This window comes from Humitalea sp. 24SJ18S-53 (genome assembly GCF_050632385.1).
GTDB lineage: Bacteria > Pseudomonadota > Alphaproteobacteria > Acetobacterales > Acetobacteraceae > Humitalea.
The window spans coordinates 1,849,639-1,961,604 of record NZ_CP192599.1 but is presented as its reverse complement, the minus strand read 5'-3'; the positions used below and the strand labels follow the sequence as shown (position 1 = coordinate 1,961,604).

The 111,966-nt window shown below is 68.1% G+C and carries 104 protein-coding genes, 3 tRNA genes and 1 pseudogene (1 of these 108 only partly in view); 57 read left to right on the top strand and 51 right to left on the bottom strand.

Going from position 1 to position 111,966, the window contains the following annotated elements; all coding sequences use genetic code 11:
- Window positions 1-18: 18 nt before the first annotated feature.
- The gene (gene terL, locus ACQW02_RS09440) at window positions 19-288 is read right to left on the bottom strand and encodes a phage terminase large subunit (protein WP_431285016.1); all 270 of its coding nucleotides are present in this window, start codon (window positions 286-288) and stop codon (window positions 19-21) included.
- Between the two features lie 96 nt (window positions 289-384).
- On the opposite strand from terL, the gene tnpA reads away from it, so the two are divergent.
- The 5 genes and pseudogenes from tnpA to tnpC (ACQW02_RS09415) form a co-directional block, all read left to right on the top strand.
- The gene (tnpA, locus tag ACQW02_RS09435) at window positions 385-759 is read left to right on the top strand and encodes an IS66-like element accessory protein TnpA (RefSeq protein ID WP_431281664.1); all 375 of its coding nucleotides are present in this window, start codon (window positions 385-387) and stop codon (window positions 757-759) included.
- Complete coding sequence (gene tnpB, locus ACQW02_RS09430; RefSeq protein WP_431285015.1) at window positions 756-1,103, top strand: IS66 family insertion sequence element accessory protein TnpB; 348 nt, start codon at window positions 756-758, stop codon at window positions 1,101-1,103. Before tnpA ends, tnpB (ACQW02_RS09430) begins: the two co-directional genes overlap by 4 nt.
- A gap of 60 nt (window positions 1,104-1,163) precedes the next feature.
- Entirely contained in the window at window positions 1,164-2,738 is a 1,575-nt protein-coding gene (gene tnpC / locus ACQW02_RS09425; protein WP_431285014.1) for an IS66 family transposase, read from the top strand.
- Window positions 2,739-2,796: 58 nt separating this feature from the next.
- Window positions 2,797-3,078, top strand: coding sequence for an IS66 family insertion sequence element accessory protein TnpB (tnpB, locus tag ACQW02_RS09420; RefSeq protein WP_431285013.1), 282 nt, complete (start codon window positions 2,797-2,799; stop codon window positions 3,076-3,078).
- Between the two features lie 60 nt (window positions 3,079-3,138).
- Window positions 3,139-4,707, top strand: a pseudogene (gene tnpC, locus ACQW02_RS09415) (IS66 family transposase); the annotation flags it as partial.
- Window positions 4,708-4,998: 291 nt separating this feature from the next.
- Here tnpC (ACQW02_RS09415) and ACQW02_RS09410 read toward each other — a convergent pair.
- The 4 genes from ACQW02_RS09410 to ACQW02_RS09395 form a co-directional block, all read right to left on the bottom strand.
- Window positions 4,999-7,545, bottom strand: coding sequence for an SIR2 family protein (locus tag ACQW02_RS09410; RefSeq protein WP_431285012.1), 2,547 nt, complete (start codon window positions 7,543-7,545; stop codon window positions 4,999-5,001).
- Between the two features lie 584 nt (window positions 7,546-8,129).
- Window positions 8,130-9,746: a GMC family oxidoreductase gene (locus ACQW02_RS09405; RefSeq protein ID WP_431285011.1), complete on the bottom strand. Its 1,617-nt coding sequence runs from the start codon at window positions 9,744-9,746 to the stop codon at window positions 8,130-8,132.
- Window positions 9,743-10,603: a TauD/TfdA dioxygenase family protein gene (locus tag ACQW02_RS09400; RefSeq protein ID WP_431285010.1), complete on the bottom strand. Its 861-nt coding sequence runs from the start codon at window positions 10,601-10,603 to the stop codon at window positions 9,743-9,745. Before ACQW02_RS09400 ends, ACQW02_RS09405 begins: the two co-directional genes overlap by 4 nt.
- A 79-nt stretch (window positions 10,604-10,682) precedes the next feature.
- Window positions 10,683-11,588, bottom strand: a complete 906-nt coding sequence (locus tag ACQW02_RS09395; RefSeq protein ID WP_431285009.1) for a LysR family transcriptional regulator — start codon at window positions 11,586-11,588, stop codon at window positions 10,683-10,685.
- Window positions 11,589-11,777: 189 nt separating this feature from the next.
- On the opposite strand from ACQW02_RS09395, the gene ACQW02_RS09390 reads away from it, so the two are divergent.
- A complete protein-coding gene (locus tag ACQW02_RS09390; RefSeq protein ID WP_431285008.1) occupies window positions 11,778-12,356 on the top strand; it encodes a cation:proton antiporter in 579 nt (192 codons plus the stop codon).
- A gap of 213 nt (window positions 12,357-12,569) precedes the next feature.
- Here ACQW02_RS09390 and ACQW02_RS09385 read toward each other — a convergent pair whose 3' ends face one another.
- Together ACQW02_RS09385 and ACQW02_RS09380 are read right to left on the bottom strand one after the other, a co-directional pair.
- The gene (locus tag ACQW02_RS09385) at window positions 12,570-14,906 is read right to left on the bottom strand and encodes an autotransporter domain-containing protein (protein ID WP_431285007.1); all 2,337 of its coding nucleotides are present in this window, start codon (window positions 14,904-14,906) and stop codon (window positions 12,570-12,572) included.
- 879 nt (window positions 14,907-15,785) lie between these two features.
- On the bottom strand, window positions 15,786-16,787 hold the full coding sequence (locus tag ACQW02_RS09380; protein ID WP_431285006.1) for a DNA methyltransferase: 1,002 nt from the start codon (window positions 16,785-16,787) through the stop codon (window positions 15,786-15,788).
- A 207-nt stretch (window positions 16,788-16,994) separates the two neighbouring features.
- On the opposite strand from ACQW02_RS09380, the gene ACQW02_RS09375 reads away from it, so the two are divergent.
- Window positions 16,995-17,306 carry a hypothetical protein gene (locus tag ACQW02_RS09375; protein ID WP_431285005.1) on the top strand — a complete coding sequence of 104 codons (312 nt, stop codon included), beginning with the start codon at window positions 16,995-16,997 and terminating at the stop codon, window positions 17,304-17,306.
- Between the two features lie 80 nt (window positions 17,307-17,386).
- On the opposite strand, the gene ACQW02_RS09370 is transcribed toward ACQW02_RS09375, so the two are convergent.
- Entirely contained in the window at window positions 17,387-18,232 is an 846-nt protein-coding gene (locus ACQW02_RS09370) for an HNH endonuclease (RefSeq protein WP_431285004.1), read from the bottom strand.
- Window positions 18,229-18,801 carry an AAA family ATPase gene (locus tag ACQW02_RS09365; RefSeq protein ID WP_431285003.1) on the bottom strand — a complete coding sequence of 191 codons (573 nt, stop codon included), beginning with the start codon at window positions 18,799-18,801 and terminating at the stop codon, window positions 18,229-18,231. The genes ACQW02_RS09370 and ACQW02_RS09365 overlap by 4 nt, the downstream gene beginning before the upstream one ends.
- A gap of 80 nt (window positions 18,802-18,881) precedes the next feature.
- Here ACQW02_RS09365 and ACQW02_RS09360 point away from each other — a divergent pair, with 80 nt between their 5' ends.
- From ACQW02_RS09360 to ACQW02_RS09345, 4 genes are all read left to right on the top strand, one after another.
- Window positions 18,882-19,253 (top strand): hypothetical protein, encoded by a 372-nt coding sequence (locus ACQW02_RS09360; RefSeq protein ID WP_431285002.1) that lies wholly within the window; start codon window positions 18,882-18,884, stop codon window positions 19,251-19,253.
- Window positions 19,254-19,801: 548 nt separating this feature from the next.
- Window positions 19,802-20,374, top strand: coding sequence for a DUF3489 domain-containing protein (locus ACQW02_RS09355; RefSeq protein WP_431285001.1), 573 nt, complete (start codon window positions 19,802-19,804; stop codon window positions 20,372-20,374).
- Window positions 20,371-20,877 carry a DUF2924 domain-containing protein gene (locus ACQW02_RS09350; protein ID WP_431285000.1) on the top strand — a complete coding sequence of 169 codons (507 nt, stop codon included), beginning with the start codon at window positions 20,371-20,373 and terminating at the stop codon, window positions 20,875-20,877. Before ACQW02_RS09355 ends, ACQW02_RS09350 begins: the two co-directional genes overlap by 4 nt.
- Window positions 20,861-22,645, top strand: coding sequence for a recombinase family protein (locus tag ACQW02_RS09345; protein WP_431284999.1), 1,785 nt, complete (start codon window positions 20,861-20,863; stop codon window positions 22,643-22,645). The genes ACQW02_RS09350 and ACQW02_RS09345 overlap by 17 nt, the downstream gene beginning before the upstream one ends.
- A gap of 326 nt (window positions 22,646-22,971) precedes the next feature.
- On the opposite strand, the gene ACQW02_RS09340 is transcribed toward ACQW02_RS09345, so the two are convergent.
- From ACQW02_RS09340 to ACQW02_RS09325, 4 genes are all read right to left on the bottom strand, one after another.
- Window positions 22,972-23,046 (bottom strand) — tRNA-Gln (locus ACQW02_RS09340).
- Between the two features lie 15 nt (window positions 23,047-23,061).
- On the bottom strand, window positions 23,062-23,892 hold the full coding sequence (locus tag ACQW02_RS09335) for a 4-(cytidine 5'-diphospho)-2-C-methyl-D-erythritol kinase (RefSeq protein ID WP_431284998.1): 831 nt from the start codon (window positions 23,890-23,892) through the stop codon (window positions 23,062-23,064).
- Complete coding sequence (locus ACQW02_RS09330) at window positions 23,889-25,616, bottom strand: tetratricopeptide repeat protein (protein WP_431284997.1); 1,728 nt, start codon at window positions 25,614-25,616, stop codon at window positions 23,889-23,891. Before ACQW02_RS09330 ends, ACQW02_RS09335 begins: the two co-directional genes overlap by 4 nt.
- A gap of 114 nt (window positions 25,617-25,730) precedes the next feature.
- The gene (locus ACQW02_RS09325; protein ID WP_431284996.1) at window positions 25,731-27,755 is read right to left on the bottom strand and encodes a hypothetical protein; all 2,025 of its coding nucleotides are present in this window, start codon (window positions 27,753-27,755) and stop codon (window positions 25,731-25,733) included.
- 302 nt (window positions 27,756-28,057) lie between these two features.
- Here ACQW02_RS09325 and ACQW02_RS09320 point away from each other — a divergent pair, with 302 nt between their 5' ends.
- Window positions 28,058-28,390 carry a hypothetical protein gene (locus tag ACQW02_RS09320; protein ID WP_431284995.1) on the top strand — a complete coding sequence of 111 codons (333 nt, stop codon included), beginning with the start codon at window positions 28,058-28,060 and terminating at the stop codon, window positions 28,388-28,390.
- Here the strand turns inward: ACQW02_RS09320 and ACQW02_RS09315 are convergent, their stop codons facing one another.
- From ACQW02_RS09315 to ACQW02_RS09305, 3 genes are all read right to left on the bottom strand, one after another.
- Complete coding sequence (locus ACQW02_RS09315) at window positions 28,391-28,762, bottom strand: DUF2237 family protein (protein ID WP_431284994.1); 372 nt, start codon at window positions 28,760-28,762, stop codon at window positions 28,391-28,393.
- Window positions 28,759-30,354: a phosphoenolpyruvate carboxykinase (ATP) gene (gene pckA / locus ACQW02_RS09310; RefSeq protein WP_431284993.1), complete on the bottom strand. Its 1,596-nt coding sequence runs from the start codon at window positions 30,352-30,354 to the stop codon at window positions 28,759-28,761. Before pckA ends, ACQW02_RS09315 begins: the two co-directional genes overlap by 4 nt.
- 111 nt (window positions 30,355-30,465) lie before the next feature.
- Window positions 30,466-31,224, bottom strand: a complete 759-nt coding sequence (locus ACQW02_RS09305; RefSeq protein ID WP_431284992.1) for a HugZ family protein — start codon at window positions 31,222-31,224, stop codon at window positions 30,466-30,468.
- Between the two features lie 72 nt (window positions 31,225-31,296).
- Here ACQW02_RS09305 and ACQW02_RS09300 point away from each other — a divergent pair, with 72 nt between their 5' ends.
- Complete coding sequence (locus tag ACQW02_RS09300; protein WP_431284991.1) at window positions 31,297-32,028, top strand: response regulator transcription factor; 732 nt, start codon at window positions 31,297-31,299, stop codon at window positions 32,026-32,028.
- A gap of 3 nt (window positions 32,029-32,031) precedes the next feature.
- On the opposite strand, the gene apaG is transcribed toward ACQW02_RS09300, so the two are convergent.
- Window positions 32,032-32,433: a Co2+/Mg2+ efflux protein ApaG gene (gene apaG / locus ACQW02_RS09295; RefSeq protein WP_431284990.1), complete on the bottom strand. Its 402-nt coding sequence runs from the start codon at window positions 32,431-32,433 to the stop codon at window positions 32,032-32,034.
- 134 nt (window positions 32,434-32,567) lie between these two features.
- On the opposite strand from apaG, the gene ACQW02_RS09290 reads away from it, so the two are divergent.
- From ACQW02_RS09290 to ACQW02_RS09260, 7 genes are all read left to right on the top strand, one after another.
- A complete protein-coding gene (locus ACQW02_RS09290; protein ID WP_431284989.1) occupies window positions 32,568-33,374 on the top strand; it encodes a uroporphyrinogen-III synthase in 807 nt (268 codons plus the stop codon).
- Window positions 33,371-34,660, top strand: coding sequence for a hypothetical protein (locus ACQW02_RS09285; protein WP_431284988.1), 1,290 nt, complete (start codon window positions 33,371-33,373; stop codon window positions 34,658-34,660). Before ACQW02_RS09290 ends, ACQW02_RS09285 begins: the two co-directional genes overlap by 4 nt.
- 3 nt (window positions 34,661-34,663) lie before the next feature.
- Window positions 34,664-35,917 (top strand): heme biosynthesis HemY N-terminal domain-containing protein, encoded by a 1,254-nt coding sequence (locus ACQW02_RS09280; RefSeq protein ID WP_431284987.1) that lies wholly within the window; start codon window positions 34,664-34,666, stop codon window positions 35,915-35,917.
- A gap of 64 nt (window positions 35,918-35,981) precedes the next feature.
- Window positions 35,982-36,056: transfer RNA gene (locus ACQW02_RS09275), tRNA-Thr, on the top strand.
- Window positions 36,057-36,154: 98 nt separating this feature from the next.
- A complete protein-coding gene (locus ACQW02_RS09270; protein ID WP_431284986.1) occupies window positions 36,155-38,518 on the top strand; it encodes a xanthine dehydrogenase family protein molybdopterin-binding subunit in 2,364 nt (787 codons plus the stop codon).
- Window positions 38,515-39,342 carry an FAD binding domain-containing protein gene (locus tag ACQW02_RS09265; protein ID WP_431284985.1) on the top strand — a complete coding sequence of 276 codons (828 nt, stop codon included), beginning with the start codon at window positions 38,515-38,517 and terminating at the stop codon, window positions 39,340-39,342. Before ACQW02_RS09270 ends, ACQW02_RS09265 begins: the two co-directional genes overlap by 4 nt.
- Complete coding sequence (locus ACQW02_RS09260; protein WP_431284984.1) at window positions 39,329-39,856, top strand: (2Fe-2S)-binding protein; 528 nt, start codon at window positions 39,329-39,331, stop codon at window positions 39,854-39,856. The genes ACQW02_RS09265 and ACQW02_RS09260 overlap by 14 nt, the downstream gene beginning before the upstream one ends.
- Here the strand turns inward: ACQW02_RS09260 and cnbZ are convergent.
- Entirely contained in the window at window positions 39,805-40,560 is a 756-nt protein-coding gene (cnbZ, locus tag ACQW02_RS09255) for a 2-amino-5-chloromuconate deaminase CnbZ (RefSeq protein WP_431284983.1), read from the bottom strand. The genes ACQW02_RS09260 and cnbZ overlap by 52 nt on opposite strands.
- A gap of 93 nt (window positions 40,561-40,653) precedes the next feature.
- Here cnbZ and ACQW02_RS09250 point away from each other — a divergent pair, with 93 nt between their 5' ends.
- Window positions 40,654-41,661, top strand: a complete 1,008-nt coding sequence (locus ACQW02_RS09250) for an ABC transporter substrate-binding protein (RefSeq protein WP_431284982.1) — start codon at window positions 40,654-40,656, stop codon at window positions 41,659-41,661.
- Window positions 41,662-41,669: 8 nt separating this feature from the next.
- On the opposite strand, the gene ACQW02_RS09245 is transcribed toward ACQW02_RS09250, so the two are convergent.
- From ACQW02_RS09245 to ACQW02_RS09235, 3 genes are read right to left on the bottom strand one after another with little or no spacing between them, the layout of a single operon-like run.
- A complete protein-coding gene (locus ACQW02_RS09245; protein ID WP_431284981.1) occupies window positions 41,670-43,001 on the bottom strand; it encodes an LLM class flavin-dependent oxidoreductase in 1,332 nt (443 codons plus the stop codon).
- Window positions 42,998-44,575 carry an ABC transporter substrate-binding protein gene (locus tag ACQW02_RS09240; protein WP_431284980.1) on the bottom strand — a complete coding sequence of 526 codons (1,578 nt, stop codon included), beginning with the start codon at window positions 44,573-44,575 and terminating at the stop codon, window positions 42,998-43,000. Before ACQW02_RS09240 ends, ACQW02_RS09245 begins: the two co-directional genes overlap by 4 nt.
- 11 nt (window positions 44,576-44,586) lie before the next feature.
- Window positions 44,587-45,930 carry an LLM class flavin-dependent oxidoreductase gene (locus tag ACQW02_RS09235; protein WP_431284979.1) on the bottom strand — a complete coding sequence of 448 codons (1,344 nt, stop codon included), beginning with the start codon at window positions 45,928-45,930 and terminating at the stop codon, window positions 44,587-44,589.
- Between the two features lie 118 nt (window positions 45,931-46,048).
- On the opposite strand from ACQW02_RS09235, the gene ACQW02_RS09230 reads away from it, so the two are divergent.
- The 7 genes from ACQW02_RS09230 (at window position 46,049) to ACQW02_RS09200 (ending at window position 54,236) form a co-directional block, all read left to right on the top strand.
- Complete coding sequence (locus ACQW02_RS09230) at window positions 46,049-47,365, top strand: LLM class flavin-dependent oxidoreductase (RefSeq protein WP_431284978.1); 1,317 nt, start codon at window positions 46,049-46,051, stop codon at window positions 47,363-47,365.
- 95 nt (window positions 47,366-47,460) lie between these two features.
- On the top strand, window positions 47,461-47,754 hold the full coding sequence (locus ACQW02_RS09225) for a hypothetical protein (protein WP_431284977.1): 294 nt from the start codon (window positions 47,461-47,463) through the stop codon (window positions 47,752-47,754).
- Between the two features lie 46 nt (window positions 47,755-47,800).
- Entirely contained in the window at window positions 47,801-48,238 is a 438-nt protein-coding gene (locus ACQW02_RS09220; protein WP_431284976.1) for a DUF2267 domain-containing protein, read from the top strand.
- Window positions 48,239-48,319: 81 nt separating this feature from the next.
- A complete protein-coding gene (locus ACQW02_RS09215; protein WP_431284975.1) occupies window positions 48,320-49,630 on the top strand; it encodes a ferredoxin reductase family protein in 1,311 nt (436 codons plus the stop codon).
- Window positions 49,631-49,743: 113 nt separating this feature from the next.
- Window positions 49,744-50,955 (top strand): MFS transporter, encoded by a 1,212-nt coding sequence (locus ACQW02_RS09210; protein WP_431284974.1) that lies wholly within the window; start codon window positions 49,744-49,746, stop codon window positions 50,953-50,955.
- Between the two features lie 105 nt (window positions 50,956-51,060).
- On the top strand, window positions 51,061-52,134 hold the full coding sequence (locus tag ACQW02_RS09205) for an alpha/beta fold hydrolase (protein WP_431284973.1): 1,074 nt from the start codon (window positions 51,061-51,063) through the stop codon (window positions 52,132-52,134).
- An 8-nt stretch (window positions 52,135-52,142) separates the two neighbouring features.
- Window positions 52,143-54,236 carry a methyltransferase domain-containing protein gene (locus ACQW02_RS09200; RefSeq protein ID WP_431284972.1) on the top strand — a complete coding sequence of 698 codons (2,094 nt, stop codon included), beginning with the start codon at window positions 52,143-52,145 and terminating at the stop codon, window positions 54,234-54,236.
- A gap of 23 nt (window positions 54,237-54,259) precedes the next feature.
- Here the strand turns inward: ACQW02_RS09200 and ACQW02_RS09195 are convergent, their stop codons facing one another.
- From ACQW02_RS09195 to gltS, 4 genes are all read right to left on the bottom strand, one after another.
- Window positions 54,260-56,359, bottom strand: coding sequence for a hypothetical protein (locus ACQW02_RS09195; RefSeq protein WP_431284971.1), 2,100 nt, complete (start codon window positions 56,357-56,359; stop codon window positions 54,260-54,262).
- Between the two features lie 158 nt (window positions 56,360-56,517).
- Window positions 56,518-56,931 carry a hypothetical protein gene (locus ACQW02_RS09190; RefSeq protein ID WP_431284970.1) on the bottom strand — a complete coding sequence of 138 codons (414 nt, stop codon included), beginning with the start codon at window positions 56,929-56,931 and terminating at the stop codon, window positions 56,518-56,520.
- 69 nt (window positions 56,932-57,000) lie between these two features.
- Window positions 57,001-58,428 carry a TAXI family TRAP transporter solute-binding subunit gene (locus ACQW02_RS09185; RefSeq protein WP_431284969.1) on the bottom strand — a complete coding sequence of 476 codons (1,428 nt, stop codon included), beginning with the start codon at window positions 58,426-58,428 and terminating at the stop codon, window positions 57,001-57,003.
- 4 nt (window positions 58,429-58,432) lie between these two features.
- The gene (gltS, locus tag ACQW02_RS09180) at window positions 58,433-59,623 is read right to left on the bottom strand and encodes a sodium/glutamate symporter (protein ID WP_431284968.1); all 1,191 of its coding nucleotides are present in this window, start codon (window positions 59,621-59,623) and stop codon (window positions 58,433-58,435) included.
- A 154-nt stretch (window positions 59,624-59,777) separates the two neighbouring features.
- Here gltS and ACQW02_RS09175 point away from each other — a divergent pair, with 154 nt between their 5' ends.
- The 7 genes from ACQW02_RS09175 to ACQW02_RS09145 all read left to right on the top strand — a co-directional run bounded on the left by ACQW02_RS09175 (window position 59,778) and on the right by ACQW02_RS09145 (window position 65,300).
- Window positions 59,778-60,149 carry a Rieske (2Fe-2S) protein gene (locus ACQW02_RS09175; RefSeq protein WP_431284967.1) on the top strand — a complete coding sequence of 124 codons (372 nt, stop codon included), beginning with the start codon at window positions 59,778-59,780 and terminating at the stop codon, window positions 60,147-60,149.
- Window positions 60,142-60,462: a hypothetical protein gene (locus tag ACQW02_RS09170; protein WP_431284966.1), complete on the top strand. Its 321-nt coding sequence runs from the start codon at window positions 60,142-60,144 to the stop codon at window positions 60,460-60,462. Before ACQW02_RS09175 ends, ACQW02_RS09170 begins: the two co-directional genes overlap by 8 nt.
- Window positions 60,463-60,485: 23 nt before the next feature.
- Window positions 60,486-61,718 (top strand): amidohydrolase family protein, encoded by a 1,233-nt coding sequence (locus ACQW02_RS09165; protein ID WP_431284965.1) that lies wholly within the window; start codon window positions 60,486-60,488, stop codon window positions 61,716-61,718.
- Between the two features lie 54 nt (window positions 61,719-61,772).
- Window positions 61,773-62,747: a tripartite tricarboxylate transporter substrate binding protein gene (locus ACQW02_RS09160; protein WP_431284964.1), complete on the top strand. Its 975-nt coding sequence runs from the start codon at window positions 61,773-61,775 to the stop codon at window positions 62,745-62,747.
- A gap of 91 nt (window positions 62,748-62,838) precedes the next feature.
- Window positions 62,839-63,900: an alpha/beta fold hydrolase gene (locus ACQW02_RS09155; RefSeq protein ID WP_431284963.1), complete on the top strand. Its 1,062-nt coding sequence runs from the start codon at window positions 62,839-62,841 to the stop codon at window positions 63,898-63,900.
- A gap of 135 nt (window positions 63,901-64,035) precedes the next feature.
- The gene (locus tag ACQW02_RS09150; RefSeq protein ID WP_431284962.1) at window positions 64,036-64,395 is read left to right on the top strand and encodes a hypothetical protein; all 360 of its coding nucleotides are present in this window, start codon (window positions 64,036-64,038) and stop codon (window positions 64,393-64,395) included.
- Between the two features lie 152 nt (window positions 64,396-64,547).
- A complete protein-coding gene (locus ACQW02_RS09145) occupies window positions 64,548-65,300 on the top strand; it encodes a Crp/Fnr family transcriptional regulator (protein ID WP_431284961.1) in 753 nt (250 codons plus the stop codon).
- Window positions 65,301-65,330: 30 nt separating this feature from the next.
- Here the strand turns inward: ACQW02_RS09145 and ACQW02_RS09140 are convergent, their stop codons facing one another.
- Window positions 65,331-66,317 (bottom strand): phosphatase PAP2 family protein, encoded by a 987-nt coding sequence (locus ACQW02_RS09140; protein WP_431284960.1) that lies wholly within the window; start codon window positions 66,315-66,317, stop codon window positions 65,331-65,333.
- A gap of 50 nt (window positions 66,318-66,367) precedes the next feature.
- Complete coding sequence (locus tag ACQW02_RS09135; protein WP_431284959.1) at window positions 66,368-68,170, bottom strand: adenylate/guanylate cyclase domain-containing protein; 1,803 nt, start codon at window positions 68,168-68,170, stop codon at window positions 66,368-66,370.
- Between the two features lie 135 nt (window positions 68,171-68,305).
- On the opposite strand from ACQW02_RS09135, the gene ACQW02_RS09130 reads away from it, so the two are divergent.
- From ACQW02_RS09130 to ACQW02_RS09110, 5 genes are all read left to right on the top strand, one after another.
- Window positions 68,306-69,730, top strand: coding sequence for a S8/S53 family peptidase (locus ACQW02_RS09130; RefSeq protein WP_431284958.1), 1,425 nt, complete (start codon window positions 68,306-68,308; stop codon window positions 69,728-69,730).
- A 386-nt stretch (window positions 69,731-70,116) separates the two neighbouring features.
- A complete protein-coding gene (locus tag ACQW02_RS09125; RefSeq protein WP_431284957.1) occupies window positions 70,117-71,478 on the top strand; it encodes a tyrosine-type recombinase/integrase in 1,362 nt (453 codons plus the stop codon).
- Between the two features lie 218 nt (window positions 71,479-71,696).
- Complete coding sequence (locus tag ACQW02_RS09120) at window positions 71,697-71,993, top strand: type II toxin-antitoxin system RelE/ParE family toxin (protein WP_431284956.1); 297 nt, start codon at window positions 71,697-71,699, stop codon at window positions 71,991-71,993.
- Window positions 71,994-72,012: 19 nt separating this feature from the next.
- Window positions 72,013-73,170 carry a HigA family addiction module antitoxin gene (locus ACQW02_RS09115; RefSeq protein ID WP_431284955.1) on the top strand — a complete coding sequence of 386 codons (1,158 nt, stop codon included), beginning with the start codon at window positions 72,013-72,015 and terminating at the stop codon, window positions 73,168-73,170.
- A 14-nt stretch (window positions 73,171-73,184) separates the two neighbouring features.
- On the top strand, window positions 73,185-73,646 hold the full coding sequence (locus ACQW02_RS09110) for a hypothetical protein (RefSeq protein ID WP_431284954.1): 462 nt from the start codon (window positions 73,185-73,187) through the stop codon (window positions 73,644-73,646).
- Between the two features lie 380 nt (window positions 73,647-74,026).
- On the opposite strand, the gene ACQW02_RS09105 is transcribed toward ACQW02_RS09110, so the two are convergent.
- The 3 genes from ACQW02_RS09105 to ACQW02_RS09095 all read right to left on the bottom strand — a co-directional run bounded on the left by ACQW02_RS09105 (window position 74,027) and on the right by ACQW02_RS09095 (window position 76,211).
- The gene (locus tag ACQW02_RS09105; protein WP_431284953.1) at window positions 74,027-74,776 is read right to left on the bottom strand and encodes an HIRAN domain-containing protein; all 750 of its coding nucleotides are present in this window, start codon (window positions 74,774-74,776) and stop codon (window positions 74,027-74,029) included.
- Between the two features lies 1 nt (window position 74,777).
- Complete coding sequence (locus tag ACQW02_RS09100) at window positions 74,778-75,728, bottom strand: HipA domain-containing protein (RefSeq protein ID WP_431284952.1); 951 nt, start codon at window positions 75,726-75,728, stop codon at window positions 74,778-74,780.
- Window positions 75,729-75,812: 84 nt separating this feature from the next.
- The gene (locus ACQW02_RS09095) at window positions 75,813-76,211 is read right to left on the bottom strand and encodes a helix-turn-helix domain-containing protein (RefSeq protein WP_431284951.1); all 399 of its coding nucleotides are present in this window, start codon (window positions 76,209-76,211) and stop codon (window positions 75,813-75,815) included.
- Window positions 76,212-76,317: 106 nt separating this feature from the next.
- Here ACQW02_RS09095 and ACQW02_RS09090 point away from each other — a divergent pair, with 106 nt between their 5' ends.
- The 10 genes from ACQW02_RS09090 to ACQW02_RS09045 all read left to right on the top strand — a co-directional run bounded on the left by ACQW02_RS09090 (window position 76,318) and on the right by ACQW02_RS09045 (window position 84,196).
- A complete protein-coding gene (locus ACQW02_RS09090) occupies window positions 76,318-76,734 on the top strand; it encodes a hypothetical protein (protein WP_431284950.1) in 417 nt (138 codons plus the stop codon).
- A gap of 442 nt (window positions 76,735-77,176) precedes the next feature.
- A complete protein-coding gene (locus tag ACQW02_RS09085; protein ID WP_431284949.1) occupies window positions 77,177-77,569 on the top strand; it encodes a hypothetical protein in 393 nt (130 codons plus the stop codon).
- Window positions 77,569-78,522: a hypothetical protein gene (locus tag ACQW02_RS09080; RefSeq protein WP_431284948.1), complete on the top strand. Its 954-nt coding sequence runs from the start codon at window positions 77,569-77,571 to the stop codon at window positions 78,520-78,522. Before ACQW02_RS09085 ends, ACQW02_RS09080 begins: the two co-directional genes overlap by 1 nt.
- A gap of 110 nt (window positions 78,523-78,632) precedes the next feature.
- A complete protein-coding gene (locus ACQW02_RS09075) occupies window positions 78,633-78,866 on the top strand; it encodes a helix-turn-helix transcriptional regulator (protein ID WP_431284947.1) in 234 nt (77 codons plus the stop codon).
- The gene (locus ACQW02_RS09070; RefSeq protein ID WP_431284946.1) at window positions 78,863-79,438 is read left to right on the top strand and encodes a hypothetical protein; all 576 of its coding nucleotides are present in this window, start codon (window positions 78,863-78,865) and stop codon (window positions 79,436-79,438) included. Before ACQW02_RS09075 ends, ACQW02_RS09070 begins: the two co-directional genes overlap by 4 nt.
- Complete coding sequence (locus ACQW02_RS09065; protein WP_431284945.1) at window positions 79,435-80,481, top strand: DUF7146 domain-containing protein; 1,047 nt, start codon at window positions 79,435-79,437, stop codon at window positions 80,479-80,481. Before ACQW02_RS09070 ends, ACQW02_RS09065 begins: the two co-directional genes overlap by 4 nt.
- Window positions 80,478-82,403: a DUF927 domain-containing protein gene (locus ACQW02_RS09060; protein WP_431284944.1), complete on the top strand. Its 1,926-nt coding sequence runs from the start codon at window positions 80,478-80,480 to the stop codon at window positions 82,401-82,403. Before ACQW02_RS09065 ends, ACQW02_RS09060 begins: the two co-directional genes overlap by 4 nt.
- A gap of 132 nt (window positions 82,404-82,535) precedes the next feature.
- Complete coding sequence (locus ACQW02_RS09055; RefSeq protein ID WP_431284943.1) at window positions 82,536-82,718, top strand: hypothetical protein; 183 nt, start codon at window positions 82,536-82,538, stop codon at window positions 82,716-82,718.
- Window positions 82,719-83,172: 454 nt separating this feature from the next.
- A complete protein-coding gene (locus ACQW02_RS09050; protein ID WP_431284942.1) occupies window positions 83,173-83,571 on the top strand; it encodes a hypothetical protein in 399 nt (132 codons plus the stop codon).
- Between the two features lie 10 nt (window positions 83,572-83,581).
- Window positions 83,582-84,196, top strand: a complete 615-nt coding sequence (locus ACQW02_RS09045) for a hypothetical protein (protein WP_431284941.1) — start codon at window positions 83,582-83,584, stop codon at window positions 84,194-84,196.
- Between the two features lie 1,249 nt (window positions 84,197-85,445).
- On the opposite strand, the gene ACQW02_RS09040 is transcribed toward ACQW02_RS09045, so the two are convergent.
- The 6 genes from ACQW02_RS09040 to ACQW02_RS09015 all read right to left on the bottom strand — a co-directional run bounded on the left by ACQW02_RS09040 (window position 85,446) and on the right by ACQW02_RS09015 (window position 91,287).
- A tRNA-Lys gene (locus tag ACQW02_RS09040) sits at window positions 85,446-85,521 on the bottom strand.
- Window positions 85,522-85,601: 80 nt separating this feature from the next.
- Window positions 85,602-86,747, bottom strand: coding sequence for a rod shape-determining protein RodA (gene rodA / locus ACQW02_RS09035; protein WP_431284940.1), 1,146 nt, complete (start codon window positions 86,745-86,747; stop codon window positions 85,602-85,604).
- The gene (gene mrdA / locus ACQW02_RS09030) at window positions 86,747-88,762 is read right to left on the bottom strand and encodes a penicillin-binding protein 2 (RefSeq protein WP_431284939.1); all 2,016 of its coding nucleotides are present in this window, start codon (window positions 88,760-88,762) and stop codon (window positions 86,747-86,749) included. Before mrdA ends, rodA begins: the two co-directional genes overlap by 1 nt.
- Window positions 88,759-89,292, bottom strand: coding sequence for a rod shape-determining protein MreD (gene mreD / locus ACQW02_RS09025; RefSeq protein ID WP_431284938.1), 534 nt, complete (start codon window positions 89,290-89,292; stop codon window positions 88,759-88,761). The genes mrdA and mreD overlap by 4 nt, the downstream gene beginning before the upstream one ends.
- A 60-nt stretch (window positions 89,293-89,352) precedes the next feature.
- Window positions 89,353-90,216, bottom strand: a complete 864-nt coding sequence (mreC, locus tag ACQW02_RS09020) for a rod shape-determining protein MreC (protein WP_431284937.1) — start codon at window positions 90,214-90,216, stop codon at window positions 89,353-89,355.
- A 27-nt stretch (window positions 90,217-90,243) separates the two neighbouring features.
- The gene (locus tag ACQW02_RS09015; protein WP_431284936.1) at window positions 90,244-91,287 is read right to left on the bottom strand and encodes a rod shape-determining protein; all 1,044 of its coding nucleotides are present in this window, start codon (window positions 91,285-91,287) and stop codon (window positions 90,244-90,246) included.
- Window positions 91,288-91,478: 191 nt separating this feature from the next.
- Between ACQW02_RS09015 and ACQW02_RS09010 the strand changes: the two genes are divergently transcribed.
- On the top strand, window positions 91,479-91,721 hold the full coding sequence (locus ACQW02_RS09010; protein WP_431284935.1) for a hypothetical protein: 243 nt from the start codon (window positions 91,479-91,481) through the stop codon (window positions 91,719-91,721).
- 19 nt (window positions 91,722-91,740) lie between these two features.
- Here the strand turns inward: ACQW02_RS09010 and ACQW02_RS09005 are convergent, their stop codons facing one another.
- From ACQW02_RS09005 to ACQW02_RS08995, 3 genes are all read right to left on the bottom strand, one after another.
- The gene (locus ACQW02_RS09005) at window positions 91,741-93,327 is read right to left on the bottom strand and encodes a 2-isopropylmalate synthase (protein WP_431284934.1); all 1,587 of its coding nucleotides are present in this window, start codon (window positions 93,325-93,327) and stop codon (window positions 91,741-91,743) included.
- Between the two features lie 254 nt (window positions 93,328-93,581).
- Entirely contained in the window at window positions 93,582-93,839 is a 258-nt protein-coding gene (locus ACQW02_RS09000; RefSeq protein ID WP_431284933.1) for a hypothetical protein, read from the bottom strand.
- Window positions 93,836-94,753, bottom strand: coding sequence for a polysaccharide deacetylase family protein (locus ACQW02_RS08995; protein ID WP_431284932.1), 918 nt, complete (start codon window positions 94,751-94,753; stop codon window positions 93,836-93,838). The genes ACQW02_RS09000 and ACQW02_RS08995 overlap by 4 nt, the downstream gene beginning before the upstream one ends.
- A 79-nt stretch (window positions 94,754-94,832) precedes the next feature.
- Here ACQW02_RS08995 and ACQW02_RS08990 point away from each other — a divergent pair, with 79 nt between their 5' ends.
- Window positions 94,833-95,114: a hypothetical protein gene (locus ACQW02_RS08990; RefSeq protein WP_431284931.1), complete on the top strand. Its 282-nt coding sequence runs from the start codon at window positions 94,833-94,835 to the stop codon at window positions 95,112-95,114.
- A gap of 42 nt (window positions 95,115-95,156) precedes the next feature.
- On the opposite strand, the gene ilvC is transcribed toward ACQW02_RS08990, so the two are convergent.
- The 4 genes from ilvC to miaA are packed head-to-tail and all read right to left on the bottom strand — an operon-like array spanning window position 95,157 to window position 99,546.
- The gene (gene ilvC, locus ACQW02_RS08985) at window positions 95,157-96,173 is read right to left on the bottom strand and encodes a ketol-acid reductoisomerase (RefSeq protein WP_431284930.1); all 1,017 of its coding nucleotides are present in this window, start codon (window positions 96,171-96,173) and stop codon (window positions 95,157-95,159) included.
- A 36-nt stretch (window positions 96,174-96,209) separates the two neighbouring features.
- Window positions 96,210-96,716 (bottom strand): acetolactate synthase small subunit, encoded by a 507-nt coding sequence (ilvN, locus tag ACQW02_RS08980; RefSeq protein ID WP_431284929.1) that lies wholly within the window; start codon window positions 96,714-96,716, stop codon window positions 96,210-96,212.
- Window positions 96,717-96,732: 16 nt separating this feature from the next.
- Window positions 96,733-98,538 (bottom strand): acetolactate synthase 3 large subunit, encoded by a 1,806-nt coding sequence (locus ACQW02_RS08975; protein ID WP_431284928.1) that lies wholly within the window; start codon window positions 98,536-98,538, stop codon window positions 96,733-96,735.
- A 60-nt stretch (window positions 98,539-98,598) separates the two neighbouring features.
- Window positions 98,599-99,546, bottom strand: a complete 948-nt coding sequence (gene miaA, locus ACQW02_RS08970) for a tRNA (adenosine(37)-N6)-dimethylallyltransferase MiaA (RefSeq protein WP_431284927.1) — start codon at window positions 99,544-99,546, stop codon at window positions 98,599-98,601.
- A 41-nt stretch (window positions 99,547-99,587) separates the two neighbouring features.
- On the opposite strand from miaA, the gene serB reads away from it, so the two are divergent.
- Window positions 99,588-100,481, top strand: coding sequence for a phosphoserine phosphatase SerB (gene serB, locus ACQW02_RS08965; protein WP_431284926.1), 894 nt, complete (start codon window positions 99,588-99,590; stop codon window positions 100,479-100,481).
- A 232-nt stretch (window positions 100,482-100,713) separates the two neighbouring features.
- On the opposite strand, the gene ACQW02_RS08960 is transcribed toward serB, so the two are convergent.
- The 3 genes from ACQW02_RS08960 to hflK form a co-directional block, all read right to left on the bottom strand.
- Window positions 100,714-102,243: a DegQ family serine endoprotease gene (locus ACQW02_RS08960; RefSeq protein WP_431284925.1), complete on the bottom strand. Its 1,530-nt coding sequence runs from the start codon at window positions 102,241-102,243 to the stop codon at window positions 100,714-100,716.
- Window positions 102,244-102,358: 115 nt separating this feature from the next.
- Complete coding sequence (gene hflC, locus ACQW02_RS08955) at window positions 102,359-103,303, bottom strand: protease modulator HflC (protein WP_431284924.1); 945 nt, start codon at window positions 103,301-103,303, stop codon at window positions 102,359-102,361.
- On the bottom strand, window positions 103,300-104,397 hold the full coding sequence (hflK, locus tag ACQW02_RS08950) for an FtsH protease activity modulator HflK (protein WP_431284923.1): 1,098 nt from the start codon (window positions 104,395-104,397) through the stop codon (window positions 103,300-103,302). The genes hflC and hflK overlap by 4 nt, the downstream gene beginning before the upstream one ends.
- A gap of 357 nt (window positions 104,398-104,754) precedes the next feature.
- Here hflK and ACQW02_RS08945 point away from each other — a divergent pair, with 357 nt between their 5' ends.
- Entirely contained in the window at window positions 104,755-105,864 is a 1,110-nt protein-coding gene (locus tag ACQW02_RS08945; protein WP_431284922.1) for an Mrp/NBP35 family ATP-binding protein, read from the top strand.
- Here ACQW02_RS08945 and lpxB read toward each other — a convergent pair.
- Both lpxB and ACQW02_RS08935 read right to left on the bottom strand, forming a co-directional pair.
- The gene (lpxB, locus tag ACQW02_RS08940) at window positions 105,854-107,002 is read right to left on the bottom strand and encodes a lipid-A-disaccharide synthase (protein ID WP_431284921.1); all 1,149 of its coding nucleotides are present in this window, start codon (window positions 107,000-107,002) and stop codon (window positions 105,854-105,856) included. The genes ACQW02_RS08945 and lpxB overlap by 11 nt on opposite strands.
- Window positions 106,999-107,907: a nitrilase-related carbon-nitrogen hydrolase gene (locus ACQW02_RS08935; protein ID WP_431284920.1), complete on the bottom strand. Its 909-nt coding sequence runs from the start codon at window positions 107,905-107,907 to the stop codon at window positions 106,999-107,001. Before ACQW02_RS08935 ends, lpxB begins: the two co-directional genes overlap by 4 nt.
- Window positions 107,908-107,984: 77 nt before the next feature.
- Between ACQW02_RS08935 and ACQW02_RS08930 the strand changes: the two genes are divergently transcribed.
- The gene (locus ACQW02_RS08930) at window positions 107,985-108,251 is read left to right on the top strand and encodes a SemiSWEET family sugar transporter (RefSeq protein WP_431284919.1); all 267 of its coding nucleotides are present in this window, start codon (window positions 107,985-107,987) and stop codon (window positions 108,249-108,251) included.
- A gap of 3 nt (window positions 108,252-108,254) precedes the next feature.
- Here the strand turns inward: ACQW02_RS08930 and ACQW02_RS08925 are convergent, their stop codons facing one another.
- Genes ACQW02_RS08925 through hisI form a run of 3 tightly spaced genes read right to left on the bottom strand, consistent with a single transcriptional unit; the run spans window position 108,255 to window position 110,364 of the window.
- Window positions 108,255-108,905 carry a GOLPH3/VPS74 family protein gene (locus tag ACQW02_RS08925; RefSeq protein ID WP_431284918.1) on the bottom strand — a complete coding sequence of 217 codons (651 nt, stop codon included), beginning with the start codon at window positions 108,903-108,905 and terminating at the stop codon, window positions 108,255-108,257.
- A gap of 50 nt (window positions 108,906-108,955) precedes the next feature.
- Window positions 108,956-109,960 (bottom strand): CobW family GTP-binding protein, encoded by a 1,005-nt coding sequence (locus tag ACQW02_RS08920; protein WP_431284917.1) that lies wholly within the window; start codon window positions 109,958-109,960, stop codon window positions 108,956-108,958.
- Entirely contained in the window at window positions 109,957-110,364 is a 408-nt protein-coding gene (gene hisI, locus ACQW02_RS08915; protein WP_431284916.1) for a phosphoribosyl-AMP cyclohydrolase, read from the bottom strand. Before hisI ends, ACQW02_RS08920 begins: the two co-directional genes overlap by 4 nt.
- Before the next feature lie 74 nt (window positions 110,365-110,438).
- On the opposite strand from hisI, the gene ACQW02_RS08910 reads away from it, so the two are divergent.
- Together ACQW02_RS08910 and ACQW02_RS08905 are read left to right on the top strand one after the other, a co-directional pair.
- Entirely contained in the window at window positions 110,439-110,906 is a 468-nt protein-coding gene (locus ACQW02_RS08910; protein WP_431284915.1) for a Fur family transcriptional regulator, read from the top strand.
- Window positions 110,907-110,951: 45 nt separating this feature from the next.
- Window positions 110,952-111,966 carry the beginning of a ligase-associated DNA damage response DEXH box helicase gene (locus tag ACQW02_RS08905; RefSeq protein ID WP_431284914.1) on the top strand. Its footprint extends 1,526 nt past the window's final position, so only the first 1,015 of its 2,541 coding nucleotides appear in the window; the start codon lies at window positions 110,952-110,954; its stop codon lies beyond the right edge, outside the window.

Below are 111,966 nucleotides of genomic sequence, written 5' to 3'. Positions count from 1 at the left end.
CTGGCAAGCCGGCCGCCGTCATCCCGGCGGTCGCGGTGGGTTCGGCCGACGACGTGGCGTGCCCGCGGCAATCTTCCGCGACAGCCAGTTGAGCGCCTGCGAGGTGCTGTCGACCTGGTCGTCGTGCGTGCCATTCGGAAAGGCCAGCAGTTCCGCCAGATACGTCGCCAGCCACGACGCCTCACGCGGCAGCAGCACCTGCCCCGCTTCGAATTTTGGTGCCTGCGCCAGCAACCGTGCCTCCTTGTCGTACTGCGGACGCCACAGGATCGGCTTTACCGTACCCATCCGGCGAGGGCCGCCTACCGCGATTTGGCTGAGCCTGTCTTTTGCTCTTACGGGCGTTCTTTCGAGCGCCGTTAAGGGCGGAGGCTGGGTTTCGGGATGGAGATCATCACGGGCGTCGAGCGACGGCGCCGCTGGCGGGCTGAGGAGAAACTGCGGATCCTGGCCGAGTTGGACGAACCCGGTGCCATGTTCAACGAGGTGGCGCGTCGGAACGATGTCAGCCGTGGCTTGCTGTGGCAGTGGCGCGACGCGCGGCGGCGCGGCAGGCTTGCGGGAAATGTCGCGGCGTTCGTCCCGCTGCGCGTTGTGCCCGAGTTGGCGGAACCGGCATCACCGACGGCTTGCCCGCATGCTGACGGCGAGACGGACGACCGCATCGAGATCGTGCTGTCCGACGGCACCGCGCTGCGCGTGACCGACCGGATCAGCACCACAGCGCTGCGTCGCATCCTGGCGGCGCTGCGCGGATGATCCCGGTTCCCTCCGGCGTGCGGGTCTGGCTGGCAGTTGGCCATACCGACATGCGCCGAGGCATGAACGGCCTGGCGCTACAGGTGCAGCAGGCCCTTGGGCGCGATCCCCATGCCGGTGATCTCTACGTGTTTCGCGGACGCCGCGGCGACCTGGTGAAAATCGTCTGGCATGACGGGCTCGGCATGTCGCTCTACGCGAAACGCCTGGAACGCGGCCGGTTCATCTGGCCTTCGCCGGCGGATGGGTCAGTCGCGATTTCTGGCGCGCAGCTGGCCTATATGCTGGACGGAATCGACTGGCGAAATCCGCAACGGACATGGCGGCCGGAGGCCGCAGGATAGATCAGCGCCGCGACGAATTTCGACTACCTGCCGCACGCGGTCTGTGATTCCATCATCGGCATGACGCCGCCGCCGGACAGACTGCCCGATGATGTCGACGCCCTGCGCGCAGCGCTGGCGGCAGAGCAACTGGCGCGGCGCGAGGCCGAGGCACGTGCCTGCGGGGCCGAGACGATGGTGGCCCACCTGAAGCTGCTGATCGCCAAGCTCAGGCATGACAGGTTCGGCGCCTCCTCCGAGCGCGGCCGCAAGCTGCTCGACCAGTTGGAACTGGAACTCGACGAGGTGGTCACGGCCGCCAGCGAGGAGGCTACAAAGGCCGAGACCGCCCCCGGCCAACGGTCCAGCCCATCCGGCCGCAAGCCCGTGCGGGGCCCGCTGCCGGCGCATCTGCCGCGCGAGCGGGTGGTGATCGCGGCCCCGTCGGTCTGTCCCTGCTGCGGCGGCCGGCTGGCCAGGCTGGGCGAGGACATCACCGAGACGCTGGAGGTGGTGCCGCGCCAGTGGAAGGTGATCCAGACGGTGCGGGAGAAGTTCTCCTGCCGATCCTGCGAGGCCATCACCCAGCCGCCGGCGCCGTTCCACCCGATCGCCCGCGGCCGTGCCGGGCCGAACCTGCTGGCCATGATTATGGAGGCGAAATTCGGCCAGCACCTGCCGCTGAACCGCCAGAGCGAGGTCTATGGCCGCGAGGGCATCGAGCTCAGCGTCTCGACCCTTGCCGACTGGGTTGGCACCTGCACCGCCATGCTGGCGCCCCTGGTGACGCTGATCGACGCCCACGTGCTGGCGGCCGGGCGATTGCATGGCGATGACACCACGGTGCCGCTGCTGGCCAAGGGCAGGACCGTCACGGCGCGGCTCTGGACCTATGTGCGCGACGACCGGCCTTTTGCCGGCCCGGCCCCGCCGGCGGCGATGTTTCGCTATTCGCGCGACCGCACGGCGGAGCACCCGAACCGACACCTGGCAGACTACGCCGGGATCCTGCAGGCGGATGCCTATGCCGGGTTCAACGCCCTCTATGTGGCGGGGCGAGCGCCTGGCCAGATCACCGAGGCCGCCTGCTGGGCGCATGGCCGGCGCAAGCTGTTCAATCTGGCCGAGGTCGCCCGGGCGCCGCTGGCCGCCGAGGCGGTGCGACGGATCGATCTGATCTTTGATTCCGAGCGCGCGATCAACGGTCTACCGGCCAAGGAGCGCCTGGCCGTCCGGCTGCAGCACGTGGCGCCACTGGTCGCGGACCTCGAAGGCTGGATGCGCCAGATCCGCGCCAGGCTGTCGCGGCACAATGATCTGGCCAAGGCGATGGACTACATGCTGAAGCGCTGGGACGCATTCACGCGGTTCCTCAGTGATGGCCAGATTTGCCTGACCAACAACGCCGCCGAGCGCGCCTTGCGTGGCATCGCCCTGGGCAGAAAATCATGGCTGTTCGCGGGCTCGGATCGCGGCGGGGAGCGCGCCGCGGCGATCTACTCGCTCATCGTCACCGCCAAGCTCAACGATGTGGATCCGCGGGCCTGGCTGGCCGACGTGCTCGCCCGGATCGCCGACCACCCGGCCTCCCGCCTGGACGAATTGCTGCCCTGGAACTGGAAGGGCGACCAAGCCAAAGACGCCGCTGCCGCCTGATCCTCACCGCGCCGCGGCCTTCGGCGGATGCTTACGCCATACCGACATGCGCCGAGGCATGAACGGCCTGGCGCTACAGGTGCAGCAGGCCCTTGGGCGCGATCCCCATGCCGGTGATCTCTACGTGTTTCGCGGACGCCGCGGCGACCTGGTGAAAATCGTCTGGCATGACGGGCTCGGCATGTCGCTCTACGCGAAACGCCTGGAACGCGGGCGGTTCATCTGGCCCTCGACGGCGGACGGATCGGTCGCGATCTCGGGCGCGCAGCTGGCCTATATGCTCGACGGGATCGACTGGCGAAATCCGCAACGGACATGGCGGCCGGAGGCCGCAGGATAGATCAACGCCGCGACGAATTCCGCCTACCTGCCGCACGCAGTCTGTGATTCCATCATCGGCATGACGCCGCCGCCGGACAGCCAGCCCGACGATCTCGAAGCCCTGCGCGCAGCGCTGGCGGCAGAGCAATTGGCCCGGCGCGAGGCCGAGGCGCGCGCCTGCGGCGCCGAGACGATGGTGGCCCACCTGAAGCTGCTGATCGCCAAGCTCAGGCATGACAGGTTCGGCGCCTCCTCCGAGCGCGGCCGCAAGCTGCTCGACCAGTTGGAACTGGAACTCGACGAGGTGGTCACGGCCGCCAGCGAGGAGGCTACAAAGGCCGAGACCGCCCCCGGCCAACGGTCCAGCCCATCCGGCCGCAAGCCCGTGCGGGGCCCGCTGCCGGCGCATCTGCCGCGCGAGCGGGTGGTGATCGCGGCCCCGTCGGTCTGTCCCTGCTGCGGCGGCCGGCTGGCCAGGCTGGGCGAGGACATCACCGAGACGCTGGAGGTGGTGCCGCGCCAGTGGAAGGTGATCCAGACGGTGCGGGAGAAGTTCTCCTGCCGATCCTGCGAGGCCATCACCCAGCCGCCGACGCCGTTCCACCCGATCGCCCGCGGTCGTGCCGGGCCGAACCTGCTGGCCATGATTATGGAGGCCAAGTTCGGCCAGCACCTGCCGCTGAACCGCCAGAGCGAGGTCTATGGCCGCGAGGGCATCGAGCTCAGCGTCTCGACCCTTGCCGACTGGGTTGGCACCTGCACCGCCATGCTGGCGCCCCTGGTGACGCTGATCGACGCTCATGTCCTGGCGGGGTCGCGATTGCATGGCGATGACACCACGGTGCCGCTGCTGGCCAAGGGCAGGACCGTCACGGCGCGGCTCTGGACCTATGTGCGCGACGACCGGCCTTTTGCCGGCCCGGCCCCGCCGGCGGCGATGTTTCGCTATTCGCGCGACCGCACGGCGGAGCACCCGAACCGACACCTGGCAGACTACGCCGGGATCCTGCAGGCGGATGCCTATGCCGGGTTCAACGCCCTCTATGTGGCGGGGCGAGCGCCTGGCCAGATCACCGAGGCCGCCTGCTGGGCGCATGGCCGGCGCAAGCTGTTCAATCTGGCCGAGGTCGCCCGGGCGCCGCTGGCCGCCGAGGCGGTGCGACGGATCGATCTGATCTTTGATTCCGAGCGCGCGATCAACGGTCTACCGGCCAAGGAGCGCCTGGCCGTCCGGCTGCAGCACGTGGCGCCACTGGTCGCGGACCTCGAAGGCTGGATGCGCCAGATCCGCGCCAGGCTGTCGCGGCACAATGATCTGGCCAAGGCGATGGACTACATGCTGAAGCGCTGGGACGCATTCACGCGGTTCCTCAGTGATGGCCGGATTTGCCTGACCAACAACGCCGCCGAGCGCGCCCTGCGTGGCATCGCCCTGGGCAGAAAATCATGGCTGTTCGCGGGCTCCGATCGCGGCGGCGAACGGGCCGCGGCGATGTACTCGCTCATCGTCACTGCCAAGCTCAACGACGTGGATCCGCGCGCGTGGCTCGCCGACGTGTTGGCCAGGATTGCAGACCACCCGGCCTCGCGGTTGGTCGAATTGCTGCCCTGGAACTGGAAGGGCGATCAGGCCAAAGACGCCGCTGCCGCTCAACCCTCACCGCGCCGCGGCACTCGGCGGATGCTTACTGAGAATAGCCGCGCCGCCACGGATATTCTCGCGGGCGAGATCGTGCGCGCCAGCCCGACCGCCGACCCCGGCTGGATGTCGGTGCAGGTGGACACCATCCATGGGCGCGCCGGCGGTTTCGTCCGCACCGCGCTGCTGACCACCACGCTCGAACCGCAGGACGATGCCGCCGCGATGAGCGCGGTCCTAACCGGGACGGCGTGGACACACGATCGTTGGGCCAGCTGAGCCGCCTACCGGACAAGCCCTTCAGTCGACGTCGCCAACGAGCTCGGCTTCGACATCCCTCTCTGGGCGCATGCTCATGACATTCGCCTCCAGCCGTTCGTAGCGCCTCACGATGAGGCCGATATCAGGGTCCGCAAGGCGCTCCTGCGCTTTCCTAAGCTTCGCCATGGCGTCGTCGAAGGTCTCGTGCGCACCGCTGTACCTCAGGATGTTTAGACCGACGTTGCAGTAGGCTCCGAATACTGCGCTGGAGTTCGCATGCCGTTGCGTGGCACGGATCGCGGCTTCCCGCGCCTGGCCCAGAATGGTCATCCTGTCTTCCAGGAGGATGCCGTCCGTCTCCGTGGCTCTGGCGATGAGCAACTCGATCTTGAGCCTGGCGACGGGGGCGTCCGTCCTGAAATCCTTCTCGAAGATCCTGATCTCCGTCTGGGCCTGATCGAACTGCCCCATGCTAGTGAGATTCCGGATGAGGCGGTGGCGCGGGACACGCTGGCCGGGGAGGAGGGAGATCATCTTCCGGAGAAGACGGTTTTGGGTATCCTTGTCCGGGATACGCGGGATCCCCGTTTGGATGTTACAAAGCTCGATCATGGAGCGGACTTCGACGTCATAGGTCGGCGACGCGGTGTCGATCACCTTCTCGAAGAGCGCCACCAACTTGTCGACCTCGTTGTACTTGTATTGGGCCACGATGGAGCTGATTACGGGATGCCTGCCCCGCCAGGCATAGATGTGCTGTTGCTTCTCGTTGAGCGTGTATTCGTTGATGATGTCCGTCATGCTTTCGAGCACCGCCACGATGGAGTTCATCGGGATGCTAAGGAGGCGGATGACTAGCTGCCTATGAACCTTGATGCCAGCGTTCTCGAGCGCCGCCACAAGGCGGTAGATGTCCTGATGGATCTCGGCGAGGTCGGCGAACTCCCGTAGGATGATGTCGTCGAAGCTCTCCGACGCAAATATGTTGCGCATACAGACGAACATGTCCGACTCGCATCGGTCGGTCAGGCGGCGCCGCTTCTCGGCCCGGTTGAACCCCGAGAAGCTCGTCTCGACGACCTTTGCCAGATCTTGGTTACTGTCCACCAGGGACACTAGGCGCTCGATCTCCTCGGGCCCGACCTTGGACAGGACGAAGAGCTTGCCGCGCTTGTAGATGTTCGGTGACTTGATTCGGGGCTTCCAGTGGTTCCGGGTGGACGCCAGCATGAGAGTCAGGGAGGAGAGGTTGGAGGCCGCGAGCCTGTCCACCAGTTCGTTGATTTCTCGGATGTGGTGATGTGCCTCGTCGACGAAGAGGACGCCCTTTCGGCCCGTCTTGTCGAGCCTGCGCGCGACCTCTGCCCACTCCTCGGGATCCAGGGTGAAATCCTCCTGGTGCTCCCAACAGATGTATCCCCCCTTCAAGAGGGAGACGATCGCCTGCCTGACGGCCGTGGTCTTTCCCACGCCGCTCGCCCCGACGAGCGCGACGCAGATGCCCTCTCCGGACGATACGTAGGCAGCGATGGTGTTCGCGAGCGTTCTCTCGAATGTCAGCCCCTTCGCGATGTCCACATAGTTGGCAGGCCACCCGTTGAACATGCGGCTGACGTCCGCCGTGCCGGTCTCGACCTGGTGTTTCACGTCGAGCACCGTCGCCACGAGTGTCGGATGGCCCTCGAGAACCGTGTCGGTCGGCTGGTAGTCGAAAAGGGGGCCAGAAGACTTCTTGGCGAGATGGGCGAAGAAGTCGTCAATGCCCCCGAACACAACGTTAAGGCCCTGCCCCCGGTAGAGGTCGGCGCGTCCCTCGTCCCGCTGATACATCAGCAGGGTGATCCGGCCTCCGACCATGGCCTTGCTGTTGAGCTGGATCGCCTTCGTGATCAGAGGCTTCACATCTTCGTCGGAGAGCGAACTCCCGATGATGATCAGGTGGGACTCCGACAGATTGGATTGCAGGGAATTGAAGAGGTGCTCCCGGTAGTCCAGGGCGACAGTGTAGTCTCCCTGAGTGATGATCAGGCGGGCAGCATCACCGAACGACACGTCCTTCTCGATCGTTCCATGGAGCTTGTAGAGGCGTGCCCCGGCCGACTTGGGAGCATTTCCGAAGTCGAAGTTTGAGTTCACGACACCGAGCGCCTTCCCCTTACGATGGTAGGCCTGCTCGACGAGGTCGTCGTAATTGGTGGTGTAGATCGACTTCCAGTCGTAGAGGGGCAGGTTGAGCAGCCCAGCCGTAGGACGTAGCCCTTTGAATAGGGTGCGGAGGTCCGTGATCATCCGCCTGCGATCCTTGGATCGCTGCTCGACCAGCTCCGTGAACTCCGCGAGGTTGAACCCTGCCGAAGGGAGGGAAAACCGCTTCGCAAGGTGGTCAATGATGGCCTGCGGTGTGGGAGCGTTGGAGGGGAAAGAGGACCCTGCACCGAAGAGAAGGATCGTCCGCTCGGGGCTGACGTCTCGGACGAACTCCGCCAATTCCATGCTCTTGTCCCCATAGGCCTCGGGCCGGGAGGTTTTCAGTACGTTGGCACAGCGGACCGAAGCCTGGAGGCTCGGGGGCACCAGTGGCTTCATGCTCGCCCGGCCAGAATCCAGAGTCGCACGGGTCACACCATCCGGCAACGACACGAATTCCGTGTGTGTTGTTGAGCGCTCGCCTCCCCCTTCTCAGAACCGCCTTTCAGGCGGGAGGCGGCACTTCGGCGCCGCAGAGAACCTTGGTGATCAATCAACGATTCGCCGAAATTGAAGATTGCTGAGGCAATCGCATAACCGAATTTCGGTAGCAGGGGCCGAAAAATAAACTGTGATTTCAATGTCCTAAGCTTGAGAGTAAGATCGCTCTCCCCCCAAGCTCCGGAGAGGTTGCGCCTTTCGGAGAGAGAATTCCGGACTCATTCCGCTGTCGGACTATCAAGATCCACGCGGAAAACCGCAGGAAACCTGCGCCTGATAGCGCCGGTCATCGGGACGGAGAATGGTTGGACAGAGGCCGACTGGAGCAGCGGTAGGAACCGGGATCCAAAATTCTCTGGGCGTTGCTCTGGTGATGGCTTTGCCCGACCCGGCCAGCGGGATTCGGACGCCCTGATCAAGCAGAGCACGGCCAGGCCGCACACCCAGGCCCGCTTGCGCAGCACCTGCGGCGTCTACCTGACCTACGGCTTCGTGGCGGACTGACCAAGCATCATCGCCGCAGCCTTCGCTGCGATCATCATCGTCGTCGCATTCGTATTGGCCGAGACGATCCGCGGCATGACCGAGGCATCCGCCACGCGCAGTGCGTCGATGCCGCGCAACCGCAGCTCCGGCGTCACCGGGGCCCCTTCGGCTCCCATCCGGCAACTGCCGCACAGGTGATAGACGGTCGCCCCCTTCGCCCGCGCATAGGCGAGCAGCGCATCGTCGTCCTGATGCGGTGCACCGGGCGCGGTCTCCGCCGCCGACCAGGGCGCGAGGGCGCGCGTGCCCAGCAGACGCCGCGCGACGCGCAGGCCGGTGATGGCGGCCTCGCGGTCCTCGGCGGCCGTCAGGTAGTTCGGCTGGATGGCGGGCGGCTGGCGCGGATCGGCGCTGGTGGCGCGCACGGAACCACGGCTTTCCGGCCGGCATTGCCAGACGCCGATGGTCATCCCCGGAACGTCCTGCAATTGACCCGTCACGCCTTCCTCGGAATAGGACGCCGGGGTGAAGACGAATTGCAGATCCGGCTCGTCGAGCGTGTCGCGCGATCGCGCGAAGGCTCCGGCATGGGCCGGGCTGTAGGCCAGCAGGCCGCGCCGCGTCAGCAGCCAGCGCGCCATCTCCCACCACAGGCGCGGCGGGCGCGCCTGTTCGTTCAGCGTGACCGGGCGGGTGACGCGATGCACCACGCGCGTGGCGTAATGGTCCTGCAAATTCTCGCCGACGCCGGGATTGTCGGCGATGACCGGCAGGCCGAGCGCCCGCGACAGCACCGCTGGCCCAAGGCCCGAGACTTGCAGCAGATGCGGTGTCCCGATCGCGCCACCGGCAAGCACGATCTCGCCCCGCGCGTGTGCCGTCAGCGTACGGCCGTCGCGGGCGAAGGTGATGCCGGTGGCGCGCCCCGACGCTGTCTCGATGCGCAGCACCATCGCGCCGGTGACGATGCGCAGATTGGCACGGCGACGCGCCGGCGCCAGAAAGGCGCTCGCCGCGCTGAAGCGGCTGCCGCGGCGGATGCTGCGTTGGTAGGTGAAGACGCCCTCCTGCGCCGCGCCATTGTAATCCGCGTTGCGCGCCAACCCGCACTCCGCCCCGCCATCGAGGAAGGCGGCGACGATCGGATGCAGCGCCGGGATGTCCGAGACATGCTGCGGCCCGCCGGCGCCGCGATGCACGTCGTCGCGGTAGTCCTCAAGGGCGCGGAAATGCGGCAGCACCTCCTCATGCGACCAGCCGCGGCAGCCGGACTGCGCCCAGTCGTCGAAATCCCGCGCCGATCCGCGCACCCACAGATGCCCGTTGATCGCCGACGAGCCGCCGAGCACCCGCCCGCGCGGCGTGTGCATCACCCTGTCGTCCACGCCGGGGCCGGGTTCGGTGGTGAAGTTCCAGTTGAAGCGCGGATCGCGGAAGGTCTTGAGGAAGCCGGCCGGGACCTGGAGGTAGGGGTGAAGCGCCTCCCCGCCGGCTTCCAGCAGCAGCACGCGGCGGCGCGGATCGGCGGAGAGGCGGTTGGCGAGCACGCAGCCGGCGCTGCCCGCGCCGACGATAATGTGGTCCCAATCGCCCTCGAAGCGCTCGGCGTTCACGCGGCGGCGGCGAGCGTCGGCGCGGCGCCGGCGACGCAGGTGCGCACCATGTGGCGGCGTTCCGTCGTCGTCGCGAAGGGCGTCGCGCGATGCAGCACGGCGCGATTGTCCCACATCACCAGGTCATGCGGCCGCCAGCGATGCGCGTAGGTGAAGGCGGGCTGCGTCGCCAGCGCCATGAGCCGGTCGATGAGCAGGCGGGACTGCGCCTCGTCCATGCCCTCGATGCTGCGCGCATGGGCGCCGAGATACAGCGCCGGGCCGTGCGGATTCTCCTCCAGCACGAGCGCCTGGCGCACCGGCGGGTGCTGGTTGCGCTCGGCCTCGCTCACCAACGCCGCATCGACCCGCGCGCGGGACCAGCCGAAATCATGGGTGGCGACGCGCCCCCGCAGCGCCGCCTGCTCGGCCGGATCGAGCGCAGCGAAGGCGGCCCGCATCGAGGCGAATTCGGTGTCGCCGCCGGCCGAGGGGATTTCCCGCGCCGATAGCAGCGAGGCGCGGGCCGGCACCGGCTTGAACGACGAATCATGATGCCAGACGCGGTTGGCCTTGTTGTTCAGCACCTGCTTGTCGGTTGGCGGCGCGATCTCGCCGGCCGGGCCGACGTTGGACAGGATGATCACCGGGCTGCCCGCCCCTGGCGCGCCGGCGCGGGTGCGTTCCAGCGGCCCGAAGCCTTCGCTGAAGGCGATCTGCGCCGCGTCGTCGATGCGCTGGTCGGGGAAGACCAGCACCGAGAAGCGGTCGAGCGTATCGCGCAGCGCGGCCATCATCGTCGCGTCCACGCCGCGGGCGATGTCGAGGCCCGTGATGCGGGCGCCGAGAACGGGGGTGAGCGGGGTTGTCTCGATCATGGGGGCGTTTCCTCCTGCCCCACCTTGGCGGCGCATCGTGTTGCGGCGCCAGCCGGCATCTTCGCAAAACACTCTGCCGTCAGGCGGCAGGGTCCGCGACGGCAAGCAGATGCGCGACGAAGGCACCGATCTTGGCCGGCAGGCGATCGGCGCGGAGGTGCACGGCGTGGATCTCGGCCTGGTAGCGGCCGGGCCAGGCCGGCAGGCTGGGCAGCAGCGGCGTCAGGCGACCGGTGGCGACGTCCTCGCCGAGCATCCATTCGGGCAGCAGCACCAGGCCCATGCCGTCCAGCGCGGCCTGGCGCAGCGCCTCCCCACTGTTGGAGCGGAACGGACCGGACACCGCGACATCCTGCCGCGTGCCGTCGCCGGTGGTGAAGACCCAGATCGGCGCCTCGTCGGCCTCGCGATAGGTCAGGCATGGGTGCTGCAGTACGGCGTCGGGCGAGGCCGGAGCACCGTGGCGTGCGATGTAGCCTGGGCTGGCACACAGGATGCGCCGGCCCGATGCCAGCCGGTGCCCAGTGAACGATTTCCCCACCGGCAGGCCGAGGCGGATCACCAGGTCCACCCCATGCGCGGGCACCAACCCGGTCTGCTCGGTCAGCTCCAGGTCGATCTCCACCCGCGGGTGCGCGGCGCGGAAGCCGGCGAGATGCGGCACCACATGACGAAGCGCGTAGGAGCGCCTGGCGACGATGCGCAACGTGCCGGTTGCTTCCTTGTGCATCTCGCTCGCCTCGACCAGGGCGGCGTCGAGGCTCTCGAGCAGGGGCATGATGCGGGCCGCCAGGCGGCGCCCCGCCTCGGTCGGCGCGACATGGCGCGTTGTGCGGTCGAACAGCCGCAGCGCGAGGTCGTCCTCCAACTCGCGCAGCGCCCGCGATGCAGCCGTTGCCGACAGCCCGAGCGAGCGCCCCGCCGCGGCGATGCCGCCCCGATCGAGCGTGCGCAGGAAAAGCCGGAGCGCGGTCAGTCGGTCCATCGTGCAAAGCTACGGCGACCAAGCCTGCCCTGGAAGCAAGGTTGAACGGGGACGCGCCCGGGACATGCCGGCAGCCTGGCCATCGTGACGCCCCGGAGGCGCCGGAGCTGACGTTACGCAGTCCCGAAAGCAGCGCCTGGAACATCTGATAAGGTGCACCTTGCGCGGTGAACCCGGGGGCAGCCTGCCATGGCCGACCACCTTATCCTCGAGATGCTCGTCATCGCCGCCGCCTCGTTCGTGGCCGTCGCCGCGCTCGTGCGGCTGAGCTTCTCGCCGATCATCGGCTACCTGGCAGCGGGTCTCCTGGTCGGTCCGCATGGCTTCAACCTCCTCGGCGCCACCGAGGGCATCCGCTTTCTCGGCGAGCTGGGTGTTGCCCTGCTGATGTTCATCGTCGGGCTGGAGTTCTCGCTGCCGCGCATGATCGCGGCGCGCTCCGTGGTGTTCGGCCTGGGAGGCCTCCAGGTCGTCGCGACCACCGCGCTTGCCGCGACGGTGGCCTGGCTTGCGGGCGCCGGCTGGGTCGCAGCCCTCGTACTCGGCGCCGCGGCCGCGATGTCCTCGACCGCCATCGCCGCCAAGCAGCTCTCTGACCAGGGTGAACTGAATAGCCGGCACGGCCGAATCGCGCTCGGAATCCTGCTGTTCCAGGACCTCGCCACGCTGCCGGTCCTCGTGGTGGTGGACGCGCTGCAGGGGAGACCTGGGCCGACGAGGGCACACTCGGCCATGTCGAGGCGCGTTCGGCCGAGATCGCGGACCTGAATGTGTGACCCTCAGTGTGTCGTAAAGGCACTGACCGGTGACTCCCCGGCTGGCCCCCCGGGTGCGAAGCACCCGCATGAACAGGTGCAACACCAGGAGGCTGACGATGACGCTGTCCGATACGCAGCGCACGATCCTCATCCATGCCTGGCAAAGGTTGGATCCTTTGGCGGAGCAGAGGCCGGGCGGGTAATCGCGCCCGGCGCTCAGGCTTCAGAATCGGCTGGCGAAGCGCAGCATGCCCTGGTTGGCCTCATACCCGTCGTCACGGCGGAAGTAGTCGTAGACCGCCTCCAGCGACCAGGCCCGCGTCGTGCAGTTGCACGACAGCAGGGTAAGGCCCGCGCCGACGTTGAACGTATTGTCCGACGTCCGTTGCCCCGGGACCACGAAGGACGACGACCCGACCGCGCCGAAGGAGGCCGTCTGCGTCATCGTCGGGTTGGAGAACTGGTGCAGCCACCGCGCATGCAGTTCGGGCACGAAGGTGATCCCGCTGCGCACGAAGGGATAGGCGGCCCGCCCGCCAAGGCCGGATTCCAGGAAGTCGTAGCTGCGCGATTGCACATTCAGGTTGAGGTCGCCGGCGCCTGTCTCATTGTAGGCGTCGATGTCCACCCGGGTGTATTGCAGCGACGCAAGCGGCGTCAGCCGAACGCCATTGGCCACGAAGTTGTACCCGGTGGTGCCATAGGCCGTGTAGTCCTGGCCGCCGTAGCTGCCCTGTGCCGCGCGGTAGACACCCGGAAACGACATCTGGCGAGAGCTGGTATAGTCGTTCCAGCCGACCGACAGCGCGCCATTCACGAACCAGGCCCCGCGTTCGTGACCGACATAGGCGGTCGCGACATAGGAGTCGAAGACCGTGCGGGAGTCGAACGCGTTGCCGTCGATCGTGCTGCGCGCGCGGCCGATGCTGACGCCCGCGCGGGTGTTCGGCCCAAGCGCCATGTCGTAACCGATCATCGTGCCGATGATCTGGTCCTTGTAACCCGTGACGGAGCCCTCGGTATTCTGGCTGCCGGCATAGCCGAAGCCGTTCATCCAGGCGCCGCTGCGTTGGTTGTTGTCGGTACAGGCCGCGCTGTCACGCTCATCGCGGCGTTCACCCGGCTGGTCGGCGCCGGGCTGGTTGGCAAAGCCGCACAGGAAGGTATCCAGCCGCGGCAACCACAGCGCCTGGAACTGCCTGGTGCGTTCATAGGTCACCAGCGGCGCCACCAGATCGGTTCCGGCCGGTGAGAAACTGGCCACCGCATTGACCACCGCCCCCGCGTCGGACAGGTCGTTGACCGCGGCCAGGACCGTGGTCAGGTCGGCCGAGGGCGTGACGGTGGTCACGAAGGGCACCAGCACCGGCACGATCGCCTGCGCGACCGGCAGGAGCGGCGTGACGGGGACAACGATGGGCGCTACGGGCGTCACATCGGCTGGCTCGCCCGGCACCACGACCGGCGGTACGACCGGGGGCGTGATCGGGACCAACAGCGGGATGCCGGTGGTGCGGATCGTCACCAGCCCGGCATTCGTCCCGGCCAGGGGCACGGCTGAGAAAGTGTAGAGTGGGTTGGTCGGGTTGCGCACCGCGACCTGGACGACGCTGCCGTCGGTGCCGCTCTGCACCGTGCCGGCGCGCGTCTGCACGATGTTGAACTGCGTGCCGACCGGGATCAGCGCGGTCGAGGGCACGGTCACATTGATCAGCAAGGTGGAGCCGAGGTTGGTGCTGCCGACCGGGCGGATGTTGCCGAATACTGTAGGCCCCGCCAGCGTCGTGTTGATGACGCCGCCCGGCCCGCCATTGGCGATGGTCAGCGCGCCGCCCACGTTCAGCGTGTTGGTGCCGAGCGAGAAGGCATAGGCGTTCGCCGCCCCGCTGATCGTCGCGGTCACGCCGGCCAGGTTGCTGCCGCCGACGACATTGATCGATCGCAGCCCGACGGCGCCACCGACCGCGCCATCCAGCACGCTGCCGCCGGCCATCGACAGGGTGCCGGTCTGGGCGCCCGCCGTGGTGGTCAGGGCGCCGATCAGCGTCGAATTCAGCCCCAGCCCGATGATGCCATCGCCGGCGAAGTTGGTGGCGGTGATGTTGGTCGCCCCGCTGTCGAAGTTCACCGTGCCGGTGCCGACCACGTTCAGCGTCGTGGCGAAGACATTGCCGCGGAAATTCGTCGTGGTGCCGTCATTGCCGGCGGCGATGCCCAAGAGGAAGGGGCCGCCCGGCTGGGTCTGCCCGATGGCGCCATTGACCGTCGAACTGCTGTTGAAGACGACATTGCCCTGGCTGGACGCCGCGGTGCCGATGGCGACCAGGCCCGGGGTCAGCGCGGTGTTCAGGGTGTAGATGTCGGTGCGCGGCCCGCCGACGACGCCAACCGCCAGGGCGCCCGTCGTGCCAGAGGCCGACATGTCCACGCCACCCAGGATGCCGGTCGCATTCAGCGGGGTCACGCCCGGACCGACCGCGGTCTGTCGTTGCGCGAAGGCATCGGGTGCAAAGGTGCCGATCGCGCCGATCAGCGCCGGCAGGAAGCTGATGCGTCTCATGAATCCGTATCCCCAACAAAAAAAGAGTAATAAAAAAGCATTTGCCGTCCTATTTTCAGAAAAATAGACAGAAAACCATCCGTAGTGGCCTTGTTGCTTTTGCGGTGGTTTTCAGTTTGCAAATAGGTAGTCGCATTTGTATTCGAGCTCAATCTGGACTTCGAAGATTAGGAAAAAAAACGATGGATGTTTTACGTATATTTTTTGTGTGATATTATTGCACCTTATCCGATCGCCTACTCGTGGGCTGACTTGGCCGGTAGGAGGGGCTAACACGACAACGGCTCATTTTGGGATTTTCTGAATCACCGGGTGGCCATGATTTGAGAGGTTATGGACGTTAGTTTGGTTGATCTGGGCGATCGAGCCAAAAGATGACGGTGGCGGCGAGAGTCATGGCGCAAGAAGGTGTGTGCGCAACGGTCGTAGCGCATGGCGACGCGGCGCCAGTCCTTGATCCCGCATTGACTCTGAGATGGTGCGACGCGCCATCCACCTACAGCCTGCACAACAGCCTCGACGACCGCTTCATTCGGCGGAGCCGACTGGGCGTTTTCGACCGCATTTTCGAGGATTGACAGGCCGAGCTGGTGACCCGGATCGGCTGATAATTGACAGCACGCACCTCAAAGCCCACCAAACCGCCGCCAGCCTGCTCAAAAGGAGCAGCAGATCGGTTGCGTTTGCCAAACAAGTGTGTTCGGGCATGCCGCACTGAGGCCCGGTGCAATCAGCTCCTACAACCGCAGGAGCTTCATCCACTGCGCCGCCATCCCAGCCACGTACTGCATCTGCACTGCTGGCCCGGCACCCTGTGGGCCCGGGCCACTCACTAGACAGTCCAACCAGGGACAGACCCCGGCCGACATGAAAACGTGCCTACCGTCGCTCGGGATAAGTGAAGGCGGGACGCGCCTTCAGGTTGTCGACTGTGGCACCTGGAAGCATCCAGCGTTCCCGATCGGCATTCCAACGCAGACCACTCAGCGGGATCGCGATGTATCGCTCCCCCATGCCTAAAAACCCGCCGACGGAAAGCACAGCAATTGTCGCGCCACCGGCTGTGTCCACCATGAGATCGTGGACTTCGCCGAGGTTCCGGTTCATCTCGGCGGCGATCAGGGTGGTGCCCGAGCCCGAGAAGGGCTCGTAGACCGCCTGGCCGGGGGAGGAATTGTTCTCGATCGGCCGGCGCATGCACTCCACCGGCTTTTGGGTGCCATGGCTGGTCGCGGCATCCTGGTCGCGCGAGGGGATCGACCACAGGCTGGTTTGCTTGCGATCGCCCGACCAATGGCCGGTCCCGCCGCTGCGGACGGCATACCAGGCGGGTTCGTGTTGCCAGTGGTAGTGCCCGCGCCCGAGCACCAGCCGGTCCTTGGCCCAGATGATCTGGGCCCGGATGTCAAAGCCGCAGGCAGTCAGGCTCTCGGCCACGGTGGTGGCGTGCAGGGCGCCGTGCCAGACATAGGCGACGTCGCCCGGGAACAGCGCCCAGGCCTCCCGCCAATCGGCCCTGTGGTCATTCAAGACCTTACCCGTGCGCTGGGTCTGGCTGCCGGTGAGGGCGGCGTTGCGCCAGGCGGGGTCGTAGTTCACGCCATAGGGCGGGTCGGTGACCATAAGCTGCGGTCGGACGCCGGCCAGGACGGCGGCCACCACCTCCGGGTCGGTGCTGTCGCCGCAGGCCAGACGGTGGCGCCCCAGGCGCCAGACATCGCCCAGGCGGGCCACAGGCTGGGCCGGAACCTCGGGGATCTCGTCGGGGTCGGTCAGCCCGTCGCTGGGATCGGCCAGGAGCGTGCCAATTTCGTCGAGGTCAAAGCCGGTCAGGCCGAGGTCAAAGCCATCGGCCTGCAGATCGGCCAGCTCGATCCGCAACAGACCGTCGTCCCAGCCGGCGTTCAGCGCGAGCTTGTTGTCGGCCAGGACATAGGCCCGGCGCTGGGTGGGGCTGAGGTGCGACGATGCACCTCGGCCCTGTCGTCCTCCAGGGTCAGGAACACGCTGGCCCCGGCTGCCTCCGCCGGCACACACCCGCCCAGGGGGCCGAGGACGCCGGCCAGGTTACCAGCGACACGGTCTCGGGTGGCCGATGGCGTAGCGCCGGTCACGACGCGCGCCGATCCGGCGCTGGTGAAGGCACTGGCACGGGCGTTCCGGTACCAGCGCCTGCTCGACGAAGGGCGCTACGCCTCCATCAGCGAGATGGCAGAGGCGGAGAAGATCGAGAGGGGCTATCTCGGGTCGCTGCTGCGGCTGACGCTGCTGGCGCCTGATATCGTGGAATCGATCCTGGATGGACGGGCGTTGGACGGGTGCAGCCTGCCGATGCTGTTGGAGCCTTTTCCGACATGCTGGGCGGCACAGCGCAAGTCTCTGGTGCCCAGCTTGGCCTAGGGTCGCTGGGGCGTCGCCCGAATGCGAAGGGCGGGCAGTGGCTCTCGACGGTTTACACCTGTGCGGCGACCCTCCACTGGTCAGAGCCCTTCGGCAAAGCCCCCGCAGCAGAACCAAACGCTCCCGGCCCAGGCGCGGTAGGCCGCCGTCCTCCAACCGTTTCTCCGGGCTTCGAGGCAGCTGCGGTATCGTGCGAGGAGTTCGGCGCGCACGCCGTGTTCGCCCGACGCTGCGTGGACCAGGTCTAGCTGATGCCTTAGGTTGAGCAATTTCTCCGCACCTTGGGCCGCGTAGAGCTCCCCGAGACGTAGTATTGCAAAGTGGCGCCGCACACGGTGGGCAAGCACAGGATCCCAGTCGCTCGGCGCCGCCACCCGGTAAACGACAGCCGATGGGGCGCTCTCAATTACCTTCGCGGCCAGCCAAACCACACCGTCGATATCATCGTAGTAGGGATGCAACGCGACCTCTTCGGCCCTCCGAGGCAATGTATCTAGCTTTGCCTTGTTGCAGTCCGAGCAGGCTGGAACCAGATTCAGCGGGGCCACGACGAGCGTAGGGAACCACGCCTTCGGGAGGTGATGGTCGAGCGTGCTCGCCACACGCTGCTGGCAGAGGGGGCAGACGCCATTAGGTGCGGCGCCCAGAATAGTGTCGTAGACCTCCCGCCCTGGCGCCCCCCTGCGCGCCATCCGTTGAGTATACACTTTCCCCATCTCCGCCGCGGAAAGGGTCGGTACGGCCTCATCAACCGCGACTTCGTGTAACTTGCCGTGCGTCGTGGCCTGGTCGAAGCGGCCGGACGCGGCGTCAACGCTGTCTGCAGCGCCTGTGAGCCGCGCCTTGAGATCGGGATCGGACACCCGGCTGACGCAGAGACGGAAAACCTCACGCGCGCCGTGCCCCGGCCTGGGCAGCGACATCATGCGTCGTCGACCCCGTCCGCCTCCGCCTGCCTCGAGGCGATCATGGCCCGGAGCAGCGCTCTGGCCTCGCCGCCGAGCTCGCCGTTAAACTGCTCAACGACGCGGTCGAAGTCAGGAGCCTCGCGGACCGCATCGCGCAGCATGCGGTGGAAACCCGCCTCAGTGACCTCCAGGCCGAAAATTTCACGCGTCAGGACGCCGACGTTCTCGCCGAACGTCTCCACCTCTGGACGCTCGGCCTCCACATGCGCGCCCGTTCGGCGGACTTTCCAGACGCAGCTTCGCGGGATCTCCTGCAAGACCACGGGGGAGTGCGTCGCGACGATCGCAACCCCGTTTCTGTCAACCAGAAGATCCGAAAGCGCGCGGATGAAGGCCGATAGTAGCGGCGGGTGCAGGTGCCCCTCCGGCTCGTCAAGGAGTACGAGCGTTCGCTCACCTACGGTTTCGACAAGGCGGGTGATTGTCAGCAAGACGATCTTATGGCCTGAGCTGAGCTTCGCGAAGATCGCTGTGGCCTTCTCGCGCAGGCCGTCATCTGACTCGCCACCACCCGCCAGGTCGGTCACGGCCGCATCGTGGAAGATGGGATCCGCTTCCAGCTTCTCCAGAGCGCGCCTCCACCGCATGGCGCGCGTCCCCTGAGCCGATGACGCTGCAGGACCTCCAGGCCGTGACCGCCCAGCCAGAGGTGCGGAAGCTCGGCCGCGGCGAGGTCGCCGCGCTCGCACTCGCCCGCAAACTGCGGTCTGCCGTGCTGACCGAGGACCGAGGTGCGCGGCGGGCCGCGCCGAGGGTGGGCGTGGAGCCCGCGCAGACGACGCCGCACCTGCTCGGCTGGCTCCTCTACGAGGGGGAGCTGACGGATGGCGACGTGTCGGCGATCATCTCGGAGCACGAAGGCCGTATCGCGCCGAACCGCGGCCAGCTCACCGTCTACCTGAGACGGATCCACGAAGAGGCGTGTCGTTGCCGCTTATTGCGCGACGGACCGGTGATTCAAGGCACGCCCGCCGGATAGAAGGTCGCCATGACGCCATGCGAACCGGTAAGCCGCCGCAGTGTAACTGGCCTCTCTGCCACCGGTTGGCATGAAGATTCGCGCTCCCAGACTCGACCGACAGGCGATCGAAATCTCAACTTGTAGCTGCCACGCGCCAAGTAATACTCAGCGATTTCAATATGTTAAAGCTTGTGGGTTGAATCGTTCTACCCCCAAGCGCTGGAGAGAATCCGCCCTTCAGAGAGGGAATTTCGGCTTCATTCCGCTATCGCACCATCAAGGTTCACGCGGGAAACCTCAGGAAACCTGCGCCTCACGGCGTCGGTCATCGGGACGGAGAATGGTTGGAAGGACGCCTACTGGAGCTGGCAAAGGGATTCGAACCCTCGACCCCGAGCCCAGGCACTATAGTTGGCGGCGACGACAAAGCAGTGGACTTCCCCTCCCCCGGAAGCATTGCTGTGGAGGACGGGGCAAGCAGGTGAACCTGCCCCGCCAGCCCGGGTCATCTCGGGCTCGGGCTTGTGCAGGCGCTGCATTCCGCAGCCCAGCACGAGGACTGACCCATGACCAAGCAACTTTCGCTCTCCGTCGCCCAGGTTCTGATCCTGAGCACCGCCGCGCAACGACCCGATCACATGGTCCTGCCCTTCCCGTCGAGCCTGCGGGCCCGCGGCGCCAGCCAGCACCATCTCGTCACTTCCCTGATCAAGCTCAGCTTCATCGAGGAGGTCCTCACGCTGCTGCCCGCCTTGAGCTGGCGGCAAGATGAGCAGGGTCTCCTGCACGCCCTGCGCATCACCGCCGCCGGCCTCGCGGCGGTCGGCATCGACGCGCAACCGCTTGTGGCCGCTATGGCCGAAGTGGAACTGGCGCCGATCGCTCCCATCGCGGCGCCGGTCCCCCACGCGCCCGCTGCGCCGCAGGCTGTAGCCCCAGGCGGCAAGCTAGGCCGTGTGCTGGAGGCCGCGCAGGCAGAGGATGGCGCCACCCTCGGCGAGCTCATCCTCCTCACCGGATGGCTGCCGCACACCACACGGGCCGCACTGACGCGGCTGCGCCAGCGTGGCTTCGCCTTCGAGCTCAGGGACATCGCCGGCCGCAAAGCCTACCGCTTGAGCGCGGGCGCTGGCGCATGAGCGAGACGGCGCGCGGCCGACCGACGGAGCCGACCTCGCTCAAGCTGCGAGGCGAGCTCGATGCTCTCGCCGGCCTGTCTCTGGACCAGCTGCGGTCCGCATGGCAGCGCCTGCATCGGGCGGCGCCACCAGACCGGCTCAGCCGCGACCTGCTGGGCCGCGGTGTCGCTTACAAGCTGCAGGAGGCCGCCTCGGGCGGCCTCTCTCCGGCGGTCGGGCGCAAGCTCGCCAGCCTGACCAAAGCCCTGGCCACCGGCACGGCTCCGAGCAAGGCAGCGGCTCTGCGTATCAAACCGGGGGTCACCTTGATCCGCGAATGGCATGGCCGCACCCATACTGTCCGAGTGCTGCAAGACGGCTTCGACTATGATGGGCAGCGCTTTGCCTCGCTGACCCAGATCGCCCGGCACATCACCCAGGCGCATTGGTCCGGGCCACGCTTCTTTGGCCTGACCCGCGCAGCGCCGGGCGCGGGCAAGAGCCAGCATGGCGCCGATGCCTAGGGCGGTCACGCGGCCCCGCGCGCTGGCCAAGCCTTCGCCGCATGCATCGGACGTCCGCCGCTGCGCCATCTACACCCGCAAATCCTCCGAGGAGGGGCTGGAGCAGGCCTTCAACTCGCTCGATGCCCAGCGCGAAGCCTGCGAAGCTTACATCCGCAGTCAGCGGCATGAGGGCTGGATCGTGCTGCCCAAACTCTATGACGATGGCGGGCTGTCCGGCGGCACGCTGGAGCGGCCTGCCCTGCAGCAGCTGCTGGCCGATATTCAGGCCCGTCGCGTCGATCTCATCCTGGTCTACAAGGTCGACCGGCTCACCCGCTCGCTGGCCGATTTCGCCAAGATCGTTGATGTGTTTGACGCGCATGGCGTCTCCTTCGTCTCGGTGACCCAGCAGTTCAACACCACCACCAGCATGGGCCGGCTGACGCTGAACATGCTGCTATCCTTTGCTCAGTTCGAGCGCGAGGTTACCGGCGAGCGGATCCGCGACAAGATCGCCGCCTCCAAGCGCAAAGGCATTTGGATGGGCGGCACCGTGCCGCTCGGCTACGACGTGCAGGATCGCAAGCTGGTCATCAACCCAAATGAGGCGGAGACCGTCCGCCACATCTTTCGCAGCTACCTGGCGCTCGGTTCAGTACGGCTGCTGGCGGCCCAGCTGGCCGTCGAGGGCATCGGCAACAAGGTCCGTGCGGGTAAGCTGAATGGCGGCCCGGCACCGGTCGGCCGGCATCCGCTCTCCCGCGGCGCGCTGTATCTGCTGCTGCAGAACCGGGTCTACTGCGGCGAGGTGGTTCACAAGGGGGTCATCTATGCCGGCGAACAGCAGCCCCTCATCGATCCGGAGCTTTGGGCAGCAGTGCAAGACCGGCTGGCAAGCAACCGGACCGAGCAGAGCTCCGGCGAGCGGAGCCGCAATCCCAGCCTATTGGCTGGCCTCGTCTACGACGCCGCCGGTGACCGTCTGGTGCCGAGCCACGCCAACAAGGACGGCAAGCGCTATCGCTACTACGTCTCGCAGCCGCTGATCATCGGTAGCAAGCAGGCGACACCTCAGGGGATCCGCGTGCCGGCCGGCGATCTGGAGCAGGTGGCGGTGCATCGGCTGCGCACCTTCCTCCTCAGCCCGGCCGAGATCATCGATGCCCTGACTGGCATTTCACATTCCGCTTGCACGTCGGAGCAACGGCTGATCGCAAAGGCTGCGGAGCTGGGGCAGTCGCTGGCGGAGATGCGCCCCGTCGAGCTGCGTGGCCTGTTGCAGGCGCTGCTCGGCCGGGTCGAGGTCCTGGCCGATAGGGTCGCCCTGCATCTGCGGGCCACCACACTGCTGCAGCATTTGCTCGGCCAGCAGCTGAACCCTCCCCAGTTAGAATCATCCGATTCCGCGCAGGTGGAGCAGCCGGTCATCCTCTCGGTCAGTGCAGCGCTGCGCCGTGCCGGTCAGGAGATGGCGCTGGTGGTGGATCAAGCCGGCTCGACTGTCAGAACGGACGATGCGCTGGTGAAGCTGGTGCTCAAGGCACAGGGCCTGCGCAACCGGCTGATCGCCGACGACAGCACCAGCCTGACCGAATTCGCCGAACGCGAAGGGTTGAGCAAATCCTACGTCACCCGCCTGGCGCGGATCGCCTACCTCTCCCCGCGAATCGTCCGCCAGATCCTCGAAGGTCAGCAGCCCCCCGGCCTCACGGCGCAGGCCCTGATGCTGGATACCCGCCTGCCGCTCGACTGGCAGCAGCAGGAGCAGACGCTCGGCTTTCGCTAACCTTGAGCATGTCGAGTTCGTAACGGCTCTCTGCACCAGCCGCAGTTTGTAAGCATGGCGAACATCTCGCCTTCCCCATCGATGCCGTCTGCACGAATGATGCGTCAGGCGGCACTGCACGTTACGGCCGGAATTCGCATCGTCGTGCCCGGGTACTGCCAAAAGGCCCCTCAGAGACACCGCCGCGAAATCCCGGACAAGTCTCCGATTCCCGCGTCTCTCATAACCCGAACGCACCGAGCCGCACCGGCAAACCCCCGGACAACCGCCAGTTTTTCAGCGATCCACGGCACGACCCAGCAAACGGTGGAAACCCCCAGACTGCCTGGTTGGGGCGCCAGGATTCGAACCTGGGAATGGCGGCATCAAAGGCCGCTGCCTTACCGCTTGGCGACGCCCCAGCAGGCCGGCAGCGTTTAACCCGCCCTGCCCGCTTCGTGAAGCCCGCCGCCCCAGCTCCACCAGTTTTTGGGCAAAAGTCCCGCCGCGTCCCGCGCCGCAGCCGGGTCGGCGAAGACCCCGAAGCAGGTCGCACCCGACCCCGACATGCGGGCCAGCAGGCAGCCAGGCAGGCGTTCCAGCGCCGCCAGCACGTCGGCGATCACCGGTCGGCAGGCGATGGCCGCCGCTTGCAGGCCGTTGCTCGTGGCCGCCAATCCCGCCGCCATCGCCGCAGCATCCGGCCAGGACTCCGGCAGCGTGGCAGGGGCAGAAAATGCGCCGATCCGGGCGGCAAACACCTCGGGCGTCGCCAGGGTGACGCGGGGATTGGCCAGCACCAGGCCGAATCGCGGCAGGCTGGGGGCCGCGGCCAAGATATCGCCGATGCCACCAAAACGGGCCGGCACCGAGTCCACGCAGACCGGCACATCCGCCCCAAGGCGCGCCGCCAGCCCCGGCGGCACAGCGGCACAAGTGGTGCGGGCGACCAGCCGCAGGGTCGCCGCCGCATCGGCAGAACCGCCGCCGATGCCGGAGGCGATGGGCAGGTTCTTGGTCAGCCGCAACCCGCCGGAAAACCCCATCCCCCGCGCCGCGCGCAGGACCAGATTGTCGGGTTCGGCCACGAGCCCAGCCGCTTCGGGGCCATCGAGCGCCAGCCCGGGCCCATCATCCAGCGCGACCCAATCGCCGATGCCGGCAAAGACCACCAAGCTGTCAAGCAGATGCAGCCCATCCGCGCGCCGGCCGAGGACATGCAGGAAGAGGTTGACCTTCGCCGGCGCGGCTTCCGCGAGGCCGGTCACGGCGCCGGGCGCGGCTCCCCTCCGGCCTGGGCAGTCGGCACGGAGGGCCCGGCCAGCCCGTCGCGCAGCTTGACCTCGATGCGGGCGACATCACCGGGTTCGGGGTCGGTGTTCAGGGCACGGCGCCATTGGAACTGCGCCTCCGCCCGGCGGCCGGCCGTCCAATAGACATCGCCCAAATGGTCGTTGACCACGCTGTTGCGGGATTCCAGCTCGACCGCCTTTTCCATCCAGCGAATCGCGCCCGGCAAATCGCCGATCTTGAACAACGCCCAGCCCAGGCTGTCGGCGATATTGCCGTCCTGCGGGCGCAATTCGGCGGCGCGTTCCAGCATGCGCCGCGCTTCCAGCAGGTTCTGGCCCTGCTCGACCCAGGTGTAGCCCAGGTAGTTCAGGACATAGGGCTGTTCCGGGGCAAGTTGCAGCGCGCGCTGGAAATCCGCCTCGGCGCGCTGCCAGCGGCCGGAACGTTCCTGCGCGATGCCGCGGGCGTAGAACAGCGGCCAGTCGGCCGGGCCAGGGTTCGGAATACGCGACAGCGCGACGTCATAGGCGACCACCGCTTCGGGAAAGCGGTTGCGGGCGCGCAGGATATCGCCCAGCCGGGCGCTCGGCTGCGGGTTTTCCGGCAGCGCCGTGGACAGCACGAGAAGCGCGGCCTCGGCCTGCGCCGTGCGGTCCAACCGGTCGAGCAGAATGGCGCGGCGCAAGGCGACGACGGCGGCCAGCGGATCGCCGGCCGGGATCTGGTCGAGCGTCGCCAGCGCCGTATCCGGGTGGCGTTCATCGGCCAGCATGTCGGAGGTCAGCAGCAGGGCCGCCGAAAAATCAGGACGCAGGCGCAAGGCCATGCGGGTTAGCAACAGGCCGATCTCGCCGGCGCCCTGGCCACGCAGGGCTGCCGCCAGCGCAAGCTGCGCCTCGGCCATGCCCTCGACGGGGGTGGCGACGGCGCGGGTGGTCAGGATCTGGCGGCGCGCGGCGGGTGTATAGGCCAGGGCCAGATCGTCATTGCCGCGGGCGGCGGCTTCAAGCAGCCGCGTCGCCTCGGCCTCCCGCCCCGAGCGGACCAGGATGCCGGCGGCAATGGTCAGCAGGCGCAGGTTTGCTTCGGGCGATTCGGCAAGCGCCGTACGGATGAACCGTTCGGCATCGCGCTGTCGGCCAGCGATATCGGCGATCATCGCCGCATGCAGGGCATGGGTGCCGCGCAGGCGCCCCTGTTCGATATGCGGCCGCAGGGTCGCCAGGGCCTGGTCGGTGTTGCCCCGCCCCTGCTGCACCCAGGCGGTCCAGAGCGGGGTCAGCAGCCCGGTCGCCCCCTGGCGCGGCATGCCACGCAACCGCTGCTCCGCGCGGTCCCAACGCCCGGCCTGTGCATCGGCACCGATCAGCAGCAACACGGCGACCTGGTTGTCCGGCAGGCGGCGGGCCAGGCGGGTCGCATCCATCCGCCCGTCCATGACGGTCGCGAGGAAGGCGCGGGTCAGGATTTCGGCCTCGTTCGGCTCGACCCGCAGGGCGGCCATCAACTGGTCGGCGGCGGTGCGCGTATCGGTCTCACTGCTCGCGAAGCGGCCGGCGAGATACGGCCCGAAGGCACCGCTCGGGGGCGCGGGCGTGGCCGTGACAGCGGTCGTGCCGTCCGGCCCCGCAGCGGCGCAGCCGGCGAGCAGTGTCAGGGCAAGCAGGGCGAGACGGCGCGGAGCGGACACATGCGTCATGGGGTGCATCGTAACGTCCCCTGCGGTGCCACGCCATGGTCGCGACAGATTAGACACAGGGCGTGGCATTCCAGCCACAGGTGGTGAAGGGACGTCCTCCGAGCAATCCCCCGCCTATTCCTCCGCGGCCGTCAGGACGACATGCGGCGGGGACTGCACCGCGCCCGCACTCGGTCGTTCCAACCTTTGGAAGAACTGGAGGATCTTCATCAGGACCACGTCCTGGTTCACCTGAAAATTCACGCTGCTGAAGCCGCGCGCCCAGGGCTCCATGCTTCGTCCCAAGGCATCGAATTGCATGTCTTCGCCGAAAAGATCGGTGACATCTGCCGCATCCGTATAGGCGATGGCCGCAGGGTCTTCCTGCACGCGCTTATCTTCGTAGAGCCGCAATGGCTGGGCGTGCTTCAGGTTCATCTTCGACGCCAGGACGAAGCCCGGAATATTCGCGGCCCAGCGATATTTTGCCAGGCCGCCGCCATGCGGTGCCACGAACATAACGGCCTGGGACGCCCAGAATACGTTCACGGCCATCGATGAACCGATGCAGTCGACGATGCGCACACGGCGCGACGCGACATGATCCCTGATGGTTTGAACGACCGCATCCTCCCTTGCCAGCATCAGTTCGGAGGGGTCCGAACACGTGTGGGTCCGATAGGTGCCACGGCTGCGATCGCCATCCGGGGTGTTCATGCCGTCGATGATGAATGCCAGGCCCGGATCCAGATCAAGCAGGCGGTCGATCAAACTGCAGTAGAACTGTGCGAGGGTCGGCATGGTCCGATCCTGGAGACGAAGTCCCAGGACAATGAATCTCGCCCCCGAGGCCCCCTCGCCGCCGGCCAAGGTCAGGGACCGCAGCCGTTCGGCGCTCGCGACCAACTCGACCGCGCGGTTGGCGCGAACGGCCCGGACAATGCGATTGCGCGTGTCGCTCCGGACAAACATGTCCTGCAGGACGATCGGGAGGAGATTGTTGTTCAAGGCATCGATCGCAGCGCCGATGGTCGTCGATTGGGTGCGCAGGACACGCCCGCGGAACTCCGGGAATATGTCTTCGAGCGGCGCGTAGAACTCCACGTTCTTTTCGCTGCCGAGGGCGTATAATTTCAACAATTCCGGTGGCAGGCGACGGACGACAGGTACTGTCCGGGACATGGCTTCCATGTCTTTGCTGATGTGATTGCCCAGATCAGCGCTTTCGGGGGGCTGAAGAATGAGCGCGAAGCCAGGCTTGGCCTTGCCGGAGATCCCTCGCACCCCATGACGGGCCTCCCACAGCCGAAAAAACAAGACGGAACGGAAACGTTCAATGATATCGTGAACGTTCTTTCGTTTTTCTTTCCATTCATTTGATATGATTGAATCATCGCGTGGCGAAAATAAACAAACCGGCGACATTTGATTTTTATTTACAATTGTAACCAAAGCATACCAAACGGATTTGGTATTCGAATGCGTACACCGAAGCATCACGATTTGATTGTTCGCGACGATCGGTATGATATTTTCAGCCTGGATATCTGCCGACAAGCGCGGGCGTTTCTGCAGATCATCTGCCATCCAGCTCAGCGCGAAATCAGTCCAGCCCGTGTCCAGAGAGGCCAAAGCCGCCACCGGATCAAAATCATCGCGAGAAAATTCCTGAACATTATCATGATTTATTTTATTTTTCGGCGTTTCTCGATCCAATTCGAGCAATTTTGAAACAACCTTCGCGGCCGTCCATGAAAAACAATTCAGAATCTGATGCGCCCTTGAATGTGCAATGTCGAAGTCGGCAAGCACATCCACGACAAAAGGTGCAATCTTCCGATTAAAATCTTTCAATATCTCTTGAACATCATCCGTTTGAGGGTGATTTACGGCAGCATTCATATCATTTATTTGAATGACGCCATCGGCATTCGCCAACCACAGCAAATTCGCTTTCTTCGAATCCCTGACCTGGATCAGAAACCAGTCCTGGACGGCGAGCACGCCGACCGATGCCAAATCCACATCCTGCGATCCAATGACATGACCACGCCGATCGGAAATCTTTACAGGGCCAGTCGGCGCCTGAATGACCAGGTGATCAACGTAGATATCGACCTGAAGCCAATCATAACCGTGCCCGTCCATGCGGAACTCCATACACAAGATGCATCCCATCGACTGGAATGGTATTATCCGTTTCGTACCGCCGCCTATCTCACGACTGCCTCTCGCCCAGACGATATGGCCTAAGGATATCAATTGTCGCCTGAATGAAATGATAATTACGATGGCGGTCCGTGGGAAGGGCGTCAACGTCTCGTTTTCTGTTCTTCGGTAAACTTCTCGATGCCGCGCCTGTGTCTCGACACCCACGTGCCCGCTTGGCATCGTGACGTCCGATATAAAAAAATCGGAGGATTCCCTTGCGACGTTCCCTTCTGCTCCTGGGTTTTGGCGGCATGCTGGCGCTCGGCGGCTGCACCACGACGGGTGGTGGCGGTAACCAGATATCGACGCGCAGCTGCGATACGTCGTTCCGCGTGGTCAATCAGAGCAATTCAACCGTTCGCGAGGTTTATTTCAGCCACGCCTCGCTCAACGGCTGGGGCGTCGACCAACTGGGCGAACGCGTGCTGCAGCCGGGCCAGAGCCTCGCCTTCCGCGCCGCGAATACCGGCCGTTATGATTTCCGCGTGGTCTGGGCCAATGGGCGGGCGTCCGAACTGCGCCAGATCGACATTTGCCGCGCGGCCGTGATCACCGTCACCCCCAATGGGCTGCGCGCCACCTGATCAGGCGATCGCGCGCGCCAAAAGTTCGGCGCGCGGGACCAGGCGGGATGCGGCCTCATGCGTCGCCTCGGCCAGCACGGGTGGGGCGACGCCAGCCAGGCGCGCCTCCTCCCACCGCAGGGCGCATAGGCACCAGCGGTCGCCGGGCAGCAGTCCGGAGAATCCGTATTCCGGGCGCGGCGTCGACAGGTCATTGCCCCGCGCCGCGCTGAAGGCCAGGAATTCGGCCGTCATCTCGGCACAGACCAAGTGGCGGCCGGAATCCTCCGGCCCCGTGCGGCAACAACCGTCGCGAAAAAACCCCGTGATGGGCGCGACGGAACAAGGAAGCAGGGGCCCGCCCAGGATATTGAGGACGGGCGCCTGGTTCACGCGGCCGCCTTGATCGCGACGGCCCGGACGTCGTCGCCGACACCGGCCTCGAAGGCGCCGAAGTTCTTTTCGAACAACCCGACCAACTGGGTCGCGGTGCGGTCGTAGGCGGCTTTGTCGGCCCAGGCGCCGCGCGGGTTCAGCACCTCGGTCGGCACGCCGGGGACGGCGGTCGGGATCATCAGCCCGAAGAACGGGTCACGCACGAAATCGGCCTTGGCCAGCGAGCCATCCAGCGCCGCGCGCAGCAGTGCGCGCGTCACCTTGATGCTCATCCGGCTGCCGGTGCCATAGGCGCCGCCGCTCCAGCCGGTGTTCACCAGCCAGCAATCGGTGCCGTGGCGCCCCATCAGGTCGGCCAGCATGCGCCCGTACACTTCCGGCGGGCGCGGCAGGAAGGGCGCGCCGAAGCAGGTGCTGAACGTCGCCTGCGGTTCCTTGCCCAGGCCCTTTTCGGTCCCCGCCACGCGCGCGGTATAGCCCGACAGGAAATGGTACATCGCCTGCGCCGGCGTCAGCCGGGAGATCGGCGGCAGCACACCAAAAGCGTCGGCCGTCAGCATCACCACATTCTTCGGCAAGCCCGCCTGGCCACCCGGCACCGTGTTGGGGATGAAGTCGATCGGGTAGCAGGACCGCGTGTTCTGCGTCAGCGTCCCGTCGTCGAGGTCGAGGTGGCCGTGTTCATTGGCCACCACATTCTCCAGCACCACGCCAAAGCGGTGTGACGCATCCCAGATCTGCGGCTCGGCCGAACGGGACAGGTTGATGACCTTGGCGTAGCAGCCGCCCTCGAAGTTGAAGATGCCGGTATCCGACCAGCCGTGCTCGTCATCGCCGATCAACTGGCGCTCCGGATCCGACGACAGCGTGGTCTTGCCGGTGCCGGACAGGCCGAAGAACAGCGCCGAATCGCCATTCGGCCCCAGATTCGCCGAGCAATGCATCGGCAAGACGCCCCTGGCCGGCAGCAGCCAGTTCATCACCGTGAAGATGCTTTTCTTGATTTCGCCGGCATAGGAGGTGCCGGCGATGGCGATGATGCGATCCTTGAAGGACAGCGCGATGCAGGTGGTGGATTTGCAGCCATCCTCGGCCGGCACGGCGTCCAGTTCCGGCGCGTGCAGGATGGTGTAGTCGGGGGTGAAGCCCTCAAGCTCCGCCGCGGGCGGGCGCAAGAACATGTTGCGCGCGAACAGCGCGTGCCAGGCGTTGGTGGTGACCACGCGGACGCGGATGCGATGCGCGGGATCGGCGCCGGCATACAGATCCTCGGTGTAGAGTTCCGGCTGCGCGCCGAGGTAGCCACGCACGCGGCCGACGAAGGTGTCGAAATGCGCCCGGCTCATCGGCTGGTTGATCTTCCCCCAGGCGACGTCGTTCATCACCTCCGGGTCCTGCACGACGAATTTGTCGGCCACCGAGCGGCCGGTGTGGATGCCGGTCACGCCGATGAAGGCGCCATCCGCCGACAGCCGCCCCTCACCCCGCCGCATCGCGGCCGCGATCAGCGGCGCCGCGGTCAGGTTGGCATGCACGGCACCGGTTGCATGGACGCCGGTACCGGCAAGGAGGGTCTGGGTCGTGGCCATTGCGGGGATGCGCTCCGATTGCGTCGTATGTGTCGTGCCGTGAGATTACCCCAGGTAAGCCATGCGCGTCCATGGATGGGCAGGGTTGCGCCCCTCGCGGATCACATCACATCATGCGGCGCCCCGTCCCGCCCGTGCTGCCAGGACCAGCCCGCGGCGCACACCATCCGCATCCGCGACCGGGGCTTCGAAGTCCAGGCGCGCCACGGCTTCATCGGGGCCCATCAGGTCGCAGCCGTCCACATCCACGCCGGTCAGGCGCCAGGCGCCGGGCGCACGCCCCAGCAACCCCGTCGCGATCGCAGCCAGGGCATCGGCGTGGTCGGCATTCACATGGCCGATGATATCGGCCTCGGCCGCCTCCAGGGCCGCGACCGCCTGTGCGTCGGGCAACAGGGCGGCCAGCGGCAACCGGACCGCGCGGGCAAAGCCGCCGACCAGCAACGCGCCGCCGGGCCGCAGCCGCCACAACCCGAAATCGCCAAAATCGGCGTAGAAGGCGGCATAGGGGTGGCGTGTCAGCCAACGGTCCTTCAGCGCCGCGGCCTCGGCCGGCGGCACCTGTTCGGCCAGCGCGGTCAGCGTGACGCGGGGGGCGGTCTGCGGGTTCGGGCCATCGGCCAGGCCCGTCACCAACAGGGCGCAGCGCGGATCGCGCATCAGGTGGCGCGTGTGTTCCGACAGGGTCGAAAGCAGCAGCAGCGGCGTCAGGTCCCCCGTCATGGCCGGCGTCACCAGGCTGGCGAAGGGCTGGCCATCGGCCTGGGTCGCCAGGGTGGCGGCGGTGGCGCCACGCAGCAGGCGGCGCGCCTCGGCACCGGCGGCCACCGGATCGGGCCGTGGCGGCGGGCTCGGGGGTTCGTCGGCCATGGACGTATCCTTTCGGGGAATGGGTCGCGCGACCACCGCCGTTGCGCCACAATTGGGGCAGAGGCTAGCCACATGGCCAGCCAAGAGATTCGGAGCACCCCGGTGCCGCATACCATCGCGCTCGTCGATGACGATCGGAACATCCTGACCAGCGTGTCGATGACGCTGGAGCAGGAGGGTTTTGTCGTCCGCACGTATACCGACGGCGAAAGCGCCTTGCAGGGCCTGCTGGCCCGCCCGGTCGACCTGGCCGTGCTCGACATCAAGATGCCGCGGATGGACGGGATGGAGGTATTGCAGAAGCTGCGCCAGCGCAGCGCGATCCCGGTCATCTTCCTGACCAGCAAGGATGACGAGCTGGACGAATTGATGGGCCTGCGCCTCGGTGCCGATGACTACATCACAAAGCCGTTCAGCCAGCGCCTGCTGCTGGAACGCATCCGCGCGCTGTTGCGCCGGAATGAGGCCGGGCGCGCGGAAGCCAGCGGCCAGCCGGCCGGCGGCGTCATCGTGCGCGGCGACCTGGTGCTGGACGAGACGAAACACACCTGCACCTGGAAGGGCCGCCAAGTGCAGTTGACCGTCACCGAATTCCTGCTGGTGAAGGCGCTCGGGCAGCGCCCCGGCATGGTGAAGAACCGCGACCAGTTGATCGACGCCGCCTATGGCGAGAACATCTACGTGGACGACCGCACCATCGACAGCCACGTCAAACGCGTGCGCAAAAAATTCCGCGCGGTGGATGATGATTTCGCCCAGATCGAGACGCTCTACGGCATCGGCTACCGCTACAAGGAACCGTGATGCCTAATGCACGGCACCGCCCGAAAATGGGCTGTCCAGGCTGAACGGCGGCACCTGCGCGTCAAACGCCTCGCCGGAGGCCATGTCCTTCATCCGGTAGCTCCCGCGCATGAAGCCGGAGGAGGTCGGCAGTGGCGTGCCCGAGGTGTATTCAAAGCGCCCGCCCGGCGCCAACACAGGCTGTTCGCCGACAACGCCTTCACCCTCGACCCGCAGCGTGCGGCCCAGGGCATCGGTGATCAGCCAAGTGCGGCGGCGGAGCTGGACAGTACGTTCCGAGACGTTCTCGATCACCACGTGATAGGCCCAGACCCATTGGCCCTCGTCCGGATCGGAGCGTTCGTCGAGGAAGACGGGGCTGACCGTGATGCGCACGCCTTCGGTCGTCGCGGTGAAGTCGGCCATGGGCCCTGGAATGCCTCCCTGCGACACGGTGTCCGGACATCGGGCGAAACTGTGCCGATGATTGACCACGGAGGCCAGCACCTTGCAGATGGTTTCTCCGCCACTGTGGTTTTTCGGGAGGGGAGGTTTTGGGGATGCCGGCCGCCGACCCCCTGGGCGTGCTGATCACCCGCCCGTCCCCGGGCGATGCGGCGACCGCCGAAGCGGTGGCCCGGCGCGGCTGGCGGCCCATCGCCGCACCCTCGCTGGTGCTGGCGGCGCTGCCGGGCGCTGCGCCGCCGCGCGGGGCGCAGGCGCTGCTGCTGACGTCCGCCGCGGCGGTCCGGGCGCTGGACCGGTCCTTGGCGCCATCCGACCTGCCCGTCTTCGCAGTCGGCGCGGCGACGGCGGCGGCCGCCCGCGCGATGGGCTTTGCCGCGGTGCAGGCGGCGTCGGGCGATGCCGAAAGCCTGTCGGCGTTGGTCGCGGCGCAATGCGACCCCGCGCGCGGGCCGCTGTGGCTGGCGGTCGGGCGCGGCTATGCCACCGATCTGGCGGCGGTCCTGCGGGGCCGGGGGTTCCGCGTCGCGCGGCGCGTGGTCTATGCGGCCCGGCCGGCGCGCGCCCTGCCGCCGGCCGCACGCGACGCGCTGGCGGCGGGCCAGGTCGCCGCCGCCCTGTTCACGTCACCGCGCGGCGCCCACAGCATGGTGCGCCTGCTGCGCGCCGCGGGGCTGGCCCAGGCCGCGCGCGGTATCGCCGCCGTGGCGATCAGCCAGCGCGTGGCAGATGCGCTCGGCGGGGTGGCGTGGAAGGCCCTGCATGTGGCAACGATACCCAGCGAGGAAGCGTTGTTGGATGTGCTGGGACAACCGGCGCCGGCCAGCCATGACATCGGCAATACGCCAGACATTTCCGCCCCAAGGGCGGCCAAGCCGCGGATGGAGCAGACGCCACCATGACCGACCCCGCCCCCCTGCCCGCCCCGCCCGCCACACCCGCGCCGCCTGCCCCCGCGATCATGACGCGCCGGTGGGACCCGGCCGTATTGCCGATCCTGGCCGCCGCCGTCGTGCTGGCGGTGGCGATCGCCTGGCTGGCCTTCACCCCCCGCCCCCGGGTCGCAGCCCAGGATGATGGCCGGCTGAGCGCGATCGAAGGCCGGCTGGCCGGTGTCGAGGCCCGCCCGGCCGGTGACCCACGCCTGGCCGAGCGCATGACCGCGCTCGACACCCGCATCGCCGCGGCCGAGGCCACCTCCAACGCGCTCGACGCGGCCCAGACGACGGCGATCGGCGCGGCCCAGCGCGCCGCCGACACCGCCCTGGCCGAGGCCCGCGCCGCCGCCGGCCGGCCAATCCCCGATGCCGCGACGCTTGCCGCCCTGGGCGACCGCCTGGCGGCGCTGTCCGAACGCCAGCGGGCGGCCGAGGCCACCAATGCCGAAGCGAGCAGCCGGGCCGAAGCCCTGGAACGCTCCGCCTTGCAGCGCATCTCGGCCGCTGAGACCCGCGCCGCGGCCCTCGACCAGCGGCTGTCCTCGGCCGAGGCGGCGCTGCCGCAGCGGATCGCGGCGGCCGAGGCGCAATTGACCCAGCGCGCGACCTTGATGGAAGGCGCCCTCGGCGCCCGGGTCGGCGCCGCGGAGGCCGCACTGAACCAGCGCGCCGCGACCGCCGAGGCCGCGGCCCAGGCACGGCTGGCCGCGCTGGAAGCCGCCCTGGCCGCCCGCAGTGCCGAAGCCGACCGGGTCACCGCCCGCCTGGCGACGATCGAGGCACGGGCCGTGCGCCTGGGCGCCATCGAGGCGCTGCGCCTGGCGCTGTCCGAGGGCCGGCCGCTCGGCACCGCGCTGCGCACCCTGTCCGACCCCGCCCCGGCCCTGACCCGCTTTGCCACCACCGCCCCGCCGACCGAAGCCGGCCTGCGCATGTCGTTCGAGGATGCGGCCCGTGCCGCCCGCGCGGCGGTCGAACCCGGCGGCGGCAACACGGCGCTGGAGGCCGCGACCAACCGCCTGGCCGGGCTGGTCACCATCCGGCGCGGCGAACAGGTGATCTGGGGCGATGTCGCGGCGGCCGAATTGGAACGTGCGCGCACGGCATTGGCCGCCGGCGACCTGGGCGGTGCGGTTGCCCGCTTGTCAGCCCTGCCGCCACCGGCCCAGGCGGCCATGGCCGATTGGGCGGCCCAGGCCGAGGCACTGCGCGCCGCCCGCGCCGCCGTCGCCGCCCTGACGGGGGGCTGAGCCATGCGCCGCGCCATTGGGCTGCTGATCGTCCTGGCCCTGGCGGTCGCCGCCGCTTGGGCCCTGGCTGGCCTGGGCGGGACCGTGGAGGTCCGGGTCGGGGATGTCTGGATCGGCGTGGGGCTGCCGGTGCTGCTGGTCGGGCTGGTGATCGCCTTCCTGGTCTTGCACGGCATCCTGGCCGCGATCGCCGCGTTGCGTGCCTGGCCGGCGCGGCGGCGGGCCAAGGTGGCGCTGGTCGCGCGCGACCGTGGCGACCTGGCCGTGACGCGTACACTGCTGGCCCTTGCCGCCGGCACCGGCGACGTGGCCCGGGCGGAGGCACGGCGCGCCCGGCTGGCCCTGGGCGACACGCCCCAAACCCTGCTGCTGGCCGCCGAGGCCGCCCGGCTGGACGGGCAGGATGCCGAGGCGACCCTGGCCTTCCGCGCCCTGGCCGAACGCGACGACGCCAAGTTCCTGGGCCTGCGCGGGCTGCTGCGCCAGGCGATGGCGCGCGGCGACTGGGCCGAGGCGCAGCGAATCGCGCGTGACGCCGAACAGGCGATGCCCGGCGCATCCTGGCTGCGCGCCGAACGCGCGGATCTGGCCCTGCGCAGCCGCGACTGGGCCGAGGCCCTGGCCTTGGCCCCGCCGGAAGCCCCCCGCGCCGCCCTGGCCATGGCGGCCGCCGCCGCCGAACCCGACCCCACCCGCGCCGGCGCGCTGGAGGCCGAGGCGCTGGCCGCCGATCCGGGCTTTGTGCCCGCAGCCCTGGCGCAGGCGGCACGGCTGCGCGCCGCCGGCGACACCCGGCGGGCACGCTCCGTCCTGGCTACCGCCTGGGCCAAGACGCCACACCCCGATATCGCGTTGCTGTACATGGAGGGCGAGCCGGATGCCCTGGCCCGGGTCAAGGCCGCCGAGCAACTGACCCATCGCGCCCCCACCCACCCCGAGGCCCGGCTGGTCCTGGCGCGCACCGCGTTGGACGCCGGGCTGACCGGCCGCGCGCGGTCGATCCTGGACGCGCTGCTGGCGGCCGGGCCGGCCGACCGCCGCGCCTATCTGCTGCTGGTGGACCTGGAGCAGGTGGAGCACGGCGAAAGCCCCGTGGCACGGGCGGCAGAGGCCAAGTGGCTGCGCCTGGCCGCCGCGGCCCCGCCGGCGCCGCGCTGGCGCTGCGAGGCCTGTGGCGCCCGGCACGACGCCTGGGCGACGGAGTGCAGCGCCTGTGGCGAAGTCGGGCGGATCGCCTGGGAAGGCGCGCGCGGCTGAAGCATTTCAGCAGGCCCGGTTGCGGCGCGGCCGGGCATGGGGTATTGCGCGGCCCGCTTGGTGCGCCGACGTAGCTCAGCGGTAGAGCAACTGATTCGTAATCAGTAGGTCCCCGGTTCAATCCCGGGCGTCGGCACCAGCAAATCACGTCTCCTGGAACAGCACTGGCTCCACCCCGGTTGCGGCCAATGCCGCGCTCCGCTTGAGTGCCACGGCGTCACGGGGACCTCGCACTGCATGCCCGACCAGCTTCCGCCCCGATCCGGTTCGATCGGGCAGCCCCTTCCGCGGGCGGAGTCGCGGCGGCTGGCGGCCGGCGGCGGTCGTTACCTGGACGATCACGCGACACGCGGCGAATGGCACGCAGCCTTCCTGCGCAGCCCCCTGCCCCATGCCGGCTTCACGCTGGACTGCGCCGCGGCGGCGGCACTGCCCGGGGTCGGCGCCATCTACACGGCCGCCGACCTCGCCACCGCCTGCCAGCCCTGGCAGACGGTCTCAGCCAGCTTCCCGGGCCTGGTCTCGCCGCCGCAGGGGCCGTTGGCAGAGGGCCGCGCTACCTGGCAGGGTGAACCGGTGGCGATCATCCTCGCCGCCTCCCGTGCCATCGCCGAGGATGCGGCGGAGGCGATCCTGGCCGACTGGCGGGAACTGCCCGCCGTCACCCGCCTCGACACCGCGCTGGCCGCCGAAGCGGCGCGCACCCATCCGGAGCTTGCCAACAACCGCGCCTGGTCGCTCGACCTGCGCAACGGCGATCCGGAGGCCGCCTTCGCCACCGCCGCCCTGGTGGTGGGGGAAACCCTGTCCTTCACCCGCCACACCGGCGTGGCGCTGGAACCGCGCGGCGCGCTGGCGGAATGGCAGGATGACGAGGTGACGGTGCGCCTGTCGCACCAGATGCCGCACCAGATGCGCCTGCACATCGCGGAACAGTTCGGCGTGCCGACCAGCCGCGTGCGCGTCATCTGCGGCGACGTCGGCGGCGGCTTCGGCATCAAGATGCATGTCTACCAGGACGAGATGGCGATCATCGCCGCCGCCCGCCTGGCGCGCCGCCCGGTGCGCTGGATCGCCGACCGCATGGAAAGCCTGCTGGCCGACATCCATGCGCGCGAACATATCGTCGCCGCGCGCATGGCGGTGGATGCGCAAGGACATATCCTTGGGTTCGACGTGCACGACCTGCAGGGCCTCGGCGCCGTCTCCGTCTTCCCGCGCAGCAGCACGGTGGAGGCGATCAGCGTGATGCGCGTCATCGGCGCGCCCTACCGCTTCGCCCATGCCAGGGCACGCATCGATTGCGTGCTGCAGAACAAGGTGCCGACGGGGCAATACCGTGCCGTCGGCGCCCCGGTCGGCTGCGCCGTCACCGAAAGGCTCGTGGAGAAGGCCGCGCGCGCGCGCGGCGAGGATGGCTGGGCCTTCCGCGCCCGCAACCTGATGCCGGCCGAGGAAATGCCCTGCACCAACGGCTTCGGCGCCGCCCTGCACGGCATGCGGCACGATGCGGTGGCCGCAAAGATGCAGGCGCTGATGGACCTGCCGTCGCTGCATGCCGACATCGCCGCGGGACGCGCCGCTGGCCGGCTGCTCGGGCTGGGCGTGGCGATGACGGTGGAATTCACCGCGGCCGGTGCCGTCGTCTATGGCTCGGGGCGGGTGAACGTCGCGGCGACCGACACGGTGGTCGTCACGCTGGAACCCGATGGCGCGATCAGCGCCCAGGCCAGCATCACCGAGATCGGCCAGGGCATCGCCCAGGGCCTGGCGCAGGTGCTGGCCGATGCCATCGGCGTCCCGGCCGCAGCGGTGCGCGTGCAGGCCGGCGATACGCAGGCCGCGCCCCATGGCGGCGGCGCCTGGTCCAGCCGCGGCGCCGCGATCGGTGGCGAGGCCGCCTGGGGCGCCGGCCGCGCCCTGCGGGCACAGCTTCTGCAAGCGGCAGGCGCGCTGTTGCAGGCGGCGCCGGATGCGCTCGACATCCAGGACGGCCAGGTGGTGGATGCGACCGGCACGCCCCGCATGCCGCTGTCCGACCTGGCGCGCACCATGCTGTTCCGTGGCCATGAGATGCCCGGCGGTGTCAGCCCTAGCCTGACCGCCGCCCACCACTACCGGCGCGAACAGGATGCGACGCTGGCCAACAACGGCATGCAGGCGGCGCTGGTCGAACTGGATGGCGAGACCGGGCTGGTGCGCGTGCTGCGGTACTGGATGGTCGGCGATTGCGGCCGCCTGCTGAACCCGCTGCTGGTCGATGGCCAATATCGCGGCGGCATCGCCACGGGGCTTGGCGAGGCGCTGCTGGAGGCCTGTCGCTACGACGCCGAAAACGGCCAGTTCCAGTCCGGCACGCTGGCCGACTACCTGTTGCCGATGGCCATGGATGTGCCGGACATCGCACTCGGCCATGTCGAGACGCCCTATGCCGGCAGCGTGCTCGGCGCCAAGGGGGCGGGCGAATCCGGCACCGGCGGCGTGCCGGCGGCGATCCTGAACGCGGTGAACGACGCGCTGGCCGCGGCCGGTGGCGGGGTGGTGACGCAGATGCCGATCCAGCCGATGGACGTGCTGCGCGCGCTGGGGCGCCTGGCATGACGCCCAACCGCTTCGACTACGCCCGCCCGGCGACGCTGGCGGAGGCGCTGGCCCTGCTCGCCCGGCATGGCGAGGATGCGGCCCCCCTGGCCGGCGGGCAGAGCCTGATGCCGATGCTGGCGCTGCGCGTGGCTCGCCCGGCGCTGCTGCTGGACCTCAATCGCCTGCCGGGCCTGGATGGCATCGAGCGGCATGGCGAGCTGCTGCGCATTGGCGCCATGGCACGCCACGCGGCGGTGCTGGCGCATCCGCTGGTGGCGGCGCAGGCACCATTGCTGCCGCTGGCCCTGCGCCACGTCGCGCACCCCGCCATTCGCAATCGCGGCACCCTGGGCGGCAGCCTGTGCCTGGCCGATCCGGCGGCGGAACTTCCCGCCTGCATGCTGGCGCTGGACGCCGTGCTGGTGCTGGCATCGGCGGCGGGTGAACGACGGGTGGCGGCGCCGGACTTCTTCCAGGGCCTCTACGCCACGGCGCGCCGCGCGGAGGAAATGCTGCTGCGGGTGGAAATCCCGATCGCCGCCGGATGGACCCCCTGGTTCGCCGAAATTTCGCGGCGGCATGGCGATTTCGCCATGGCCGGCCTTGCCATGATGCGGCGTCCGGGCGCCGCGCGCCTGGCGTTTTTCGGCGTCGAGGCGCATCCGCGCCGCCTGCCGGCCCTGGAAGCGGCGGTGGCCGCCGGCGCCGATGCCGCGGCCCTGCTGCCCGCCCTGCTGGACCCGCTGGCCTCGCCGGAGGCATCCGCCGCCTATCGCCTGCATCTCGCGCAGGGCCTGCTGCGCCGCGCCGCGAAGGAGATCGCACCCCATGCTGCCGCCTGACGAACCCATGGGGACCGTCGCCTGCACCGTGAACGGCCGCGCCGTCTCCGGCCGTGCGCCGCTACGCCAGACGCTGGTGGAATGGCTGCGTGCCGATCTCGGCCTGACCGGCAGCCATGTCGGCTGCGCCCATGGCGTCTGCGGCGCCTGCCATGTGCGGCTGGATGGCGCCGTGGTCCGCGGCTGCCTGGTGCTGGCGGTGCAGGCGGATGGCGCGGCCGTCGAAACCATCGAAGCCGCCACCGGCCCCGAGATCACCGCCCTGCAAGCCGAATTCGTGCGCCACGCCGCATTGCAATGCGGCTTCTGCACGCCGGGGATGCTGCTGCAGGCCGCCGAATTGCTGCGCCAGGACAGCACCCCGACGCGCGAGGCGATTCGCGAGGCGCTGTCCGGCAACTACTGCCGCTGCACCGGCTACCAGCCGATCATCGACGCGGTGCAGGCGGCCGCCGCCGTGCTTCAGCCCGGCAGCACAAGTTCTGTCGCCACGCCACGGCAATCCATCTCGTAGTCCAGCCCCTCCACAGGCGGCCGGCAGAACTGCCAGGTGGCGCCGTGCCGCGCGGCACCACGAGCGACCAGGTCCTGCGCCAGGAAGGGATGGATGTCGTAGACGGTATAGACCTGCACGCCGGTGGTCGCCGCCCAGCCGAAGCCCATCGCGGCCATGCGGCGCTCCATCTCACCCAGCACCCAGCGCGCTTTTTTCAACATGCCCTCGGGCGAGGTGTCGCCGAGGGCCACGATGTGATCGCGATAATTGCCGCGGCCTTCCGCGGCCTCACCACTGCCGGCGACGACGAAGGACGGCGCCGCGGCAGTGTCGGGCATGGTGTAGGTGAAGGCGTGGAAGCCAGGCTCGGCCGGCGGCGCGATGTCGGGGCAGACATTGCTGCGGGCGACCGGGTTCTGCCCATCGTGCAGGATGCCCCATTCCGCCAGCACCGCCGCATAGGCCTGGTTGAATGCGAGGAAGCCCGCTTCGGTGAAGGGTGCCGGGGACCGCAGTTCACAGGCGCAGAAGGCGTTTCGTGGACGGCCGAGCGCATCCAGATGTGCGGCTATGCGCAGCCAGCCTTCCGCCATCGGCACCGGCTCGGCGAAGCGCGCGCGCACCAGGCGGTAGCCGGGCAGCGCCGCGACGCCGCAGGAATACTGGAACACGCCAGGCACGAAGCGAAAGCCGGCCTCCGTCACATCGATCGTCGCTGACATGTCCGGCAGGTTCCTCAAAATGGCGTATGGCGATTGAAGCCGATGCATAAGCCTCGGGCAACCGCGTGGACGGCGGCATCGCGGTGCTGCACCATGCCAATCCTGTCTTGGAGCCTGCATATGCTACGTCCGTCGATCGCCGTCTGGGACTACGACCGCACCCGCCCGCTGCTGGATGGCCGCATCAAGGTGGAGGGCTGCGACCCGGTCTGGCTGCACGACATGCCGATCGAGACGATGTTCTCCCGTGCCCTGGGCCAGTCGGAGTTCGACGTCTCCGAACTCTCCTTCAGCAACTTCATGGCGCTGACCTCGCGCGGCGCCTGCGACTATGTCGGCCTGCCGATCTTCCCCAGCCGCAGCTTCCGGCACGGCGCCTGGTTCGTGAACCCCGCCGCCGGCATCACGCGGCCCGAGGATCTCAAGGGCCGGCGCATCGGCGTGCGCGAATACTCGATGACCGCGGCCGTCGTCGCCCGCGGTATCCTGGCGGATGAATACGGCGTCCAGGCTGGGGACGTGACCTGGGTGATGGGCGACGTGGACGAGGTGGAGCGCAGCCATATCCCGCTGCCGGCGCTGCCGCCCGGCATCACCGTCGAACGCGCGCCCGATGGCCGGCTGCTCGCGGACATGCTGCTGGCGGGTGAGATCGACGCGCTGCTGGCCTACAAGCCGCCAAAGGCCTTTGTGAAGGGCACGCCCGGCATCGCCCGCCTGTTCGATGACTACGAGGAACGCGAGCGCGACTACGCCACGCGCACCGGCATCTTCCCGGTGATGCACCTGATGGGCATCCGGCGCAGCCTGGCGGAAGCCGAGCCATGGTTGCCGATGTCGCTGATGGCCGCCTTCACCGCGGCGAAGGACAGCGCCATCGCCGACCTGTCCATCGTGCAGGCGCTGAAGGTGGCGCTACCCTGGACCGCCGGCGAATTCGCCCGCACCCGCGCCGCCCTTGGCGACGACTACTGGCCCTATGGCATCGCCCGCAACCGCAAGCCGCTGGAGGCGCTCGCGCGCTGGCATCACGCGCAAGGCCTGTCGCCGCATCCGCTGAAGGTGGAGGACCTGTTCTTCCGCACCACCCTCGGGACCTGAGCCCGCCGTCAGGTCTCGTAGCGGTTCGCGGGCACCGGCAGCCCCAGGTGGTCGCGCAGCGTGCGGCCCGTGTAGTCGTGGCGGAACAGCCCGCGGGCCTGCAGTTCCGGCACGACCAGCGCGACGAAATCCTCCAGCGGCACGGGGTAATGCGGCGACAGCAGGGTGAAGCCGTCGCAGGCGCCCTGTTCCACCCATTGCTGCATGGTGTCGGCGATGCTGGCCGGTGTTCCCACCAGCAGATGATGGCCGAGCGAAGTGCCGAGATAACGCGCGACCTCGATGATCGAGAGGTTTTCGCGCGCGGCCTTTTCCACCAGATGCCGCTGGCGGGCCTGGGCCGCATTGCTCAGCGGTAGCGGGGGCAGCGGCGCGTCGCGCGGAAAGGCGTGGATGTCGAGATCGCCGCAGAGCCTGGCCAGCAGGCGCATCGCGTTTTCGTCCGACATCAGCCCCTGCAGGGTTCGGTACTTCGCCTGGGCCTCCGCCTCCGTGCGGCCGATGATGGTCATCAGCCCCGGCATGATCTTGATATGCGCGGGATTGCGCCCAAAACCGGCAGCCTGGGATTTCAGGTCGCGGTAGAAGCCCTGGGCTTCGGCCAGGTCGCTCTGCGCGGTGAAGACCAGGTCGGCCGTCCGTGCCGCCAGCGCCATGCCGGGCCCCGATGATCCGGCCTGGGTCACGATTGGGCGCCCCTGTGGGCAACGACCCATGTTCAGCGGGCCGCGCACCGAGAAATGCTTGCCGCGATGATTCTGGAAATGGATTTTGTCGGGGTCGATGAAGTTGCCCGTCGCCTTGTCCCGGATCAGCGCGCCCTCGGAAAAGCTGTCCCAGAGCGAGGCGACGACGTCATAGAATTCCTCGGCGCGTTCATAGCGTTCGGCATGCTTCATGTGGTGGTCGGCGCCGAAATTGCCGGCCTCGTCCTCCACCTGCGATGTGACGAGGTTCCACCCCGCCCTGCCGCCGCTGATATGGTCGATCGAGGCGAAGCGGCGGGCGATGTTGTAGGGCTCGTTGTAAGTGGTGGTCGCCGTCGCGATCAGCCCGATGCGCTGTGTGACCACCGCCAGCGCCGCCAGCAGTGTGGTCGGTTCCAGATAGGCCTGGCGCCCCTGCGTCGGGCGAAACGGGCTGACCCCATCCAACGCGGCGCTGCCGTTCAGCGCCACCGTGTCCTGGAAGAAGATGGTGTCCATCTTCCCCCGCTCCGCGGCCTGGGCGATCCGCACATACTGGGCGAAATCCATGTCGCATTCGGGGATGGCATCGGGGTGCCGCCAGCCGGCCGAATGGCTGCCCGGCGTGAAGAAGAAGGCCGCGAGATGCATCATGGTGCCAACCGCACATCCGTCGCCATCGTGTATTGGTCACCGCGCGGGGTCAGTGTCAGCGGCTTGCGCACCCCCCAGGTGGACCGCATGAAAAACACCGGCAGCAGCGCCCCGTTGTCCACCGTGAAGCGGACGGCGCGGCGGGTCGCGGCATCGCGGTCATTCTCGTCGAAGGTCGCATCGGCATCCGCGAGCATCCGGTCCAATTCCGGGTTGGAATAGCGCGTGCGGTTCCAGCCGCCATGCGCCAGGGCCGCGTTCGGGGTACGGACCAGCGCGGTCATCGCCTCGCTCGCCAAGCCGCTGGAGGAACCGAACATCGCCAGGTGCGCACTGAGTTCCGGCACGCCGCTGGGCAGGAGATTGGCGCTGCGGCGCAGGTAGACCGGCATGGGCAGCGCCTCGATCGTGGTGCGGATGCCGGCCACGGTCAGCATCTGCGCGATCGCCTGGCAGGATCGGGCGTCGCCGGCAAAACGGTCCAGCGTGCAATGGATGGTCAGGTTGAAGCCCTGCGGATACCCCGCCTCGGCCAGCAACCGGCGTGACAGGGCGGGGTCGAAGGCCGGAACGGGCAGTGCGGGATCATTGCCGGAAAATCCATCGGCGGCGATCTGCCCGGCTGGGGAGGCCGCGCCCTCCATCGCGCGTTCCGCCAGCGCGACGCGGTTGATCGCATGGTTCATCGCCTGCCGTACCCGCAGGTCCCGCAAGGGATTCTGCGCCAAAACCTGGCCCTCGGCATTGGTGGCGTTGGGGATCTGCGCGCTCATGCTGTCGAGGTAGAAGTAGTAGGTGAAAATGGAATCGCCCGAAAACAGCGCCGTCTGCGGATTGGCCCGTATCCGGTCGTGCAGCCCCGCCGGCACGCTGTCGATCACATCCACATCCCCCGCGAGCAAGGCCGCGACACGCGCGCTGTCGTTGGGGATGAAGGAATAGGTCACGCGCGCCCAGGGCTCGGGCGTGCCGCGCCAGTTCGCGCTGCGTTCGATCACCACATTCTGCGCCGGGCTCCAGCGGATCCAGCGATAGGGGCCGGTGCCGATGGCGGCGCGACCGCCGTTGAAATCAGCCTCGGACGCATCGGTCGCGCCGCGTTCGGACAGGATGGCGATCGCCACCATGAAATGCGGCTGCAATGGCGTGGGCACACGGGTCTTCACGATCAGGGTCAGATCGTCGACCACTGTCATCTCGGTCACATTGCGGACCGCGGCGGCATAGGTGCGCGCCCCTGGCGCCGCCAGCGCGCGGCGAATGGAAAAGGCCACATCGGCGGCGGTCAGCGGTGATCCGTCATGAAAGCGCACACCAGGTCGCAGTTTGAACTCCCAGGTCAGCGGATCGATGGCACGCCAGGATTCCGCCAGGGCCGGCCGCGCGATCAGGCGTTCATCCTGCGTCAACAGTGTTTCCCAGACATGCAACTGCACATTGCGGTTCGGCGTGAAGGTCAGGTGCGGGTCCGAACTGTCCACCGCCGCCTTCATCGCGATCCGCAGGTTCTGGGGTTGAACCTGGGCCTGGGCCGGCAAGGCCAAAAGGCAGGCGGCCAACAGCAGTGAACGCATCTCGGGAATCCTCATGGGGAAAGTGTGGCGAGCGTCGCGCGGCGAAGGCTGGGGGCCGCGATGCCCAGGTGGTCGCGCAGGGTCGTGCCGCTATAGGCCGTGCGATACACGCCGCGGCGCTGCAATTCGGGGATCACCTGGTCGACGACATCGTCGAGCCCCCCCGGCAGCCAGGGCGGCAGGATGTTGAAGCCATCGGCGGCGCCCTGGTGAAACCATTCCTCCATCGCATCCGCGATGTCGCCGGGGGTGCCGATCACCATGCGGTGCCCATTGCCGCCGGCGATGGCCAGGTAGAGTTGCCGGATCGACAGATTGCCGCGTTCCGCCATGCCGAGAAAAATTTTTGCTCGGCTCAACATCCTTTGGCTGACAGGCGCGGGCACCGGCCCATCGAGGTCGAAGCCCGACAAATCACCAAGCGAGCCCGCCAGCGCGCCGAGCCCCACCACCGGCTCCACCAGTTCCTGCAGAATATCGTAGCGGTCCTGCGCCTCCTGCCGCGTCCGGCCGGGGATGGCCATGATCCCGGGCATGATCTTCAGCGCATCCGGATCGCGGCCGTAGCGCGCCATCCGGCCCTTGACCGAGGCGTAGTAGGCCTGTGCCTCCGCCAGGGTCTGCGCCGCGGCGTAGACGACATCGGCGGTGGCGGCGGCGAGTTCGCGACCCTCCTCGCTGGCACCCGCCTGCACGATCACGGGCGACCCCTGTGGCGTGCGCGCGACGTTCAGCGGACCGCGGACGGAAAAATGCTTCCCCTTATGGTCCAGCACATGCATCCGCGCGGGATCGAAATTGATGCCGCTGTCCTTGTCACGAATGAAGGCATCGTCGTCCCAGCTTTCCCACAGGCCGCGCACCACCTCGACGAATTCCGCCGCGCGGTCGTAGCGATTGGCATAGCTGGGCGCGGCGTCGAGGTTGAAATTCGCGGCCTCCATCTGGGTGACCGAGGTCACCACGTTCCACCCGGCCCGCCCGCCGCTGATGTGATCCAGCGAGGCGAATTTCCGCGCGACGTGATAGGGCTCGTTGTAGGTGGTGGAGGCCGTGGCCACGAGGCCGACCCGCTGCGTGACCATCGCCAGTGCCGAGAGCAGGGTCAGCGGCTCGAACTGCACATTCTTCGATGTGCGGCACAGCGCGCCCTTCGGCTCATCATGGAAGCGGATGCCGACGCCATCGGCCAGGAAGGCCATGTCGAGCAAGCCACGTTCGGCCGCCTGCGCGACACGCACGAAATGCGCCAATTCCATATTGCCGCCGGCCGAGGCCTCCGGATGGCGCCAGGCAGCCAGGTGATACCCCATGCCGATCATGGAAACGCCAAGTCGGATCTGGCGGGCTTGCATCTGGATCCTCCCTGGTCGGCACCATTGAACCAGCATGACACGGGTGCAACAACGGGCGCATCCCTGGGATTCGGCGGCATGCGTGCCGGCATGCCCAGATTTTAGGCGGGAGAGCGGGTTGCACGACAGGCAAATGCATTTGGGCGTCTTCGTCCTCGGCACCGGCAACCACATCGCGGGCTGGCGCTATCCCGGCGCCGCCGACAGTTTCCAAAGCCTGCCGGTGATCCAGGAGATCGCGCGCATCGCCGAACGCGGGAAATTCGACCTGCTGTTCCTGGGCGACAGCCTGGTCGCGGGGGTGAACGACCACCCGTCCTTCACCGCGCGGTTCGAACCGCTGACCATGCTGGCGGCGCTGGCCGCGACCACGACGCATGTGGGGCTGGGCGCGACCTCCTCCACCACCTATGGTGAACCGCTGCTGGTGGCGCGGGCCTTCGCTTCGCTCGATCATCTCAGCGGCGGGCGCGCGGCGTGGAATGCCGTCACCAGTTCCGGCCCCAAGGCCGCGGCGAATTTTGGTCGGGAGCATCCGCGCCACGATGCGCGGTATGAGGTCGCCGAGGAGTTCGTCGATGTGGTCAGGGGTTTGTGGGATTGCTGGGATGATGGCGCGATCGTCGCCGATCGCCAGACCGGGCAATACATCGACCCGGACAAAGTGCGCCCCCTGGATCACGAGGGCCGCTTTTTCCGCGTGAAGGGTCCGCTGAACATCGGCCGCACGCCGCAGGGCCAGCCGGTCATCCTGCAGGCCGGCAGTTCCGATCCGGGCCTGGCGCTCGCCGCCCGCACCGCCGATGTCGTCTTTTCCGTCGTGCAGGATTTTGACGAGGCCTGCCTCGCCTATCGCGCGCTGAAGGATCGGCTGCCCGCCTTCGGCCGCCAGGACAGCGACGTCGCGGTGCTGCCCGGCGTCATGCCCATCCTCGGCGCGACCGAGGCCGAGGCGCGCGAAAAGCTGAACCTGCTGCAAAGCTTCGTGACCGGCAGCAACGCGGCGTCGCTGCTGTCGCTTCGGCTGGGCATCGATGTCTCGGGCTTCGCGCCCGATGACCTGGTGCCGGACCTGCCGCTGCCCGATACCTCGCATGGTTTCGCCCGCACGATGCTGGCCAAGGCCCGGCGCGAGGCCATGACCTGGCGCGACCTGCATAACCTGACCGGGGCGGCGCGCGGACATTGGGTGCTGGCGGGAACACCGGTCCAGATCGCCGACACGCTGGAGGCCTGGTTCCGTGGCGGTGCCGCGGATGGCTTCAACATCCTGCCACCTTACTTCCCCGGCGGCTTCGATGATTTCGTCGACCAGGTGGTGCCGATCCTGCAGGCGCGCGGGCTGTTCCGCCGCGACTACAGCGGCACCACGCTGCGTGATCACCTGGGGCTGGCGCGGCCGGCGAGCCGGTTCTTCGCCGATGGGCGACCCTGACAGGCGGGGCCGATCCGGCGCCGCGTTGATCCGGCGCAAGGCAGGCGACGGCGCGGCATCGTATTGGGCTTCCCAGCAGGGAGGAACGCTGTGCCATGAGCGGAACAACCGTATTGGCCGAGGTCGCCGCCGAACGCACGCGCCAGGATGCGCAATGGGGCGGACCGGCCCATGATGATACGCTGCCCTTCAACGCCTTCATCCAACTGATCACGGATTATGCCGGCTGGGCCCGCGCCAAGGCGCGTGAGGGTTCGACGCTGGAAGCACGGCAGCGGCTGATCCAGGTCGCCGCCATCGCGGTCGCGGCCGCCGAAAGCATGACCCGCCGCCAGGGCAGCCCGGCGGCCTCCGTGCCGCCCGACTCACCGAGCATCGATTGGGAGTAGCGTCTCGCCCGGCACGTTCTCGTCAACGATAACAGGAGAAACCACGATGCCCGCCACCGGCGTTGATGTCTGGGACAAGACCCTGCAGACGACCAACATCTGGCTCGACGAAATCATGGAGCGCATGGGCCCCGATCGCCACACCGCCTGGCATGCGCTGGGCGCCGTGCTGCGCGCGCTGCGCGACCGCCTGCCGCTGGAACTTGCGGCGCATCTTGGCGCGCAACTGCCCCTGCTGGTGCGCGGCACCTATTACGACCAGTGGCATGTCGGCGGGCAGACGGGCTTGCCGCGCACGCTCGATGATTTCTTTGCCGTGGTCGAACTCAACCTTGGCAATACGCGGCCGATGTCGAGCGCCGAGGCGACCGCCGCGGTCTTTCGCACCCTGTCCAACCACGTCGACCGCGGCCAGATCCGCAAGGTGGTCGCGGCCTTGCCCGCACCGCTGCGCGATTTCTGGCTGGATTGCGAGGCGGGGTAAGGCCAGCGCCCCCCCCGTGCGGCGCCCGCATTGACCTGACGCAAGGCGCCGCCGGCGCCATTGCGTCACCTCTGGAACACGATGCCCGCCCCGCTCATCCTGACCCTGCTCGCCCTGGCCATCCTGGCGCCGGCGGGGCTTGGCTGGGCGCTGCTCGGCCCGGCCCGGCCCTGGTTGGACGAGGCGGCGACGGCGCTGGCCCTGGTCGGCTTTGCCGCACTGCTGGTGGAATTCGTGCTGTCCGGGCGGTTCCGCGCGGTGTCGGGCGGGGTCGGCGTGGACCGGACGATGCGCTGGCACCAACGCATCGGGCGGGTGCTGACGGTGGCGCTGCTGTTGCACCCCTTCCTCTACACCCTGCCGGATGGCGCGGCTTTCTGGCGGCCGGATGATGTGACGCGGGTGCATGCGCTGGGGCTTGGCCGGGCGGCGATCGTATCCGGGCTGCTGGCTTGGCTGCTGCTGGCCCTGCTGACCCTGACCGCGATCTGGCGCGACGCCCTGCCCTATCGCTACGAGACCTGGCGCAGCATGCACGGACTGGGCGCGCTGCTGCTGGTCGGGCTGGGGCTGCACCATGCGCTGGCCGCCGGGCGCTATGCCGCGCATCCGGCGGTGGCTGGCACCCTTTGGGCACTGTCGGGCCTGGCCGTGCTGACGATGGCCTGGGTGGCGCTGGTACGACCGCTGACGCGGCGGCCCTGGCGCATCGCCATGGTGCGACCCGCCGCGCGGAAAATCTGGGAGGTCGTGCTGGAACCGGTCGGGCATGCCGGCCTGGCCTATCGCGCCGGGCAATTCGCCTGGCTGAAACTGGACCGCGGCCCGTTTTCACGGCGCGAACACCCGTTTTCCATCGCCTCGGCCCCGGCCGAGGCGGGGCGGCTACGGTTCCTGATCAAGGAAGCCGGCGATTTCACCCGCACCATCGGCGGCCTGCCGACGGGCGCGCGCGCATTCGTGGACGGGCCGCACGGAAACCTGTGCCTTGAGGGGCATTCCGAACCGGGCATCGCCTTCATCTGCGGCGGGGTCGGCGTGGCGCCAGCCCTCGGCATGATCCGCCACGCCGCGGCCCGCGGGGACCTGCGGCCGATGCTGCTGCTCTACGGCAACCGCCTGGCGGACCAGATCCTGGCCGCCGAGGAACTGGCCGCACTGGACTGGCTGACCGTGGTGCATGTGCTCGGCGAACCGCCCCCCGGCTGGACGGGTGAGGCCGGGCGGCTGGACGCGGCGCTGGTCGCCCGCCGCTGTGCCCCGGCCGCGGCGGCGGGCTGGCTGTTCGTGCTATGCGGCCCGGCCCCGATGCTGGCGACCGTGCGCCAAGCCCTACGCGGCCTGGGGGTGCCGGCCGCACGCATCCTGATGGAGCGCTTCTTCGACAATTGATCGCCCACCCCCGGGGTGCGCCCGCCGCGCGACGCGCCCATGATACGCCCAAGGGTCGGGGGGGCGTCACGGTGCGGGCAAAGGCTGGGGTCGGACAGGGCTGTGCGGCGGATGTGGATTCGCCGCTGGCCTGGCGGCGATTGGCCGCCGCCGTGGCAATTGGCACCATCGGCGGCGTCGGGCTGTGGTCGATCGTGGTGTCGCTGCCCTCGGTGCAGGCCGAATTCGGCGTGGCACGCGGGGCCGCGACCCTGCCCTATTCCGCCGCCATGTGCGGGCTGGTGCTGGGCGGGGTGTTGATGGGCTGGCTCGCCGATCGCTTTGGCGTGGTGGTGCCGGTGGTGATCGGCACGCTGGCGCTGGCGGTCGGCTACGTCGGGGTCGCGCTGGCCCCCAGCCTGTGGGTGTTTGCCCTGATCTACGGCGGCGTGATCGGGTTGCTGGGCAGTTCGGCGGTCTTCGTGCCGCTGGTCGCCGATACCTCGCACTGGTTCGACCGCAGGCGGGGCATCGCCGTCGCCTTGTGCGCCAGCGGCAATTACCTGGCCGGCGCAGCCTGGCCGCCGGTGCTGCAGCATTTCATCGATACGGTCGGCTGGCGGCAGACTCATATCTGTATCGGATTGTTCTGCCTGGTTACCATGCTGCCGCTGGCACTGCTGCTGCGGCGGCCGACGCCGATGGCCGCCGAACCGGCGCGCGCCGTCGACGCACCCAAATCCGCCCCCCTGGGCATGCCGCCCAACGCCTTGCAGGCCTTGCTGATCCTGGCCGGCATCGCCTGCTGCGTCGCCATGGCCATGCCGCAGGTCCATATCGTCGCCTATTGCGTCGACCTGGGGTATGGCGCCGGGCGGGGGGCGGAAATGCTCTCGCTGATGCTGACCATGGGCATCGTCAGCCGCCTGGCATCGGGCTGGATCATGGACCGGATCGGCGGGGTGGCGACCCTGCTGCTGGGATCGGTGCTGCAGGGCCTGGCCCTGGCGCTGTTCCTGCCCTTCGACGGGCTGGTGTCGCTCTATCTGCTTTCGGCGCTGTTCGGCCTGTTCCAGGGCGGCATCGTGCCGAGCTACGCGATCATCGTGCGCCGTTTCTTCCCGCCCATGGAGGCCGGCACCCGGGTCGGGCTGGTGCTGTCGGCGACCCTGGCGGGGATGGCGCTGGGCGGCTGGATGTCGGGTGCGATCTTCGATGCGACCGGATCCTACCAGGCGGCGATCCTCAACGGGCTGGGGTGGAATGCGCTGAACGTCAGCATCGCGGCCTGGCTGCTGTGGCGGTCGCGCGGGGCCGGGCGGGTGGCGGCGCCTCTGGCGGCGTAAAGCGCGCGGGTTTGTGCCCCCGGGTTTGTGCCCCCGACTTTGTGCATGGATCAGATGATGCATATGCGTCAGACTGTGCACTGCACAAAAAAACGGGATTTCCAGATGCTCCGTATCAATCGCGCACTCGGCGCCCTGATAACCGGTGCATGCCGAGCGCTCCGCAACGGGCGCGGCGCGCTGTGTTTGGGGCTGCTGGGTTTGGGGTTGCTGGCCGCGGCCTGTTCGCCGCAATCGGGCAGCCTGGGCCCCACCGTCACCACCCCGGCGCTGGAAGCGAACCGGATGCGCACCGCGGATGGGTTGAACCTCGCCTTCCATGAATGGCGGCCGACAGGCCCCGCCACGGCCCGCATGCTGGCGCTGCACGGGTTGAACGACCATGGCGCGAACTTCATGGCCGAAAGCGCGCCGCCGCTGGTCGAGGGCGGGCTGCACATCTTCGCCTTCGACCAGCGCGGCCATGCGCGCAACCCGCGCCCCGGCATCTGGCCCGGGCAGGATGCGCTGGTCAGCGACGCGGTCGCCGCCATCCGCCTGATCCGTGCCCGGCACAGCGACCTGCCGCTGTTCGTTCTGGGCGAAAGCATGGGCGCCAATGTCGCGCTGCTGGCCGCCGAGCAATTGCGCGCCGCCGGGGAGTCCAGCCTGGTCGATGGCTGGATCTTCCTGGTGCCGGGGCTTTGGGTGCTGGATGACATGAACCCGGTGACCGCCGCATCCTTCCGCCTGGCGATGTTCCAGTTCCCGCGCCTGGGCGTGTCCTCCGGCTCACCAGCCATGATCGCGACCGACAACAGCGACACGCTGGAACGCTTCAACGCCGACCCGCTGACCTTGAAAACCACCCGTGTCGATGTCGTGGCCGGCCTGCTGGACCTGAATGGCGCCGCCAAGCCGCTGGTCGCGACCTGCTGCACGGCGCCCAGCCTGTTCCTATACGGCGCGCGGGACAGCGTCTTCGAACCGGTGCCGACGGTCGCGACCCTGCGCAGCCTGCCGGCCGAGGGCGGCGGCCGGGTGGGGCTGTATCGCGAGGGCTGGCACATCCTGCTGCGTGACCGCCAGCGGCAGGTCGTGACCGACGATATCCTGGCCTTCACCCGCAACCCGCGCGCGGCCTTGCCATCGGGGGCCGATGCCGAAGGCGCGCGCTGGGTCGCCCAGGGCCGGATGTAGCACCGGGGATGCTGTTCCTCTGGGCCGCCGCGGCGGCGACCGGTCTTTTTGGCACATTGATGGCGGCCGCCGGCCTGCTGCATGCGCTGCGCGTGCGCCAGGACACGCGCGACGTTGCCGGCCAGGTCACGCTGATCCTGCCGCTGACCGGGCCGGTGCCGCGCCTGGAGGCCCTGTTCCAGGCGCTCGCGGCACAGCGGTTGCGCCCGCGCCGGCTGATCGTCGCGGTGGAATCGCTCGATGACCCGGCCGCCGCCAGGGCCAGCGCGGCCGCGGCGCTGCTGCCATTCCCGATGCGGCTGGTGGTGGCGGAAACCAGCGACACGCGTGGCCAGAAATGCACGAACCTGATCGCGGGCTTCCGCCAGGTCGATGCGCTGGACGATGCGGTGGTGATGCTCGACGGTGACATCCTGCCGCAGCCCTGGTGGCTTTCGACCCTGGCCGGGCCATTGCTGAGTGGCCGCCACCACATCGTCACCGGCTATCGCTGGCCCTGCCCGGTCGCCCCCGGGGCGCTGACCCAGATCGTCGTCTGGTTCGACCGCTGCATGGCGACCCTGCCGCGGTTGCAGCGGCTGGCGCTGGTCTGGGGCGGGTCGCTCGGGTTTTCGCGCCAGGCGCTGGCCGTGCTCGACCTGCCCAACGTGCTCGACGGCGCCTTGTCGGACGATCTGGCCATCGCCTCGGCGGCGCGGCGGGCGGGCATCCATGTGCTGACGCGCCTCGTGCTGCAACTGCCCACGCCTTATGAGGCCGATACGCCCGGCTTCATGCGGCGGCAGATGCAGATCATCCATTTGTGCCGCCCCTGGCTGTGGCGCACGGCCCTGGCGGTGAATCTGCTGGACGCGCTGGGTTGGGCCGCGCTGCTGATCCTGGCCGTGTCCTCGCCCCTCGCTCTCGGGCTGCTGGTCCTGCTGCTGGGCTTCCGCCTGCTGCGCTGGTGGTTGAACGACCGCCTCGCCCGCGTGATCGAGGCCCCCGACAGCCCGGCCAATCGCTCGGCACAGCTTTGGGTCGCCCTGGCGGCGCCCGTCTGCATCTGGCTCATCCTGGCGCTGATGCTGGGGGCCTGGCCACGCCGCCGTATTGCCTGGCGCCATGTGACCTATGCGCTCGATGGGCCCGACAAGGTGCGCGTCATCCGCCGCGACACGGCGCCCCCGGCGCCCCCCTGCCCCGTGACCGGTGACGCCGGCGCGGTCTTCGTCCAATCGGTCACCGGGCGCTTCCTGAACGATCTGTGGCGGCTGACCTTCGGTGTCACCGCCAGCCCCATTCCGCGCGATGGCACCCGCTACGGGCTGTGGCGCGCGCCCTGCGGGCTGGTGTTCTTCTCGCCCCCGATGGTGGGCGACCAGGCGTTCTACGGCTCGCTCTACAAGCGCTGGGCCTTCCACGAGACCCTGGCGCATGATTCGGCCGCCCGCGTGGAATTCCTTGAGGCAGCGACCCTGGTCCCGCCCGGCGCCCTGGTGCTGGATGTCGGCGCCGGGACGGCCAGTTTCTCACGCCATGTGGGGCATGCGCGCTACATCGGCCTCGAACCCTATGCCAGCCACTACGACCTGCCCCAGGGGGTGGAGATCTGCACCGACACGCTGCCGGACCACGCCGTGACGGCGGCCGGGCGGTATGACGTGGTCTGCGCCTTCCAGGTGATCGAACATGTCACCGACCCGCGCGCCATGGCCGCGCAGATGCTGGCCTGCCTGAAGCCGGGGGGACTGCTGATCCTGGTCGCGCCCCTCTGGCCCTCGACCCTGACACGGGTGCCGAATTTCGCGCTGAACGCGCCGCCGCACCACGTCACCTGGTGGTCCGAACCCGCCATGGCGGCGCTGGCCGGGGCGATCGGGGCCGATGTCGTCCAGGCCCGGCCGCTGCCGCCGACGATCCACCAGGGCATCATCCATTGGATGGCGCGGCTGTCGCCGGTGAAGCCGGGCGAGCACGGACCCTGGTTCCAGTCCCGCTGGTCCTGGCATTTCGGCCTGGTCCTGGCCTATCTGGCCGGACGGGTCGCGGTTTGGTTCAAGCCGATGCCGGCAAGCGCATCGCCGATGGATGTGATGCTGGTGGCGCGCAAGCGCGGGTAACGCGCGCCACCGGCCCCTCGCCGCTACAGGTTCACCACCGCCACCGGCAGCCACGGCACGACGTGGATATACACCGGGTCGTAGAACCAATCCGCCTCGAACCCACCATCCCCACCCGCCGGGTTGAAGGCGCGCGAGGCGACGTCGAGCGAGAAGGAATAGGCCCCCTGCAAGGCCGACCCCGGCAGAACAAAGACAGCCGTGCGGCTGACGGCATTGTCGCCGGCCGAGGTGTGCCAATGCTCGGCGCTGGCCTCGGAGGAGGCCAGGACCGGCGCGCTGCCGCCGCAGCCGCCGCCGCGCAGGAAGGCCGAACGCATATGCGTGGCCGAGGCCAGCCAGCGGACCTCGATCTCGATATCGGCCCCCGCCGGGCGACGGATGACCGGGCAGATCAGTTCGAGCGGCAGGCTCCAGGCCCCACCCGCCACCCGCCAGCGCAGCCCGAGGAACTGCGTGGTCGGCGCCGAATTGTCGAGCCGGAAGGCGACCGGTGCCGCCGTTTGCAACACCGCCTTGGCGGCGTTGCCGGTCTCCATCGTCACCTCGTAGTGCCCGTCGACGAAACTGCCGGTCGGCCAGTTCAACAACAGGCGCGATGGATGCCATCCCTCCGCCTGCGGGCGGACCGGATACCAGCCGGCCGCGTCCGGCGCTTGCCACACGGTTTGCAGCGCGCCGCCGACGATACGGTGCAGCGGCCAGGTCAGCCCGGTGAAGGCCACCTGCGGCCCGGCGTTCTGCCGGTAGCGCAACTTGTAGAAGGCGGCGTTGCCAACCTCGGCGCAGCCATAGATCTGCAAGGTGCCGCAATAGGGTGCGGTCGCCGGCGCCAGCGGAAAGTCGGCCGGGCGCGCCGGATCCAGCCCCGAGGCGCGTGGCCGGTTCGCCCGCTTGCCATATCCGGTCGCACCGTCGTGGTAGGGCACGGCCGGCGCCGCCGGGTTGATCAGCGGCATCAGCCCCGCGAAGGTCAGCGCGGGCACGTTGCCGCAGGCGACGGCCGGCACGTCGCAGGCCACGCCGGCGATGGCGATCTGGCTGGCTTCCAGCGTGACATCGGGAATGGCGCCGGCATTCCAGCGGACGTCGAAGTAGCCTTCGCTGTAGATCACATCCTCGGTGCCATCGCCGTTCACATCCTGCGTCACGCGGAAGGTGATGTCCGGCACGTCCAGCAGCGGCACCCATTCGGGCAGCAGCACGGTGGTGCAGCGGCGGAACGGGCCGATCCAGCGATCAGGGCGGAATTGCTTGAGCAACTCGGCCGGCAGGCGCTGCGCCAGGCGTGGCGCCTGCTCCTTCTCCACATCGCCCAGCCCCTGTGGCAGCGGCGGCGGCGAGGCGCGCAGCGGCGTGGCGGCCAGGCGCGCCGCGAGGCCGCCGGAGGGCCCGCCAAAGCTCTTGGCGGATTCCGCGCGCGCCAGGAGGTCGGCGGCCTCCCGCCCGATCACCTCGGCGGCGCGGCGCAGGGTGAAGCCGCCGTCGCGCAGCAGCGGCGGCGGATCGGGCCTGGGGATCGGCGGTTCCGGCCAGCGGATCAGTTCCGGCACGCGGATGCCGTCCAGATCGTCCAGCAGGTCGGCCAGGCTGGGGCGACGGAAGATCACGTCGAAGCAGATGCGTTGCGCCCGCCAACGCAGCACCCAGTCGATATCGAAGCGCGGCACCCAGACGCAGAACCGGCCGCAGGCGTCGGTCTTGGTGGTGGCGATCACCTCCCGCTTGCAGTTCAGCGGGAAGTACCAGCCATAGGGCCAGCCGGGCGGGAACCAGCCGAGCAACTGACAATCGGTGTCCTCGACATGCACGGTCGCGAAGGGCACGGGCAGCAGGGCGCCGCTGGCCGGATCCCGCTTGACCACCCGGCCACAGATCCGGCGAAACAGGAACAGCGCGGGGTCGATGCGGAAGCGATGCCGCTCGGCGAGTTCGGCGATCGGGTGCTTGACCAGGTCTTCCACCGCCAGGCCGCTCAGCCGCGCCAGGCGGCCCGCGGCCATCTCGCCCAGCGGCGTCCGGTCCGGATCCAGTCCCGCCGCGGCATTGGGCAGCAGGTCTTCCTTGGCGGCTTTCGGGGTTTTCGGCGCGGGTGTGCGAGGCCCGTTGGGTGGCAACGTCATCTGCGTCCTCCCGTTTTCGCTCAACGAGTTGCGCGGCAAAATCGCTTTCTCGTTTCGCGCGCGGGACGCTAACGCCGCCGGTTTGGCGGGAACAACAAACAACAACGCACGATTGAGTGATCTCGACTGATAGGTTTTCAATACATATCAGATGATGTTCAGTAACTGGCCAGTTCCACCATTGTCGTCGGCAGCGTGGGCGGTTCCACGACGCTGGGATCGATAATCATGGAGCGCGTCGTCAGGGACACCGGCGACGCGAAGAAGGGGCCGCGCCCTTCCATCGACGCCATCCGGCCCCGGCCGGAGCGCGTGGTGCTGGCCACCCGGATCGTGCCGGGGCCGCACATCGTCTGCGCCATGAAGGGCGGGCGACCGGGGCGGCTGAAGACCGGGACATCCGTCTCCTCCCCCTGCATCAGCCGGCTGGCGACCTGCCAGTCATCCAGCGCGCCGAGCAGGCAATCATTGGCGGCCATGCGGCCGTCGGGCGGTGCCGCGCAACCGCTCAGCACGAAAAGCAGCGCGAAAGCGCCGAGGGGCCGGGCGCCGGAGTGCCGAGAGGGACGCATCGGTAGGTCTCCTGCATGGTTTGCAGGGGCGACCATCAGGCCGTTTCGGTTAAACGCCGGTTTCCGCGGCTATCGATTCGTCGCGAAAAACGCCTCCGCCCCCGGATGCAGCGGCAGGGTCAGCCCCTGGCGCGCCGTGGCCGGGGTGATCTGCAGCGCGGCCGGCCCGCCCAACGCGGCCAGCGATGGGGCACGGAACAGGGCGGTCAGGATCGCCCCGACCTCGGCCGTGGTCAGGGCCGCATCGCCGACCAGCAGCGCCGGGGTCGCCGCGGTCATCAGCGGCGCATCCAGCCCCGGATAGGCCCCGGCCGGAATGCTGAAGGGCAGCAGCGGCGCCAGACGTGTGACGGCGTCGGGGTCCAACGGCAGCAGGCGCAGCGGCACCGTGTCGGCGATCCGCAGCACCGCCTGCGCGGGGGCCAGGCTGACGGCGATATGCGCCGCGACCTGGCCCGAGGCCAGGGCCGCCGCCACCGCATCGGGCGCCAGCGGCACGCGTGTGGCGTCGGTCAGGCCGTAGGCTGCCAGCACCGCTTCCGCCGTCACCCGCGCACCCGACCCCGCGATGCCGACGCCGATGCGCCTGCCTGCCAGATCCGCCATCTGGCGCAGCGGCGATGCGGCGGGAACGATGACGTGCACGGCCTCGGGGAAGAGGCTGGCCAAGGCGCGCAGGCCCGGCATCGCGGCCCCTGCCTCACCGCGAAAGGCCTGGCCCGCGACATCGGCCTGGGCCAGCGCCAGCAGCGCGGTGCCATCGGCCAAAAGCCGCAGGTTCTCGACGCTGCCGGCACTCGGCAGGGCGGTCATCGCCGGGCGGTCGGGGGTTGCCGGCAGGCCGGCCAGCGCCGCCGCCAGCCGCGCGTATTCCGACCCCGCGGCACCACCGGCCAGCGGCAGGCCGCGTTCGATGCGGGCCAGGCGGCCCTCGATATTGCGCCACGCCTGGGCCAGTTCCTGTTCGATCGCGACCGAGGCCGGGCCGCCGGTCGCGCGCGGAATCGCGGTCAAGGCCGTCTGGATCGCGGTCAGCAATTGTTCGGCACGGCCACCGGGCCCTTCCATCGCGGCCGGACGGCCGGCGGCGGCACCGCCGGCCAGCGCGACCCAGACATCGCCGTTCCGCTTCACGCGGATACTGCCATTGGCGCGCAGCAGATCGCCGGCCGCATTGCCGCCGCGCGCCACCCCGCGGATGCCGCGCGGCCCGGCGCCCAGGGCGGCCGACAGTGCCTGCAACGTCCCGCCCGACCAGCCGCCGAAATCATGCGCCCGGGCCAGCCGCAGGCGCGTCGCGACATAGATGATGCGGCCACCCGTCTCGGGATCGGGCGCGTCCCCCATGCGGCGGAAATCCTTCAGCTCCAGCAGGCCGGGGCCGGCGGCGGCATCGATCCGGCTGGCCAGGATCCGGGACAGCGCCACCGCATCGGGCTGCGCCACCGCCGGCACCGCCCCCAGCAGGACCAGCAGCAGGAGGAGGATGTGCCGCATCGCGCTATTCGCCAAAGACCGGCAACGCCAGCGCGCCGGTCAGCACCAGCGCATTGGCCAGGTCGATGAAGAAGGCACCGGTCAGCGGCACCACCAGGAAGGCGACGGGGGCTGCGCCATAACGCCCCGCCACCGCCTGCATATTGGCGATGGCCGTCGCGGTGGCGCCCATCGAGAACCCGAGGAACCCCGCAGACATCACCGCCGCTTCATAGTTCCGGCCCATGACGCGATAGACGACCAGCACGGCATAGAGCACCGCCACCACGGCCTGCACCGCCACGATCACCAGCAAGGGCCCGGCCAGTGCGGCCAGTTCCCACAGCCGCAAGGTCGTCATGGTCATCGACAGGAACAGCGCCAGCGCGATCCCGCCGACCAGGTCGACGGCCGCGTCATTCACCGGCAGCCGCACCGCCGGGGCCAGCAGGTTGCGCAGCAGCACGCCGCAGAACAGGCACCACAGGAAATCCGGCAGGGCCACCGGCGCATCGGCCATCATCGCCGCGAGCCAGCCACCCGCCAGCAGGCAGAACATGACCAGGGCGACGGTGACGATGGTGCTTTCGGTGGTGACCTCGGCGGCTTCGCCAGGGCCAGCGGCGCTGGTTTGCGCGCCGCCCTCAGCCAGGGTCGGCCGCCCACGCAGCAGGTATTGCGCGACAGGCCCGCCGACCACGCCGCCCAGGATCAGCCCGCAGGTCGCCGCCGCCATCGCCATGCCCGCCACGCCGGACAAGGCATGGGTATCGGAGAAAATCTGCGCATAGGCGGCCCCGGTGCCATGGCCACCGACCAGGGTGATCGTGCCGGCGAGCAGCCCGATCAGCGGATGCTGGTCCAACATCAGCGCCATGCCGACCCCGGCCACGTTCTGCACCACCAGGAAGGGCACGACGCAGGCCAGGAACAACACCAGCCGCGGCCCGCCTGCCCGCAAACGCCCAAGATCCGCCGACAGCCCGACCGTCGCGAAGAACGCCAGCAGCAGCGGCCCCCGCAAGCCGCCCGAAACATCGATATCGAAGCCGAACCCCAGGTGCAGCACCGTGGTCAGCACGGCGAAAGCCAGCCCGCCGGTGATCGGCTGCGGGATGTTGTAGCGCGTCAGCACGCCGATCCGCCCGTTCAGGAAGCGGCCCAGCAACAGGATCGCCGCGGCGAGCGTCAGGGTCTGCAGCGGGTCGAGCGTCATGGCGGCTCCAGTGAGACGCGACATCCTGCCAAGGATGCGGCCGGAGCGCACGGGGCTATGCGCGCCAATCTTGCGAAACCCGACTTGACACACCGCGCCCGCTTTGGCCCATTTGTCCTAATACGTCCGGTAGAGACGTGACTGGAGGATCGACGTGCAGGAAGTCTTCGTCGGACAGGAAGACGAAATCCCCGAAGGCGGCCGCAAGGTCGTCGTGGCGGGTGGCATCGAGATCGGCGTGTTTCGCGTCGACGGCCAGCTTCAGGCCTGGCGCAACGAATGTCCGCACCAGGGCGGCCCGGTTTGCCAGGGCAAGATGATGAAGGGCGTCGAGGAACGGCTCGACGCCGACCGCCGCAGCCTGGGCATCCACTACAAGGAAGGCTCGCTGCACGTGGTCTGCCCCTGGCATGGCTATGAATTCGACCTGCGCACCGGTCGCCACGCGGGGTTGGATCGCATCCGCCTGGCCGCACACAAGGTGACGGTGCGGCAGGGTGCGGTTTTTGTGTCGGTCAATGCCTGACGCACCCGACATCGCCCGCGTCGCCGAACAGGCGCTGGCCTTGGCCGAGGCCGCGCTGACCGCCGAGGCCACGCGGGCCATCCCCGACGAAGCCGTGCAGCAGTTGATCGCCGCCGGGCTGAAGCTTTTCGCGGCCAAGGTGGAATTGGAGCAGCGTCACTTCCTGCCCGTCGGCGGGCGCGACGCGGTGACGCCGACCGAGGTCGCGGTGACGGTGACGGAACTGCTGCGCGCCGTGGATTTGAATCTCTTCGACCTGTCGATGTGGGCCGGCCGGCCGCGCTTCGGCGCCGACGAGACCGGTCTGCTCTAGAAAAAAGAAGACGGAGGCACGCCATGACCGAAACCCCGCGCCAGGCCCCGGTTGAACTGCCGATCATCGGCGCCCGCACCCATTCCGCCGATATCCTGGCGCATGGCCGCAGCCAGGCGATCAAGCGCGGCCTGGATCGCACCTTCATCGTTGATGTCGACAGCCATATCGGCGAGACGGCGGCCTGGCCCGAAGTGCTGAAGTTCATCGAGAATGATGCGACGCGCGAAGCCGCCTTCACCTTCGGAGGGGGCACCGGGCAGAACGCTTTCCTCAACGACATCCCCGGCCTGCAATGGCAAAGCGTCCACGGCCGCATCCCCCATGGCGCGGGGTTGAAGGAGCCGGTCGAGGATACCTCGGTGCCACGCGAAGTGACGCTGTGCCGCCGCGCGATCGACGCGCTCGGGCTGGACTACCAGGTCTTCTTCCCGTCGGGCCTGCTGTTCCTCGGCATGCATCCGGTGAAGGAAATGGAGGCGGAACTCGCCACCGCCTATAATCGCTGGCTGGTCGAACATGTGCTGCCGCACGAGCCGCGCATGAAGGCGATGCTCTACCTGCCGTTCAATTCGCCCGAAGCCGCGGAGGCGACGGTGAAGCGCTTCATCGGCGCCAAGGGCGTCGTCGGCTTCCTGGTGACCAGCACGCGCTACCAGGCCGTGCACTCGAACGAATACATGCGCACCTACGCGATGCTGGAGGAAGCGGGGATCCCGATCGGCTTCCACGCCCACCACAACTGGCACAATGAATATACCAAGCAGCTCAACCGCTTCATCTCGATGCACGCACTGTCCTTCGTGCTGTCGAACATGGTGCATCTGACCAACTGGGTCATCAACGGGCTGCCGGAACGCTTCCCGCGGCTGAAGACGATCTGGATCGAAAGCGGCCTCGCCTGGGTGCCGTTCCTCATGCAGCGGCTGGACCATGAATACCTGATGCGGCGCAGCGAGGCGCCGCTGCTGAAGCGCCTGCCGAGCGAATACATGCGCGAGATGTTCTACACGTCGCAGCCGATGGAGGCCCAGAACCTCAAGTTGCTGGAAGGCACCTTCGAGGCGATCAATGCGGAAACCCAACTGCTCTACGCCTCCGACTGGCCGCACTGGGATTTCGACGTGCCTTCGGCGATCCACGACCTGCCGTTCCTGACCGATACGGGTCGGCGCAACATCCTGGGGCTGAACGCGGCACGCCTGTTCAACCTGGATATCCCGGCCCGCTATCGCCAACCGATCGCCGCGGAGTAACCCCGCCAAACCATCAAGAGCGCGGATCAACCGCGCCAGAGGGACACGCCAAAGATGAAACGCAGGGATGTGTTGCTGTCGGCGGGTTTCGCCGCCGCCCTATCGGCCCCGGCCATCGCCGATACCTGGCCCGATCGGCCGGTGCGGCTGGTCATTCCCTGGCCACCCGGCGGCGGCAATGACATCGTCGGGCGCATCGTCGCGGAACGGCTTGGCCAGACGCTCGGCCGCACCGTGGTGGTGGAGAACCGTGGTGGATCCAATGGCGTGATCGGGGCCGAGGTCGTGGCGAAATCGCGCCCCGATGGCTATACGCTGATGTTCCACTCCGTCACCTCGCACGTGGTGAACCCGGTGGTGTTTCCGCGCCTGCCCTATGACACGCAGCGCGATTTCATCCCGGCCGCGATCCTCGGCTATTCACCGCTCGCGATCATCGTGAATCCCGCCTTGGGCATACGCAGCCTGGCCGAACTGATTTCCCGTATCCGGGAAGCGCCCGGGACGTTCAACTACGCGTCCTTCGGCAATGGCTCGGCGGGGCATCTGGCTGGCGAATTGTTCAAGCAGCGGCTAGGGCTGGACATCGTGCACGTGCCGTATCGCGGCGGCGGGCCGGCGCTGACCGACACGATCTCCGGCGCCATTCCGATGAATTTCGCGGGCACCAATACCTCGGCCTCGGCGCTGCGCGGCGGGCTGGTGGTGGCGCTGGCGGTGACCGGGTCGCGCCGGTCCTCGATCCTGCCGGATGTGCCGACGGTCGATGAAGCAGCCGGGCTGACGGGCTTCGACATGGGCGTCACCTACGCCGTCTGGGCACCGGCCGGGACACCGGACGCGATCGTGGATCGCGTCGCCGCGGAATGCGTCAAGATCATGCGCGACCCGGTCGCCCTGGCACCGCTGCGGGAGAACGGGGTCGAGGCGCTGCCGCCGATGAATGCCGCCGAACGCGCCGCCCGTGTGGCGCGGGAGACCGAGGTCCTGACCCGCGTCGCCCGGGAATCGCGGGTTCAGATCGACTGACCCGCTTGAACGGCGGCGCAGGCTTTTGCTGGCGGGCGCCGCCACCAGCCGATAGGCTGGCCGCAAGATAAAAACCCCCGGAGAAAACACCATGAAAAGCCTGACCGTCCTGCGGCGTGCCGCGCTGTTTCTGGGGCTTGCCGTCATGACCCTGCCTGCCCAGGCCGCCGAATATCCGGCCCCGCGTGAAGGCCGTTGGGTCGCGCGCGATTTCCGCTTCCATACCGGGGAGACGGTGGCCGAGTTGCCATTGGCCTACACGACCATTGGCGAACCCGGCGGCGTGCCGGTGCTGATCCTGCACGGCACGGCGGGTTCGGCGCGCAGCATGCTGACACCCGCCTTCGCCGGTGAGTTGTTCGGCGCGGGCCAGCCGCTCGATGCCAGCCGCTACTTCATCATCATCCCCGATGCGCTCGGCGCCGGGCAGTCGGCCAAGCCATCGGACGGCCGCCGCGCCGCCTTTCCGCGCTATAACTACGCCGACATGGTGCAGGCACAGCACCGCCTGGTGACCGAGGGGCTGGGCGTGCCGCGGCTGCGCCTCGTGCTCGGCAATTCCATGGGCGGCATGCATGCCTGGGTCTGGGGCGTGACCTATCCGGATGCGATGGATGCGCTGGTGCCGATGGCATCGCAGCCGACCGAAATGGCCAGCCGCAACTGGATGCTGCGACGCTTGATGATCGAGATGGTTCGCCGCGACCCCGGCTACAACAACGGCGCCTATACCCAGCAGCCGGCGTCGCTGGTGATCGCCAATGTGTTCTACGGCACGGCGACCAATGGCGGCACGTTGCGCACCCAGGCGGCTGCCCCGACCGCCGCCGCGGCGGACCGCCTGGTGGAGCAGCGCCTGGCCGCGCCGATGACCGCCGATGCCAATGACTTCATCTGGCAATGGGATTCGTCGCGCGACTACAATCCCTCTCCGCTGCTGGAACGGATCAAGGCGCGGGTGCTGGCGATCAATGCGGCCGATGACGAACGCAACCCACCCGAGACCGGCGTGATGCAGGCGGCGATGCAGCGCGTGAGCCACGGCCGCGTGCTGCTGATCCCGGCGAGTGCGGACACCTTCGGCCATGGCACGACCGGCAACGCCCGCTTCTGGGCCGAGGGGCTGCGGGCCTTCCTGCGCGAACTGGAATAGCCACGCCGGACCTTCGCCACGCACATCAGGCACGTCGATGTGTGAGTCCGATCACATCGCGCCGCGGGGCGCTGGACTACCCCTTCTGACACGGCCGGAGCATCGGGCTTCGGGCGGACAGAAGGAGACAGCGTCATGCGCAACCATCTCAACTCCATCCTCGCCGCCGCCCTGTTGGTGCCGGCCTTCAGCCTCGGCGCCATCGCCGCCGACGGCGTCACCTATCCCCGCGTCGTCGGTTCGGGTGAGAACATCGAGGTCGAGTACGGCCCGGCCGAGCGCGAGAACATCGTCGGCGGCGGCCAAATGGGGCCGAGCGCGACGGGCTACAGCGGTGAGGCCAGCTACCTTGAGGCCGGCCGCGCCCAGCTGCCGCCGTTTGGCGCGGTGCCGACCACGCGCGACAACAACGAGAACATGGAGATCGTCTGGGTGCCCAACTCCGCCGGCGAGACGATGCTGGCCAGTCGCGGCTTCGGCGCGGCCCGCAATTGACCCATCGCCATCGATGACCCGGTCGCGCCCCTGGCGCGGCCGGGGGCGGCCCCATCCCGGCCCTGCCGGACGCCCTTCCACGGCGGCCCGCGGGGCCATACCCTTTGGGCGTCCCAGAAGCGCCCGTGGCGGCAAGCAGACTGGATCATCCGATGCCAGGCACGGCCAGCGACCAGCCCGATCGTGTTCCCGGCGCCGCCCCCGCCGCGTCCGGCATCGATGCGCTGCGCCGGCTGCCCTTCCTGGCCGATGTCGCCGAGGACGCGCTGCGGCGGCTTGCCACGCAGGCCCGCTGGCGGGTGCTGGCAGCCGGCGAGATGGTGATGGATGCCGGCGACACCAGCGACGACGTGTTCTTCATCGCGGAGGGCGCGTTGCGCGTCCTGCTGCGCAGCGCCGCCGGCGAGGAGATCATCCTGAACGACCTCGGCCCCGGCGCCATCTTCGGCGAATTGGCGGCGATCGACGGCATCCGCCGCTCGGCCAATGTCTCCGCACTGCTGCGCAGCCGGCTATGCGTCGTGCCTGGGCCGGCCTTCCTGGACCTGGTCCTGCATGCGCCACCCGCCGGTCAGCGGCTGCTGCGGATGCTGGCTGAACGGCTGCGGCTGAAGGATGAGCGCAATCTTGAAGCCGCGGCCCTTCCGCTGCGCCAGCGCGTGCTGGCCGAGCTTTTGCGGCTGTCGCGGCCGCGCGCGGGTGGGGAGCGCATGATCAGCCCGCCGCCGCCGCAGCATGTCCTCGCCGCCCGGCTGGTACTGCGGCGCGAGACGGTTTCGCGCGAAATCGCCAGGCTGGCGCGCGCCGGCGTCCTGACGGTCGGCCGGGGCGCGATCATCCTGCACCGCCCGGAGGAGATCGGCGCCGAGATCGACGCGCTGCTGCGCGCCGCCGCGGGGGCGTAGGGCGCCGGCGATTTCGGCCGCGGGGCGCGCTCAGCGCGGCTCCCATTCGGCCATCGCCCGGGCAAGCCAGCCGCCTGGGAAGATGTCCACGTTTTTGATCTTGGCGACGGGACTCCCCGACGCGGCCTCACCGCAAATGATCGGGCACCGCAGCAGCAGCAGGAAGCAGCCCGCCGCCAGCTTCTCCCCCCCCGTCGTGTCGGAATGGTAGTGCATGCCCATCACCTCGCGGATCTTGGCGATGCGTTCGGCCAGGTACCGGAACGGACTCTTCGCTTGGGCCAGACCAGTTCCGACGAGTTTCGGCACCACCTCTTCCAGGCAGCGCGCGACCAGGAAGGCCTCGGTCGCGTGACCGCTGGGGAAGGCCAGGTGCCCCGGATGGTCGATCGGCGGCATCAGCCCGGGACAAAGCCGCGACGGGCGTGGCCGCTTGAAGACGTTCTTGTAGTACATCGACTCGAACTGGCCGATCCGCAGCGCCGCGGCGGCCAGGTAATACGTGTAGGGATGCGTTGAGATATTGAAGCTCAGCACGCCGCGAAAGTAGCCGATGATTCCGCTGCGCTGGGCGAGTGCTTCGGCCATCACGCCCGCGCGATACTCGACCAGCGCCACGAGGTCGGCCAACTCGTCGGCCAACTCCTGGCCGGACATGGGGGGCGTGTCCTTCGCTGTCGTCAGGATCTGGTCCCAGGCCGGTATCGACATGTCGGTCGGCTGCTTCACGAATTCGGCCAGCACCAGCAACGATGCATTGTCGGGGGTGAAATCCGTCAGCTTCGGCGCGACGTCCGCGGGCGTGCTGGGCCAGGGCGCAGCCAGCTCGGGTGGCCAGCGGTGGCCGCGATAGAAGGTCTCGACGCCGCGCTTCTCGTATTCCGGCGCGACACCGATCGGCCGCAGCACGCCGCCGGGTTTCCGCCCACCGCTGAGCAGGTCAAGCGCTTCGACCCCGTCCACACCATCGACGCCATCAACGCCATCCATCGGCCCGATCGTCCCGCCCCGGCTCATGACACCCTCCCGCTTCCAGACGCTACGGCGGCCGCGACGGCACGCCCGATTCAGTTCGGCAAACCGGCCTGGCGCAGATGGCCGAGGAACATCGCGCGCAAGGCGAGATCGCAGAACGGCTGGCGCGTCTCGGCATAGTCGGCGACGGAAAATCGCGGATTGAGGGCGAGGTAGCGGTGAGCGACCTCACGCGCATCGGCCTGCCGCCCGGCGGCGGTCAGGGCCGCGGCCAACACCATGAGGGTCGCGCCGTGCAACGGGTTCTCGGCGGCCGACTGGCGGGTGAACCTGACCGCGTCCTCGAAACCACCCTTCGCGTAATGCGCGATGCCGAGGAACATCAACTGCGCGTAGCGCATGGGATCCCGCGGCGACAGGCGCAGCCCCTGCTCGGCATGGCGCACCGCATCAGGACCGCGTCCGAGGTAGCTCAGCGTGCCGCTCGACAAGGTCCAGGCGACCGCATCATTGGGGCAGGACGCCAATGCCTCATCGAAGCATTCCATCGCCGCGTCGCAATCGTGCAGCAGGATCGATTTCAGATGGCCCAGCGTCGCGAGCGCGAGTGAATTGCCCCGATCCAGGTCGACGGCGCGGCCGGCAAGCGCCATCGCCTCGGCGCCGTCGCGCCCCGGCTCCGCCGACCAACCGCGGCCGACGCGCACGCTGTGCCAGCGCGCGGCCCAGGCGATCGGCAGCGCGAATCCCGGCTCCTCGGCCATCGCCTCGGCCAGGAAAACGCGCCCGCTCTCGAAGACGTCGCGGTTCGCGCTGCCGATCACATGCAGGCCGCGCAGGGTCCGGTCGTAGGCCGTCATGCTCTCCGGCCGCTTGCGCATCGCCCGGCGCAGTTCGGCCGAACGCACATTGGGGGCGAGTCCGGACACGACCTTGCGGACGATGTCTTCCTGCACGGCGAACAGGCCGCCGTGCGGCACCTGCATCCGGTCGCCCCACAGCACGCCGCCGGTCTGCACATCGCAAAGCTGCACCGAAATCGACAGCCCCTGGGGCGTGCGGCGCAGGCTGCCCTGCAGCAGGTAGCGCACGCCGAGGATGCGCCCCGCCTCGCGCGGGTCGGGCTCACGCCCGCGAAAGGCCGCGGCCGAGGCGCTGGAGACCACGAACAACTCGTGCAGCCCGGCCAGTGACGTGACCACATCGGCCACGATGCCATCAGCGAAGTAGCCACTTTCGGGATCGCCGTCGTGGTCCTGCAGCGGCAGCACCGCAATGGAGGGCAGACCGCCGGCGGTATGCAGCGGGATCGCCGCCTGCACCCGATCGGCCTCGATCGAGTAGAGTCGCGCCGAGCGTTCGAAGCCCTTGAGTTCCAAATGGCCGATGTCGCGCAACTCGGCATCCAGCGCGCCGTCCAGTTCGGCGCGCACGGCCGCCGAGAGCACGATCCCGCCTGGCGAGGCATGGGTCTGCAACCTCGCCGCGACGTTCACCGTATCGCCAAAAATACGATCGCCATTGGCGAAGACCTCGCCGACATGGATGCCGATGCGCAGGGCGATCGGCACCGGGTCGGTCCCGACGCCGCCCGGACGCCCGGCGCGCACGCCGGACTGCACGGCGCGCGCCCAGCCCACGGCATCCGATGCGGCGGCAAAGACGGCAAGCACGCCATCGCCCGCCAGGTCGACGATGCGGCCGTGGTGGCGGCGGGTCTGCGGTTCCACGAGGGCGGAAAGCAATTCCATCCAGCGCGCGTAGGTGCCGTTTTCATCGACGGCCATCAATGTCGAGTAGCCGACCACATCGGCGAAGGCGACCGCGACACGCCGCCGCCCGTCGATGACGGGGGTATCGGACGATGCCAGACGGGTGGTCGCGGCAGCGATCATTGCTGATCATGTCTCCATGAACGCGCATTTTGGTACGCTATCATTCTGGTATCTGCGCCTGCAAGACGATACTCTCGGCGGTGGCCACATGCGACGGTGGCGGTTGGTCGCTGCATGTGTGCGGAGGATTGGGCGATGGAAAGGCCGATCAACCCCAGGCAGGTCTTGGCGCTCGCGCCGTGGGATAAACTGCGCGAAGCCTACCGGACGGGCGAGTTCCTCGAGGTCGAGAAGGCGTTGCAAAAGGGTCCACCCGACTCGCAGATCGAACGATCGTTCCTCGACCCGTTTCACGTGGTCGGCCTGCCGTCGAACGGCATCAAGCCAAGCCTCGGCCATTTGCCCGAAGACCATGTGCTTCCGGAGTATCCACGGCTGGTCATCGCGTTGGATCTTCAGCCCTCGGACGCACGCCCGCTCGAGGAGACGCGCAGGTTAATCCTGAACCTGTACGCGGCGGTGCGGGGCGGCCGCCTCGGCCGCGGCGCGACGGTCGGCGCCGACGTCGCGATCGACCCCGCGGAACACTGGTGCCCGGGCGAGGCGTCGTATCCCCTGTTCGGCGATCGGGACGCGGCGTTCAGGCTGATGCAGGCCGACGACCTGGGCGCGCTCGAACTGCCGGGGGAGCGTCGCGTCACCCTGGTCTTCGTGGATACCGGCATCCCGCACGCCTTGCTGCCGCCCGTCGGCACGTTGCGTGGGTGGCAGATCGACCCGAACGGGGCGAACGCGGGCCTGGCGCTGCGCATCCCCGGGATGCCACTGACCCCACATGGCAACATGGTGGCACGCAACGCGAGCAGCGTGGCGAAGACCGGCCAAAACACCCCTGGCGTGCGGGTGCTGGACTGCCCCCTGGTGCCGGACGGCATCACCAACCTCACACGGTTCATGAGCACCGCGGTGGCGGCCTTCATCGCGATTCTGTACACCATCGAGCAGGAGGGTAAGGCTGACGAGGCCTGGGTGCTCTGCAACGCCTGGGGCGTCTTCAACCCCTCCGAGGAGTTTCCAGCAGGCAGCTATTCGAAGGATCCGCTGCATCCGCTTGCGCATGAACTGGTGCTGGCGAATGCCATGGGCGTGGACGTGGTCTTCGCCGCCGGCAACTGCGGGCGATTCTGCCCGAACCCGCGCTGCGATAGCGACCATACCGGGCCAGGCAGAAGCGTCCATGGCGCCAATGCACATCCCGATGTGCTGACCGTGGGTGCTGTGCGCAACGACGCGCTCTGGCTCGGTTATTCCGGCCAGGGGCCGGGGCCTGCGACACTCGGCTACGCCAAGCCGAACCTTTGCGCGCCGAGCCAGTTCGCCGATGTCGGCAATGCGTTCAACGCCAATACCGGGACCTCCGCCGCCTGCGGCCTGGCGGCGGGCGCGGTCGCGCTGTTGCGGACCCGATGGGGAGCATCCCAGGTGCCGCCCGGCACGCTGCGCGGCGTGCTATGCGGCACGGCCTGGATGCCCGGCCCTACCAGCGGCTGGAACGATCGTTTGGGGTTCGGGGTGCTCAATCTGGCCGCGGCGGCGCGACACCTGGACGCTGGCACCTGACGGTGAGCAAGGGGAATGGTCGGTGGTGGGCGCTCACGGGCTCGAACCGTGGACCCGCTGATTAAGAGTCCCGCAGATTGCGCCGCTTCCGACTGTCAGCAACCGCCAGAAGCCGCTAACCCTTTGGCGCGGCGCGGGTCCGACTTGCCACGCACCGCCACGCCGTGCCCCCATTACTCGCGCCAAAGAGTCCGCAGAGAGTCCGCTGCGGACTCCTGAAAATCATGTGATCGACCGTTGGGGAGGACGCTAGAAATGGGGTTCAATGTGTTCTCACTTTCTCCCCTACAAATAAAGTACTGTTTTTGCCTCATTTTTGTCGGGATGCGAGGGGAGAAACCGTGTCTCACCTTGTCTCACCGTCTCCCCTTGCTCGAGGTGGGGGCGTGACCGGCGGCGCAGACAAGGTGGTGCTGTCCAAGCGCACCGTTGATGCTTTCACCTGCCCCCCTGGCCGGAAGGATGCGCTGCTGTTCGATGGACGATTGACCGGCTTCGCGATACGCGCGACGGCTGCCGGCAACAAGGTGTTCATCCTGCAATACAAGCGCGACGGGAAGGTGCGCCGCCTGGTGCTGGGCGAGTATGGCAGCATTACCGTGGAGCAGGCGCGCGGCCTGGCCGAAGTGCAACGCGGGGCCGTGAAGGCGCAGCGAGATCCGCGCGAGGATCAACTGGCCGCAGCTCGAGCGCGCCGTGCTTCGCGCGAAGCCGCCGATCGTCAGGCGGAGGCCGACGCCTTCACCTTCGCCGCGATGACGCAGCAGTGGCACGATGAACACCTGGTGCCGAACCGGTCCCCGGCCCACGCCGCCGAAGCGATGCGAAGTTTCAGCCGCTCCCTGCCGGACTGGCAGGCGCGACCCGCGGCCAGCATTGAATCGGCCGAAGCAAGCGAGCGCTTCCAGCGGATCGCCACCACTAAGCCGGCGGCCGCCCTGCATACCTTTCGCTACGCGCACGCGGCCTTTGCCTGGGCGGTGAAGCGCCAGCTTGTCCCGGCCAATCCCCTTCGCACCGCGGTGACACCGAACAAGCCGAAGCATCGGGATCGCGCCCTGACCGATGCCGAGCTGGGTGCTGTCTGGCGTGCCTGTGGGGCTCTCGGCCACCCCTTCGCGGCTCTGTTTCGCACGATGATCCTGACCCTGCAGCGGCGGGGCGAGGTGTCCGGTATGCTATGGGATGAACTCGCCCCGACGCTCGAGACTTGGACGATGCCGGGCGCCAGGACGAAGAACAGCGCCCGGCATGTGGTGCATCTGGCGCCAGCGGCCCGTGCCATCATCGGCGTGCAGCCGCGTTTCGCCGATTGCCTACAGGTGTTCAGCGCCGCCGGGTCGGGTCCGGCAACAGGCTTTTCCAAGGCTAAGCGGCGCCTGGATGAGCTGGTGGAGGCCGATCGGAAGAAAGCGAAGATCCGGCCTGCAAAGCTCGCCGCGTGGCATCTGCATGACCTGCGGCGGACCGGCGCCACCGCCATGGCGGCGATGGGCATCCTGCCGGACGTGGCGGACCGCATCCTAAACCACCAGGCCAGCAGCACCTCCAGCGGAGTAAAGGCCGTCTACCAGGTGCATTCTTTCGGGGCCGAGCGGGCCGAGGCCATGGAGCGGTGGGCCGATCATGTCCTGGCGGTGGCCGGCGTGGACCCGCCGGCCCCGGACGGTCTTGCCGAGACGAAACCGACCGCGGGCAACGTGGTGCAACTCGCAACACGGCGTCGGTCTCGCGGCAAAGAGTCCTAGACGCCGCGTCCGTCCGCCGCACCAGGCTGTGTGGCGACGTGTGGCAGGGCTTGGCTCGCGGAAGATCGGCCCTGCCAGCCCCCTCCCCACGCGTGTGCCCGTTGGGCTTGAGCATAGAGGACCGCTCCGAGCCTGATCGGTCGAACTACTGAATTACACAAAGTGTAATTATGGTCCTTGACGACGATCGATTCGGGCGCATATGGGTTTCAGCGCCAATGAAAGTGCGCTTCGAAGACTCCGCTCTCGGCAAGCTCGAGACGTCCACCCAAGGCCAGGAGAAATGGCCGGCTGGGGTCGTCAAAGCCTTCCGACGACGCATGCAGTTCATCCGAGCAATGCCGGATGAGCGGGATCTGCGCGCGGCGAAGGCGAACCATTATGAGAAAATGCAGGGTGACCGTGAAGGGCAGCACTCAGTGAGATTGAATGATCAGTTCCGCCTCGTCTTCCGGTTCGAGGAGGATTACGCGGACAAGATTTTGGTCGTCATTGAGATTGTTGACCCTCACTAACAGGCGAAAGGAGGGAAAGATGGAGACGATGGAGCCTGTCGAGCTGCTCCACCCCGGCGCCTTTATCGAAGAGGAGCTGGAGGAGAGGGGCTGGAGCCAGCAGGATCTGGCCGACATTCTAAAGCGCCCTGCCCGCCTCGTTAGCGAATTGGTGAACGGTAAGCGCGCCATCACGGTCGAGACCGCCCGCGGTCTTGCAAGGGCGTTCGATACCAGTGTTGAGCTCTGGCTCAACCTGCAGCGTGACTATGAGGTGGCACGCAGTCGTCCACGTGAGCCGGAGGAGAAGGCTGAAGAGATTGCTGTCGCCCGTCGTGCGCGGCTGTTCGGCCTGCTTCCGATTCGGGATATGACCCGGCGTGGCTGGATCGCCGAAGCTAAGGACGTTGCCGCGCTGGAAGCTGAAGTTTGTAAGTTTGCCAATTGCAATGACTTAGCTGAACTCGAAGGATGCCTGCCGCACGCCGCTCGCAAGTCGGGAGATGCGTCGCTTTCGCCTTTGCAGCGCGCGTGGCTGCTCCGAGCTCGGCAGCTCGCGAACGTTCCTGTGGCTTGCAAGTTCACCACCAAGGCGTTTCCCTCGATCTACGAGCAGCTGAAGCCTTTGCTCAGTGCGGCGCCTGAGGTCCGGCATGTACCGCGGGTGCTAAGCCAGTTTGGTATCAGGATGGTTGTTGTTGAGCCCATTCCTGGCGCGAAGATGGATGGGGCTTGCTTCTGGCTAGATGCTCGATCGCCCGTGATAGTGCTGTCCCTCCGCTTCGACCGGCTGGACTCCTTCTGGTTCACGCTGCGCCACGAGCTTGACCATGTCGAGCATGGCGAAGGCAAGGAAGGCTATATCGTCGACGAGGACACGGGCCCTGGTTCCAAGGATCAGGAACATCGCGATTCCCCTGAAGAGCAGCGGGCGAACCGGAATGCTGGTGCATTCCTCGTGCCTCCCGCTGAGTTGGACGGTTTCATTGCTCGCGTGCAGCCCTACTTCTCGGAGGAACGGGTAGTAGGGTTCGCCAGGCGCATCGGCGTGCATCCAGGCTTGATTGTAGGACAGCTTCACAATCGCGGCGTGCTGCCCCCGTCACACCTGCGCAAGTCTCTTGAAAAAGTTCGAAGCGTCATTGCCGGCGCGGCGGTCTGCGACGGCTGGGGCGTGTCCCCACAAATCTCGGGTTAGAGGAGTTCGGTGCAATGAGCACTCGAGCACAGCAACTGCAGACCATCGTCGGCCGATATCAGAAGCTGAACGGCAAGAGCGAGTTCTTGGCGCGTGACGTGGCCGAGTGGGCCATCTCGCAGGGTCTATGGCAGGAACACCCGTCTGCTGTTCTGATCCGCTGCGCCGAAGAGATCTCGCGCGCCATGCGGGAGGAGTATGTCACCGACGCTAAGGGTCGGAAGGTCCGCACCAAGCACGCGGTGACATGCACGCGCGACGGAAAGCAGCTCACATTCTGGGCTGACATGCGCACTGCGCCTCGGCAGCATATGGAACTTGCGTTTCGACAGCGCCGCCAGCAGATCCTTGGCGACTGCCGCCAGTTGAAGACCGATGTGGATAGCTACAATGAGGCGCTGAACACTGGCGCCCCCATCCAGATCGTCTTCGACTTCATGCTGGACCTCGAAGAACTGGAACTCGCTGCGGCGTGAGCTGTATGGCGCATTTTTTCGGTGCCGATTAGACGCCCAACTAAGCGGCGTAGGTGGTCATTTCCGCATATCAGCCTGGCCGCAACGCCAGCTCACGCTTTCCGCTTTCAGTCACGAGTTGCCAGCCTGAAACTGAGCCGGATCTCTGTGCTGCGTCGAAGCTCAGCCGCTAGAGGCTGCAGGCTCATCGATCCAGCGCTGGCCTGCGCGATCGAGTTTGGGCTGGCGCCGAGGGGCCGATACTAATGCAGCCGCGCCTATCGTGATGAGGGATCAATGAATTGAAACGTTGGAGCTGCCGACCCGAGCGTTAGCGCTCGGCCATCCTAAGGCAACACGCAAGAACTGGTGGCTGCTTGCCACAGTCGCCCGCGATCTCGTTAGGCTGCAACGGACCAATCAGTGGGGCGGACTGCCACGAATAGAAAAACTCGTGGACTTTGCTTGGATCCATTCAGGCGCAATATGTTTGCTTCTACGGATCGGGAGGCGAGCCATCCGGCGACACTCTCTGACTGCAGGCGGTTCACATATCCAATGCAACCGGCTGGCCCGACAACTTTCACCGCGTGACGATCGTGATCGTTAGAAGGATCAGGCACTAAATCCACGCATACGCCGGCTGCCAGGGCAGCGTTCGCCGTCGAATAGTACCGGGTTCCGACCACCTCCAGGATAACGTCCTGCCGCTTAGCACCACGATCCAGCGGATCAATTAAGGAGAACCCGTCCGTAGCGAGCGATGCACCAGTTACAGCTAACAAGCTCAGAGGACTGACAGCACGGTTGGGCCGAATTCGAAACCGCTGCAGATAAACGTCGAAATCCTCGCGCCGCGGCGACGGCAGCCTCCGCATGAAAGCGTCGAGCGCGCCGACAGGAAATGTCTGCGCACTAGTCATTTCAAATGCGGGATATCCGCGATACCCGGCATCCCGGAGCGACGCTAGCGTTCGGCCAACGTTGAAAGAATCAAACTCCGCATCATCAAAATAGCGAAACTCAGTCGACTCGCCACGTTTCACCAGCTCACCGACCGCCCATCGCGTACGATCAGCGACGTCGGGAGGCGCCTGCCACGCGAGAATCAGCCGCGCTGGCTCGCGGATCTCATCAAGCCATTGATCCATGTCAGCACCTTAGCTCCGTCAGCAGCGAATCCCGCCGCGCCCTCAACAGGCGAGACACAAACTCGGCGCGCGCCGGCGTAAATGATATAGGGAATGTGAATTCAACGCACCAACGCAAGATGGTATCGATTTGATCGTCGCTGATTCGCGCGACCTCCAACATCGCCGGGCGTAGCGACGGGAATTTCGTCGCATAGAAGCCTGGCAGCCGGGCAAACTGCCTGCTAGCGCCATCCATTTGCAGCCAGCTGAAATGGTGCCGCCCTTTATCTACGAACTTCTGAAAGCGCTCGGGGCGCATGTGGCTTTCAAGATCCGAATCGCGCACGACGCTTCCGAGGCTACTGCCGTTGTCAAAAACGGGCGCCATCTCGTACACGACCTGCGATCCGACTGACCGGCGTTTCAAAAACCCCCAATTTTGTGAATGTCTGTCTGTGTTTCCGATAAGAGCGTCGAATACGATCGTACGCGCCCACCAAGTTGCGCCACTCACAATACCGTGCTGTTTCGTAAGAATTACGTTCTCACGAAGCGAACCCTGCTTTTCGTCAAAGGTGATATTTCGCGCTTGGAAACGGTCTGATGCATGCAACAAACTAACACCAGGATCATGGGTCGGGCCCAAAAAAAACTCGATTAGTACTCCGCATCCATGCTTTCGAAAATTGTGCTTCGCAATATATGCTGGAGGAACAACTATTCCCGCATGCTGCGCCAATTGATACGCAATCACTTCTGACCATACTTGCTGCACAGAACGCCCAACGGGCGTTTTGAACATGTATCTCCTTCCTCCAATTAAGTAATTTTTGGGAGGAACAATAGGGCATATGAAATGTTGTTTAGGTTTTTGCCCAATCGGATTGATTGGGTAATCTTCGTCTTCATCCCAGTCGCTAATGTCGAGCACATGGCCGGCGGGCTGAATGAAGACGGGAGCTGCTGACATAGGCCGAGGCTATGGGCGGCAACGAGCATCGGCAAGCCGCGTCGCAGGGTAGAACGGCGCGGCATGATGCCGGCCCGGCCGCCCTCAGTCGTCGATCTGCCGAAGCGGCTTCTCCTTTACCTCCGGCCCGCTGCGCGCCTCGTCTTCGGGGCGGACCCTACGCTTCTCAAGGTCGGCGGCCGAGGGCGCGGCAGGGGTTGAAGCCGCCTCCGCAGGAACAGCGCCGGCCTTTAGAAGCCGCACACCTGGCCCGCCGCCATTCTCTTTGATGAATTCGACCCCGGCGGCTTCTAGGGCGCCGCGGATCGCAGCAATGGTTCGTTGTTGTGGAGCGCCTTCGCCCAGCTCAAATCGGGCAACTGTTCGCTTGGGAACAGCGCTGGCTGCCGCAAGCTGATCTTGTGACCAGCCAAGAAGTCCCCGTGCTGCTCTCAGCTGCGCAGGGATAATGGCATCAAAATTGCCGTTTATGGTTGAACTCATTGTGAGAGCATGTCATTAAAAATGCCGTTCCGCAAGGAACGAGCGACCGGGCACGCGGCAGCAACCGCGCACCCGGTCTGACCACACCCGCTATGGAGAGCAGGCAATGGCTGAGGACCAGGATACCAGAACCCAAACGACCCGTCGCGGCGCCCTGGCGGCGCTGGCGTTCGCCTCTGTTGGCGTCGCTCCTGGCTTAGCAACGCCAGTTACCGATGCTGATATCCTGCGCATTTGCGCGCGGCATGCAGTCACCCTGTCGGCCTATCAGCGCGACGGCGGGAAGCTGGAAGCCGAAGAGTGTCCGCTCTGGGCCGCATACCAAGAATCGATCGATGCCATTGATGCAGCCCGCCCCCAAAGCATGACGGGGATCCTCGCCATTGCCCGGGCCGCCAAGCTCGAGGCGCTGGGCCTGGGCGACGATGAGGACCCAGCAAACTGCCCGGCCGCAGACTGGGGGTGGAAGATCGTGAATGACCTGATTCGCCTCGCTGGCGAGCCTGGTGAGGTGGCCGCGTGATGACCCAGCCCTCAATCGGCTCTCCCTCGTCAGCGCATTTGACCGTGCTGGAGCTCTGCGCGGCCGCAAGTGCGGCAGTTGAGACTCACAGCCGGAAGCGTGGCGTCCGGCGATTGTCCTACGGCGACGCAGTCAACTGCTCGGCATTCGAGCTTGAGCAGTATTGTGTCTCTCCGGTCGATCCGCCGCGCATCCTGTCCGCCCGCGAAAAGGACCTTCGTCGCCTCGGCTGGACGTTCATCGCCGCTCCCAAGCTGGTCCGAAACAGTGTCAGTCGTTGTCTTTCCCTCGAATGGAAAGGGTGCGGCTACCTAGCGGTTCCGCCCGGCGGGTCTGGCTTCGCCGCCCGGACGTTCAAGCTCAAGGGCCTCGCGTTCGACTGGGCAGAAACTCCATCGAGAGCTGTCCGGCGACCGATTGTGGCGGGCGGGAGGGCCACGTGATGGCCGCCACCCGCCGCCGCGCCCTGGCGGCGCTTGCCGTCGCTTCGGTCGGGGTTGCCCCGGCTGGCGCGGCCACGAACCCCGATGCCGCCATAATTCGGTTCTGCGCGCAGCACGTCACCAATATCGCCGCCTACAACATCGATGGCGGCGTTCTTGAGTACGATGATGACCCGCTTTGGGCCGCTTACGTGACGACGCTGGACGCCATGTACGCCGCTGTGCCGCAGACCATGGCGGGCATCCTGGCAAAAGCCATGGCGGCCAAGGCCGAAGCGAAGGCCCCCAATGGCAAGGATGCACCGGCGAACTCGCCGGCGGCCATTTGGGCGTGGGACCTGGTGAACGACTTGCTGCGCATCCACGGCCAGCCGGGCGGGAGCGCTGGCTGATGGCCGCCACCCGTCGCAGCGCATTGGCGTCGCAGGAGGCCGCCAAGACCATGGTGGGCTTCCCTGCCGTAGCAGGATACCTTCCGATTCGGCGCGGCCACGGTGGCCACCGAGCGCGGGGACCTCACGCCCCGCCGGCCGCGCCGACCGCCACTGTGAGGGTGCTGCCGCGACGCGAGGCGCGGATTATGGATGATGTAGCCCCCTATCTCACGCCGGAAGGCGTGTCGCCCCGTGTCGCTGCGTTGACGCTCTGCGATCCGGCACTGCTCGCCGCGTTCCATGCGGCGGAGGTTGGGCCGATCCCCCAAGAACTGGTGGAACTGCGGTTCGCTGAGGCTACTCAACAGAACGTTGTTTTTCGCCGCGATGTCAGACCCGGCGAATCACTTGAAGAGTGGGTCAGGCGCAAAGTGCGCGAGAAAATGGTGAATCTCGCAGGCTGGGCTTTGTGTGAAGACGTTCTTGTGCGCCTACGCGATGGCCGTTTGATCGCTTCTGGGAAGCTGTACGGGGACCCATTCGCGACGCGGTGCAATTTCCCGCTCGACGTTTGGCAGCATGGCGGCATCACAGACTGGGCTGGGGGTTCAGCGACCATAAACGGCGGCAAGGTGGTGGCGTTGCTGATACAGCCTGCGCCTCCGCAGACGGACCAGGCACAGATAGACGGTGATCGCCCTTGCGTAGCGATCACGAGGGATCGACAGCCCCGAGGGTCGAAGCCAGGCGAGCACCCCGCGAACGGATCCGAGCGGCGCGCGCCCCTTATATCCGAGGCCGTGGCGCGACTGAACGCTGATCCCAAGCTGTCACTGCGGGCCGCGCTGATCGCGGTTGCAGGGCCGCGCAAGGACCAGGACCCGGACAGCGTGATCAGGCCCTTCCGCGAACAGATGATGCGCGAGGATCCGGTGCAGTACGCCGCATTCAAAAACCGGAGAGGCTCATAGGATCGGATTAGACCGGCGAAATCCGATCACACAATCCCGGACGGCGCTGCGCCATCCCTGCCGCACCAAGGCGAGACTCCCCTCGCCTTGGAGAGCACGGAACACCGCCCATGACCGACCCCGAAACCCTGCTGGACGAAGACGCCACCGCGCGCTTCCTCAGCCTCTCACCTCGAAGCCTTCAGCGTATGCGCGTCGAAGGCGGCGGCCCCGTCTTCACGCGCCTGGGCGAGCGCCGTGTGGCCTATCGTCACGCCGATCTGGTGGCATGGGTGGCCGCGCGTCGTTTCGCTTCCACCAGCGCCGAAACCGCTGGGAAGCCGGCGGCCCGGGGGACGGCATGAGCGGATGGGACTATGCCATGACGCACCGCCAGTCGGTCATCGCGCCTAGCGTGGTCGGCGGATTCTTGCGCCTCGACGAATGGCGCATCGGCGCCGTCGGCTGCTTCTATCCGCCGGCCGATGTGCTGGACCGTATGGACAGTCCGGCGCGTCGTGCGCTGGCCGACCTGGGCTGGTGCATGTGGTGGCGGATCTTCCGCGAAGATTGCCCGGCCGAGGTGGCACACGCGCATATCGAACGCTGCGCGCCTGGCGCCTGGCCCATGGAGCACCCGCACCAGCTTTGGGCCGTGCCTGAAGCCTGGGGGTCTCTGCACCTGGCGGGGTTGCTGGTGCCGCATCTGCAATTCCAGGGCGCCGGGGCCAAAGGGCCCGATGTGTGCGCGGCGATGACGGCGCTGCGCGTCCATGCTGACGTCTTGCGCGACAGCCATGGCCTAACGCCGCACCAGCGAACGCGCAGGCTGGCATTGGCCGCTTTTTGGCGGTGCGAACGGCTGCTGTCCCTCAGCGTGCCGCCGCCCCCGATCGGCGCCGATGCCGGCCAGGATGGGCGGCCGGCCGCCGCATGACCCGGTTTCGACATGATGCCGGCCAGATCGCCCGCATGTTGGCCGGCCGCGCGGAATCGCTGGCGCGCGAGCTGCTGCCAGATGGCCACCGGGAGGCCGCCGAATGGGTGGCTGCCTCCCGCGTCGGTCGATCGCGCCGCAGCCTGTCCGTCCGCATCCAGGGCGATCGCGCCGGGGTGTGGTCGGACTTCGCCGCGGGCCATGCCGGCGATGCGCTGGACCTCGTGGCCCATGTCATGGGGCATAGCAAAGCGGATGCGATGGGCTGGGCGCGGGGGTGGTTGGGCCTCGGGGATGACGCGGCCAGCACCAGCTCCCCGCGCCCGCCAGCACCGGCAGCACCACCGGCGCCCCGCGATGATGCTGAGGGTGCCCAACGCCGCCGCAAGGCGCAGGCGCTTTTCCTCGACGCCCAGCGCGGCATCCTTGGCACGCCAGTCGAAGCCTATCTTTCCGGGCGCGGGATTGTGCTGGGCGACCTGCCTCGCCTGCCCCGTGCCCTGCGCTTCCATCCCGAGTGCTGGTGTGCCGAGGCTGGCGGGCCCCTGCCCGCCATGGTCGCCTGCATTGTCGGGGCCGATGGCGGCTTCCTCGCGACGCACCGGACCTATCTCGCCGAACAGGCCGGCACCTGGCGCAAGGCGCCGCTGGCGCGCGCCAAGATGGTGCTGGGCGGCTATGCCGGCGGCATGGTGCCGCTGAATCGCGGCGCGTCGGGTCTGCCGCTGCACCAGGCCCCGATCGGCGATGCCGTGGTCATTGCCGAAGGCATTGAAAGCGCCCTGAGCTGCGCGGTGCTGGCGCCCGAGCTGCGGACCATCGCAGCCGTCTCCGTCTCCAATATCGCGCGGCTTGTGCTCCCCGCTAGCTTAGCTCGCGTCACCCTGGCCGCCGATGACGACGCGCCGGATTCACCCGCTGCCGCCGCGCTGGCGCGCGCAGTCGCACGCTTCCAGGCCGAAGGCCGGGCCGTGTTCATCGCCCGCGCGCCGGATGGCGGGGACTTCAACGATGCCTTGCTGGCCAGCGGAATTCCGAAATGACGGACAAGCCTCCGCCCAAACCAACGCCGGCGCGCCTCGCCATCATCGGCGCCCCCGCCGCACCGCCCCCGGGCGATGATAACCCGCCATCGCATACCGAGGTGCCCGCCTTCGAGATGCGGGCCGATGGGCTGTTCCGCACAACCTTTGACGGCAACGGCAAGCCGAAGGGCGAGCAGATGGTGTCCGGTCCCTTCGGAGTCCGCGCCTCCACCCGCGACGAGGACAACGAAGGCTGGGGGCTGCTGCTGGATTGGGCCGACCGTGACGGCACACCCCACCGATGGATATGCCCTATGGCGACGATCAACGGCGAGGGCAGCGAGCTGCGCAGTCGCCTGTCCGCAGGCGGCCTCTTCGTCTCCCCGCAGCCTGCGGCCAAAGCTGCGCTTGCCGAATTCCTGGCCCGCCAACAGCCGCCCAGACGGGTGCGTACCACCCCGCGCAGCGGCTGGTACTTCGGCACCAGCGGCGGCGCCGTCTTCGCGCTGCCCAATGCTGTGGTGGGGCAGCTGCCGAAAGAGGAAGTGATGCAGGAGCGGCCGGACACGGCCACGGCCCCAGTCTATCGTCATGTCGGCACGCTCGAGGCGTGGCGTGCGGCCGTGGCCGCTCCCTGCCTCGGCAACCGTCTCTTACTGCTGGCGGCCTCCACGGCATTCGCCGCCCCCCTTCTGACGCTGCTTGGCGAGCCTGGCGGCGGCGTGCACCTGGTCGGCAAAAGCCGCGCGGGCAAATCCACCTTGCTGCGCATCGCGGCGAGCGTGTGGGGCCCGCCGGCCGGGCCGAACGCCTTTGCCCGAAGCTGGCGCGCCACCGGCAACGCCATGGAAGCCGTGGCAGCCGAGCACAACGATGGGCTGCTGCCCCTGGACGAAATCGGCGAGATGGAGGCCCGCGAAGTCGGACCCACCGCCTATGCCCTGGCCAATGGCACGGGTAAGGCCCGCGCCCAGCGCAATGGAATGGCGAAGCCGCCCCTGACCTGGCGCGTGCTGCTGCTATCGACGGGCGAGCTGCGCATCGCCGATGCGATTGCCGCGGCCGGCGGCCGCCAGGCGGCGGGGCAGGAAGTCCGGCTGATCGATTTGGATGCGGACGCGGGGGCCGACATGGGCGCCTTCGAGGTTCTGCACGGCTATGATCGGGCCGCGACGCTGGCCGAGGCGTTGAATGCCGCCGCCGCCGCCCAGCACGGCACCGCCGGCCGCGCCTTCCTGGCTTGGTTGGTGCCGATGGTGGCTACGCGACGGGACTGGGCGGCCGAGGCTGCAGCGCTGCGCATCATCGATTTCCTGGCCGCCTTCCTGCCACCCGCGGCGGATGGACAATGCCGCACCGTGGCCAGGCGCTTTGCGATCATCGCCATTGGTGGCGAGCTGGCGACCAAGGCCGGAGTGACAGGCTGGCCGAAGGACGCCGCATGGGAAGCCGCGGGCGCCTGCTTCAGGGCTTGGCTTGAGCAGCGCGGCGGGACGGGCGCGCGGGAGGATATGGCGGCGGTTGACCTCGCCCGGGCCTTTCTCGAGCGGCACGGACAGTCCCGCTTCGAGGTGTGGAAGGATCGGCGACCGGATTCTGAACAGGCCGAAAGGAGCGAGGCGCCCCACGAATCCCGCGCCGTGCCAAACCGCGCCGGCTGGCGCCGCTGGATTGGCGATGAAGCGGTGACCGGCGGCGGGTTCTGGCGCTTCTACTTCACTCGCGAGGGCTTCATTGAGTGCCTGGGCACGCTCAACCGCAGTGCCGCAGCGAAGGCGCTGCATGCCGCCGGCTACCTCACGCCTGGCGCCCCAAAGAAGGACGGTCGGGCGGTCTGGACGAAGACGGCCAAACCGCCCGGCCACCCGGATGGCGTCGCCTGTTTCTGGGTGCATGGCGTGATTATGGCCGGACCTCAGGACCCGCCGGACGACGATTGACCCGCGCCACGATGGCGCAGGGCCATCGTGCACCCTCAGTTCAACTGAGGGTGGTCCGTCATGGATGCGCAAGGTGGAAATCACGCCAGAGAGGGGTGTCCTTGCGGTATCGCTGGCCATGAATGGCGCGGCATGGCTGGCGCTGGCGCGGCGATGCGATATGGGCGCGTGGTCAAGGCGGGGCGGGCAGGTTCGGCGCGCCCGCATGGCACGTCGTCACCTATCGAATCGCGCGCAACGCCGCGCACGCCGGCCGAGCGTGGGCCGGCCTCCTTGGTCGGCGTATTCTACGGCCTGATGGTCACCGCCGAGTGAATGGGTCCCTCTGGCGCCTGGCCCTATACGGCGGCCAAAGGCGTCCGAGTTTTCTAGTCGGGCCGTCACGAAACAAGGTTACGGTCATGACGGACGCGACGCCTCTACGCCCATGCCTGCAGCGATAGGTGCCCGCGCTGCGGCCATCTCCGAACAGTCGACCGAGATATTTAGGTGAAGCGCGCTCGGTTCGTTTGCACGGATCTGGAGCTGAAGTCAGATGGCTCGCGCTGGGGCTTTGGCGAACAGATGAACCGCGAGCACTCAGCGGAATACGCCAGCTTCTTTGAGCGGGTAGGATCGGATTAGATCCGCGAAATCCGATCACACAATCCCGGACGGCGTCCTGCCATCCCTGCCGCACCAAGGCGAGAATCACCCCGCCCTGGGACGCAAGGAACACCACCCATGACCGACCTCGAAACCCTGCCGGACGAAAGCGCAGCTGCGCCTGGTGCTGCCATCCTGGCGGAAGCGGGAGGCTGAGACGATGAAAGCCAAGGGGAATGAAATGATGACGCCACAAATCTTCGCGCTGATCGATCGGTCTGTGTTCGCGGTGGCGCTGCGCGCTGTTGCCATGGCGCAAGGCGGAACCGCGATCGGGACCGGCGAATGGCTTTTCGCCGCGCTGGGGAAGACCAACCGCGATGATCCCGCGATGCCGACCTGCGCTGCGCATATGGAGCACCTGCTGCGAGAGAGCGCCGGCCGAGGCGACAAATTCGCCGGGGTGACGGTGGAAGCCCTCCCCCGCCGCGCGGGCTGGCGCATTATCGCAGCCGCCGCCCCTGTCCCGGTCACTGTCCCCACCCCTGCCCCTGCGTCCGCCGCCACCGCGGCCGTGGCCTGAACGGGAGGGCATGACGATGAACCTTCGAGACATTCTCGGCCTGAAGCCGAAAGCCGAGACGGCGGCCGCACTTCGCGATGCGCTGGAACAGATGACCGTGCAGCGTGATGCGGCGCTTGCGCGCCTCGCGAGCCTGCGCGCGGAACGTGGCGCCGTGTTGCTCGATGCATCGCGCGAAGCCGCCGAGCATCACGAGACCGAGCTGCGGGCCGTCGCGGAAGAGGCGGAGCGGCTGAGCGCCATGGCGGCGGCGATGCCGGAGCGGATCGCTGCGGCATCAGCGCGCGAGCTTTGCGCGGATCTCGACACCGCGGCCATGGAAGCAGAGGCGCGGGCCGAGGCGGGGGCGGCACTGGTGGGCCCAATTGAGGAGGCAGTGGCAACGCTGGCCCGCCTGGTGGCCGAACACGACGAACACAATGAGGCAGTGCAGACGATCAACCGCAAGATGCGCGAACACGGGCGCAGCAAGATCACGCTGCCGCTTCATCGCATCTGGCCGCGGGCCGAGGTGAGTAACCTCGGGCGCCACCTTGCACTGCCCGGACCGCGCAGCCCGTCGCCAACGCTCGATGTGTTCCAGGCCGAAGTCATCCGCGCCCGCATCCCGCGCGACGCGGTGTGAAGGACAGGCCGCCTGGGTGAGGTTACCCAGGCGGTTGACCAGCTGCGCGGCTGCGGGCGCTTAGGGGCTGGGACACCCCGCCGCAGCGGACAAGTGCACGAGTGTCCGAAACAACCAGCACTGCCGGCAGTGGCTCGCTTTCCTTCGCCACGTGGCCGGCAACCTATTCATGCACCGACATGGTGCCTGGCGCCGTCTGAAGGGGGTAGCGTTCGCTACCCCCTTGCAGTGCTTCGTCATCGCATCGGCCGAGTTAGGGAACCCAAGGCGGTCTCGCGCGACGCCGTGTCCCTCTCAGGACCTTCGGCGTTTCACCACCGCAGGTTGTCCGCCCGGGCACCCTTGCGGGGAGAAATATGCGAGGGGGAGAACCATAGGGGAGACGCTCCGATGCCCCATTTGTTCAATGATTTCCTAGGCTTGATGGGCAAGGGGAGACGGTGAGACGGGGATACACATTTTCCCTAGATACCCCGGAGAGGGGGGCGGCTCTCCAGTATCTCAGGCCATGAATGGCGCTGTTTTGCTGGCTATGGCGGGGCGGGGCGATATGGGCGCGTGGTCAAAGTGGGGCGAGCAGGATCGGCGCGCCCGCATGACGCCTCCCTACCGATCGAATGTCACCACAACCAGCGCTTGCGGCGGCTGAGCGCGGGCGATGAGGGCCACGGCGTCGCGACTGGGGAAACTGTCGGGTTGTGGGTAGTTCCACCGGGGTGGCGTCCCATAGCTGATGGGGCATGCTCGGCATGGCCAACGTCACGCTGGATCGTCGGGCCGACGACGCCGCCGCCGGCGGCGCGTGAATGGGTCCCTCTGGCGCCTGGCCCTATACGGCGGCCAAAGGCGTGCGGGTTTGTTAGTGGCGGGTTCAAGAAAAGGGTTAATCGAGGTTCAGCACGGGTGATCAGGTTAAGCCGCCCGCCGGAGTGGTCGGCAAAAGCGGAGACGCAGTACATCGCGTCTGGCCACGGGCCGAGCTGAGCAACCTTGGGAGAAATCATACGCTACCTGATCGGCATGGCTGGCTCAGGGTTGCCGGTGAGTGAATGGGTCCCTCTGCCGCCCGCCCATATACGGCACACAAAGTCGTACGAGCTCGCTAGTGATCAAGTTGCCAAAGGGTGCAACGCAACGCCCCAGCAGAGTTCTGCCCAGGGACGCCCATCCCGAAGAGTCCGCTAAGAGTCCGCAGGATTGGGGTCCGCCAAATCTGGGGACCCCAATGAGGCGTAAAGCCTTGAAAAGGTGGTGGGCGCTCACGGGCTCGAACCGTGGACCCGCTGATTAAGAGTCAGCTGCTCTACCGACTGAGCTAAGCGCCCCACCGAGGGGGCGTTCTACCTGCATCGGCGGCATTGTCCAGCCCCCCAGCCCCGACATTTGGCCCCACTCGTTGCATGGCTCAGTCCCGCGTCGCCCCGAACTCCACATCGCGGTGCACATGCGCCGACATCAACAGCCCGAATCCCAGCATCACGGTCAGCATCGCCGACCCCCCGTGGCTGATCAGCGGCAGCGGCACACCGCCGACCGGAATCGCCCCCGTGACCATCGCGACGTTCACGAAGACATAGAGGAAGTAGTTGGTCGCCAGCCCCACCGCCAACAACCGTCCGAACTGGTGCCGGCAGCGCAGCGCCACCATGAAGGCAAAGACCACCACCAGCGACAACAGCGCCAGAACCGACATGGCACCGACGAAACCGAATTCCTCGGCGATCATGGTGAAGATGAAATCGGTCTGCTTTTCCGGCAGGAAGTTCAGGTGCCCCTGCGTGCCCTGCAAGAAGCCCTTGCCCCACATGCCGCCGGAGCCAAGGGCGATCTTGCTCTGGATGATGTTGTAGCCAGCGCCCAGCGGGTCGCTTTCCGGGTCCAGGAAGGTGGTGATCCGCGCCCGCTGGTAGTCGTGCAGCCGGTCATAGGCGATCGGCGCCGCGACCGCGGCGATCCCGGCGATGACCGCGAATTTCCACAAGCGCACGCCGGCGGCGAAGAACACGGCCCCCCCCACCATCGCCGTGATCAACCCGGTGCCGAGGTTCGGCTGCTTCAGGATCAGCCCGACCGGGATCAGCACCATGATCGCCGGCGGGATCAGGAACAGCGGATTGCCGACCCGTTCATAGGACGCGCGGTGAAACCACCAGGCCAGCCCCGCGACCAGCATGATCTTGGCCAGCTCCGACGGCTGCAACTGGATCGGGCCGATGTCGATCCAGCGCTGCGCGCCCTTGCCGACATTGCCATGCAGCGCGACCAGCACCAGCAGGCCGACCGCGCCCAGCCAGCCGACCCAGGCGAAGCGGGCGATCAATCGAATATCGACCAGCGCCAGCGACAGCATCAGCACCACGCCAAAACCGAAGCGCAGGATGTGCTTGCTGGCATAGGGCTCGGCCGCCCCGCCCCCGGCAGAATACAGCGCGACATAGCCGACCGCCGCGACGGCCGACAGCAGCAGCACGAAGGACCAGGGGATCAGCCACAGCTTTTCCAGGATGCCGGTGCCGCGTTCGCGCATCAGCAAGCGGCGTTCGAAGCGCATCAGCGGCCACCGCCGAACCAGGAGGCAGGCCAGATGCCGCGGGGGGGCGCCGGCGCCTCGGCCACCGGGGCGGGCGGCGCGGGGGCGGCGGGCGCCGGCGCGGGTGCAGGGGCGGCGATCACGGGCGTGGGTGCGGCGGGGGCTGGCGCCGCGCGGGGCCGCACCTCCGACACGCGCGGGCTCGGCGCCGGGTTCGGCCCGCGCAGGCGATTGAATGTCTCGACCAGGATATCCCGCGCCAGCGGCGCCGCGGCGCCGGAACCGCTGGTGCCGTGTTCGACCACCACGCTGATCGCATATTGCGGATTGTCGTGCGGCGCGTAGCCGACGAACAGCGCGTGCGGACGCCATTCGCGCGGCATCGTCTCGACCCGGAAGCCGCGCTCACGCTGCTCGCGGCTGACGCGGCGGACCTGGGTCGTGCCGGTCTTGCCGGCCATCTGGCCATAGCCGGCCGGCAGGCGGGACAGCCGGGCCGTGCCGCCCTCCTCGTTGATCACCGACCACATCGCCTCCCGCATCAGGCGGATGTCGCGGTCGGGGATGCCGAGGCTGGGCCAGTCGTCGGGCCGCCCACCGCGCACCGGGCGGCCACCGACCGAACGCGTCAGATGCGGCTGCAAGGCCCGGCCGGAGGCGATCCGCGCGACCATGGTGCAAAGACTGAGCGGGGTCAGCTGGTAGAACCCCTGCCCGATCCCGTGCACGACGGTATCACCGAGGTTCCATGGCTTGCCCTGGGCCATGCGCCAGCCCCGCGTCGGCACCACGCCGCGCCGCGTGCCGGGCAATTCGATGTCCAGGTCCACACCCAGGCCGAATCGGTTGGCCATGGCGGCGATCCGGTCGATGCCAGTGCGCTTGGCCATCTCGTAGAAATACACGTCGCAGGAGTATTTCAGCCCCGACCGCATATCCATCCCGCCGTGGCCGTAGCGCGCGTGGCAGTGAAAGCGCGTGTCGCCCAGGTCGTAGAAGCCCGGGCAGGTCACCCGTTCGCCAGGCGTGCAGACACGGGCCTCCAACGCCGCCAGCGCCACCATCATCTTGAACGTGCTGCCCGGCGCGTAGAGCCCGTTGGTCGCCTTGTTGATCAGCGGCGTGGCGCGATTGGCCGTCCATTGCCGCCATTGCGCGGCCGACACGCCGGAATTGAACACATTGGGGTCGAAGGAGGGCTGGCTCGCCATCGCCACGACTTCGCCATTGCGGCAATCCATGACGACGACGCTAGTGCCTTCCTCGATCTTGCCGCGGACCGCCTTCTGCAATTCGGCATCGACGCTGAGCTGGACATCCTGCCCCTGCACGCCTTCGCGGCGGTCCAACTCGCGGATCACCCGGCCGACGGCATTGACCTCCAACTGCACAGCCCCCGCGCGGCCGCGCAGGGTCAGGTCGTGGTGGCGCTCGATCCCCGAACGGCCGACGCGGATGCCCGGCAATTGCAGCAGCGGGTCGCCATCGATATCGGCCTCGGCCGGGGGGGCGACATAGCCGACCATATGGGCCAGGTGCTCGCCCTCCGGATACAGCCGGGTGGTGCCGACATCGACGCTGATGCCGGGCAGGTCGGGGGCGTTGATCTCGATCCGGGCCATTTCCTCCCAGGTGAGGAATTCGCGCACCGTGGCGGGCACGAAGCGCCGCCGGCGGCGGACCTCGCGCTCGATCCGGCTGCGCTCCTGGTCCGTCAAGGGCACGATGCGGGAGAAGGTTTCGAGCGTTGCCGTGACGTCGGTGGTGTATTCGGCCACCAGCAGCGCGCGCCAGTTCAGCCGGTTGCCGGCGATCACCCGGCCCTCCCGGTCCATCACACGGCCGCGCGGCGGGGCGATCAGCCGGGCGGAGAGGCGGTTTTCCTCCGCCAGCGTGGCGTAGCGGGCGCCATCCTCCACCTGCAAGCCATAGAGGCGGGTGCCCAGGAAGCCGAGCAACCCGACTTGGCCGGCGCCAAGCGCCAGCGCCCGGCGGGTGAAGACGCCGCGGCGGCGTTCCTCTTCCTTTTTACTCACGGCAATTCCTCGACCGCGCGGATCGCCGCATGCGCTCGGGTCAGCAGAAAGGACAGCGCCGGATACAGCCCCGTCGAAAGCCCCAGCAGATGCAGCCCCGACACCGGCGGCGGCAAAGACCAGCCGAGCAGCGCCGTCAGGGCATAGCCCAAGGCCGCGGCCCCGGTGGCGAACCCGCAGAAGGCCAGCCAGACCACAAGGAAGGACTGCCGTGCCAGGTGCCGGCGCCAGCGCATCGCCAGCCCATGCACCACTAGCAGGATGAAGACCCCGACCCCAAGCGGGGCGAAGGTCAGCATGTCCTGCAACAGGCCCAGGCCGAACACCGCCGGCGGCGGCATGGCGGCAGGGCGGAACACGCTCCAGAAGAAGACACAGGCCAGGGCGATGGCCGGCACCGCCGAAGGCAGCCCGACCGGCGCCGCCGCCAGGATCATCAGCAAGGCCGCGACCACGGTCGGAAGGGCCGCGCGCGCCCAACCATCCAACCGGCGGAACAACCCCGGCGCCGGCTCCCGGCGACCGACCATGGCCTAGCGCCCGATCCGGTGAGGCGGCTGGCAGCCGAAGCGGTGAATCGGCCGCATGGCCTAGCGACCGCGCCGGGGTTCGGGGCGCGCCACGGCCTCGGGCGGCAGGATGCCGGCCAAGCCGACATCGAAGATGCGCAGCAGGTCCATGCGGTCCAGCCGGGCGTAAAGCTCGATCTCCGCAGCACCCGAGGCGCTCCAGCGGATCTCGCCCACCGGCAACCCCGCCGGCAGCAGGTTCTGGTCCGAGGAGGTGACGACCCGCTCCCCCTCGGCCGGCAGCACGCCCTCCGGCCAATGCTGCAAGCGCGGCCGGGCGCCGTTGCTGCCCGCCATGATGGCGCGCGCCCGGCTGGTCTCAAGCGTGACCGGCATGCGGCTGTTGATGTCGGTCACCAGCAGGACCCGCGCGGAACGGCTGCCGACCTCGGTCACGCGCCCGGCCAGGCCCCGCTCATCCAATGCCACCTGGCCCTTGCGGACCTGCAGATCGGGGCCGGTCGCCAGCAGCACGGCGCGGGCATAGGTGCCGCCGCCATCGGCCACGACCCGGGCGGTGCGGAAACTGGTCGTCCCTTCGGGGGTGTAGGCGAGTTGGCGGCGCAGCAAGGTCACCTCCCCCTCCAGCGCCAGGGCCGCGGCCTGCCAGCGGCGCAGGCGCTCATTCTCCTCGCGCAGGGCTGCATTCTCGGTCCGCATGGCCAGCAGCGACCGCCCCTCCTGCACCATCCCGCGCGCGGCGCCGATGGGTTCGGCCATGGCGGCGTAGATCGGGCTGAGCGAATCGGACAGCGCCATGCGGGCGCGTTCGACCAGCAGGGTATCGGCCTTGCCCAGCAACATGGTGCCGAAGGCAATGGCGATCAGCACCGGCAGGGAAAGCCGGGCGAGCGCCTGCCGCAGCGGAATGCTGAGTCGGATCACCGAAAGCCCCCTCTACGTCACCGATCCTCAATACATCGAGGACAGCACGCCGCGAAGCCGCTTGATTTCCTCCAGCGCCCTGCCGGTGCCCAGGGCGACGCAGGACAAGGCATCCTCGGCCACCGAAACGGGCAGTCCGGTCGCGTCCCGCAGCACCTGGTCCAGGCGCTGCAACAGCGCGCCGCCGCCGGTCAGGACGATGCCCTTGTCGACGATATCGGCGGCCAGTTCCGGCGGGGTGTTTTCCAGCGCGACCTTCACCGCCTCGATGATCTGGTTGATCGGCTCGGCCAGCGATTCAGCGATCTGGCGCTGGCTGACCACCACTTCCCGCGGGACGCCGTTCATCAGGTCGCGACCCTTGACCTCGGTCATCGGGCCTTCCTCGCCCTCCGGCGGGGGGGCGGCGGAACCGATGGTCATCTTGATGCGCTCGGCCGTGCTTTCGCCGATCAGCAGGTTGAACTGGCGGCGAATGTAACTGATGATCGCCTCATCCAGCTTGTCGCCGCCGACCCGCACGCTGCGGGCATAGACGATGCCGCCCAGGCTGATCACCGCGACCTCGGTCGTCCCACCGCCGATATCGACGACCATGGAGCCGGACGGCTCGGTCACCGGCAGCCCGGCGCCGATCGCGGCGGCCATCGGTTCCTCGATCAGCAGCACCTTCCGGGCGCCGGCGCTTTCGGCCGATTCCTGGATGGCGCGGCGTTCGACGGCGGTGGAGCCCGACGGCACGCAGACGATGATCATCGGCGAGGCAAAGGAACGCCTGTTATGAACCTTGCGGATGAAATGCTTGATCATTTCCTCCGCGACCTCGAAATCGGCGATCACCCCGTCCCGCAAGGGACGGATGGCGGCGATGTTGCCGGGGGTACGGCCGAGCATGAGCTTGGCTTCCTCCCCCACAGCCAACACCTGCTTGCGGCCGCGCACATCGGAAATGGCAACGACGCTCGGCTCATTGAGCACGATCCCACGACCCTTCACGTAGACCAGCGTGTTCGCGGTGCCGAGATCGATGGCCATGTCGGCGGAGAGGAAGCCGAACAGGCGTGCGAACATGCAAAAAATCCTTGCAGACGTGAAGGAGGGTTCGTCGGGCGGGGGGCCGCGACGGAAGGCGCGTGGTGGTTAGCCCCCCGGGCCGTCAGGCTCAAGCCGCTATCTCGTCCATGCCGCCGATCGGACCGAGGCAACCTGACCCCGCCGCCTGCGTTGAAGGCAGCATGTCCAACAAGATCAAGGAGCATCCCATGCGCACGAAGATCCTCAGCCTCGCCGCCATCGCCGCCCTCGCCCTCGCCGGTTGCGGCCAGACGACGGGCGATCGCGCGGTATCGGGCGGCTTGCTGGGCGCGGGTGCCGGTGCCGGCGTCGCCGCGATCACCGGTGGCAGCCTGGGCACGGGTGCGCTGATCGGCGGCGCCGCCGGTGCCGCCGGCGGCGCATTGACCAGCCCGGGCACGGTCGACCTCGGCCGGCCCGCCTGGCGCTAACCGCGCGTTCGGGCGGGGGTTACCCCGCCCGCAGCGCCAGGTCCGGCGGCGCCGTCCGCTCCCGCTTGGCCATCAGCTTGTTCAGCGCGTGGACGTAAGCGCGGGCGGAGGCGACGATCGTGTCGGTATCCGCCCCCTGCCCGTCCACATGCTTGCCATCCTCGGCCAGGCGCACGGTCACGCGCGCCTGGGCGTCGGTGCCGCCGGTGACGCTCTGCACGGCATAAAGCTGCAATTCGACCTCATGCGGGAAGACCTGGCGCAGGGCGGCGAAGGTCGCATCCACCGCGCCATCGCCGGTCGCCGTGCCGGTCTTGTGCACACCGTCCACATCCAGCCCGATCGTCGCCGTCGGAATCATGCCCAGGCCGGTCGAGACCGACAGGCCCGTCAGGCGGATCCGGTCATGGCCACGCACGACCTCATCATCGACCAGGGCGGTCACGTCCTCGTCGAAGACGGTCTTCTTGCGGTCGGCCAAATCCTTGAACCGGCGGAAGGCATCGTTCAGCGCATTGTCGCCCAGCTCGTAGCCCAGGGTCTTCAGCTTGTCGCGGAACGCCGCCCGGCCCGAATGCTTGCCCAGCACCAGTGACGTCTTGGCCCAGCCGACGGATTCCGGGGTCATGATCTCATAGGTGCCGGCATCCTTCAGCATGCCGTCCTGGTGGATGCCGGATTCATGGGCAAAGGCGTTGCGGCCGACGATGGCCTTGTTCGGCTGCACATCGAAGCTGGTGATGGCGGCCAGCAGCTTGGACGTCTTGAGGATATTCTCCGTCACGATGCCGGTCCGCTGGCGGATGGCATCCGCGCGGGTGCGGACGGCCATGGCAACCTCCTCCAGGCTGGCATTGCCTGCCCGTTCGCCGATGCCGTTGATCGTGCATTCCACCTGGCGCGCGCCGGCCCGGATCGCGGCCAGCGTATTCGCGACGGCCAGGCCCAGGTCATTGTGGTTATGCGTGCTGAAGACCACGCCATCGGCGCCCGGCACGCGTTCGCGCAGCATGGCAAAAATGCGGTACATGTCCTCCGGCAGCGCATAGCCGACGGTGTCGGGGATGTTGATGGTGGTGGCGCCGGCCTTGATCGCGGCCTCGACGCAGCGGCACATGAAATCATCCTCGGTGCGGCTGCCGTCTTCGGCCGACCATTCGACGTCATCCGTGTGGTTGCGGGCCAGGGTCACGCTTTCGGTGACCATGGCCAGCACCGCATCCGGTTCCATCCGCAGTTTTACGCGCATGTGCAGGGGGGAGGTTGAGACGAAGGTGTGGATGCGCTTGCGGGCCGCGGGCGCAATGGCTTCCGCGGCGCGCAAAATATCGGCGGCCGAGGTGCGGGCCAGGCCGGTGACGACCGGGCCGTCCTTGCTGAATTTCTGGGCGATGGCGCGGACGCTTTCGAAATCGCCGGGGCTGGCGATCGGGAAGCCCGCCTCCATCACGTCGATGCCGAGTTCGGCCAGCGCCTCCGCCATGCGCAGCTTTTCTTCGAGGTTCATCGAGAAGCCGGGCGATTGCTCGCCGTCGCGCAGGGTCGTGTCGAAGATGATGATGCGGTCGTCGGCCAGGGTGCCGAAGGACGGGTGCGAGATGGGCATCGGATGTGTCCGTGACTTTATGTGGCGTTGATTGGGGGCGGCCGGCGCCCCTCTCGCTTCCCCCGAACAGCATGGGCCGCGACGGCCCGAGCGCTCAGGGGCGGGTAAGTCGAAGAAGAAGGAGGAGGGAGATCGGCGCGCGCGCGGCGGTCGGGGCGAAATGCCCCCGGACCAGGCCGGCAGTGGTGGCGCGCGTCGTCATCGCCGCGACCATAGCCCCGGCTTTCCGCCGGCCGCAAGCGGCAAGGTCGTTTTCAGCCGCAGGTGATGCTGCGGACCACCCCGTCTTCGAGGATGATCGTTGCCCTGTCCGGGCGGAAATCCCGCGTCATCGGCGTGTTCGGCCCGGTAATGCGGACACTGCGGATGCCCGGCAGGCCGCTGAGGGCGGTCAATGCAGCCTCCGGCGGCCCGCCGATCAGGGCGGGGAACAGGTCCTGGTGGTCCGTGCAAAGGGGCTGTTGCGCCTGGGCCGGCCAAGCCAGCAGCAGGGCGAGGAGGGCGCGCTTCATGGCGCTGGCGGATGCGTCGCCCACCAATGGCGGGCGATATCGGCCCGGCGCGCGACCCAGATGTCGCGGCAGGCCACCACGTGGTCCAAGAACCGCGCCAGTGCCGCGGCGCGTGCGGGGCGACCGACGATGCGGCCGTGCAGGCCGACCGACATCATCCGCCCCCCCTCACCCCGCAACAGGTCCAATCCGTCGCGCAGATAGGCGCCGAAGCCATCGGCGCTGGCAAAGCCGGGTGCCACCGCGAACTTCATGTCGTTGGCGTCGAGCGTATAGGGGATGATCAGCCGCGGCTTGCCGCCGACCGGCACGTAGTAAGGCAGGTCATCCTCGTAGGAATCGCTGTCGTAGAGAAAGCCCTCGCGTTCCGCGACCAGGGCGCGGGTCTGGGGCGAGACACGACCGGTGTACCAGCCGACCGGGGCGACGCCGCAAAGCCGGGTCACCGCCTCGATATTCTGCGCGATATGGGCACGTTCGGTGGCGGCATCGACGTCGTGGTAGTCGATCCAGCGCCAGCCGTGGCAGGCGACCTCATGCCCCTGGTCGATGAAGGCACGGGCGACGGCGGGGTTGAGTTCCAACGCCCGGCCGCAGGCATAAATGGTCAGCGGCAATCCGCGCTCGGCAAAAAGCCGCAGCACGCGCCAGACGCCCGACCGCGCGCCATAGCCGAACTGGCTTTCGATGGTGACAGAACGTTCGCCCAGGATCGAAGCGCCGCCGGGGACCTCATGCAGGTATTGCTCGCTGCCGGCATCGCCGTTCAGCACGGTGTTCTCGGCGCCTTCCTCGTAATTCAGCACGAAGGAGAGCGCGACCTTGGCCGCGTTCGGCCAGAGGGGATCGGGCGGTGTCGGGCCATAGCCGACGAAATCGCGGGGATAGGGGCTGTCGGTCGCGAGCTTGGTCATGCCGGAAACGTGACGGCGGCGGCGGGTCCGGTCAACGGTGGCACCTTGTCACGACAACGCAATCAATGTTCCATCGCGCATGACCACATTCCGGGTGTTTCTCGTCACGGCCAGCATCATCACGGCGATGATCGTCGCGATGTTCATCTACGGCCTCGGCAATCGCACGCTGAATTCCAGCACGGTCGATAGCTGGTTCCTGGTCCTGGCCGTCCCCGTCATGACAATCGCCGGGGGGCTTTCGCTGCAAAAGAAGGGCCGCACCGGCTTGGCCATCGTGGTCATGGTGCTGGCCGTGCCGGTGGCGCTTGTGGCCCTCTTGGCCGTCTACATGATGGCCTGGAATGGTCGCTGGAATTGAACATCCCCCCTGCCGCGCGGGGCGGCAGGAGGGGGTCCAAACTCAGTTCTTCGCCTTGTCGACCAGGGCGTTCTTCTTGATCCAGGGCATCATGCCGCGCAGCTTCTCGCCGACATCCTCGATCTGGTGTTCGGCCAGGCGGCGACGGGTCGCCTTGAACGAGGCCTGGTTGACCTTGTTTTCCAGCATCCAGTCGCGGGCGAACTTGCCGCTCTGAATGTCGTTCAGCACGCGCTTCATCTCGGCCTTGGTCTCCGAGGTGATGATGCGGGGGCCGGTGACGTATTCGCCGTATTCGGCCGTGTTGCTGATCGAGTAGTTCATGTTGGCGATGCCGCCTTCGTAGATCAGGTCCACGATCAGCTTCACTTCATGCAGGCACTCGAAATACGCCATTTCCGGCGCGTAGCCGGCTTCCACCAGCGTCTCGAAGCCAGCCTTGATCAGTTCGACCAGGCCGCCACAGAGGACAACCTGCTCGCCGAACAGGTCGGTCTCGCATTCTTCCTTGAAGCTGGTCTCGATCACGCCCGAACGACCGCCGCCGATGGCGGAGGCGTAGGAGAGCGCGATTTCGAGGCCGTTGCCCGAGGGGTTCTGCGCCAGCGCCACCAGGCACGGCACGCCGCCGCCCTTCTGGTATTCGGACCGCACCGTGTGGCCGGGGCCCTTGGGCGCGATCATGAACACGTCCAGGTCCGGGCGCGGGTCGAGCAAGTTGAAGTGCACGTTCAAGCCATGGGCGAAGGCAAGTGCCGCGCCTTCCTTGAGGTTGGCGTGCAGGTGGTCGCGGTACAGGTCGCCCTGGCCTTCGTCCGGCGTCAGCACCATCACGACATCGGCCCACTTCGCGGCGTCGGCGGGCGACATCACGTTGAAGCCGGCGGCCTTGGCCTTGTCGGCGCTGGGACCGGCGCGCAGGCCGATCGCGAGGTTGGTGCAGCCGCTGTCGCGCAGGTTCATGGCATGGGCATGGCCCTGGCTGCCGAAGCCGATGATCGCGACCTTCTTGGCCTTGATCAGATTCACATCGGCGTCGCGGTCGTAGTAAACGCGCATCTTTGGCGCACTCCTTTTAGGGTCGGAAAAAAATACTCAGACGGTCAGGCTGCCGGTGCCACGGGCGATGGCCACAGCCCCCGTCCGCGAGACTTCGGACAGGCCCAACGGCCGCATCAACGCGCAGAACGCCTCGATCTTGTCGCTGCTGCCGGTCATTTCGAACACAGCGCTTTCGGGCGTCGCATCGACCACGCGGGCACGAAACGCATCGGCCAGGCGCAACGCTTCCATCCGCGGCTCGCCACGGCCGACGACCTTGATCAGGGCGAGTTCGCGGGTCAGGTGCGGCCCCTCCATGGTCAGGTCGCTGACCTTGTGGACCGGCACCAGCCGGTCGAGCTGCGCCTTGATCTGTTCGATCACCATCTCGGTGCCCGATGTGACGACCGTGATGCGGCTGATCCGCCGGTCGGCATCGACGGGGGCCACCGTCAGGCTTTCGATGTTGTAGCCACGACCGGAAAACAGACCGATCACCCGGGCCAGCACGCCGGCCTCATTTTCCACCAGCACCGCGATGGTCGCGGCGCGTTGTTCCATGCTTTGCGACATCGGATCAGACCAGCACCTTGCCTTCATCGGTGACGCCGGCGACGCCCCCGGTCTGGCCTGGGCTCAGGATCATCTCGTTATGCGCGGCACCGGAGGGGATCATCGGGAAGCAGTTCTCGTCCTTGGCCACGCTGATGTCGGCGATCACCGCCTTGGGGCTGGCGATCATCGCGTGGATCACATCGTCCAACTGGTCGGCGTCGGTCGCGCGCATGCCGACGGCGTGGAAGCTTTCCGCCAGCTTCACGAAATCGGGCAAGGCTTCAGAATAGGATTCCGAATAGCGCCCGCCATGCAGCAATTCCTGCCACTGGCGCACCATGCCCATGTATTCATTGTTCAGGATGAAGACTTTGACCGGCAGGCGGTACTGGGCGAGCGTCCCCATCTCCTGAATGTTCATCAGGATGCTGGCCTCACCGGCGATGTCGATGACCAGCGCATCGGGATGCGCGATCTGCACGCCCATCGCGGCCGGCAGGCCGTAGCCCATGGTGCCGAGCCCGCCCGAGGTCATCCAGCGGTTCGGCTGATCGAAGCCGAAATACTGCGCGGCCCACATCTGGTGCTGGCCGACCTCCGTGGTGATGAAGGTCTCCTTGCCCGACTTGCCCTTCAACTCCTGGGTGATCTCGAACAGGCGCTTCACCGCGTGCTGCGGCTTGATGATCTTGCCCTGCTGCACGTAGGACAGGCAGTGTTTGCCGCGCCAGGTCTCGATCTGGCGCCACCAGCCGGCCAGCGCCTTGCGGTCCTGTTCCGTGTCATCGGCCTTCCAGGCGGCGATCATCGCGCGCAGCACGGCCGCGGCATCGCCGACGATCGCCACGTCCACGCGCACGTTCTTGTTGATGCTGGACGGATCGATATCGGCGTGGATCTTGGTCGAGCCGGGCGAGAAGGCGTTCAGCCGCCCCGTCACGCGGTCGTCGAAGCGCGCGCCGATGTTGAACATCACGTCGCAGCCATGCATCGCCATGTTCGCTTCGTAGGTCCCGTGCATGCCGAGCATGCCCAGGAACTGCGGATCGCTGGCCGGATAAGAGCCCAGGCCCATCAGCGTATTGGTGCAGGGAAAACCCGTCATCCGCACGAATTCACCCAGCAGGCGCGACGCCTCCGGCCCCGCGTTGATCACGCCGCCGCCGGCATAGACGATCGGGCGATGGCTGCGCTTCATCGCGGCAATGGCTTCCCCGATGCGGCGCGCATCGGGTTCGGTGACGGGGCGGTAGGAACGGTGTTCCTCGCGCTCGGCGTCATGATAGGGCGCGCGGCCGATCAGGATGTCCTTGGGCAGATCCACCACCACCGGGCCCGGGCGGCCGCTGCGGGCGACGTAAAACGCCTCATGCATCACGCGCGCCAGGTCGCCGGGGCGCTTGACCAGGTAGTTGTGCTTGGTCGCGGGGCGGGTGATGCCGGTGGTGTCGGCTTCCTGGAAGGCATCATTGCCGATCAGATGCGTCGGCACCTGGCCGGTCAGGCAGACCACCGGAATGCTGTCCATCAGCGCATCCACCAGGCCGGTCACGGCATTGGTCGCGCCGGGGCCGGAGGTGACGAGCACGCAGCCGACCTTGCCGGTCGAACGGGCATAGCCCTCGGCCGCATGCACCGCGGCCTGTTCGTGCCGCACCAGGATGTGGCGGATCGCGTTCTGCTGGAACAGCGCGTCATAGATGGGAAGCACGGCGCCGCCGGGATAACCAAAAATAACCTCGACGCCCTGATCCTTCAGCGCCTGAAGGACGACCTCCGCCCCGGTCATGATCCGGGTTTCGGGGCTGGGCGTTGCGATGGCGGACATGGGGATGGGGCTTTCCTTTGGGCTTCGGCGGCGCAGCGTTACCCCCGCTGCTGCGGCGCGTCAACGCACTCCATCAACAAATGCGAAGATTTCCGCCCGTTCACTTTCAGAAAATTGCGCCAGACCCGTGGTTCGCGCATATATCCTATGCGTGGGCCCGAGATCATGGTGCCGGAACCAGGTCGCCTGCCGCTTGGTGTATTGCCCCATGGCGAGGCAGGCACGGCGCCCGGCCTCTTCGAGGGTGATGCTCCCCGCCGCGACGGCGGCGAGTTCGGGCACGCCATGGGCGCGCATGGCGGGCAGCGACGGGTCGAGGTTTTGCGCGAGCAACGCCGTCACCTCCTCCATCGCACCCCCCTTCAGCATCGCGGCCCAGCGTGCGGCGATCGCGGCGCGCAACGTGTCGCGCGACGGGTCCAGCAGGATGGCGGCGAAACGCCAGGGGGCAGGTCCTGTGCCGGGTTCGGACTGCCAGGACGCCAGCCCCCGCCCGGTTCCCGCAAAAACCTCCCAGGCGCGGGCCAGGCGTTGCGGGTCGGTCGGGCGCAGGCGCGCGGCCGTGTCCGGATCGGCCTGGGCCAGTCGTTGATGCAAGGCGGCGGGGCCGATGTCGGCCAGCAGCGCGCGTGCGGCGGCGCGGTCGGCTTCGGTGACCGGCGGCATCGGCGACAGCCCCTGGGTCAGCGCGGAAAAATACATGCCCGTGCCGCCGCACAGGATCGGCAGCCGCCCGGCATCCCGCGCCGCCTGCATCGCCGCAAGCGCCGCATCGCGCCACCAGGCGACGCTGCCCGCTTCGGCCGGGGCGCGGATGCCATAGAGGCGATGCGGCACCAGCGCTTCCTCGGCCTCGGATGGCCCCGCCGTCAGCACCCGCAGCCCCGCATAGACCTGCATGGAGTCGGTGTTGATGATCTCACCGTCCAAGGCCCGCGCCAGATCCAGCGCCAGAGCCGACTTGCCCGACGCGGTCGGCCCCGCGATCAGCAGCGCATGCGGGATCATACCTTGCGGCCCCGGCGTGGCAGGGCCAAAAACCGGCCGCCATGCCGCATGTCCTGACCCTTTGCGCCCCCGCCGGCGCCCTGACCCCTGCCCTCACGCAGCGCGTGCGCGCTGCCCTCGGCGATCTGGGGGCGGATCCCGGCGCGACCGAGTGGTTGTCGCCGGGCGAGGCCTGCGACCTGCCGTTTCGTGACCTCGCGACCGACCAGGCGACCGCCATCGCGCGCCAGGCGCTGGGCGATGCGCCGGTCGATGCGATCAGCCAGGAAACGACTGGCCGCCGGAAGCAACTGCTGCTGGCCGACATGGACAGCACCATCGTGACCAGCGAGACGCTGGACGAAATCGCCGCCTTCGCCGGGCTGAAGGAAAAGATCGCCGCCATCACCAAGCGCAGCATGAACGGCGAGTTGGATTTTTCGACCGCGCTGCGCGAACGCGTCGCCATGCTGAAGGGGCTGGACGTGTCGGCGCTGGACGCGACCTGGACCGCGACCGAAATGACGCCGGGCGCCGTCGAACTCATCGCGACGCTGCGCGCCCATGGCGCGGTGACGGCGCTGGTGTCGGGCGGCTTCACCTTCTTCACCGGGCGCGTCGCGCAGCGGCTGGGGTTTACGCATCACTTCGCCAATACGCTGGAGGATGACGGCCGGGTGCTGACCGGCCGCGTCGGTGAGCCGATCCTGGACCGGGATGCGAAACTCGCGACACTGAAACGTCTGGCCGCGGAGAACGGCCTGCCGCTGACGGCAACGGCCGCGATCGGCGATGGGGCGAACGACCTGGCGATGATCGGCGCCGCGGGCCTGGGCATCGCCTATCGCGCGAAGCCCGTGGTCGCCGCCGCCGCCCGCGCCCGGCTGGACCATGCCGGGCTGCGTGGCGTCCTGTTCGCGATGGGATTTTCCGCGGGCGAGATCCAGGCGGGGTAAGGTGGCGCCTTGAGGGGGGCTTCGCCCCGCCTCAAACTCCCCCCACCAGGGGCGGCCGCCCCTGGACCGGCGACGTATTGGCAACATCAAGCGAGGGGCGTCAAAGGCGGTTCCGTCGCCGTAAGGCGTTCCACGCCCCTCGCTTGATGTCGCCAAATCCCGTGGGTTCCAAGGGGCCACGGCCCCTTGGTGGGGGAGGTGTGGAGGGGGCGACGCCCCCTCCACGGCCGGGTCACCCCGGCGAACCAGGCGTCGCCGCGCGCAGTCGCAGCGGAACCCAACGCTGGCCTTGTGCGCCTTCGATCAGGAACAGCGCGCTGGCGCGGTTCTGGCGGCGCAGGCGTTCGACACGCTCGGACAGTTCCTGCGGCGTCGTGACGCGTTCCTGCTGCACTTCGACGATGACGTCGCCCGGGCGCAGTTCGCGTTCGGCGGCGGGGCTGCCCGGCGTCACCTCGGTGATGACCACGCCGTTACGCTCGGGGCGGATGCTGAAGCGCTCGCGCAGTTCCGGCGTCATGCCGGAGACCTTCATGCCGAGCCCCGTCAGCTCGACGGTTGCCTGCGGGCGCGGCTGGGCCGGGGCGGTTGCCGCGGCCTGCACATCGGCCGGCAACTCGGCGACGGTGACGTTCACCGTCTCCTCCTTGCCGTTGCGCCAGACAACGACCGGGGCGACCGTGCCGACCGGGGTTTCGGCGACGATGCGCGGCAGGTTCCGCATTTCGCGGACGTCCTGGTTGTTGAACTTCAGCACCACGTCGCCGTTCTGGATGCCGCCGGCGGCCGCGGGGCCACCTTCCTGCGCCCGCGCGACCAGCGCGCCACGCGCACCGCCCTGCAGGCCCAGGGATTCCGCGATCTCATCCGTCACCTGCTGGATGTTCACGCCCAGCCAGCCGCGCCGCACCCGGCCGCCGTCGCGCAACTGCGCGGCGATGTTGCGTGCCAGGTTGGAGGGGATGGAGAAGCCGATGCCGATCGACCCGCCGGAGGGCGAGTAGATCGCGGTGTTGATGCCGATGACCTCGCCGGCCAGGTTGAACAGCGGGCCGCCCGAGTTGCCGCGGTTGATCGCGGCATCGGTCTGGATGAAGTCGTCGTAGAGCCCCTGGCGGATGTCGCGGCCACGGGCCGAGACGATGCCGGCCGTGACGGAACCGCCGAGGCCGAAGGGATTGCCGATCGCGACCACCCAGTCACCGACCTGAGCCGTATCGGAATCGCCGAAGGACACGGCCGGCAGCGGGCGTTCCGGCCGCACGCGCAGCACCGCGACATCGGTGCGCGGGTCGGTGCCGACCAGCTCGGCGCGCAGGGTCGTGTTGTCCTGCAACACGACGTTGATCTCATCCGCGCCGTCGATGACGTGGTTGTTCGTGATCACGATGCCGGAGGCGTCGATGATGAAGCCCGAGCCCAGCGACTGCGCGCGGCGCGGCGTCGGTGCCGGCTGGCCGGGGCGTGCCGGGGGGCCGCCGGGGCGGTTGCGTTCCAGGAAGTCGCGGAAAAACTCCTCGAACGGGCTGCCGGGCGGGGCTTGCGGCACTTCGGGCGCATCCGGCCGGGCGCCGGGCCGGGCCTGGACCGTCTGGGTGGTCTGGATGTTCACCACGGCCGGCAGCAGCCGTCGGGCCAGGGGAGCAAAGGTGGTCGGGGCGGTCTGGCTGGACATCGCCTCTGGCGCCGCGGGCGCGGCCGTTTGGGCGAAGGCGGGGCCGGCGACGATCGCGCCGGAAAGAAGCAGGGCTGCAAGGCGCATGGGATTGGTCATCCGTCAGTTGCAAGCAGGATGCGCCTCGGCGCAAGGCGCCGCCAAGCCCCTGCTTGGTTGCAACACGTAACTGGCCCCCGCGCCGAAGCGCGGGGGCCAGGTTTCAGCCCGGCGTCACGGCCGGGTTCGGGGCGGCCGCGGGCGCCTGCGCCGGGTTCGGCAACACCGGGTTCGGCGTCAACGGCACCGGTGTGCTGTCGCGGAAGTAACGGAAGAACTCGCTGTCGGGCGACAGCACGAACCGCGACTCGCCCTCACCGAAGGCTTCCCGATAGGCCTGCATGGTCCGGTAGAACTGGTAGAACTGCGGATCGCGCTGGAAGGCATCGGCGAAGAGCTTGATCGCCCCCTCCTCACCCTGGCCGCGCAGCACGTCCGATTGCGCCTGGGCTTCCGCCAGGATCACCGTGCGTTCACGATCGGCGCCGGCACGGACGCGGGCGGCGACTTCGGCGCCCTCGGCGCGGGCTTCACGCGCCACGCGTTCGCGTTCGGATTGCATCCGGGTCAGGACCGCCTGGGTATTTTCCTCCGGCAGGTCGGCGCGGCGGATGCGGACATCCGTCACCTCGATGCCGAAGCGGCGGGCTTCGCCGTTCACCTCGCGGAGAATGTCGGCCATGACCCGGGTGCGTTCGGCCGACAGCACGGCCAACAGGGTCTCGTTGCCGAGCACCCGCCGCAGCGCGGAGGAGACGATGGACCCCAGTCGCCCGCGGATGCCGCTTTCGGCCGCCCCCGCCGTCTGGAAGAACAGCAGCGGATCGACGACGCGATAGCGGGTGAAACTGTCCACGACCAGGCGGCGCTGGTCGCCCAGGATCACCTCCTCGCCAGGGCTGTCGTAGTCGAGCAACCGGCGGTCGAAGGCGATCACGTTCTGGATGAACGGGATCTTGGCCTGCAGCCCAGGCTTGGTGATGACCCGGATCGGCTGGCCGAACTGGGTGATCAGGACCTGCTGGGTCTCCTGCACAGTGAACAGGGTCGAGGTGAGGGTGATGAACCCAACGACCAGGACGCCGATGAGAACAGTCAGGCGGGTCATCGGGCGATCCCCTGCGGCTGGCGGTTGGGGAAGATGCCCGGCGCCGCGGCCGGCGCCAGTTGGCGCTGCAAGGCCGGCGGCCCCGGCGGGGTCATCGGGGCGGGCTGCGGCCGCGTCTGATCGGCGCCGAGCGGCAGCAAGGGCATGACGCCCTGCAACCGGTCGTCCACGATGATCTTCGGGTTGCGGCGCAGGATCTCCTCCATGGTCTCAAGGTACATGCGGCGCACGGTCACATCCCGCGCCACCTGGTAGGCACCCAGAACCGACAGGAAGCGCTGCGCCTCGCCACCCGCGCGGGCGATCTGGCTTTCGCGGGCGCCCTGGGCTTCCTGCACCACGCGCTCCGCCTCACCACGCGCCCGCGGGATGATGTCGTTGCGGTAGGATTCGGCTTCGTTGCGGGCGCGTTCGCGGTCGGCATTGGCGCGCTGCACGTCGCGGAAGGCATCGACGACGCTGGCCGGGGGATCGACCTTCTGCAACTGCACCTGGGTGATCTCGATGCCAGACCGATACTGGTCCAGCACGGCCTGGGTGGCGGCGCGGACCTGGGTCTCGATCTGGGCGCGCGCCTCGGTCAGGGCGGATTGGATCGGCGTACGGCCGATCATCTCGCGCATCGTGCTCTCGGCGACGGATTTCACCGTCTGCTCCGGGTTGCGCGTGTTGAACAGGAATTCCGACGCATCGCGGATGCGCCAGAAGACGGCGAAATCGATGTCGATGATATTCTCGTCACCCGTCAGCATCATCGATTCCTCACCGACGTCGCGGGAGGGTACGGGCCGCCCCGTGGTCTGGTCGGGATTGGCGCGGAAGCCGACATCGACGCGGTTGATGCGCGTCACGCGTGGCGTGGTCACAGTCTCGACCGGCCAGGGAATATGATAATTCAGGCCCGGGGGGGCGGTGCGGTCAAAGGCGCCGAAGCGCATCACCACGCCCTGTTCGTCAGGCTGCACGCGGTAGAAGCCGCTGCCGGCCCAGATCGCGACCAGCACCAGGCCGATCAGCGCCAGCCCCTTGCCGCCAAAGCCACCGCTGCCGCGCGGCAGGAACCGCCGCACGGCGTCCTGTGCCTGGCGGATCATGTCATCGAGGTCGGGCGCGCCGCCGCCACCGCGATTGCCACCGCCGCCGCCGCCGCCCTGGGGCGGGGTCCCCCAAGGACCACCGGGTTGGCCACCGCCGCCGCCGCCACTGCCGCCGGGGCGAGGATTACCCCACGGGCTGGGCCCGCCACTATTGTTCCACGCCATGAAAGCGGCCGGCCTCCCTCAACGCCCCAAAGGGCAATGCCCTTGCGGGCAAATCGCCCCACGCGGGGGGCATTCGATGCGTGGCGACAGGCACCCGGGCTTACGGCCGGGCGCCGGCCGCGCCATATCACGGCCGTAACCCGGCCTGCGTCCTGCGCATATCGGCCAGACATGAAGGATTTTCAAGTTATGGGCGAAGCCCTGGCGGATGCGGTGCGGCTGGCGTTGCGCAAGGTCATCGAACCCGAATCGGGGCGCGACGTCGCGGCGCTCGGCTGGGTGGACGCCGTGGTGGCCCGCGATGGGCTGGTCCAGGTGACCTTGGCGGTGCCGCGGGACCGGGCCCGGGCGCTGGAACCGCTGCGGGCATCGGCCGAACGGGCGGTGGCTGCGGTGCCGGGGGTGATCTCGGCGACCGTCGTGCTGACCGCGCACCGGGCCGAGGCGCCCGCTGCCCCCCCGCCCGCCGCGCCCGGGCGCAAGCCGCCGGCCGGCCAGGGGGCGATGCTGCTGCCGGATGTCCGGGCGATCGTCGCCGTCGCCTCGGGCAAGGGCGGCGTCGGCAAATCCACCACCGCGGTGAACCTGGCCGTCGCCCTGGCCGCACAGGGGCTGACCGTCGGGCTGCTGGATGCCGATATCTACGGCCCGTCCCTGCCGCAGATGCTGGGCACGCGGGACAAGCCGCGCGCGGTGAACGGGCGCATCCAGCCACTGTCGCGCTGGGGGCTGAAGGCGATGTCCATCGGCTTCCTGGTGGATGAGGAAACCCCGATGGTCTGGCGCGGCCCGATGGTGATGGGCGCGCTGGAACAAATGCTGGGCCAGGTCGATTGGGGGCCCCTCGACATCATGATCGTCGACATGCCGCCCGGCACCGGCGACGCCCAGCTGACCATGAGCCAGCGCGTGCCCCTGGCCGGGGCCGTGATCGTCTCCACCCCCCAGGACGTCGCCCTGATCGACGCCCGCCGCGGCGTTCGGATGTTCGAGAAGGTCGGCGTGCCCGTGCTGGGGTTGATCGAGAACATGTCGGTCTTCTGCTGCCCGAACTGCGGCCACACGACCGATATCTTCGGCCATGGCGGGGCCAAGGCCGAAGCGACGCGGCTGGGCGTCGAATTCCTGGGGGAGCTGCCGCTGAAACTCGCCATCCGCGAACTGGCCGACGCCGGCACGCCGATCGTGATGGCGCGCCCCGAGTCGGAAGAAGCCGCGACCTACCGCGCCATGGCCGCGCGGGTATGGGAAAAAGCCTCGGTCCCCCGCGCGTCGGGACCGAAGATCGTCATGGCTTAGCCAACACACCCAGCACCGCATCGGCGGCGGCCTCGCTCGGGCTGCCGCCACCCGGCGGGCGCAGCCGGTCCAGCAGGTCCCGCGCCCCCGCCACCTGGACCGCACCAATCGCCGGATCGGTCAGCAATTCGACCAGCGCATCGGCCAGCAGTGCCGGCGTGCAGCGTTCCTGCAGGAATTCGGGGATGATCGGCGCATCCGCCAGCAGGTTCACGATGGCCGCGTATTTCGCGGTGGCGATCCGCCGCAGGATTTCGCCGGTCAGCCAATTCACCTTGTAGCCAATCAGCATCGGCACCCCGGCCATCGCGACCTCTAGCGAGGAGGTGCCGGACTTGATCAGCCCGGCCGAGGCCGCGGCGAAGGCGTCATGCTTGTCGGCCAGGGTCGTGACCAGGATGGGCGCGGGGGACCAGGACGCCGTGGCAGCGCGCACCGCGGCCTCGACCGGCCCGGCCAGGGGCACGACGGGGCGCAGGCCCGGGACGCGTGTTTCGGCCAGCCGCAGGGCCTCGGCAAAAACCGGCAGCATGCGGGTGATCTCGGTGCGGCGGCTGCCGGGCATCACCAGCACCACCCGTTCATCGGGGCCGATGCCATGCTGCGCGCGGAAGCGCGCGGCATCGCCGGTCTCCGCACCGCTTTCCAGCACCGGATGGCCGACGAAGCGCGCATCCAGCCCCGCCGCCAGGAACATCGGCGGTTCGAAGGGCAGCAGGCACAGCAGCCGGTCCATCTGCTGTGCGATCTCCTTCACCCGCCAGGCGCGCCAGCCCCAGATCTGCGGCGCGACGTAGTGCACGATCGGAATACCCAAGGGGCGGATGCGCTTGGCGATGCGGGAGGTGAAGCCCGGGCTGTCGATCGTCACCACCACATCCGGCCGCCGGGCGGTGATATCGGCCACCGTCTCGTCCAACCGGCGCGCCAGGCGGCGGATATTGGGCAGCACTTCCATCAGCCCCATCAGCGCCAGGTCCCGCATCGGGAACAGGCTGGCCATGCCCTGTTCGGCCAGGCGGTCGCCGCCGATGCCGGCCGCACGGATACCCGGTGCCTTGGCGCGCATCGCCGCCAACAGCCGCGCCCCCAGCACATCGCCCGAGGATTCGCCGGCGATCAGATAGACCAGGGTCATGCGAAATCGGCCGGCACGCAGGCGGGGAACGGCGTCCGTGGCCAGCCCGGCCCACCCCGGGCCCGCACCGCGTCGAGTCCATGGGTATCAAGGTCGCAGAACACCCATTCCGCCCGGTCCATCGCCCCGCGCGCCAGGACGCCATCCTGCGGAAACCCCGCATCGACCGGGCCGAAGACCGCGGCATGGCCACGGCATTCCCCGCCGACCATCATCGCCAGCGCGACATGGCATTGGTTTTCCATCGCCCGCGCCGCGCCCGCCAGGTGCAGCCGGTGCGCGCCATGCGCGTCGGTCGCCCGCGCCGGGGCCAGGACCAGCCAGGCCCCGGCCTCGACCTGGGCACGGACGTGCTTCGGGAAGCCGATGTCGGTGCCGATGGAAATACCCAGGCGGCCGAAGGGCGTGTCGAACACGGCGGGCGGCGCATCCGGGCCCGCGCCCTGCCACGCGATCCGGCCGTCAGGCGCCACCAGAGGCGCCCAATCCCCGATCGTGCCATCCGCCGCGCGCAGCGGCAGCGTGCCGCCAAGCAACCAAAGCCCCGACAGCCGCGCCGCGTCGCGCAACGCCGCCTGCACCATCGGCGACACGTCGGCGAGTGCCTCGGCCGGCGTGACGCCGGGCACGGCGATGGACTCGGCACAGATCATGGCCGTCCGCGCCGGCAGGACGGCCAGTTGGGCGCCACCCGCCGCCGCGCGGGCGACCCAGTTGATCAGCAGCGCCGCAAGCCCCGCCACCCCCGCGATCGGCCCGGCCGGGAATTGCGCCACCGCCAGGCGCACATGGCCATGGCCCAAGGCATCCGCCCGCAGCGGATGACCGCAGTCGAGGACCTGGGGCGCCGCCGCCACCGGAGCTGGCGCCTCGGGCACCAGCGACCAATCCGGATCGTCACTCATGCGGCGGCTTGGCTGGACGGGTGCATCGACGGGTTGCATAGACCCGATCGCGCCTGATTGGCAGGCCGGGGGTATCGATGGGTCTGGATCTGGCGGGCCCGGAGGGCATTGGGCTGGTCGCCGGCACGCTGACGACAGCGGCCTTCGTCCCCCAGGTGGTGAAAACCTGGAGAACCGGATCGGCCAGCGACTTCAGCCTGCCGATGCTGCTGATGTTCGTGTCCGGGGTCATGCTCTGGCTGGTCTATGGAATGGTCATCGCGGCACCCAGCGTCTGGATCGCCAATGCCATCACCGCGCCGCTGTCGCTCTACCTGTTGTGGATCAAGCTGCGGCGCGGCTGAGCCTCACATCATCGGCGCCCAGCGCGCGATCTCCAGGTAGATGTCGCGCACGGCCGCCGAAACGGCGCGGCTGATGTCCTCCAGCCCCGCCACCTGGTCGATGCGCGGCTGGGCGCTGTCCAGTTCTTCCGCCGACAGGATCAGCCCGAACAGCCCCGCCGCGCGGGCCAAGCCCAGCAGCAGCGCGTCATGCGGCTCAGGAATCTCATCGTCGAAGATGACGCCCAGCAGGCGGGCCTTCACCTCCCGCTCCTCCTTGTCCGACACGACCGGATAGCGGCGTTCGCTGAACAGCCACAGGAACTTGCCATCCTCGACGCGCAGGATGCCGCGGGCGACCAGGCGGGCGAACAGCGCCTCGCGGAAATCGGGGGCCTCGCGCGACAGGGTTTCGATCCACCAGCGGCTGTCCTCCTGGCGGCCGGCGGCGGCGATGCGGGCCAGCACGCCATCCAGCATCGGGTCGCCAAGGGGGGTCGAATCCGCGACGAACAGGTGCTTCGGGTCGGTGTCGATGCGGTTCCGCATCGCCAGTTCGGCCAGGACGGCGCCCGCCAGCGCGAAATCCCCGGAGGGTGCCGCGCGGTCGTGCACTCGGCCGGTGCTGTCATCCAGCATCAGCAGCAGCAGTTCCTCGGGTATCGTCAGCGGCATAGGCGGGTCTCCATGGCTCGGCGCAGGGTCCGCCCGGCGCATCCGGACTGTCAACGCGCCGCGTCGATGAAGGCTGCCAGCCCCTGCTCCACAATCGCGCGATCCAGGTCGCGCAGGATGAACACCAGGGTCGAGGCAGGTGGCGTGCCCTCGGGCCAGGCCGCCATGCGGCGCGGCGGGTGCCACAGGTGCTGGACGCCATGCACGACGACGGGCCCCGCCTCGCCCTCCAGATCCAGCATGCCCTTGACCCGCAGCAGGCTGTCGCCGCGCGTCGCGGTCAGCATTTCCAGGAACCCCGCCACCCCCTGCCAGGGCAGCGGCCGGTCCCAGGTCAGGCAGAAGGCCTTGATGCGCGCGTCGTGGCGATTGGGGTCGTGGTGGTGGTGATGAGGGTGGTGGTGCGCATGGGCCTCCGCCGCCAGCCAGCGCGCGACATCGGCGGTCTTGGCGGCGGGGTCGAAGGGGCCGGCGGCCAGGATCGCCTCGGCCGGGACATCGCCCATCACCACGGCCAGGGCGGGCGCGCCGGGGTTCAGCGCCGCCAGGCGCGCGACCAGCGGCGCGATGTCGGTCGCAAGATCGGTCTTGGTCACCAGGATGCGGTCGGCGACGGCGGCCTGTTTGACGGCCTCGGGCTGGCTGTCCAGGGTCGCCATGCCGTTCACCGCATCGACCAGCGTGACCACGCCGTCCAGCACAAAACGCCGCCCGATCGTGGGGTCGGCCATCAGCGTGTGCAGGATCGGCGCCGGATCGGCCAGCCCCGTGGTTTCGACCACCACGCGCGACACCGCCTGCCCGCCATCGATCCGCGCCGCCAGGGCCGACAGGGCGGTCACCAGGTCGCCGCGCACGGTGCAGCACAGGCAGCCGGCGTTCAGCAGCACGGCATCCTCGGCCAGCGTCTCGACCAGCAGGTGGTCCAGCCCGATCTCCCCGAACTCGTTCACCAGCACGGCGGTGCCGGCCATCGCGGGCTGCTTCAGCAGCGCGTTCAACAGGGTGGTTTTCCCGGCGCCCAAGAAACCCGTCAGCAGGGTGACCGGGATCATGCGCCGTAGAGAGCCGCCGGGTCCGCCAGCGGCGGGGCGATCGCCGCCACGTCGCCATCGCGCAGCGCCCAGGAAAAGCACGACCGCCGCCCGGTGTGGCAGGCGACGCCGGTCTGGTCGACCAGCAGCAGCACCGCGTCGCCATCGCAATCCAGCCGCAAATCCACCAGCCGCTGCGTCTGGCCGGAGGTTTCGCCCTTGCGCCACAACGCCTGGCGCGACCGGCTGAAATACACCGCGCGCCCCGTCGCCAGGGATTCGGCGACCGCATCGCGGTTCATCCAGGCCAGCATCAGGACCTCACCAGTGTCGTGCTGCTGCGCGACGGCGGCGACCAGGCCCTGGGCATCGAAGCGCAGCGCCGCCAAGAGGCGTTCGCAGCCGGCGGGATCGGTTGTATCCATCGGGTGGGTTCCTTCTCGGCCTGGGTGTTACCATATAACAGCCAGGCCGGATGGGCTGGAGAGCGGAAGGACACATGGCAGCGGTGCAGGAACACAGCAGCGAGTTGGACGCGGCCGCCGCCGCCTGCGCCGCGCGTGGGGCCAGGCTGACCGACCTGCGCCGCGACGTGCTGCGCCTGGTGCTGGAGGCCGGGCAGCCGATCGGCGCCTATGCCTTGCTGGACCGGCTGAAGGCCGACCGCAGCGGCGCCGCCCCGCCCACCGTCTATCGCGCGCTGGATTTCCTGCTGGAACAGGGGCTGATCCACAAGGTCGAGCGGCTGAACGCCTTCATCGCCTGCACCGAACATGGCCACGACCATGCGCCCGGCCATAGCCACCCGCACCAGTTCCTGATCTGCGGCCGCTGCGGCGTGACCGCGGAAATCGCCGATCCCGCGGTGACCGAGGCCTTGGCCGCGGCAGCACGCGCCCAGGGTTTCATGGCGACGCGCGCGACGGTCGAGATCGAGGGCGTCTGCGCCACCTGCGCTGCGGGGTAAGACCCCTTCCCGGCGATGCGGCGGGCTGGCATACCTGCATTGCCAATGGGAACATTGCCAGAACTTTTCGCCACCTGGTTCGCCGCGCGCGGCTGGACGCCGCGCGCGCACCAACTGGCGCTGCTGGATGCGGCCCGCGCCGGGCGATCGGCGCTGCTGGTCGCGCCGACCGGTGGCGGCAAGACCCTGGCGGGGTTCCTGCCATCGCTGATCGAGCTTGCGGAAACCCCCCGCCCGGGGCTGCACACGCTCTATGTCTCGCCGCTCAAGGCCCTGGCGGTCGATATCGCCCGCAACCTGACCGCGCCCGTCGATGACATGGCCCTGCCCATCCGCATCGAAACCCGCACCGGCGACACCCCCGTCAACCGCCGCCAGCGCCAACGCACCGACCCCCCGCACATCCTGCTGACCACGCCGGAAAGCCTGACCCTGCTGCTGGCCTCGCCCGACGCGGCCGCGATGTTCGCCGGGCTATCGGCGGTGGTGATCGACGAGATCCACGCCCTGGCCGGAACCAAGCGTGGCGACCAGTTGGCGCTGTGCCTGTCGCGGCTATCGACCCTGGCACCCGCCGCGCGCCGGGTCGGTTTGTCGGCGACCGTCGCGCACCCCGACCCGCTGCGCGCTTTTGTCGCCCCCGACGCAAACCCCGAGACCGCCGTGCTGGTGACCGGCGCCGAGGGCGCCAAGCCGCGGCTCGACATCATCCTGCCCGAAGGTCACCTGCCCTGGGGCGGCCACATGGGCCTGGCCAGCGCGCCCGAGATTTTCCGGCGCGTGCAGGCGGCCGGTGTCACCATCGTCTTCGTCAATACCCGCGCGCAAGCCGAACTCGTGTTCCAGGCGCTGTGGCGGCTGAACGAGGACACGCTGCCGATCGGGCTGCATCACGGCAGCCTGACGGTCGAACAGCGCCGCAAGGTCGAAGCCGCCATGTCCGCCGGCCGGCTGCGCGCCGTGGTGGCGACCGCGAGCCTGGACCTCGGCATCGACTGGGGCGCCGTGGACCAGGTGATCCAGGTCGGCGCGCCAAAAGGCGTGTCGCGGCTGTTGCAGC

Excerpts from the sequence above, each read along its gene's own strand:
- ACQW02_RS09185 (WP_431284969.1), bottom strand. The coding sequence starts at position 58,428 with ATGCGGCACATCCTCCTCCTGCTGCTGGTCCTGCTGGGGGCGGTGCCG.
- ACQW02_RS09130 (WP_431284958.1), top strand. The coding sequence starts at position 68,306 with ATGGAAAGGCCGATCAACCCCAGGCAGGTCTTGGCGCTCGCGCCGTGG.
- ACQW02_RS09135 (WP_431284959.1), bottom strand. The coding sequence starts at position 68,170 with ATGATCGCTGCCGCGACCACCCGTCTGGCATCGTCCGATACCCCCGTC.
- ACQW02_RS09080 (WP_431284948.1), top strand. The coding sequence starts at position 77,569 with ATGGCCGCCACCCGTCGCAGCGCATTGGCGTCGCAGGAGGCCGCCAAG.
- ACQW02_RS09250 (WP_431284982.1), top strand. The coding sequence starts at position 40,654 with ATGCCAATCCTGTCTTGGAGCCTGCATATGCTACGTCCGTCGATCGCC.
- apaG (WP_431284990.1), bottom strand. The coding sequence starts at position 32,433 with ATGGCCGACTTCACCGCGACGACCGAAGGCGTGCGCATCACGGTCAGC.
- ACQW02_RS09065 (WP_431284945.1), top strand. The coding sequence starts at position 79,435 with ATGACCCGGTTTCGACATGATGCCGGCCAGATCGCCCGCATGTTGGCC.
- ACQW02_RS08910 (WP_431284915.1), top strand. The coding sequence starts at position 110,439 with ATGGCAGCGGTGCAGGAACACAGCAGCGAGTTGGACGCGGCCGCCGCC.
- ACQW02_RS09015 (WP_431284936.1), bottom strand. The coding sequence starts at position 91,287 with ATGTTCGCACGCCTGTTCGGCTTCCTCTCCGCCGACATGGCCATCGAT.
- pckA (WP_431284993.1), bottom strand. The coding sequence starts at position 30,354 with ATGGCCACGACCCAGACCCTCCTTGCCGGTACCGGCGTCCATGCAACC.
- ACQW02_RS09240 (WP_431284980.1), bottom strand. The coding sequence starts at position 44,575 with ATGCGTTCACTGCTGTTGGCCGCCTGCCTTTTGGCCTTGCCGGCCCAG.
- ACQW02_RS09325 (WP_431284996.1), bottom strand. The coding sequence starts at position 27,755 with ATGGAGTTCCGCATGGACGGGCACGGTTATGATTGGCTTCAGGTCGAT.
- ACQW02_RS09055 (WP_431284943.1), top strand. The coding sequence starts at position 82,536 with ATGGCTGGCGCTGGCGCGGCGATGCGATATGGGCGCGTGGTCAAGGCG.
- hisI (WP_431284916.1), bottom strand. The coding sequence starts at position 110,364 with ATGGATACAACCGATCCCGCCGGCTGCGAACGCCTCTTGGCGGCGCTG.
- rodA (WP_431284940.1), bottom strand. The coding sequence starts at position 86,747 with ATGCGCTTCGAACGCCGCTTGCTGATGCGCGAACGCGGCACCGGCATC.
- ACQW02_RS09000 (WP_431284933.1), bottom strand. The coding sequence starts at position 93,839 with ATGAAGCGCGCCCTCCTCGCCCTGCTGCTGGCTTGGCCGGCCCAGGCG.
- ACQW02_RS08945 (WP_431284922.1), top strand. The coding sequence starts at position 104,755 with ATGGGCGAAGCCCTGGCGGATGCGGTGCGGCTGGCGTTGCGCAAGGTC.
- cnbZ (WP_431284983.1), bottom strand. The coding sequence starts at position 40,560 with ATGTCAGCGACGATCGATGTGACGGAGGCCGGCTTTCGCTTCGTGCCT.
- ACQW02_RS09280 (WP_431284987.1), top strand. The coding sequence starts at position 34,664 with ATGCGCCGCGCCATTGGGCTGCTGATCGTCCTGGCCCTGGCGGTCGCC.
- ACQW02_RS09110 (WP_431284954.1), top strand. The coding sequence starts at position 73,185 with ATGAGCACTCGAGCACAGCAACTGCAGACCATCGTCGGCCGATATCAG.
- ACQW02_RS08990 (WP_431284931.1), top strand. The coding sequence starts at position 94,833 with ATGACCACATTCCGGGTGTTTCTCGTCACGGCCAGCATCATCACGGCG.
- ACQW02_RS09155 (WP_431284963.1), top strand. The coding sequence starts at position 62,839 with ATGAAAAGCCTGACCGTCCTGCGGCGTGCCGCGCTGTTTCTGGGGCTT.
- ACQW02_RS09395 (WP_431285009.1), bottom strand. The coding sequence starts at position 11,588 with ATGGACCGACTGACCGCGCTCCGGCTTTTCCTGCGCACGCTCGATCGG.
- tnpB (WP_431285015.1), top strand. The coding sequence starts at position 756 with ATGATCCCGGTTCCCTCCGGCGTGCGGGTCTGGCTGGCAGTTGGCCAT.
- ACQW02_RS09045 (WP_431284941.1), top strand. The coding sequence starts at position 83,582 with ATGACGATGAACCTTCGAGACATTCTCGGCCTGAAGCCGAAAGCCGAG.
- ACQW02_RS09265 (WP_431284985.1), top strand. The coding sequence starts at position 38,515 with ATGACGCCCAACCGCTTCGACTACGCCCGCCCGGCGACGCTGGCGGAG.
- ACQW02_RS09285 (WP_431284988.1), top strand. The coding sequence starts at position 33,371 with ATGACCGACCCCGCCCCCCTGCCCGCCCCGCCCGCCACACCCGCGCCG.
- ACQW02_RS09115 (WP_431284955.1), top strand. The coding sequence starts at position 72,013 with ATGGAGACGATGGAGCCTGTCGAGCTGCTCCACCCCGGCGCCTTTATC.
- serB (WP_431284926.1), top strand. The coding sequence starts at position 99,588 with ATGCCGCATGTCCTGACCCTTTGCGCCCCCGCCGGCGCCCTGACCCCT.
- ACQW02_RS09355 (WP_431285001.1), top strand. The coding sequence starts at position 19,802 with ATGACCAAGCAACTTTCGCTCTCCGTCGCCCAGGTTCTGATCCTGAGC.
- ACQW02_RS09085 (WP_431284949.1), top strand. The coding sequence starts at position 77,177 with ATGGCCGCCACCCGCCGCCGCGCCCTGGCGGCGCTTGCCGTCGCTTCG.
- ACQW02_RS09260 (WP_431284984.1), top strand. The coding sequence starts at position 39,329 with ATGCTGCCGCCTGACGAACCCATGGGGACCGTCGCCTGCACCGTGAAC.
- hflK (WP_431284923.1), bottom strand. The coding sequence starts at position 104,397 with ATGATCCGCCAGGCACAGGACGCCGTGCGGCGGTTCCTGCCGCGCGGC.
- mreD (WP_431284938.1), bottom strand. The coding sequence starts at position 89,292 with ATGGTCGGTCGCCGGGAGCCGGCGCCGGGGTTGTTCCGCCGGTTGGAT.
- ACQW02_RS09200 (WP_431284972.1), top strand. The coding sequence starts at position 52,143 with ATGCTGTTCCTCTGGGCCGCCGCGGCGGCGACCGGTCTTTTTGGCACA.
- tnpA (WP_431281664.1), top strand. The coding sequence starts at position 385 with ATGGAGATCATCACGGGCGTCGAGCGACGGCGCCGCTGGCGGGCTGAG.
- ACQW02_RS09350 (WP_431285000.1), top strand. The coding sequence starts at position 20,371 with ATGAGCGAGACGGCGCGCGGCCGACCGACGGAGCCGACCTCGCTCAAG.
- ACQW02_RS09090 (WP_431284950.1), top strand. The coding sequence starts at position 76,318 with ATGGCTGAGGACCAGGATACCAGAACCCAAACGACCCGTCGCGGCGCC.
- ACQW02_RS09005 (WP_431284934.1), bottom strand. The coding sequence starts at position 93,327 with ATGCCCATCTCGCACCCGTCCTTCGGCACCCTGGCCGACGACCGCATC.
- tnpC (WP_431285014.1), top strand. The coding sequence starts at position 1,164 with ATGACGCCGCCGCCGGACAGACTGCCCGATGATGTCGACGCCCTGCGC.
- ACQW02_RS09330 (WP_431284997.1), bottom strand. The coding sequence starts at position 25,616 with ATGACGCATGTGTCCGCTCCGCGCCGTCTCGCCCTGCTTGCCCTGACA.
- ACQW02_RS09105 (WP_431284953.1), bottom strand. The coding sequence starts at position 74,776 with ATGGATCAATGGCTTGATGAGATCCGCGAGCCAGCGCGGCTGATTCTC.
- ACQW02_RS09235 (WP_431284979.1), bottom strand. The coding sequence starts at position 45,930 with ATGCAAGCCCGCCAGATCCGACTTGGCGTTTCCATGATCGGCATGGGG.
- ilvN (WP_431284929.1), bottom strand. The coding sequence starts at position 96,716 with ATGGAACAACGCGCCGCGACCATCGCGGTGCTGGTGGAAAATGAGGCC.
- ACQW02_RS09370 (WP_431285004.1), bottom strand. The coding sequence starts at position 18,232 with ATGATGTCGCTGCCCAGGCCGGGGCACGGCGCGCGTGAGGTTTTCCGT.
- ACQW02_RS09145 (WP_431284961.1), top strand. The coding sequence starts at position 64,548 with ATGCCAGGCACGGCCAGCGACCAGCCCGATCGTGTTCCCGGCGCCGCC.
- ACQW02_RS09215 (WP_431284975.1), top strand. The coding sequence starts at position 48,320 with ATGCCCGCCCCGCTCATCCTGACCCTGCTCGCCCTGGCCATCCTGGCG.
- gltS (WP_431284968.1), bottom strand. The coding sequence starts at position 59,623 with ATGACGCTCGACCCGCTGCAGACCCTGACGCTCGCCGCGGCGATCCTG.
- ACQW02_RS09060 (WP_431284944.1), top strand. The coding sequence starts at position 80,478 with ATGACGGACAAGCCTCCGCCCAAACCAACGCCGGCGCGCCTCGCCATC.
- ACQW02_RS09165 (WP_431284965.1), top strand. The coding sequence starts at position 60,486 with ATGACCGAAACCCCGCGCCAGGCCCCGGTTGAACTGCCGATCATCGGC.
- ACQW02_RS09300 (WP_431284991.1), top strand. The coding sequence starts at position 31,297 with ATGGCCAGCCAAGAGATTCGGAGCACCCCGGTGCCGCATACCATCGCG.
- ACQW02_RS09170 (WP_431284966.1), top strand. The coding sequence starts at position 60,142 with ATGCCTGACGCACCCGACATCGCCCGCGTCGCCGAACAGGCGCTGGCC.
- ACQW02_RS09195 (WP_431284971.1), bottom strand. The coding sequence starts at position 56,359 with ATGACGTTGCCACCCAACGGGCCTCGCACACCCGCGCCGAAAACCCCG.
- terL (WP_431285016.1), bottom strand. The coding sequence starts at position 288 with ATGGGTACGGTAAAGCCGATCCTGTGGCGTCCGCAGTACGACAAGGAG.
- ACQW02_RS09385 (WP_431285007.1), bottom strand. The coding sequence starts at position 14,906 with ATGAGACGCATCAGCTTCCTGCCGGCGCTGATCGGCGCGATCGGCACC.
- ACQW02_RS09010 (WP_431284935.1), top strand. The coding sequence starts at position 91,479 with ATGCGCACGAAGATCCTCAGCCTCGCCGCCATCGCCGCCCTCGCCCTC.
- ACQW02_RS09190 (WP_431284970.1), bottom strand. The coding sequence starts at position 56,931 with ATGCGTCCCTCTCGGCACTCCGGCGCCCGGCCCCTCGGCGCTTTCGCG.
- ACQW02_RS09270 (WP_431284986.1), top strand. The coding sequence starts at position 36,155 with ATGCCCGACCAGCTTCCGCCCCGATCCGGTTCGATCGGGCAGCCCCTT.
- ACQW02_RS09400 (WP_431285010.1), bottom strand. The coding sequence starts at position 10,603 with ATGATCGAGACAACCCCGCTCACCCCCGTTCTCGGCGCCCGCATCACG.
- ACQW02_RS08995 (WP_431284932.1), bottom strand. The coding sequence starts at position 94,753 with ATGACCAAGCTCGCGACCGACAGCCCCTATCCCCGCGATTTCGTCGGC.
- ACQW02_RS09120 (WP_431284956.1), top strand. The coding sequence starts at position 71,697 with ATGAAAGTGCGCTTCGAAGACTCCGCTCTCGGCAAGCTCGAGACGTCC.
- ACQW02_RS09095 (WP_431284951.1), bottom strand. The coding sequence starts at position 76,211 with ATGAGTTCAACCATAAACGGCAATTTTGATGCCATTATCCCTGCGCAG.
- ACQW02_RS09410 (WP_431285012.1), bottom strand. The coding sequence starts at position 7,545 with ATGAAGCCACTGGTGCCCCCGAGCCTCCAGGCTTCGGTCCGCTGTGCC.
- ACQW02_RS09360 (WP_431285002.1), top strand. The coding sequence starts at position 18,882 with ATGACGCTGCAGGACCTCCAGGCCGTGACCGCCCAGCCAGAGGTGCGG.
- ACQW02_RS09160 (WP_431284964.1), top strand. The coding sequence starts at position 61,773 with ATGAAACGCAGGGATGTGTTGCTGTCGGCGGGTTTCGCCGCCGCCCTA.
- ACQW02_RS09305 (WP_431284992.1), bottom strand. The coding sequence starts at position 31,224 with ATGGCCGACGAACCCCCGAGCCCGCCGCCACGGCCCGATCCGGTGGCC.
- ACQW02_RS09070 (WP_431284946.1), top strand. The coding sequence starts at position 78,863 with ATGAGCGGATGGGACTATGCCATGACGCACCGCCAGTCGGTCATCGCG.
- tnpB (WP_431285013.1), top strand. The coding sequence starts at position 2,797 with ATGAACGGCCTGGCGCTACAGGTGCAGCAGGCCCTTGGGCGCGATCCC.
- ilvC (WP_431284930.1), bottom strand. The coding sequence starts at position 96,173 with ATGCGCGTTTACTACGACCGCGACGCCGATGTGAATCTGATCAAGGCC.
- ACQW02_RS09220 (WP_431284976.1), top strand. The coding sequence starts at position 47,801 with ATGCCCGCCACCGGCGTTGATGTCTGGGACAAGACCCTGCAGACGACC.
- ACQW02_RS08975 (WP_431284928.1), bottom strand. The coding sequence starts at position 98,538 with ATGTCCGCCATCGCAACGCCCAGCCCCGAAACCCGGATCATGACCGGG.
- ACQW02_RS08925 (WP_431284918.1), bottom strand. The coding sequence starts at position 108,905 with ATGCCGCTGACGATACCCGAGGAACTGCTGCTGCTGATGCTGGATGAC.
- ACQW02_RS09100 (WP_431284952.1), bottom strand. The coding sequence starts at position 75,728 with ATGTCAGCAGCTCCCGTCTTCATTCAGCCCGCCGGCCATGTGCTCGAC.
- ACQW02_RS09150 (WP_431284962.1), top strand. The coding sequence starts at position 64,036 with ATGCGCAACCATCTCAACTCCATCCTCGCCGCCGCCCTGTTGGTGCCG.
- ACQW02_RS09225 (WP_431284977.1), top strand. The coding sequence starts at position 47,461 with ATGAGCGGAACAACCGTATTGGCCGAGGTCGCCGCCGAACGCACGCGC.
- ACQW02_RS08960 (WP_431284925.1), bottom strand. The coding sequence starts at position 102,243 with ATGCGCCTTGCAGCCCTGCTTCTTTCCGGCGCGATCGTCGCCGGCCCC.
- ACQW02_RS09075 (WP_431284947.1), top strand. The coding sequence starts at position 78,633 with ATGACCGACCCCGAAACCCTGCTGGACGAAGACGCCACCGCGCGCTTC.
- ACQW02_RS08930 (WP_431284919.1), top strand. The coding sequence starts at position 107,985 with ATGGGTCTGGATCTGGCGGGCCCGGAGGGCATTGGGCTGGTCGCCGGC.
- ACQW02_RS09390 (WP_431285008.1), top strand. The coding sequence starts at position 11,778 with ATGGCCGACCACCTTATCCTCGAGATGCTCGTCATCGCCGCCGCCTCG.
- ACQW02_RS09140 (WP_431284960.1), bottom strand. The coding sequence starts at position 66,317 with ATGAGCCGGGGCGGGACGATCGGGCCGATGGATGGCGTTGATGGCGTC.
- ACQW02_RS08935 (WP_431284920.1), bottom strand. The coding sequence starts at position 107,907 with ATGAGTGACGATCCGGATTGGTCGCTGGTGCCCGAGGCGCCAGCTCCG.
- lpxB (WP_431284921.1), bottom strand. The coding sequence starts at position 107,002 with ATGACCCTGGTCTATCTGATCGCCGGCGAATCCTCGGGCGATGTGCTG.
- ACQW02_RS08920 (WP_431284917.1), bottom strand. The coding sequence starts at position 109,960 with ATGATCCCGGTCACCCTGCTGACGGGTTTCTTGGGCGCCGGGAAAACC.
- hflC (WP_431284924.1), bottom strand. The coding sequence starts at position 103,303 with ATGACCCGCCTGACTGTTCTCATCGGCGTCCTGGTCGTTGGGTTCATC.
- miaA (WP_431284927.1), bottom strand. The coding sequence starts at position 99,546 with ATGATCCCGCATGCGCTGCTGATCGCGGGGCCGACCGCGTCGGGCAAG.
- ACQW02_RS09345 (WP_431284999.1), top strand. The coding sequence starts at position 20,861 with ATGGCGCCGATGCCTAGGGCGGTCACGCGGCCCCGCGCGCTGGCCAAG.
- ACQW02_RS09290 (WP_431284989.1), top strand. The coding sequence starts at position 32,568 with ATGCCGGCCGCCGACCCCCTGGGCGTGCTGATCACCCGCCCGTCCCCG.
- ACQW02_RS09245 (WP_431284981.1), bottom strand. The coding sequence starts at position 43,001 with ATGATGCATCTCGCGGCCTTCTTCTTCACGCCGGGCAGCCATTCGGCC.
- ACQW02_RS09205 (WP_431284973.1), top strand. The coding sequence starts at position 51,061 with ATGCTCCGTATCAATCGCGCACTCGGCGCCCTGATAACCGGTGCATGC.
- ACQW02_RS09320 (WP_431284995.1), top strand. The coding sequence starts at position 28,058 with ATGCTGGCGCTCGGCGGCTGCACCACGACGGGTGGTGGCGGTAACCAG.